This is a genomic window from Paenibacillus sp. FW507-14B1B (genome assembly GCF_058781425.1).
This window is the reverse complement of sequence record NZ_JBYSWS010000001.1, coordinates 1-115,343: the sequence shown is the minus strand read 5'-3', so window position 1 is coordinate 115,343 and position 115,343 is coordinate 1. Positions and strand designations below refer to the sequence as shown.

At 41.9% G+C, this 115,343-nt stretch carries 96 protein-coding genes, 3 tRNA genes and 1 riboswitch (1 of these 100 running past the window's edge); of the genes, 19 read left to right on the top strand and 80 right to left on the bottom strand.

The features are described 5' to 3' along the window. The 8 genes from AC3WJJ_RS00495 to AC3WJJ_RS00460 form a co-directional block, all read right to left on the bottom strand. Nucleotides 1–1,989, bottom strand: partial view of a DUF5696 domain-containing protein gene (locus AC3WJJ_RS00495; protein WP_492537020.1) — the 5' portion only. 567 nt of this gene lie to the left of the window's left edge; only the first 1,989 of its 2,556 coding nucleotides appear in the window; it begins with the start codon at nt 1,987–1,989; its stop codon lies beyond the left edge, outside the window. Between the two features lie 12 nt (nt 1,990–2,001). After that, nucleotides 2,002–4,089, bottom strand: a complete 2,088-nt coding sequence (locus AC3WJJ_RS00490) for a YIP1 family protein (RefSeq protein WP_492537018.1) — start codon at nt 4,087–4,089, stop codon at nt 2,002–2,004. Between the two features lie 21 nt (nt 4,090–4,110). Next, nucleotides 4,111–4,992: a carbohydrate ABC transporter permease gene (locus tag AC3WJJ_RS00485; protein ID WP_492537016.1), complete on the bottom strand. Its 882-nt coding sequence runs from the start codon at nt 4,990–4,992 to the stop codon at nt 4,111–4,113. A gap of 5 nt (nt 4,993–4,997) precedes the next feature. Beyond that, nucleotides 4,998–5,978 (bottom strand): carbohydrate ABC transporter permease, encoded by a 981-nt coding sequence (locus AC3WJJ_RS00480; protein ID WP_492537015.1) that lies wholly within the window; start codon nt 5,976–5,978, stop codon nt 4,998–5,000. Between the two features lie 5 nt (nt 5,979–5,983). Then, nucleotides 5,984–8,917 carry an extracellular solute-binding protein gene (locus AC3WJJ_RS00475; RefSeq protein ID WP_492537013.1) on the bottom strand — a complete coding sequence of 978 codons (2,934 nt, stop codon included), beginning with the start codon at nt 8,915–8,917 and terminating at the stop codon, nt 5,984–5,986. 86 nt (nt 8,918–9,003) lie between these two features. Further along, on the bottom strand, nt 9,004–10,341 hold the full coding sequence (locus tag AC3WJJ_RS00470) for an ABC transporter substrate-binding protein (RefSeq protein WP_492537011.1): 1,338 nt from the start codon (nt 10,339–10,341) through the stop codon (nt 9,004–9,006). 248 nt (nt 10,342–10,589) lie between these two features. Next, nucleotides 10,590–12,020 carry a response regulator transcription factor gene (locus AC3WJJ_RS00465; protein WP_492537009.1) on the bottom strand — a complete coding sequence of 477 codons (1,431 nt, stop codon included), beginning with the start codon at nt 12,018–12,020 and terminating at the stop codon, nt 10,590–10,592. After that, the gene (locus AC3WJJ_RS00460) at nt 12,007–13,809 is read right to left on the bottom strand and encodes a sensor histidine kinase (protein WP_492537007.1); all 1,803 of its coding nucleotides are present in this window, start codon (nt 13,807–13,809) and stop codon (nt 12,007–12,009) included. The genes AC3WJJ_RS00465 and AC3WJJ_RS00460 overlap by 14 nt, the downstream gene beginning before the upstream one ends. Nucleotides 13,810–13,983: 174 nt before the next feature. Between AC3WJJ_RS00460 and AC3WJJ_RS00455 the strand changes: the two genes are divergently transcribed. After that, nucleotides 13,984–15,594, top strand: a complete 1,611-nt coding sequence (locus AC3WJJ_RS00455; protein ID WP_492537005.1) for an extracellular solute-binding protein — start codon at nt 13,984–13,986, stop codon at nt 15,592–15,594. 241 nt (nt 15,595–15,835) lie between these two features. Here AC3WJJ_RS00455 and AC3WJJ_RS00450 read toward each other — a convergent pair whose 3' ends face one another. From AC3WJJ_RS00450 to AC3WJJ_RS00410, 9 genes are all read right to left on the bottom strand, one after another. Beyond that, the gene (locus tag AC3WJJ_RS00450; RefSeq protein WP_492537003.1) at nt 15,836–16,981 is read right to left on the bottom strand and encodes a DUF2264 domain-containing protein; all 1,146 of its coding nucleotides are present in this window, start codon (nt 16,979–16,981) and stop codon (nt 15,836–15,838) included. Nucleotides 16,982–17,160: 179 nt separating this feature from the next. After that, nucleotides 17,161–18,741: a hydantoinase/oxoprolinase N-terminal domain-containing protein gene (locus tag AC3WJJ_RS00445; RefSeq protein ID WP_492537001.1), complete on the bottom strand. Its 1,581-nt coding sequence runs from the start codon at nt 18,739–18,741 to the stop codon at nt 17,161–17,163. Next, nucleotides 18,734–19,855 carry an S-methyl thiohydantoin desulfurase family protein gene (locus AC3WJJ_RS00440; RefSeq protein WP_492536999.1) on the bottom strand — a complete coding sequence of 374 codons (1,122 nt, stop codon included), beginning with the start codon at nt 19,853–19,855 and terminating at the stop codon, nt 18,734–18,736. The genes AC3WJJ_RS00445 and AC3WJJ_RS00440 overlap by 8 nt, the downstream gene beginning before the upstream one ends. 7 nt (nt 19,856–19,862) lie before the next feature. Next, nucleotides 19,863–21,182 (bottom strand): cytosine permease, encoded by a 1,320-nt coding sequence (locus AC3WJJ_RS00435; RefSeq protein ID WP_492536997.1) that lies wholly within the window; start codon nt 21,180–21,182, stop codon nt 19,863–19,865. Nucleotides 21,183–21,210: 28 nt separating this feature from the next. Beyond that, a complete protein-coding gene (locus tag AC3WJJ_RS00430; RefSeq protein WP_492536995.1) occupies nt 21,211–21,804 on the bottom strand; it encodes a TetR/AcrR family transcriptional regulator in 594 nt (197 codons plus the stop codon). 190 nt (nt 21,805–21,994) lie between these two features. Further along, nucleotides 21,995–24,331: a hypothetical protein gene (locus AC3WJJ_RS00425; protein ID WP_492536993.1), complete on the bottom strand. Its 2,337-nt coding sequence runs from the start codon at nt 24,329–24,331 to the stop codon at nt 21,995–21,997. 168 nt (nt 24,332–24,499) lie between these two features. Then, nucleotides 24,500–26,329, bottom strand: coding sequence for a fibronectin type III domain-containing protein (locus AC3WJJ_RS00420; protein WP_492536991.1), 1,830 nt, complete (start codon nt 26,327–26,329; stop codon nt 24,500–24,502). Between the two features lie 271 nt (nt 26,330–26,600). Continuing rightward, entirely contained in the window at nt 26,601–27,257 is a 657-nt protein-coding gene (locus AC3WJJ_RS00415; protein ID WP_492536989.1) for a GAP family protein, read from the bottom strand. A gap of 31 nt (nt 27,258–27,288) precedes the next feature. Next, nucleotides 27,289–27,432: a hypothetical protein gene (locus AC3WJJ_RS00410; RefSeq protein WP_422656918.1), complete on the bottom strand. Its 144-nt coding sequence runs from the start codon at nt 27,430–27,432 to the stop codon at nt 27,289–27,291. A 186-nt stretch (nt 27,433–27,618) separates the two neighbouring features. Between AC3WJJ_RS00410 and AC3WJJ_RS00405 the strand changes: the two genes are divergently transcribed. Continuing rightward, a complete protein-coding gene (locus AC3WJJ_RS00405; RefSeq protein WP_492536987.1) occupies nt 27,619–28,290 on the top strand; it encodes a DUF4097 family beta strand repeat-containing protein in 672 nt (223 codons plus the stop codon). Nucleotides 28,291–28,377: 87 nt separating this feature from the next. Here the strand turns inward: AC3WJJ_RS00405 and AC3WJJ_RS00400 are convergent, their stop codons facing one another. The 4 genes from AC3WJJ_RS00400 to AC3WJJ_RS00385 form a co-directional block, all read right to left on the bottom strand. Further along, nucleotides 28,378–29,130, bottom strand: a complete 753-nt coding sequence (locus AC3WJJ_RS00400; RefSeq protein WP_492536985.1) for an N-acetylmuramoyl-L-alanine amidase family protein — start codon at nt 29,128–29,130, stop codon at nt 28,378–28,380. A 145-nt stretch (nt 29,131–29,275) separates the two neighbouring features. Further along, nucleotides 29,276–30,244 carry a phosphotransferase family protein gene (locus AC3WJJ_RS00395; RefSeq protein ID WP_492536983.1) on the bottom strand — a complete coding sequence of 323 codons (969 nt, stop codon included), beginning with the start codon at nt 30,242–30,244 and terminating at the stop codon, nt 29,276–29,278. 65 nt (nt 30,245–30,309) lie between these two features. Beyond that, the gene (locus AC3WJJ_RS00390; protein ID WP_492536981.1) at nt 30,310–32,094 is read right to left on the bottom strand and encodes an ABC transporter ATP-binding protein; all 1,785 of its coding nucleotides are present in this window, start codon (nt 32,092–32,094) and stop codon (nt 30,310–30,312) included. Beyond that, nucleotides 32,091–33,845 (bottom strand): ABC transporter ATP-binding protein, encoded by a 1,755-nt coding sequence (locus tag AC3WJJ_RS00385; protein ID WP_492539521.1) that lies wholly within the window; start codon nt 33,843–33,845, stop codon nt 32,091–32,093. Before AC3WJJ_RS00385 ends, AC3WJJ_RS00390 begins: the two co-directional genes overlap by 4 nt. 749 nt (nt 33,846–34,594) lie before the next feature. Between AC3WJJ_RS00385 and AC3WJJ_RS00380 the strand changes: the two genes are divergently transcribed. Further along, nucleotides 34,595–35,659, top strand: coding sequence for an endonuclease/exonuclease/phosphatase family protein (locus tag AC3WJJ_RS00380; RefSeq protein ID WP_492536979.1), 1,065 nt, complete (start codon nt 34,595–34,597; stop codon nt 35,657–35,659). A gap of 98 nt (nt 35,660–35,757) precedes the next feature. Here AC3WJJ_RS00380 and AC3WJJ_RS00375 read toward each other — a convergent pair whose 3' ends face one another. Further along, nucleotides 35,758–37,410, bottom strand: coding sequence for a stalk domain-containing protein (locus AC3WJJ_RS00375; protein ID WP_492536977.1), 1,653 nt, complete (start codon nt 37,408–37,410; stop codon nt 35,758–35,760). A 71-nt stretch (nt 37,411–37,481) separates the two neighbouring features. Beyond that, nucleotides 37,482–38,375, bottom strand: a complete 894-nt coding sequence (locus tag AC3WJJ_RS00370; protein ID WP_492536975.1) for a LysR family transcriptional regulator — start codon at nt 38,373–38,375, stop codon at nt 37,482–37,484. A 126-nt stretch (nt 38,376–38,501) separates the two neighbouring features. On the opposite strand from AC3WJJ_RS00370, the gene AC3WJJ_RS00365 reads away from it, so the two are divergent. Then, complete coding sequence (locus tag AC3WJJ_RS00365) at nt 38,502–39,692, top strand: coenzyme F420-0:L-glutamate ligase (protein ID WP_492536973.1); 1,191 nt, start codon at nt 38,502–38,504, stop codon at nt 39,690–39,692. Between the two features lie 86 nt (nt 39,693–39,778). Here AC3WJJ_RS00365 and AC3WJJ_RS00360 read toward each other — a convergent pair whose 3' ends face one another. Beyond that, nucleotides 39,779–40,423, bottom strand: coding sequence for a Type 1 glutamine amidotransferase-like domain-containing protein (locus AC3WJJ_RS00360; protein ID WP_492536971.1), 645 nt, complete (start codon nt 40,421–40,423; stop codon nt 39,779–39,781). A 207-nt stretch (nt 40,424–40,630) separates the two neighbouring features. Between AC3WJJ_RS00360 and AC3WJJ_RS00355 the strand changes: the two genes are divergently transcribed. Further along, complete coding sequence (locus AC3WJJ_RS00355) at nt 40,631–40,981, top strand: hypothetical protein (RefSeq protein ID WP_422656931.1); 351 nt, start codon at nt 40,631–40,633, stop codon at nt 40,979–40,981. 94 nt (nt 40,982–41,075) lie between these two features. Here AC3WJJ_RS00355 and AC3WJJ_RS00350 read toward each other — a convergent pair whose 3' ends face one another. The 3 genes from AC3WJJ_RS00350 to AC3WJJ_RS00340 all read right to left on the bottom strand — a co-directional run bounded on the left by AC3WJJ_RS00350 (nt 41,076) and on the right by AC3WJJ_RS00340 (nt 44,373). Then, the gene (locus AC3WJJ_RS00350; protein ID WP_492536968.1) at nt 41,076–41,864 is read right to left on the bottom strand and encodes a hypothetical protein; all 789 of its coding nucleotides are present in this window, start codon (nt 41,862–41,864) and stop codon (nt 41,076–41,078) included. Nucleotides 41,865–42,017: 153 nt separating this feature from the next. Then, on the bottom strand, nt 42,018–43,382 hold the full coding sequence (locus AC3WJJ_RS00345) for an amino acid permease (RefSeq protein WP_492536966.1): 1,365 nt from the start codon (nt 43,380–43,382) through the stop codon (nt 42,018–42,020). A 133-nt stretch (nt 43,383–43,515) separates the two neighbouring features. Next, the gene (locus AC3WJJ_RS00340; protein ID WP_492536965.1) at nt 43,516–44,373 is read right to left on the bottom strand and encodes a M15 family metallopeptidase; all 858 of its coding nucleotides are present in this window, start codon (nt 44,371–44,373) and stop codon (nt 43,516–43,518) included. A 214-nt stretch (nt 44,374–44,587) separates the two neighbouring features. Here AC3WJJ_RS00340 and AC3WJJ_RS00335 point away from each other — a divergent pair, with 214 nt between their 5' ends. Further along, on the top strand, nt 44,588–45,505 hold the full coding sequence (locus AC3WJJ_RS00335) for an aldo/keto reductase (RefSeq protein ID WP_492536963.1): 918 nt from the start codon (nt 44,588–44,590) through the stop codon (nt 45,503–45,505). Between the two features lie 95 nt (nt 45,506–45,600). Here the strand turns inward: AC3WJJ_RS00335 and AC3WJJ_RS00330 are convergent, their stop codons facing one another. From AC3WJJ_RS00330 to AC3WJJ_RS00320, 3 genes are read right to left on the bottom strand one after another with little or no spacing between them, the layout of a single operon-like run. Beyond that, nucleotides 45,601–46,734 carry a Ger(x)C family spore germination protein gene (locus tag AC3WJJ_RS00330; protein ID WP_492536961.1) on the bottom strand — a complete coding sequence of 378 codons (1,134 nt, stop codon included), beginning with the start codon at nt 46,732–46,734 and terminating at the stop codon, nt 45,601–45,603. After that, nucleotides 46,731–47,858 (bottom strand): GerAB/ArcD/ProY family transporter, encoded by a 1,128-nt coding sequence (locus AC3WJJ_RS00325; protein WP_492536959.1) that lies wholly within the window; start codon nt 47,856–47,858, stop codon nt 46,731–46,733. Before AC3WJJ_RS00325 ends, AC3WJJ_RS00330 begins: the two co-directional genes overlap by 4 nt. A 15-nt stretch (nt 47,859–47,873) precedes the next feature. Continuing rightward, nucleotides 47,874–49,334 carry a spore germination protein gene (locus AC3WJJ_RS00320; protein WP_492536957.1) on the bottom strand — a complete coding sequence of 487 codons (1,461 nt, stop codon included), beginning with the start codon at nt 49,332–49,334 and terminating at the stop codon, nt 47,874–47,876. Nucleotides 49,335–49,545: 211 nt separating this feature from the next. On the opposite strand from AC3WJJ_RS00320, the gene AC3WJJ_RS00315 reads away from it, so the two are divergent. After that, nucleotides 49,546–50,433 carry a pentapeptide repeat-containing protein gene (locus AC3WJJ_RS00315; RefSeq protein ID WP_492536955.1) on the top strand — a complete coding sequence of 296 codons (888 nt, stop codon included), beginning with the start codon at nt 49,546–49,548 and terminating at the stop codon, nt 50,431–50,433. Between the two features lie 81 nt (nt 50,434–50,514). On the opposite strand, the gene AC3WJJ_RS00310 is transcribed toward AC3WJJ_RS00315, so the two are convergent. From AC3WJJ_RS00310 to AC3WJJ_RS00275, 8 genes are all read right to left on the bottom strand, one after another. Beyond that, the gene (locus AC3WJJ_RS00310; RefSeq protein ID WP_492536953.1) at nt 50,515–50,883 is read right to left on the bottom strand and encodes a glyoxalase superfamily protein; all 369 of its coding nucleotides are present in this window, start codon (nt 50,881–50,883) and stop codon (nt 50,515–50,517) included. A gap of 93 nt (nt 50,884–50,976) precedes the next feature. Further along, on the bottom strand, nt 50,977–52,092 hold the full coding sequence (locus tag AC3WJJ_RS00305; RefSeq protein ID WP_492536951.1) for a glycoside hydrolase family 88 protein: 1,116 nt from the start codon (nt 52,090–52,092) through the stop codon (nt 50,977–50,979). A 190-nt stretch (nt 52,093–52,282) separates the two neighbouring features. Beyond that, nucleotides 52,283–52,786, bottom strand: coding sequence for a hypothetical protein (locus AC3WJJ_RS00300; RefSeq protein ID WP_492536949.1), 504 nt, complete (start codon nt 52,784–52,786; stop codon nt 52,283–52,285). Between the two features lie 13 nt (nt 52,787–52,799). Next, on the bottom strand, nt 52,800–54,110 hold the full coding sequence (locus AC3WJJ_RS00295) for a response regulator (protein ID WP_492536947.1): 1,311 nt from the start codon (nt 54,108–54,110) through the stop codon (nt 52,800–52,802). Between the two features lie 17 nt (nt 54,111–54,127). Further along, the gene (locus AC3WJJ_RS00290; protein WP_492536945.1) at nt 54,128–55,864 is read right to left on the bottom strand and encodes a sensor histidine kinase; all 1,737 of its coding nucleotides are present in this window, start codon (nt 55,862–55,864) and stop codon (nt 54,128–54,130) included. Between the two features lie 177 nt (nt 55,865–56,041). Continuing rightward, nucleotides 56,042–57,556: an ABC transporter substrate-binding protein gene (locus AC3WJJ_RS00285; RefSeq protein WP_492536944.1), complete on the bottom strand. Its 1,515-nt coding sequence runs from the start codon at nt 57,554–57,556 to the stop codon at nt 56,042–56,044. 117 nt (nt 57,557–57,673) lie between these two features. After that, a complete protein-coding gene (locus tag AC3WJJ_RS00280; RefSeq protein WP_492536942.1) occupies nt 57,674–58,576 on the bottom strand; it encodes a carbohydrate ABC transporter permease in 903 nt (300 codons plus the stop codon). Nucleotides 58,577–58,592: 16 nt separating this feature from the next. Next, nucleotides 58,593–59,519, bottom strand: a complete 927-nt coding sequence (locus AC3WJJ_RS00275; protein ID WP_492536940.1) for an ABC transporter permease — start codon at nt 59,517–59,519, stop codon at nt 58,593–58,595. 230 nt (nt 59,520–59,749) lie between these two features. Here AC3WJJ_RS00275 and AC3WJJ_RS00270 point away from each other — a divergent pair, with 230 nt between their 5' ends. Continuing rightward, nucleotides 59,750–60,592: an alkaline phosphatase family protein gene (locus tag AC3WJJ_RS00270; RefSeq protein WP_492536938.1), complete on the top strand. Its 843-nt coding sequence runs from the start codon at nt 59,750–59,752 to the stop codon at nt 60,590–60,592. A gap of 60 nt (nt 60,593–60,652) precedes the next feature. Here AC3WJJ_RS00270 and AC3WJJ_RS00265 read toward each other — a convergent pair whose 3' ends face one another. The 8 genes from AC3WJJ_RS00265 to AC3WJJ_RS00230 form a co-directional block, all read right to left on the bottom strand. Beyond that, nucleotides 60,653–61,285: an FMN-dependent NADH-azoreductase gene (locus AC3WJJ_RS00265; protein ID WP_492536936.1), complete on the bottom strand. Its 633-nt coding sequence runs from the start codon at nt 61,283–61,285 to the stop codon at nt 60,653–60,655. 102 nt (nt 61,286–61,387) lie between these two features. After that, nucleotides 61,388–62,026, bottom strand: a complete 639-nt coding sequence (locus tag AC3WJJ_RS00260; protein WP_492536934.1) for a nitroreductase family protein — start codon at nt 62,024–62,026, stop codon at nt 61,388–61,390. Nucleotides 62,027–62,140: 114 nt separating this feature from the next. Continuing rightward, entirely contained in the window at nt 62,141–62,590 is a 450-nt protein-coding gene (locus AC3WJJ_RS00255) for an RrF2 family transcriptional regulator (protein WP_492536932.1), read from the bottom strand. A gap of 75 nt (nt 62,591–62,665) precedes the next feature. Beyond that, complete coding sequence (locus AC3WJJ_RS00250) at nt 62,666–63,070, bottom strand: NUDIX hydrolase (protein ID WP_492536931.1); 405 nt, start codon at nt 63,068–63,070, stop codon at nt 62,666–62,668. Then, on the bottom strand, nt 63,067–63,510 hold the full coding sequence (locus AC3WJJ_RS00245) for a DMT family transporter (protein ID WP_492536929.1): 444 nt from the start codon (nt 63,508–63,510) through the stop codon (nt 63,067–63,069). The genes AC3WJJ_RS00250 and AC3WJJ_RS00245 overlap by 4 nt, the downstream gene beginning before the upstream one ends. Nucleotides 63,511–63,556: 46 nt before the next feature. Beyond that, nucleotides 63,557–64,255: a Crp/Fnr family transcriptional regulator gene (locus tag AC3WJJ_RS00240; protein ID WP_492536927.1), complete on the bottom strand. Its 699-nt coding sequence runs from the start codon at nt 64,253–64,255 to the stop codon at nt 63,557–63,559. Nucleotides 64,256–64,337: 82 nt separating this feature from the next. After that, entirely contained in the window at nt 64,338–64,763 is a 426-nt protein-coding gene (locus AC3WJJ_RS00235) for a DMT family transporter (RefSeq protein WP_492536925.1), read from the bottom strand. Nucleotides 64,764–65,035: 272 nt separating this feature from the next. Next, nucleotides 65,036–67,624 (bottom strand): glycoside hydrolase family 84 protein, encoded by a 2,589-nt coding sequence (locus AC3WJJ_RS00230; RefSeq protein ID WP_492536924.1) that lies wholly within the window; start codon nt 67,622–67,624, stop codon nt 65,036–65,038. Nucleotides 67,625–67,838: 214 nt separating this feature from the next. Here AC3WJJ_RS00230 and AC3WJJ_RS00225 point away from each other — a divergent pair, with 214 nt between their 5' ends. After that, entirely contained in the window at nt 67,839–68,573 is a 735-nt protein-coding gene (locus AC3WJJ_RS00225; RefSeq protein WP_492536922.1) for a class I SAM-dependent methyltransferase, read from the top strand. An 81-nt stretch (nt 68,574–68,654) separates the two neighbouring features. On the opposite strand, the gene AC3WJJ_RS00220 is transcribed toward AC3WJJ_RS00225, so the two are convergent. The 3 genes from AC3WJJ_RS00220 to AC3WJJ_RS00210 all read right to left on the bottom strand — a co-directional run bounded on the left by AC3WJJ_RS00220 (nt 68,655) and on the right by AC3WJJ_RS00210 (nt 72,631). Then, nucleotides 68,655–69,293 (bottom strand): hypothetical protein, encoded by a 639-nt coding sequence (locus AC3WJJ_RS00220; protein ID WP_492536920.1) that lies wholly within the window; start codon nt 69,291–69,293, stop codon nt 68,655–68,657. 211 nt (nt 69,294–69,504) lie between these two features. After that, nucleotides 69,505–70,182: a VOC family protein gene (locus AC3WJJ_RS00215; RefSeq protein WP_492536918.1), complete on the bottom strand. Its 678-nt coding sequence runs from the start codon at nt 70,180–70,182 to the stop codon at nt 69,505–69,507. 229 nt (nt 70,183–70,411) lie between these two features. Further along, nucleotides 70,412–72,631, bottom strand: a complete 2,220-nt coding sequence (locus AC3WJJ_RS00210; RefSeq protein WP_492536916.1) for a stalk domain-containing protein — start codon at nt 72,629–72,631, stop codon at nt 70,412–70,414. A gap of 214 nt (nt 72,632–72,845) precedes the next feature. Here AC3WJJ_RS00210 and AC3WJJ_RS00205 point away from each other — a divergent pair, with 214 nt between their 5' ends. From AC3WJJ_RS00205 to AC3WJJ_RS00195, 3 genes are all read left to right on the top strand, one after another. After that, nucleotides 72,846–73,535 carry a cupin domain-containing protein gene (locus AC3WJJ_RS00205; protein WP_492536914.1) on the top strand — a complete coding sequence of 230 codons (690 nt, stop codon included), beginning with the start codon at nt 72,846–72,848 and terminating at the stop codon, nt 73,533–73,535. A 256-nt stretch (nt 73,536–73,791) separates the two neighbouring features. Next, complete coding sequence (locus tag AC3WJJ_RS00200) at nt 73,792–74,514, top strand: arylamine N-acetyltransferase family protein (RefSeq protein WP_492536912.1); 723 nt, start codon at nt 73,792–73,794, stop codon at nt 74,512–74,514. An 86-nt stretch (nt 74,515–74,600) separates the two neighbouring features. Beyond that, nucleotides 74,601–75,794 (top strand): cytochrome P450 family protein, encoded by a 1,194-nt coding sequence (locus tag AC3WJJ_RS00195; protein WP_492536910.1) that lies wholly within the window; start codon nt 74,601–74,603, stop codon nt 75,792–75,794. Nucleotides 75,795–75,848: 54 nt separating this feature from the next. On the opposite strand, the gene AC3WJJ_RS00190 is transcribed toward AC3WJJ_RS00195, so the two are convergent. From AC3WJJ_RS00190 to AC3WJJ_RS00165, 6 genes are all read right to left on the bottom strand, one after another. Then, nucleotides 75,849–76,319, bottom strand: a complete 471-nt coding sequence (locus AC3WJJ_RS00190; protein WP_492536909.1) for a hypothetical protein — start codon at nt 76,317–76,319, stop codon at nt 75,849–75,851. Between the two features lie 36 nt (nt 76,320–76,355). Continuing rightward, complete coding sequence (locus AC3WJJ_RS00185) at nt 76,356–76,976, bottom strand: DUF5701 family protein (RefSeq protein WP_492536907.1); 621 nt, start codon at nt 76,974–76,976, stop codon at nt 76,356–76,358. Nucleotides 76,977–77,229: 253 nt separating this feature from the next. Then, entirely contained in the window at nt 77,230–77,811 is a 582-nt protein-coding gene (locus AC3WJJ_RS00180; RefSeq protein WP_492536905.1) for a histidine phosphatase family protein, read from the bottom strand. Between the two features lie 155 nt (nt 77,812–77,966). After that, nucleotides 77,967–79,127, bottom strand: coding sequence for a phosphoribosylglycinamide formyltransferase 2 (gene purT, locus AC3WJJ_RS00175; protein WP_492536903.1), 1,161 nt, complete (start codon nt 79,125–79,127; stop codon nt 77,967–77,969). A gap of 79 nt (nt 79,128–79,206) precedes the next feature. Beyond that, a riboswitch (ZMP/ZTP riboswitch) is annotated at nt 79,207–79,287 on the bottom strand. A gap of 106 nt (nt 79,288–79,393) precedes the next feature. Then, nucleotides 79,394–80,113 carry a YebC/PmpR family DNA-binding transcriptional regulator gene (locus tag AC3WJJ_RS00170; protein ID WP_492536901.1) on the bottom strand — a complete coding sequence of 240 codons (720 nt, stop codon included), beginning with the start codon at nt 80,111–80,113 and terminating at the stop codon, nt 79,394–79,396. Between the two features lie 150 nt (nt 80,114–80,263). Continuing rightward, nucleotides 80,264–81,475 carry an MFS transporter gene (locus tag AC3WJJ_RS00165; protein WP_492536899.1) on the bottom strand — a complete coding sequence of 404 codons (1,212 nt, stop codon included), beginning with the start codon at nt 81,473–81,475 and terminating at the stop codon, nt 80,264–80,266. Nucleotides 81,476–81,798: 323 nt separating this feature from the next. Between AC3WJJ_RS00165 and infC the strand changes: the two genes are divergently transcribed. Together infC and AC3WJJ_RS00155 are read left to right on the top strand one after the other, a co-directional pair. Then, nucleotides 81,799–82,272, top strand: coding sequence for a translation initiation factor IF-3 (infC, locus tag AC3WJJ_RS00160; RefSeq protein WP_492536897.1), 474 nt, complete (start codon nt 81,799–81,801; stop codon nt 82,270–82,272). A 163-nt stretch (nt 82,273–82,435) separates the two neighbouring features. Continuing rightward, entirely contained in the window at nt 82,436–83,173 is a 738-nt protein-coding gene (locus AC3WJJ_RS00155) for a spermidine synthase (RefSeq protein ID WP_492536895.1), read from the top strand. A 69-nt stretch (nt 83,174–83,242) separates the two neighbouring features. On the opposite strand, the gene AC3WJJ_RS00150 is transcribed toward AC3WJJ_RS00155, so the two are convergent. From AC3WJJ_RS00150 to AC3WJJ_RS00105, 10 genes are all read right to left on the bottom strand, one after another. After that, complete coding sequence (locus AC3WJJ_RS00150) at nt 83,243–83,659, bottom strand: VOC family protein (RefSeq protein WP_422656973.1); 417 nt, start codon at nt 83,657–83,659, stop codon at nt 83,243–83,245. 84 nt (nt 83,660–83,743) lie between these two features. Then, complete coding sequence (locus tag AC3WJJ_RS00145) at nt 83,744–84,556, bottom strand: helix-turn-helix transcriptional regulator (RefSeq protein ID WP_492536892.1); 813 nt, start codon at nt 84,554–84,556, stop codon at nt 83,744–83,746. A gap of 171 nt (nt 84,557–84,727) precedes the next feature. After that, nucleotides 84,728–85,384, bottom strand: a complete 657-nt coding sequence (gene bshB2 / locus AC3WJJ_RS00140; protein WP_422656975.1) for a bacillithiol biosynthesis deacetylase BshB2 — start codon at nt 85,382–85,384, stop codon at nt 84,728–84,730. Nucleotides 85,385–85,404: 20 nt separating this feature from the next. Further along, nucleotides 85,405–85,749 carry a YojF family protein gene (locus tag AC3WJJ_RS00135; protein WP_422656976.1) on the bottom strand — a complete coding sequence of 115 codons (345 nt, stop codon included), beginning with the start codon at nt 85,747–85,749 and terminating at the stop codon, nt 85,405–85,407. Between the two features lie 240 nt (nt 85,750–85,989). Next, nucleotides 85,990–88,050, bottom strand: coding sequence for a catalase (locus AC3WJJ_RS00130; RefSeq protein ID WP_492536889.1), 2,061 nt, complete (start codon nt 88,048–88,050; stop codon nt 85,990–85,992). 197 nt (nt 88,051–88,247) lie between these two features. Continuing rightward, a complete protein-coding gene (locus AC3WJJ_RS00125) occupies nt 88,248–89,321 on the bottom strand; it encodes an AI-2E family transporter (protein ID WP_492536887.1) in 1,074 nt (357 codons plus the stop codon). 206 nt (nt 89,322–89,527) lie between these two features. Beyond that, nucleotides 89,528–90,292: an SDR family NAD(P)-dependent oxidoreductase gene (locus AC3WJJ_RS00120; protein WP_492536885.1), complete on the bottom strand. Its 765-nt coding sequence runs from the start codon at nt 90,290–90,292 to the stop codon at nt 89,528–89,530. 80 nt (nt 90,293–90,372) lie between these two features. Next, the gene (locus AC3WJJ_RS00115; RefSeq protein ID WP_492536883.1) at nt 90,373–90,933 is read right to left on the bottom strand and encodes a hypothetical protein; all 561 of its coding nucleotides are present in this window, start codon (nt 90,931–90,933) and stop codon (nt 90,373–90,375) included. Between the two features lie 86 nt (nt 90,934–91,019). Further along, entirely contained in the window at nt 91,020–92,558 is a 1,539-nt protein-coding gene (locus tag AC3WJJ_RS00110) for an ABC-F family ATP-binding cassette domain-containing protein (RefSeq protein WP_492536881.1), read from the bottom strand. A 460-nt stretch (nt 92,559–93,018) separates the two neighbouring features. Further along, nucleotides 93,019–96,216: a bifunctional cytochrome P450/NADPH--P450 reductase gene (locus tag AC3WJJ_RS00105; RefSeq protein WP_492536879.1), complete on the bottom strand. Its 3,198-nt coding sequence runs from the start codon at nt 96,214–96,216 to the stop codon at nt 93,019–93,021. 342 nt (nt 96,217–96,558) lie between these two features. On the opposite strand from AC3WJJ_RS00105, the gene AC3WJJ_RS00100 reads away from it, so the two are divergent. After that, nucleotides 96,559–97,455, top strand: a complete 897-nt coding sequence (locus tag AC3WJJ_RS00100) for a LysR family transcriptional regulator (RefSeq protein WP_492536878.1) — start codon at nt 96,559–96,561, stop codon at nt 97,453–97,455. Nucleotides 97,456–97,674: 219 nt separating this feature from the next. Here the strand turns inward: AC3WJJ_RS00100 and AC3WJJ_RS00095 are convergent, their stop codons facing one another. The 3 genes from AC3WJJ_RS00095 to AC3WJJ_RS00085 all read right to left on the bottom strand — a co-directional run bounded on the left by AC3WJJ_RS00095 (nt 97,675) and on the right by AC3WJJ_RS00085 (nt 101,806). Then, nucleotides 97,675–98,229: a hypothetical protein gene (locus AC3WJJ_RS00095; RefSeq protein WP_492536876.1), complete on the bottom strand. Its 555-nt coding sequence runs from the start codon at nt 98,227–98,229 to the stop codon at nt 97,675–97,677. Continuing rightward, a complete protein-coding gene (locus AC3WJJ_RS00090; RefSeq protein WP_492536874.1) occupies nt 98,211–99,506 on the bottom strand; it encodes an arsenic transporter in 1,296 nt (431 codons plus the stop codon). The genes AC3WJJ_RS00095 and AC3WJJ_RS00090 overlap by 19 nt, the downstream gene beginning before the upstream one ends. Before the next feature lie 158 nt (nt 99,507–99,664). Further along, nucleotides 99,665–101,806, bottom strand: a complete 2,142-nt coding sequence (locus AC3WJJ_RS00085; RefSeq protein WP_492536872.1) for a hypothetical protein — start codon at nt 101,804–101,806, stop codon at nt 99,665–99,667. Between the two features lie 228 nt (nt 101,807–102,034). Here AC3WJJ_RS00085 and AC3WJJ_RS00080 point away from each other — a divergent pair, with 228 nt between their 5' ends. After that, entirely contained in the window at nt 102,035–103,177 is a 1,143-nt protein-coding gene (locus tag AC3WJJ_RS00080; RefSeq protein ID WP_492536870.1) for a phosphodiester glycosidase family protein, read from the top strand. 59 nt (nt 103,178–103,236) lie between these two features. On the opposite strand, the gene AC3WJJ_RS00075 is transcribed toward AC3WJJ_RS00080, so the two are convergent. From AC3WJJ_RS00075 to AC3WJJ_RS00045, 7 genes are all read right to left on the bottom strand, one after another. Then, a complete protein-coding gene (locus tag AC3WJJ_RS00075) occupies nt 103,237–104,763 on the bottom strand; it encodes a UbiA family prenyltransferase (protein WP_492536868.1) in 1,527 nt (508 codons plus the stop codon). A 91-nt stretch (nt 104,764–104,854) separates the two neighbouring features. Continuing rightward, nucleotides 104,855–105,496, bottom strand: a complete 642-nt coding sequence (locus AC3WJJ_RS00070) for a pyroglutamyl-peptidase I (RefSeq protein ID WP_492536866.1) — start codon at nt 105,494–105,496, stop codon at nt 104,855–104,857. A gap of 33 nt (nt 105,497–105,529) precedes the next feature. Continuing rightward, nucleotides 105,530–106,297: a LamB/YcsF family protein gene (locus tag AC3WJJ_RS00065; protein ID WP_492536864.1), complete on the bottom strand. Its 768-nt coding sequence runs from the start codon at nt 106,295–106,297 to the stop codon at nt 105,530–105,532. After that, nucleotides 106,284–107,294: a 5-oxoprolinase subunit C family protein gene (locus AC3WJJ_RS00060; RefSeq protein WP_492536862.1), complete on the bottom strand. Its 1,011-nt coding sequence runs from the start codon at nt 107,292–107,294 to the stop codon at nt 106,284–106,286. The genes AC3WJJ_RS00065 and AC3WJJ_RS00060 overlap by 14 nt, the downstream gene beginning before the upstream one ends. Beyond that, the gene (gene pxpB, locus AC3WJJ_RS00055; protein ID WP_492536860.1) at nt 107,291–108,007 is read right to left on the bottom strand and encodes a 5-oxoprolinase subunit PxpB; all 717 of its coding nucleotides are present in this window, start codon (nt 108,005–108,007) and stop codon (nt 107,291–107,293) included. Before pxpB ends, AC3WJJ_RS00060 begins: the two co-directional genes overlap by 4 nt. Before the next feature lie 167 nt (nt 108,008–108,174). Further along, nucleotides 108,175–108,741, bottom strand: coding sequence for a methylated-DNA--[protein]-cysteine S-methyltransferase (locus AC3WJJ_RS00050; RefSeq protein WP_492536858.1), 567 nt, complete (start codon nt 108,739–108,741; stop codon nt 108,175–108,177). Nucleotides 108,742–108,743: 2 nt separating this feature from the next. Then, the gene (locus AC3WJJ_RS00045; protein ID WP_492536856.1) at nt 108,744–109,364 is read right to left on the bottom strand and encodes a bifunctional transcriptional activator/DNA repair enzyme AdaA; all 621 of its coding nucleotides are present in this window, start codon (nt 109,362–109,364) and stop codon (nt 108,744–108,746) included. Between the two features lie 150 nt (nt 109,365–109,514). Between AC3WJJ_RS00045 and AC3WJJ_RS00040 the strand changes: the two genes are divergently transcribed. Together AC3WJJ_RS00040 and AC3WJJ_RS00035 are read left to right on the top strand one after the other, a co-directional pair. Then, nucleotides 109,515–110,444: a DNA-3-methyladenine glycosylase 2 gene (locus AC3WJJ_RS00040; RefSeq protein WP_492536854.1), complete on the top strand. Its 930-nt coding sequence runs from the start codon at nt 109,515–109,517 to the stop codon at nt 110,442–110,444. Nucleotides 110,445–110,533: 89 nt separating this feature from the next. Next, complete coding sequence (locus AC3WJJ_RS00035; protein ID WP_422656997.1) at nt 110,534–110,707, top strand: hypothetical protein; 174 nt, start codon at nt 110,534–110,536, stop codon at nt 110,705–110,707. 97 nt (nt 110,708–110,804) lie between these two features. On the opposite strand, the gene AC3WJJ_RS00030 is transcribed toward AC3WJJ_RS00035, so the two are convergent. Then, complete coding sequence (locus AC3WJJ_RS00030) at nt 110,805–112,025, bottom strand: anaerobic sulfatase maturase (protein WP_492536852.1); 1,221 nt, start codon at nt 112,023–112,025, stop codon at nt 110,805–110,807. A 251-nt stretch (nt 112,026–112,276) separates the two neighbouring features. On the opposite strand from AC3WJJ_RS00030, the gene AC3WJJ_RS00025 reads away from it, so the two are divergent. Beyond that, the gene (locus AC3WJJ_RS00025) at nt 112,277–113,509 is read left to right on the top strand and encodes an aminopeptidase (RefSeq protein WP_492536850.1); all 1,233 of its coding nucleotides are present in this window, start codon (nt 112,277–112,279) and stop codon (nt 113,507–113,509) included. A 56-nt stretch (nt 113,510–113,565) separates the two neighbouring features. On the opposite strand, the gene AC3WJJ_RS00020 is transcribed toward AC3WJJ_RS00025, so the two are convergent. The 4 genes from AC3WJJ_RS00020 to AC3WJJ_RS00005 all read right to left on the bottom strand — a co-directional run bounded on the left by AC3WJJ_RS00020 (nt 113,566) and on the right by AC3WJJ_RS00005 (nt 115,254). After that, nucleotides 113,566–114,825: a GNAT family N-acetyltransferase gene (locus AC3WJJ_RS00020; RefSeq protein WP_492536848.1), complete on the bottom strand. Its 1,260-nt coding sequence runs from the start codon at nt 114,823–114,825 to the stop codon at nt 113,566–113,568. Between the two features lie 177 nt (nt 114,826–115,002). After that, a tRNA-Pro gene (locus AC3WJJ_RS00015) sits at nt 115,003–115,076 on the bottom strand. Nucleotides 115,077–115,090: 14 nt separating this feature from the next. Further along, a tRNA-Gly gene (locus AC3WJJ_RS00010) sits at nt 115,091–115,162 on the bottom strand. A 7-nt stretch (nt 115,163–115,169) separates the two neighbouring features. Next, a tRNA-Leu gene (locus AC3WJJ_RS00005) sits at nt 115,170–115,254 on the bottom strand. Nucleotides 115,255–115,343 lie beyond the last annotated feature (89 nt).

Genomic DNA, 115,343 nt, shown 5'->3' with positions numbered 1-115,343 from the left:
GATCGCCGCACTCTGCTCTCGATCAGTCGTTCTCCCTGAAGTGACATCGGAAACCATCATATCACCCAGATCACGCAGCGACAGACCGCCAACTTGCAGAGGTTCGTAATCCTTCAAGAAACTCGTTACGAGATCCGGCAGCTTTTTCGGCGAGAGAAGATAATAATCTAGTTCCCCACGGCTTCCCATTACGAGATCTGTCTTGTGCTGCGCAATGCCTTCCCGTAACAAGAAGCTCGCGCCGTCCCGCTTGGGCTTGAACCCATGTCCAGTCGTATACACCCGTAAGAAGGACACATCCGGATAGAGTTCGATTTCCTCTTCTTTGGCATAACGAATTAATTCTTGAAGACCCGATTTTCCTCCCAATGCGGAATCAATATCGACATCATCGGGGAAATCATGATTCACTCCCCGATTGAACCAACCAGAATAACGAAGCTTGATCTGCTTCACACCGCGCTGTTTGAGCATCGCCAGTACGGATTTCGCTTGTTCAAAGCTGGTTAGTGATTTCACGGATTGATATGGAATGCCGAGAAACGTATCTCGAACCGCGATGGAACCGACCAGATCCAAAACAAACGGTGTCTCTGCTTCTTCCTCCAGTTTGGTGAGTTTCTTGCTCTTCACCAGATAGTCTTGATAGTACTTCGCCATGCCGACATAGCTTGCGGATTCCTTCGGCAGGAAGGCGTAGCGCAGCTTAATCCCCCCTTGGTAGAGCTCCGGAAACATTGGACTGTCTTTCTTTACGCTCCCCGCACGATACGTGAACGACTCCATCGGTTTGAGCAGGAACTTAGCACTGACGCGGTTATACGTATTGACCCGCCCGCTGACATCCGCATTCACCGAGGCGATTGCATCCCCCTCTTCAATGATGCAGAAGAAGGCCTGATCACTTTGCTTCATCCCGAAGACAGGCAGTCTCGCCGCTTGCTTGAATTCCTTCACGACATCTTTCTCTTTTAGCGACTGATCCTTGCCATAAATCGGCATGTCGTATTGCGGAACTGAGACCTTCCCATTATTCAAGTGAATCAAAGCACCCGATCCATCAGGAACGAACATATATCCTTGATGATTCACACCCGCTGCGCCGAACATTTCAAGCACCTGAATCGAATCAATCGGGAATTCCTTCGTATCCTGAATTTCTCGTACAGGAACCTCTACCATGAAGTTCTCATCGTCCAAATAATATTCGATTGGAACGGTGAATCTTACCGCAGCCGTGGGCTTCTGCCCTCCAGCTTGATTATGCATGTTATCCTTCGCCGCTTCTTCCGCTGTGTACCCTACGGAATCTAGAATAGCGACGACGTCTTTGACTACATATTCCGGCATCTCTTTGCGCGTATAGATTTGCTTCACTTCATCAAATTTGAAACGTTTCTCGATTTCGAACTTTTCCCCTTCATCCGAAATTTTAGACAAGATCATTTCGTCCATACGCTGCTTGCTAATGATCTGCGGGATGGCTTCCATCCCTTTCTGGAAGTTGCCGAGCTGGTAGACAATTTTAATCCCTTTCGATGTCTTGAGAATTTCGAATTGATTGCGCTTGATGGCCTCAGCGAAATTGTTCACATAGAAGTTCTGACCTTTATCATTGTTATAAGCGATCGAAAATTGCGAAGATAGATTATCGCGATTAATGCCTTCCGCTTTCTTATCCGACTCACGATCGAGCGGGTTCGAATACCACGTATGACCATTCCGCTTATCCTTCACCGAGATTTCCGTTGTCGCCGGATCTATATACAGCGCAAGCGCCTGCGTCTCTGCTACCAACTGAGGTCCGCTCGTACCACTGGCGCCAAATGGGGTAGGTTCCGCAGACTTCTCAATGTTCGCCTCGTTGTTCGTCTTGGCAGCGGTACGCTCCGAGCTATCCGTCTGGCTTATCATCCGCATCCCCGTATACCCGATGATCAGGACCAGAGCCGCACCCGTCAGCAGCCAGCCTACTGTTTTCCATCTCACACCGATCCCCCCTTACAACCGCACGATGATCTCGCGATATAACGCCTCAATGAAGGTAATCATCTGTTGCACTAAACTGAAACAGAGAAGACCTAAGAAGACGATAAACGCCATCACCAGTACGGTTAGAATTAACGTCAGTATTGTTTTGCCGATCGTATATTGATGTACGGTCATCGTACCGATGAACAACAGCCACCCGAACCACAGGTAGGCGATCGAGTCGAGCAGGTAATAGAACGGTGTCTCATCGATCGTAATGATATTACTAAATAGGACTTGCGGTAGGAAAATGACAACCAGCGGAAGTGTTGCATATCCGACGGCGATCACGATATCTTTGAATTTGCCTTCGCCATCCATCAAGGTCGTGAGCGACCAATTCGAAATACAGAATAAGAGGAATGGCAGCACAATGAATTTCAACTCATCCACGCTGTTCAGCTCGTCTAATTTGTTGAAGTTGACGATGAACCCCGCATACTGTCGCTTCAGAATCATCGTCAAGACGACCAAGATCAGAATGCCGAGTGCGATCCAGATCCTCCCTTTATGCTCGTATTTCAATTCCCAGAAGCTGCTGAATGGACGCACCATCGTGCGGAATGGCATTTTAATGACAGCCGTGTCGATATAATGCACAGTCGTCGCGAGCTTCCGGCGCATATACAGCCTTCCTGCAACCACAGCAGCCACAACCAGGAATAGAATGGTCATCACTGTTCCGAAATTGTTCCACATATATTCCGTACGGTAACGCTTCAAGGCTTGGGAGTAATACTTACGGTTGTTGCCGTTCTTGAAATATTCCATCGCCTGTTTGTTATCGTCTTTCTTGAGCAACGCCTTCCCGATGCCGATATAGGCAATATCGAAGTTCGCATTGAGCTTGAGCACTTCTTCCCAGCTCTTCGCTGCTTGATCTTCCTTGCCGTTGTAGTGTTGCTTCACGCCTTCTCGAATTAATGATCCATAGCGGGTAGGACGGAAGATGACCAATCGGTTCGTCCCGCCGTCAAGCACGACCATCCGATCGCCTAACATATCTATCGCAGTCGGCTTCTGGAAATGATCTGAGGTCGTTCCCGTACCACCAAATTGATACAGCATATTGCCGTCATTGTTATACGTAAATATCCGGTTACGCTTCGAATCGAGCGCGCTGTACATCCCGCTCTCATCATAGATGACATCGACGAAAACTGAACTCCCAGCATTTTGAATCGCCGTCTGCTTCGCTGCATCGACATGAATCGCAGATACGTCCCCTGCCGGATCGAAGTACCCTTCACGCCGCAGAATATCCTCGCCGCCCGGATTGATCCGTTTGATCGGCTCCGGCGAATTAGCCTCCGATGAGACAGTATAGATAAATCTGCGGTCATCCATATCCAAATTGGAGAATTCCACTGGAAGAAATAATTGCATCTGACTGCTCTGTTCCTTCGTGGAGAACCGTTTCCAGAAAAGATCGACAGGGCTAAATCTAACCTTGTTCGTCCCGATATAGCCGCGGAAATTTCCCTCGATATCGAATTCCATGATCCCTTCAAATGCACCTTGGGCCACCACATAGAGACGGTTCGTCTTATCTACCGACACTTTCAGCGGGAAGTATTGGAACTCTTTCGGAATGATGCTCGATACCGGTGGACCGAAGACTTTAAGCAATTTCCCTTCATCCGTGAGCTGAACCACTCGATTGTTCTGTGTATCAGCGATGTACACATTGTCACCTGGATCAACAAACACACCATTCGGCTTATTGAATGTATCCTGCTTTCCTGTATTATCGAATGAATCAATGACGCGTACCAGCTTCCCGGTCTCATCCAGGTGCACGATCCGATTGTTGCCCGTATCGGCAATATAGATATGATTGCGGCTGCTCACGTACACATCTTGGGGATCATTGAAATCCCCGATTCCAAGTCCCGACCCGTAAATTTCAACCTCATTAATATATGGATAAGGCGCTGGCTCTGCTTCTCTCCAGTACGAATAGTTATAACCGTGATCTGGTACGTCCGCATCTGCGGTCGTATTCCCCGCAAGAAGCATGATAATGAACAGCCAGACCGTTACCTTCCTGATCGCCACGCGCGCTCCTCCCTTCCATCCTTAATCTTTCATCCCCGATGTCGACATCGTCTGAATAACATTGCTTTGCGTAAAAATGAATATCGCCACGGGCACGATCATCATAATTAGGGCAGCGGCTGCCATCGGACCAGACCGGACGAAGCCGCCGGATAAGATCTGGCTGAATGCATAGTCCATCGTCTTCAGCTGCTCGCTGTAAATGTATGAAGAGCCTTGACTCCCCGACCCCGTTCCCCATAACCCCTTGAACGAGAAAATAATGAGCGTGAGCCACGCAGGCTTCACGATCGGCATGACGATTTTCCAAAAAATACGATATTCGCTCGCTCCATCGATCTTCGCTGCTTCAAGCAGTGAATCCGGGATCTGCTCCATGAACTGTTTCATGAGAAAGAGTCCAAGTGATGTTGCAAAAGCCGGAAAAATCAGCGACCAATACGTGTTCAGCAGACCGACCCATGTCATGGTCAGATACGTAGGAATTGATGTTACCTGCGATGCAAACATCAGCGACAATACGACAAGTCCGAACAAGAAATTCTTGCCTGGTATATTCATCTTGGCGAGCGGATACGCTGCCATTGAGGCAAGAATGACATGGCCTGCCGTCCCTAAGAAAGCAACAAAAAAAGTATTGAAGATATATCTGGATAGAGGTACCCACGAGTTCGCGAAAATCAGGAACAAATCGTAGAAGTTATCCAGCGTCGGCGTGCGCACGATAAAGGTCGGCGGGAATAGAAACATCTCATCGAGTGGCTTCAGTGCCGTACTAATCATGAAGACAAAAGGAACCGCCATAAAGGCGCCAGCTGCAGCCAGTAGAACAAAAATCGCGATATCGACCGGCATCGAACGGTTTACTTTCTTCTCTCTCCGTAACCGAAATTGGAGTTGCATCGCTTCTATTCCCCCACCTTCCTGAGCAGCCTCTGAATAATCATGTTCGAGCCTAACATAATCACGAACAAAATCGTTGCAATCGCACAAGCATAGCCCATCTCGAATCGAATCGTACCGTAGTCGTTCAGATGTGTAACAATCGTATGCGCAGCATACTGCGGACTTGGGAACCCGACCATGCTCGTTGCCACCTCAGCAACGGCGAAGGAGCTGGAGATTTGCATGACAGCGCCGAACAACAATTGCGGGCGCATCGAAGGCAGAGTAATATACCATAGCTCCTGCCAACGATTCTTAACCCCATCGATGGATCCGGCTTCGATCAATGTGCGGTCCATACTCTGTAGACCAGCGATGAACGCAAGGAATGCGGTACCCAGACTCAGCCATAGCTGCACGATCATGATGATGACGAGCATATATTTCGGATCCTGCAGCCATTGAATCGGTTCAAAAATGAATCCCCACTTCATAAGGAAGGCGTTCACATACCCGAAGGAATCACCAGAGAACGCCACCTGCCAGATCAAATACACATTCCCCGAAATGGAAGGGGCATAGAAGAGAAGCGTAACAATAGCTCGAATTTTGGGTGATAATTCATTGATCAACCAGGCCAGCATGAAGCAAGCGATATAGCTGAGCGGACCGGTAATGAGCGCAAATAACAATGTATTTTTCAGTGCGACGAGGAAAATCTCGTCTTTCAGGAACAGCGTTGCATAATTCTCCCAACCCACCCATTTCGGCGATTCGAGCACGTTGTAGTAGGTGAAGCTCAGGGCAAAGGCCATCACGACGGGAAATGCCGTAAAGATGAAGAATAAGAAAAAATAAGGCGCGAGCAGCACATATCCTTGTTTATGCTGTTTCATCGTGTTCCACAGCTCTGCGTATTTGCCAGGCTCTCTCTCCGGAACAGGCGAAGGAACTACGCGGCCGGGCTCTGGTATGCTTGCGTTCAGTTCAACCGGTTTAGGCACCTCAATCACCTCTCTTTATAGTCGTTCGACAACCCAAACTCTCGTTGTTTTTTCTTCATTTCGTCATTAATAAAGCGTGTATAATTGTCGAGCGACTCACGCGGATCATCATTGGAGATAACGACACTACGGAAGGCATTGTCCAGATGTCTACCTGTGAAATAACCGCCTGGGACTTCAGGAACGCCTCTCGTCCATTTCCATTGTTCTATGAGCGTCTTGTAGTCCTTCACTTGCCAAGGGAGCTGCGCCACTGCGACTTTGTTCGCCGTCTGCAGACGTCCCGCGATGCCGAACATCGCTTCCATCTGTTTGCCGTACATGGCCTGTGTATCGGAACTCGCCCACCACTTCATGAATTGCCATGCTTCTTGCTTGTGTTCACTACTTTTCAGCATCACCGTACCGTTCCCTGCTGAAGGAACATCCCTTCGAATCGTCCCATCTGGCATCGCTGTGCCCGGCGTCATTGTGAAATCCCATAGTCCTTTCAATTCCGGTGCAATGACATTCACGAGATTGACCTTCGGATAATCAGCAATACCAATCGGCATTTCTCCACTACGGAATCGATTCGTAAAATCCGTTGTTAGCGGCAATTTATACGTCGTATAGAGCTCTGTCCACTTCATGAATGATTTCATCGCGATTTCGGAATCGAGTGCACTTGACTTGTGATCATCAGAGTAGAGACTTCCACCTTCTTGATACAACATCATCCCGAACGTCGGATTTATTGGCAAGCTTCCGCTATCCTGTACATTGGACCCCGTCTTCACGAGGACTTGAATCGGGAAGCCAAAGATCAGATTGTGCTTCTGCAGCTCTGGCACCATCGCATATACATCATCCCACGTCTGCGGCACCTTCATATTCAGCTCATCCAATATATCCTTGCGATAGAACATGACCGGGAAATATTCATCCATCGGGAGTGCATAAACGCCGCCATTGAATTCGAATGGCACGAAGGAACTTTCACTGTATTCCTTCTTCACCTCATCAAAGCCTGGGTACTTCGACAAATCTTCAACACCGCCCCGGAGCGCATAGTTCAGCGGCTTCTCATTGGATACCTGGAAGGCCACATCCGGCCCACGTCCTGCGAGCATCGCTTGCAGCAATACGCCTTCTGTAACAACTTGAAGATCTACACCAACGCCAGTATCCGGGGTGAAGGTCTCTTCGATCATTCGCTTGAGAACCTTGGCCTGATCCAGACCTAACGTGATCCATACTTTGATCTTCTTGCCTTCCTTCCCTTGCGTTGATCCGAGTTCATTGTAATCCGTGAAAAACGAGAGCGAGAAGGTCCCGACTTGATGTCTGAACTTCTGCCAGAAGCTGGCGTCCGAACTCGGCATTTCTTGGTTCGGCGAGGCTACCACGAGATAGTCAATTGATAGCGGCATGAAATTAATGGAATAAATCCATGATCCGAGTGAACTAATATTCGATTTGAATGTCTCCAGTCGTTGAGCTATTGTATTAGGATTTTCCGCCAAATCTCGCAGCTGTATCACGATTCGATTGAGCGTTGCCGTTCGGTCGCTGCCTCCGCCTGTTGATTTCTCAATCTGGCTTGAAATCGTGCTAATGATATTCGCTTGGTTGCGGAAGGAATCGATCATTTCCGGCAGCTTCTTATCCAGCTGATAGTCGCGATATTCGTCCGGAACCGTGCCCGTAATCATAACGATCCGGCGATATAAGGTATTTAGCTCCAGAACGCTGGATTCTATCGTTCGCAGGTAGATCGCCATCTCTCCAAGTGTTACATCCATCCGGATTTGATGCTTGCCTTTTGTCAGGTAGAACAAGTAAGGTGTTTTGCCATCCCCAATCTCTTGCATCTCCCAATTCGTCGAGAAATTAAAAGCCATATTATCTACTTCCGCAAAAGGTACTTTGCCGTCAATACGCAGCTTCCGATAGGACGTAACGCCGCGTTGCATGCTCTGGTTGTACTTCACACCAATCTTATATAGTCCATCTTCGGGCGCTTCCACATCCCAGGATATCCATTGCCCCGCTTCCGACCAGTTGAAGGAACCAATCGTATTTAATCGAATCTTGGACATGCTATACGGCTCATTCGATGGACTGCGATCCATCATCGGAACGAGCATCGAGCTGGATTTGAGCCCTGCTTTCTCGCCTTGGATCTTGATCAGCACGTCTTTCGCTTCCAGATAACCATTCTGTTTATAGTTCGCTGCGACTTCTTGATAGGATGGTGATGGATCCGGTTGACGTAACTTTATATAATCAATCATCATCGGCTCCTTCGCAGAGACGAGTGATATGACGTGTTTTCCTTTGGAAAAATAAAATGAATACGGTTCTCCATAGCGCCCATCCGAGCTGTCAATGAGCACTTCTTGCCAAGCAGGCACTTCCACCTGTGTCGTATACAAGTCGTTATCGTCCTCGTCCCGAACGGTCTCGCCTGCATCCTTCCATAGTCTACGGAATACTAGATTCTTGCTCTCTGCAAACGGATGCTTGCCATCAATCATGAACTCCCGATCCATATCCGAACCTTTGCCTTCCATGGCTTGATAACGAACCGCAACTTGATAGAGCCCTTCCTCTGACACTTCAATATCCCATGAGACGGTTCCGGATTCACCCGTCTGAATCACTTTCCCAGTAGCACCCTCTATGCCATCCACGACTGATACGTCCATGCCCTCCGCCCTCGCGTACGTCTCACCTCGGATGATGAGCTCGCGTTCTGGACTTGGCGCCTTCGCATACTTCGCAATATATTGGTCATAGCCATCCTTATTCGTAGATCCCAAGCGGATCTCTGACTCCACATCAGCTAATTCCCCTTCTGCATAATTCACCGGCGCAAGCTGTAACGTCTGCGGAGAAGCGATGCATATCGCAGTGAGCAGGGCAATGATCGTGATTCGATATTTATTCTTCCGCATCAATAGGATTCCCCTCCTATGTAATGGAAGTACCCCTAGCAGTGAGATGCTTCGGGGTACTCGATTACATCATTTGCAAAAATGGTTTACTTCTTCGTCGTAACATCCATCGCCGCTTGCGCCATCGGTTTCACACGCTGTATCGCTTGTGCAGGTGATTCCTTGCCGCTAGCAATATTCTTGAATGCTTCTTCTACGACATCCGAGAGACCAACGTACGCTTTATAGTTGATGACCTTATACGTGCTGTCGAACATTTTCTTCATCGTATCGAGCGATTCTTTGTTCTTCATGTTTGGCTCTTCTTTTTGCAGCTGAATTTGTTTGCCCTTCTCGACATCGAACTCATACAGCTCACTCCATGCCGCTAGAACGGCCTTCGCATTCTTCACACCGGACGGAATATACCACATATTCATCTTGTCATATGGTGTTACATAATCAGTAGCCTTCGGACCTTTCGGGAAGAATACATAGCCGATATCGTTCGGTTTGTCTTTAACATAGCCGAGGTTATCCCACCGATAACCGTTAACGAATGCTTCTTCACCGCTGCCGAAATTCTGTTCGGAGTCTACAACTTTATGGACATTGTATAAATCGCTGAAGAATTGAATCGCTTCCATCGCATTTGGCTCATCCATCGTAATTTTGTTCGTCGTATCATCTTCGATCTGACCTTCGTTCGTCGCGATCAAGGAGAAGGCTAAGAGCTGCGGGCTATCCACGTAGAGCGGCTTCTTGCCGTTCGCTTTGACTTTCTTCAGAATGTCGAGGAAATTATCCCATGTCCATTCGCCTTTTTCTTGCAATTCGTACGGATCTGGCAGACCCATCTTCGTCAACATCGTCTTGTCGTAATACAAGCCGTGGCTTTCCGTGTACGGCAGTGTTACGCCATATTGCTTGCCTTGGTATTTACCATTTGATAACGTAACAGGGTTCTTGCCGAATGCTGGGTTATTCAAGTCAAGCTTGTCGTCGATCGCTTGCACATATCCTTCGATAACCAGTTTCGGGAACGCTTCACGAAGCGGAATCATAACGATATCTGCGAATGGTTCGCCAGCTACCGAAGAGGTGATCAGACGCGAATTTGTATCCTCAACCGTCACATATTCAATTTTCGTATTGTATTTCTCTTCCACTTTCTTCTGTCTTTCCTTTTCTTCATCATTCAAATAGGCATCCATACCCCACCACTGGCCAATACGAAGCGGCTTCCCGCCGAAATCCATGCTCTCTTCTTCCTTCGGCTCTGTTTCCGAAGGTTCGGTTGTCGTTGTTGTCGTATCCGTCGTATCCGTCTGCTTGGTGGTGTCCGCGGGCTTCTCGGCGGTATTGCTGCCGCCGCTTGAACACCCGATAATCGAGATTACCATCGTCAAAATGAGTATCATGGTCCATGCTCTAAATTTTTTCAATTCATTTCCCCCTCGTTTTGAAGTTGAATTTACTAAATCTCAACAATCTGTAATCGCTTACAATTTGTCTGTATTTACTGTAGAACAATTTGTGTCAATGTTGTATTCACATATTTTAGTTGTTTTTTTACATAAGAAGCCACAAAAAAACAGGGAAAACAACTCCCCTGTCATAACATCCAACAATCATCCATAGTAAAACTAAGATTTGTGCATAGTGAAGTAATCGTTAAGCTTAATTTGATTGTTTACTTTGCTCTTTGTTCCCTAAATTGCGTTGGGGTATGTCCCGTAATCTTCTTGAACATTCTTGTGAAATAAAAATAGTCCTGATACCCTACTTTCTCCGCAATTTCTGTCACCCGCAATCTCGTCTGCTCCAATAAACTGCACGCATTGGTTATTCGCAATCTCGTCATATAGGAGGTAAACGTCTCGCCGACTTCTTTTTTGAACAATTGGCTCAAGTAGTTCGGATTAATGTAATATTTCTGCGTGAGACTCTGAATCGTGATCGTACTTCGGTAATTCTCATGAACATATTGCAAGATCGACACGAAGGTCTCATTCGTCGTCTCTCTCGTCTCATATTCAGGCAGCCTACGGATTAACTTCATTGATAAGCTTCTTAAGTACGCATTCATATCTGTGACATTCTCGAAATGATCCATCAGCTGCTCGTAGCTCATCACCATCTGCTCTTGCTGATCCTCATCTAGGAGGTAGAGAAAGGACAATGTGACATTATAAAACCGAAGCGCATCTTTGACTGTGTACCCTTCTTGTTGAAATAACATGCTGACTTCATCGGAGAGCTGTCCTAGCGCTGTGTGATCTTGATTCGTGATCGCCGTACCAATTTTCTTGAACGTCTCCTTCAGTACACCGCGTGATGTGGGAATCCACCGATATACCCCCGCATGCCCTGTCATAAAATACTGATTTGAGAGCAATGTCGCATGCTCCAGCTCCTTACTGATGATTCGGTAGTCGTAAATCTTACCGCTAACCCCAATCCCTCGAACGCCATCCGGCAGATGCGTCTCCAGCTCAGACATCACAACCTCCAGCTGGTCATAAGCCATCATGTACAACATTTTGGATTTACCGATACGAATCCGAATTGCATCCAAATGGACGAAGGGATCTCCCTCACTCGTACAAACCATGAGCCCCGCCGCTTGTCCACTATCCATGTGCAGCCCTCGGATCTCCAGCGCTTCCTTAATTTTCTCGATGCTGTCCTCATTATTGTCGGCTAGTAGCTGAATCAACTGGGTCTCGGAACGATCGCGCTCCATATTTAAAGTCTTTTTTAGTTTCTTGAGTAAATGTGCAATCTCTTCATCATCGTATGGCTTGAGGCAGTAAGCAGTCGCGCCATAATTCAATGCCCGCTGCGCATAAGCGAATTCCGCATAACCGCTAACAACGACGAATTTTGGAAGGTAGGGCAGCTCAGACCCCTTCTTTATCAGTTCAAGACCGCTCATCCCCGGCATCCGAATATCGGTGAAGACAACGTCCGGCTTCATGTCCCGAATGGACTGAAGCGCTTCTAGCCCGTTATAGGCCTCGCCGACAACCTCGAATCCGTACTGCTTCCAATCCACACTTACCTTCAGACTCTCTACGACCCAGCTCTCGTCATCGACAATGAATACGCTATATCGATCCATGTTCCTTCCCCCTCGTTGGCATCAGTAATTGAATCTGCGTACCTTCCCCATAGATGCTATCGATCGACAATCCATAGGGATGGCCATATGTCAGCTTAATTCGATTATTCACATTTGCAAGACCGATACTCGAAATTTGTGGTTCCTCTGGATCACGCTCCGTGTTCTCGTATTGATTCAGCGCATGCTGGATCTGGCGCAGCCGGCCGGGATCGATCCCTAGTCCATTATCTTTAACTGTAATGATGAGTTCCTGCCGCTCGTTTAGTACACTTCTAACCGTCAACGTCCCTTGATCTTCTTTCAGCTCCAGTCCGTGAAATACGGCATTCTCGACGAGTGGCTGAAAAATCATCTTCGGAATCTGGCACATCCATGTATCCTCTGCGATCTCATAATGCACCTGGAACCGATCCCCGAATCGAATTTGTTGGATTTGAATGTACGACTCGACGACTCCCATCTCCGTCTTAAGCGATACGGTGTCTCCCCCTTTTATGCTGTATCTGAAGATCTGCCCTAACGCTTTGGCAATTTCTCGAATTTCATGTGCACCCTTGACGGCAGCCATGCCTTTGACCATTTCGAGCGTATTATATAGAAAATGCGGATTGATCTGACTGCGTAAGAATGATAGCTCCGATTTCTTCTTCTCCAGCTCTGCTTCAAAGAGCATCGCATTCGACTCTAAGAGCTGCCGCGTCAGAGTATCTACTTCGTCCAGCATATTGTTCAGCCCGTTCGACATCACTGTGATCTCCGCGTAACCTTGCAGATGGATCCGATTTTTGAGTGTATCGAGATCCCCTCGTTTGATGTTATTAATGAAGGCCATCAGTTTCTTGAGCGGGTACAGGATGTTGCTAATAACAAGTTTGAACAAGATGAACATCATCACGGCCCCAATAATGAGAATAATCAGCTCCAGCTTTCGTATTTTCGATATATCCCGCAGCAGCTCATCCTCGGGTATGATACTGATAATCGCGCTGTTGATTTCCGGTAAGTCTTCCGTCTGCACGATATATTGGGTCCCATTCAGTTCAACATTCCTCGATTTTCCGGGCGGGGCATCGCTTGTAATCATCGCGTTCAGTACACTGCCGACTTCATTCGGGTCATTACTCGAGAAAATTTTATTATCTCGATCCACCAAATACGATTGCATCGCATATTGCTTCGAGATCGAACCGGATGAACCGATTAACGCTTTGGGATCAATGACGAAGAATAACGTTCCAATGACCGAGGTGAACCGATCTCCTGATTGAAAAGACTTGATCTTCATCCCGACGAGCAGACTGTTCTCAACCTGATAGGCACCTTCAAAATGCTGTAAGCCGAAATAATGTATTCCGTCCTTCGGAGCGAGTCTATCTGTGAACGGTGCCGTCCACCGCTTGCCTCCGAATAGATCATACCAACGTCCATTCTCACCTTGAATCACAATATCCAGAATGCCTTCCTTAAGCGTCGTCATATTGATGAGCAGACTATTGATTCGCTTGGAATATCCGTAGACTTGCAAGTTATTCTGTTCAGTGAGGAAATTTTGCACATCTTGATTATAGGCGATATTCGCCATGAGCCGATCGATAACATCCCGGTTCGCATGCACCGTCTCCTTGATCTGTGCACTCATCGCTGTTGTGTGCTGTTCGTTATTATTACTAATAATGCTAGACATTTGAACATACGTCGTCATAATGATGAACAACAGCACCGCTGTAATAAGCAGTGCGATGAACAGCAGCTGCGAACGAATCGATAGTTTACGATAAAAGACCACTGCTTGTCCCCCTAGCACATACGGCTACTAAACGTATCATACACCGCTACTAAAAGTAGCATCTACAATTGATATCTTATCATAAATTTTCCCATACGTTGGGGCAAAACTATTTACTCGATGAAACTTTTCCATTACTATTCTTTTAATAGCATAAATACAAGGAGTGGTGGAATGGTTCGTATCAAAAATTACGTCATACTGCTATTCACCGCCATATTCATCACGATAGTTACGGGATGCAAGCAGACGGATGAGAACGAAGCAAAGTCGCCTGCTCCCACGTCTGAGATCGGCAACCCTCTCACCATCTCAATCTCCTTTTGGGACATCGGCAGAGACTTCGAGAAGAAGGATGCTGTGCTTCAGAAGCTCGAACATGACTTCAATATTACCTTCAAGCCAATTCAAGTGAGCCAGACAGACCACGAGGAGAAATTCAAAGTATGGGCCGCTTCAGGTAATTTCCCCGATTTATTCGCCCATTCCCTCGTCATCAATTCACCTGGCATCTATGCCGATTGGATCAAACAAAACCTCATTCGACCACTGCCAAGCGATCTATCGAAATATCCCAACGTCTACAAAATTGCACAAATTCCCGATACGCTCGCACTGCGCCGAGAAAAAAAATTGTATATGCTGCCGCGCATCGCTTACCCAACTAACGATCTATGGATGATGGAACGCATCGTATTCGTCCGTCAAGACTGGATGGATCACCTGAACCGCGCCGACCCGCGCAATTTCGAAGAGTTCGCAGCGTTGCTCGAGTCGTTCACCAAAGATGATCCGGATGGCAATGGTCTGCAGGATACCGTGGGTTTAACTGCCGCAAGCATGAACTATCTTTCTTGGGTATTCAGTCCGACCTTCCCGCAATTCGCTGCGAATCAGTGGGTCCAGGAGAACAATGAATGGATTCCTTATTACGCCTCGCAAAAGATGGAGCAGGTTGCCTTACAATTCCGCCAATTGTATCAGAGTGAAGGGCTTGATCCGAACTTCTTCCTCATGAAGGAAGATGATGCGATCGCCAAATTCACGCAGGGAAAAGCTGGCGCCTTGGTCTATAAAGGGACGCCGGAGAGCATGAGCAAGCTCGTTGAACTGTGGAACAAATCTAATCCAAAACAAGATTTCTACGATGCGGTCAAAATCTTGCATTTATGGCCTGCGGAAGATGGAAATCGCTACTTCTATGTCGCTCCAACCTATTCAACGGAGAGTTATTTCAGTGCGAATGTAAATGAAGAGAAAATGGATCGTATCTTACAGCTTTATGATTATCTCCTCTCACCCGAAGGGAAAAAATTAATGCAGTACGGGATTGAGGGTAAAGACTATGTGGAGATCGACGATCAGATCGTGATTACACGACCTCGCGAAGCGTCAGGACAACCTGTCAGCATTCAGAAGCTGTATCCTTCGACGAACACCTTGCATTCGCTTGCTTCTTGGGGGCTGGAACGAACCTATCCTCTCGACGAAATGAACAAAATCAAATATGGGGAACGAAATATTCTCGCTTGTCTCGAGGAAATGCGCTGGCTATTGAGAAATGCAAGGGCCACCCCGTTTAAATATTCAATCATCTCGCTCTCGACGCCGCATAAAGACAACATAAGTGCTTCCATTAATCCGATAGAAGATCTGACGGAAGTCGCACTAAGCACGGAAGATCCTATCAAGTTATGGCGTGAGAATATCAAAACCTATAATCAGATGGGGCTGCAGCAAGCCATCCGAGAAGTGAACGAAAAGCTGCTGCACCCAGATTATTAATAATCTCCTAACAAAATGGAGACCTCGCTTCCAAGTTGATTCAAGTGCACTGCGAGGGCAACGGAAAGTAAATACACAAACAACCACCCTGTACATCTCTCTTCATGAGAGATCCGGGGTGGTTGTTGTTCTACTTCGAGTTGAACAGAGAGATTGATAAGGACCTCCCCCTTCAACAGTTCAAGACGGAAAGAACATCCTGAATGAGTTTATGGAAGGCTGAGGTAGTGAATCACCACAATCAGGCTTCAATCGAATGATCAGCCAGTAAGTCTTCACCAGACAATAATAACTGGGAGGTCCACTTCGCATTTGGCGCAGACCAAAATTCATCAGAGGGCGATAAGCCCAGCGGTAGGAATACTGCAGAACATAAATATAAGCTGCCGGTATTAATATATGCTTCTGCAAGATTTGGCTGATAACCATATACGCCCGGGCGCAGCCAACCGTTGTCATCAAAATTTCCGGGTACTTCCATGGTACGCCTAATAACGGCAGTAAGCGCACAACGTACCTGAGCTGGATTAATTTTTTCGTCTAAGAAATGCTGCAATGCCGCTTGTCCCAAATGCTGAAACGCACCGAAACGATATGTAAGTGATCGTCCGATCAAGGGATACGTCCCATCAGGTGAGATCATCCGTTCCAGAATCGATGCATATCTCTTAGCTCGTTCAAGAATGATCGGCTTGAAACCTGTATATGCATATGAATCCTGTTCAAAAAGATGGATGAGATCAACCAGCATCGGTTGAATCACAAAGCTATTGTAATAATCCCAATGATAATCCTTTCCGTCTCCATATATGCCGTCTCCTTTGTACCAATCCATAAACATACGAATAGCATAATTGACGCGCACTTTGTCATACTCTGGGTCACCCAGAATATATATGCCTGCTTCCACCATTGCACTGAATAACAGCCAGTTGTTGGGCCCGGGTATCATATGGCGTGTTTTTTTGAAGGCCGAAATCAGATTCTTCTTAACCCGATCATCCAGTTTACTTGTAATATTACGGGGAGAACGTACAAGAGCATGGGCTAGGAACGCAGCATCCACCAACGGTTGACCGATGGAATCAAAGTCCATATAATCAGGCGAATCCTGATCTGTAGCCGCGTCCAGTGATTGTAGCATTAACTCGGTATATTTAAGTCTACGTTGTTCCTCTTCTCCATCCAGATCCTGCAATTCGAGCCAAGGAGCTATGCCGCAGGCCAGACGAGCAAAGGCTTCAAGATGAGCAAAGTGACTGCGCTCTCTATGAAATTCTATGGGCAGCTGTTCCCGTAACTTTCTTTGAGCCAAGGAAGATAACACGGGGTCACCAATTCTAATCATCGTATCTACCCAGTATTTACGCTGTTCTGTACCATTCATTGTAAGCATCCCTACTTTCCACTGTCTGATTAGTTAACTTACCTTTTCGATAGAATACATTATATTCCTTCTAACATGAACCCTTTCTTCTATACGTTCTATATATAGCAAAAAAACAAGCGTCTTCCTCGAAGGGTCACTCCCTTCTCAAAAGACGCCTGTTTTGAATTACTATTAAATTAAAGTCTACCCGCCGCCTTCACCTTCACGAGCAAAGCATTGCCTGGTAAGTATGCAATCGGAATATCTTCAGTGAATACAATTTGAACCGTGTCTGGATCGGCACCAGCAAGTACTGCCTGTTCTATTGCATGACGGCGAGCTTCCTTCATAACCTCATCATACGTCATATCATCGAGAGAATAGATTCGCTCTGTTTCCCCACTGACTTCACCCAGAGCAGCACCGATCGCATTCGCTGCATCATAATGATCTGGTCGAACAATACGAGATACGCCGGACAGTTCATCAGCTACGAGGATACTTCCGCCCCCTACCAGAATAACATCTACCGGATCAGCGCTCGTCTTCATTCGATCAATAGCATCTTCAATATCTTGAGTCATAATCTCATCTGCGCGGCGGCAGATCTGTTCATCAATATCATCCGTAAGAGCATCTGCCCATTCAGCTCGGCCCAGCTTAACCACAACGTCCGTTGCCGTTAGTGTATCTCCTCCAAAAATAAGACCTCGCTTCAGTAGCTCGTACCCTACGCTGTCTGGACCAACTGTAACACCATCTTCACCAGATCGAACGATTGTACCTCCACCGATACCAATGGAGAGAATATCTGGCATACGGAAATTCGTGCGTACCCCGCCGAGTTCAACAGCCGTTGAAGATTGGCGTGGGAACCCTTGGGTAAGAACGCCAACGTCCGTCGTTGTTCCGCCGATATCGAGCACAAGTGCATCTTGAAGACCAGATAGATGTGCAGCGCCGCGAATCGAGTTCGTTGGTCCGCAAGCAATCGTCAGAATAGGATACCGAAGTGCATAGTCGCTTCGCATCAACGTTCCGTCATTTTGACAGATATACACACTCGCTTTGATACCAAACTGGCCAAGTGCCGTTTCAAATCCTTTGACAACACCTGAGATTACACCTAGAAGAGCACCGTTTAACAGAGAAGCATTCTCTCGTTCCAAGAGCCCAATACTACCAATCTCGTGCGAGAGTGTGACTGACATATCAGCACCTAATACAGACTGCACAATTTCCGCAGCACGCTTTTCTTGTGAAGTATTCACTGGAGAGAACACGCCGCAGATTGCAACAGCGTCCACCTCTCCTCTCATTCGTTCGGCAAGTTCCTTAATCTCAGATTCGTCCATGTCTACTATGGTACGACCGTCATACTCATAGCCACCTTTAGCCATATACGCATGGGTTCCTACCGCTGCTTTGAGCGTATGATCCCAGCCAGCAAGAGGAGGAACGGCTGTTGTTGCCGGTGCGCCCAGTCGAATAAGTCCAACTTTACCCAGGTGCTTCCGCTCGACAATGGCATTGGTACAGTGTGTTGTACCGAGCATTGCGTACTTCACCTGCGCTGGGTTCACACCACTCTCAGATAGCAATCTACGCACAGCTTCCACGATACCATCGTTCACATCTCGGGTTGTATGCACTTTTACCGTGTGAATCGTGTTCAATCTTGAATCCAGAAGCGCAGCATCCGTATTCGTACCACCTACGTCGATACCTATACGGTACACTTCATTTTCATCGATCTGCACATGCAAGTTGTTAGTCATGTTGTTTGGCTCCCTTCTGTACAGACGTTAATTCTTCAATGGGCACATATGGAACATCGTAACCAAAGTACTGTGGACCTACCGTATTCAGACCCTGCGGCGTGCGCCATTTGGGATCACATGGGAAGCCAACAGCTGTCACGCGAGCACCATACTTTAGATTTTCAGTTGTAATTGGCATTCCTGTATCCTGATCCAAGAGAGAGATGAGGTCAGGTGTTACCGCTAAAGATTGTCCATCTTCTGACGCCAATAAGAATTCATTCTGGAAAAATAGCTTCATCGAACGCCCCTTATGATCGCCCGTTCCCTCGAATGTAGCTTCTCCTCTTGTAAATCCACCTTCCATCCGGCGACGGATATCTGCGGCTTTGCCATGGAATAGAGCATAACCATTCAATTGCTTAAGCAATGCTTCAATAGGGTTTTGCTTCAGGTCTTTTGATTCAAACAACGTTTTTCCAATTTCATAAGCCAAGGATAGGGTATACGGAATTGCACTTTTTTTGATCTGAGCGCCTGTTGCTGGGTAATCACAAATCGACGCAGAGCCCCCCATTTGTATCGTAATAGCTCGAGCAATACGCTCTTCCCATACTCCATCAATCGCATGGAGAAGAATACCATTCCCTCGTTCATCTGCCATCGTAATTGGAGATGGATCCATACCATCTAAATAGAATGTCACCATCTGAGATTCTGGAAAAGCTCGCCCCATCGCATCCGCATCCAGCACAGGGATTCCACGTTCCGCTGCCGTAATAACCGGAATAAGAGAGTTACCACCTCCAACCTCAATAGGCATGAGTGCTGTGACTTTTCTTCCTAATTCCTTTTCGATAAGTTCCAGGGGTTTGGTCATTTGTGATAACGCTGGAATTTTCTCATTCATCACGGTTGGAGCCCCAATCATGGACAGCGGTACAATCAAATCATCATCGTTTAAATCTTCCGGACGTACAACCTTAACTGGCCCATGCTTTTGGATTGCCTCGATTGCCATCAGTTTCCCGATATGTGGATCTCCTCCACCGCCCGTTCCCAGAACGGCAGCACCTACCGCTATATATTCAATTGCTTTTTCATCCAATTCCGTTAATACGAATGTACTCATCTTGTTGTCATCCTTTCTGACTTGCCACTTTTCCTACGATCCATTGCACAATAAATGCGAATATGAAACCATCCAAAGCTGGAACTTGTGTTAATTGAAATAATCCTAAACCATCTGGAGCTGATGTTGTCATATACGCAAAGAAACTTGATACTGCCCACACACAAAGTGAACGCACAACCCAGTTTTGGTTCTTATCCAATCCATCGAATGTGAATTTCGCCTTATTGATAAGCAAATATTCTGCCGTATAAATACCACCAATCGGTGAGATCAGCATCGTTACAAACGTTAAAAACGTGAGGAAATTATCATAAATACCGAATACAGCCAGTAGAGTTGCGAACAATCCAGCCACGATGGTAATGATATATTTAGGAACACGTGAGAATACAACCGAGAATCCTAGTGAAGCGGAATACAGATTATTGGTATTGGTTGTCCATTGTGCCAGAGTAAGAACGATAATAGCAGGGAACCCAAGTCCGATCGTTAAGAATATGCCAGTTAGATCACTTGAATCCATCACTCTAGATAAGAAGATCGCGATTATCGTCATAAAGCTATTCCCTACAAAAAATCCTACAAATGCAGCAATAATGGCATGCTTAGGTGTCCGTGCCCAGCGTGCGATATCGGGTGAAAGTACTGTACCTAACATGAAAATGCCGATTACAAGAGATATAGCTGTCCCCATCGGAAGTGGACTCCCACTAATCGGTTCCCAGATCGCAGTAGTACCATTAATATGAAAAGCAACAAACAAAGAAATAAAAATAAATATAACAAGAAGGGGAACAGACATCACACTCAGTCTTTCAATAGAACGATATCCCCATATTGCAGTTGACATCATCAGTACGCCACCTATGAATGACAGTAATCCTAAAGAAGCTTTTATGCCCCATAGATCTAACAAAGCGGTCTGCATGTTAGAGGCAAAGAATCCGGTTTGAACGCCAAACCATCCAAGGGATGAAATTCCCAATATCACCGAAACCATACGTGCCCCGCTATTTCCAAACAAGAAGCGGCTGATCATCGCTGTGGATAAACCAGTTTTCGCCCCTACATAAGCACATAGTGCACCGATAAGACCCAAAATCAGAGATCCAATAAAGGTTGCTGTCAGTGAGCTTGATAGATTCATTCCCGCCCCTAGCTCCGCACCCAAAAACATGGCAGAAAGATCAATCCCGATAGCAATCCATACGAATGCCATAGATAACCAATGCTTACGTAAATGCTGCGGGACAGGCTCCCGCTCGAAATCTTGAATTTTACCACTGTTGCTTGTGCTTTGAACTACACTTTTTGCTTCACCCATGGCTAGACTCCCCCTGTTGATTCAACTCCTAAGTGAAAGCTACAGACTGAGTACCTCTCCAGAACAAATCAAAGGTACTTTCCAGTTTCCGTTCAAACACTTCATTGGAGTTGTAATAAAAGAACTGCATACTCAGACCGTCCATTAAGTTCAAGAAAGCATCCACAAGCGGCTTTATTGGTTGATCCGGTATGGAACCTTCCTCCATCCCTTGCAGCATGAAGTCCTCAATAGTCTTGGACAACAGTTGATCAGATTCAAAGAAAGCCTCTTCTATCCCTTGTTTTAGGAATGTCGGTGGAAACAGAAGCGTACGCAACACGAAAATATTAGATTCTCTACTACTTATGTAATATTTATATTGTCTACGTAACACCCCATGAAGCTTCTCTCTCGCCCCCGAGGTCTCTCCTTCTTCAGATAATTGCTGTATGAAAGAGTTGTAGTCATGCATGGCTTCCTTAAATGCTGTGAGGAACAAGTCTTCTTTGTTCTTATAAAAAGCATAGATGGCAGGCGTCTTTACCCCAACTGCTTTAGCGATTTCAGACAATGCCGTACCGTCATACCCCTTCTCACCAAAGAGCACCATGGCTGCTTCCCTCAACTTATTTCTGGTCATGAATTGGTCACATCCTAAATTTAATTAACGTTAATTAAGTGAATTATACGTCTGGTTGTATAAAAATTCAATAGTTTTGTTAGATATCATTTTTTCCGGGGTTACAGGAGCTAAGATTAAAAAACGACCTTCCATTCATCATTTGAATGAAAAGTCGTCATTTATAGCCTTACTTAGACGTAAACTAACTTTACAGCTTTCCTTGAACGATCACTTTTTTCTGTCCCCTAAAAACCGTGACACATAAATCATGTTCAACCGCCTCGTACAATAACTGTAAATCATCAACGGTATCAACGATCCCACCGTTTATCTCCAATATGACATCGGCAATCTGAAACCCAAATTCATTCTGCCAGCTTCCCCATGGTATCGTCTCGATGAGGACCCCTGTTTCCGATGGTAAACCAGCGGCAGACACTTCGCCCATCCCAACGATATTTTTCACTTTGCATTGATCCCATGACATATACTGATGCTCACGACCCGATTCACTGACCGTATCACCAATCTGTGGTAGTTTTGGTGTTCTAGCAATCTTCTGTAGATTAAGGGTCCTGACGCCGAATTGATCCATCGTAAAATTACGAAAGCCGAGGGTAAGTGCGGGTGAATTCTCCCTGACCCGATAATCGCCTACGGCTGGATCGACGAACAACGCATCTGCTTTAATCGAATGTGTATCCGCCCCGCTCTGTTGTTGAAGCTCCTCTGCTACCCTCACACCTTCAAGACCCTTCTCATGAAGCAGGTTCCAGTCGCACTCCCGTCCCCACGGTTGCTCTACACGAATTGGTGCATATGCTGTAAAAACAATATTGGCCCGCACGATATCCTCACTACCCTTGAACCAGATATGGGGATGCAATGAGTTATTCACCATCACATTGTTCTCACACAGCCTATCAAAACCCTCTCGAAGCTTAATTCCTCCAGCAAGACAAAGATTGTTATAGATTTCATACTGGCTCGATCCATCGTCTAGATCTATGTCCCATCCATAGTCACAACGCCAGCGGTTATTGCGGATGATCACTGGCCTCATCATATCTAGCCTAGGCAGATTAGATAACTCACTATGCTCCTCCATACGTATGGTATCCATGTCCACATCTTCAAGCAACCAATACCGGTCTCGCCCCCATGAGTTAAATGATCCGTGATCCCCCGTTTCGAGTACCGTGTCGAACACATCGCAATACTCAATCAGATGTCCTCCAAACGTTCCCTCTGATACATTTATTCCAGCTCTTGGCACATCGTATATACTGCAGTGACGAATGGTAATGTCCAGCGCCATCGAAACTTGTACTCCGGCAGACTGCTTCTCGACACGTCCGATTTTTGTGATCAAGCAATCTTCAACCATACATTCTGCTGGGTAATTATTCGATTTTGGTCCCGGGGTAGTGTCTATATCCCCAAGCTTCTGTCTTTCTTCATAATTAAATAGTGGGCTTCGAACACTGTCAGACCGCCCAACAAATGCAATCCCGTTTGATCCAACATTCTCGATAAGACATTGTTTGACGAAGACGTGCCGATTATAGCCATCCACGAACACTGCATTTCCGCCAAGTTGACGGAATGTACATTGTTGAATGGTACAGTTCTCCGTCCCATGCATCTTAATCGCACCGCCCCGATAGATTGTCCAATCACTTCGTAAAAGCGGCTCTTTATTTTCCATAAATGTTCTGGTTGTATGTGTAAACGTAATTCCTTGGATATGGATATGACTAACAGGTGAATCTTCACTTCCTATAAATTCAATAAGATGAGGCAGATGACTAGCTTCAACGATACTCTCCTTCAAATCCGTTTCCGGATAAGGATACACATACAACATGCCTGTCGATTCATCATGATACCATTCACCGGGTGCATCCAATTCTTCAAAAATATTCTCAACATAACGAAACTCGTCATGCATGCCCATCTGTCGATTGTTCTGCCACCCGCCATCAAGGATGAGTTGATTCGCTCCATCTTTACCCTTAATCAGGTAGCGGTAATCCCCCCAAAGATGACTATGCATGGCGTGAACATATCCGCCCTCGGGACTAGCCCACCGGCTCACCCTCTCCGAATGAATACTATCGGCCGCATAACCGTTCATGATGCGCGTTTCTTTACTGAAATTTGGATATCGAGCCATATGATATTGGCACCCATCTATATACAACTGATCCAACTTCAAATGTGAAGGAGCATTTGCTTGCATGATACCGTCCTTAAATTCCTCCCAAGACAAGTTTAACTGTACACTCCCGCTAACGATAACGTCTTCTCCTTCTACAGCTACATAACTTACAGCATCTAATTCAGTTCTCGAATCCTCCGCCCTGAAATGAAGCGCTCTCATTAAGTGATACACTCCACCATGAATATGTACAGTTGTCTTTACTCCCTGGAATTTGCGTGCCTCCTCTTGGGCACGAGCAATCGTTGCATACGGACGTATCTTCGTTCCGAGATCTTCATCGTTTCCATGAGGCGATACATGGATATGTCTCTGATCTAACATCTTCGTTATTCATACCTCCTTATATATCACTATTGGACACCGTATTTATATCACGTCCTCTAGTTCATTACAAATCAATCTTTCTTTATAACAAAGCTCCATTCCACCTCGCTTATTCGTGGGAATGGAGCTATCAATTCGTTTATTAGAAAATGAAAAACAGTATTATCATTTCAATAACCAGAGTGCAGGGACATTAGGTGGCTCCCACCCTGAAAGAGATGTATGAGGTTGACGGCAGATGTACGTTTTCCCACCATACGTAACTTCATCATTAACTTTGTAACTTACATTCGCACTCCATCCTACAGGCCCCGCGGGGCCCGTTGTTACACTAATTGAAGACCCTGCAGAAATATTACCTGCTGCATCTTGTGCTGTCACGATAAACTGATAGCTGGTATTCGCGGTTAGTCCGCTAATTGTCACGGTAGTCCCCTGAGTTTGAGCAATATTGGTCCCATATGTTATCGTGTATCCGCTCACACCAACATTATCCGTTGAAGGTGTCCAGCTTAGTGTTACACTCGTTGAAGTTGTTGAGAGGATTTGTACATTCCCTGGTGCTGAAGGTGCCGTCTGATCTGTACTAACTACATCTGTTTTTACCGTAAGCTGTGAGCTTGCTGCAGACTGATTACCTGCCGCATCCTTAGCTTTTACAGTAAATACATAATTGGTATCTGGGATGAGACCGGTAATCGTTGCACTCGTTCCAGTCACATTTAACGTTTGAGAACCGTACGAAATAATATACCCGGTCACAGCTACATTATCTGTCGAGGCCGTCCAGCTCAAGTTAACCGTTGTTGAGGTTTTGGATAGTACAGCTAGATTTGTAGGAACGGTTGGAGGCTGTGTATCAGGTACGGGAGGAGTTAGTGCATCCAGATAAGCCCTGTGATTGTTCGAAAATTCAAAGTTGTTAAACTTATCCCAGTTAATCGACCAAGTCATCACTCCACGGAAGTCAGGATATCCAGTTGTACTGCCCCTTGTGGTGTAACTGGATAATTGTTTACCTTTAATCAGAGCATCAAGTGCTTTCTGTACTTCTGCAACCGATGTGAAACCACCACCTGCATTGGTGTTAGCTGGTAAACCGAGAAGCACTTGGTCCGGACGTAATGCTGGAAACATATGATTGTTATTTTTGGCGACAGGGAAGCCTGTAAGAAGCATATCAGCCATCGCTACATGGAAATCCGCATTTCCCATGGTGTGGTACTGATTATCTAGTCCTGTAATCGGGCCCGAATTATAGTTCTGTACTTGTAGCCAATCCAGAATATCACGCGTTGCATAAATGACAGGTAGATATGATCCGGCTCGGCTGTCACAACTTATGCAGCTCCCTCCATAAAAGCTGTAACCAAGCTGCACGAAGAATGTTTCAGGAGCCATCGTGAGGTAAAACGTATCGGTTCCAAAATAATTGTTAAGCGTCCGAAGTGCAGATATTAAATTCACAATGACAGGTGTCGTTGGATTTTTGAAATCGCTATCACCCGAATTTAAATAAAGGGAATGACCTTCAAAATCCACATCCAATCCATCAAATCCATACTTCTCAATAATCGCTCGCACAGAATTTACGAAGTTATCACGAGCTGTCGTTGTTGGAAGCTGTACTTGACCATTCGCGCCTCCGATCGAGATGATCACTTTTTTGCCTTGAGATTGTAAGTATGCAACATCTGATTTGAATTCAGATTCTGTATAATTGTAAGGAGTAAACCCGATCGTTCCATTACTAACCCCTGAGGTAGGCTCGGCGAAAGAGACATTGATTACATCAAACTTGGAAGAGACATCACGCAGCTTAATAAAGCCTGAACCATTGTCGAAATTATGCCAATAGCCCACAATCGTCTTGGTTGCTACTGCGGCATGAACTTTGGGAGTATTCACAGCTAGAACCTGAAACAGTGTAAGAACCATGATGAAACTAAGTGCGAACATCCATATTTTGCGAACAGAAAAACGGTCTTGAACCATTCGTTATTAGCCTCCTTGTTAACGAGAGTAAATTGATAACGCTTGCACAAAACGATGAAATTCCCGGGTGAAATGCCGGAAGCCCCCTCTCCTTTCTCGACAGTGTACGGATACCGATGACTCACTAGCGTCTAATTCCTTCATTTTTGTTGTGTTCTTCCTGCTTTATTATCAAGAAGGGACAATCTGAAGAGAAAGGATAATTTATGACATAGGGGGATAAATTCTTCTATCCCAAACACAAGTTAACTGAACTCCACTTATGGGTGAACTATAAATGATCAATACTGTTAAGCAGTAAAATAAGCCCAGCAATACACATCATCCAAGAGAGCACCGATCCAGTACTATTGGCGATTTTCACGCTTAATTTTTCAAGAGGTTTCTGCAGTAATCGGCCAAACATAGCATGTAATCCGATCAATAGTAATGGCGGAAGAATCATAATGAAATTATAAGCAGCTAATATGGGTACCCACTGAAAGATTGTTAGCTGAGCTGTTGTCATAAGTCCAATAGCTGCAAAATATGGGAGTGCTGTAGCTACCTCTAATAAAGAAGTCGTTACTCCAAGACTAATCATCGCACTCATTTTTAAAGATTTAGGCTTGACCGGTTTAGCCGCCTTCTTCGTAGGAACATAAAAACTTGCGATAAATAAGACTCCCCCAACAACCGCTGTAATCCAGCTTATCACTCGGTTTTGAAGCATATTGGATGCTGCATCAAATATAAAATCCAAACCTAGCATAAGCGAAATGCCTACAATGAAGTAGAATCCCGCTACCGTCATCAAATACACCATTAATCGGGAGAAGATCCGATTTCTATCCCTCAATAATAAATACAAAGTCACCCCAATGGTGGCTGGACTCACCATATCTAACAAAGCTAATGCCCCGACAGAGAGCAGTAATTCTATACTCAAGATATTCTCCTCCACTCCAGATCTGTTTCAATTACTTCTCTTTCTTCATCGATAGCTTAATGAAATATCCAATCCCCAATCCAATAAGGACGCCTGGTAGAGCTTGATCCATTATCAATCCTAATCCAGCACCTATAATTACAAATACATAAATAATCATATCTCCTCGATTCATGCTGTCTCTCCTTTCGAAATCTAGTCGTTTATTTCGTCGATGATCATCCTATAAGATGACGTAACGTCAGGTTCAAGTCTTTTTATGAAATATATTAAATCCGATAAAATCTTAAATTATTACTTGCTTGTGACGTTACGTCACCTATTACAATCAGATCTAGCAAACCTAAGGAGTGTTCATTATATGAAATTCAGAAATCTTATTATTTACGTATTGATCATGCTATTGGTAAGTGGCTGCGGCGCCATAAACTCTGATGGAAACGAAGAAATTCAGCAGTTCTCTCTAAAGGATATAGAAGCGATACACATTGATCATGGAAGCACCAAATTATTCATAGAATCGGCCGATATCGAATCACTCGAAGCTACCTTACGCTTGTATGACGATGGACCGGGAATGGTGATGGACCGTAATGAACAGCAACTTGATATTAAGCTAAAAAGTGACGTCATTCGTATCTTAAATCTTGGGCATCAGCCGGAACTCCATGTACGTGTTCCAATCGACTTCACAGGGCAGGTGATTACGCAAGGTTCATCGGGTTCAATGACGGGTGTTAATCTTCAATCTCATAGTCTGAAGGTCATCGGGAAGAGCGGTAATATCAAACTTGATTTTGCTAAGCTTCATAACGATGTTCAAGTTGAGGCATCAAGTGGCAACGTAGAATTAAATGTTCTTGATGAACATCCGGATGTTCGCTGGCTTTTGCATACAGGAAGTGGCAGACGCTCTATATCGATTCCTCTTGAAAGTTCGAAGCAGAGTAATCGAAAGACCGAAGGTTTCACAGGAGATGGAACATATGAGGTAAACATAAAGACTGGTTCCGGGAATATATCTGTTCAATGACAGACAGACTGTACTGAGCGCAAAAAAAGACAGCCTCTACTCGAAGTGAACAAGAGGCTGTCTTTATCAGTCATAATCTATAACAATCTACTTCTCAGCTAGTTCAGGGCTACTCTGCATTAAGAATTCCTTCAATCCATTAACAATGGCATGTGCTGCAAGTTCCTGACCTTCTTTGCTTCGTAATCGGGTCTCTTCTTGAGCATTCGTGAGATATCCAACCTCGATCAGCACAGCAGGCATTTTGGCAGTTGATAGCACATGCATGCGTTCTTGTTTAATTCCTCGATCTCGCAGTCCAAACTCTTGTGTTAGATGTCGTTGAATGATTTCGGCCAACGCTTTACTTCCTTCATGCCGGTAAATGGTCTCTGTACCCGTTACTGTTGAATCTTCATACGTATTGGCATGAATGGATATCAAAGCATCAGCATTCCATGCATTTGCCATAGCAGCTCGTTCGCTTAATCCTATATATTCATCATTCTCTCTAGTCATATAAGGTTCAAACATAGGATCCGCTTCAAGCGCCTCATATATGACTTGTGCAAGAGATAGATTAAACTCTTTCTCATATGCTCCACTAACGCCTATGGCACCTGGATCTGAACCACCATGTCCTGGATCAATGGCAATCCGGTATGTCTGCGATGGAGAAGATACTTTCGTAACCTTCTTCAATGCTTCATCTGATTGTGAAGATACTTCAGAAGATGTATCGTCAGCCGCTAGAGTTCTTGAATCGCTGTGCTCAATGATGTTGAATCCGATCATTACAACAAATACCACAAGCATTAACAAGATCACTTTTATTGGTTTTCTTCTTCTGTAATGAATCATGGTTCCTTCCTCTCTATGATGTCGGTATGATAAGTAATAAAAGAAGCCATACATTGTATGACTTCTATTGTAAACAGTTATTTATTTAAAAGGGGTAAAATACTTCACTTTTAATGATATTTTAATTTAGTTCATATAATACAGTTTATACGATACGATTCACCAAACGCTGAAGATCATGGATCCTCCTTGGTGTATCCAGGGTAGAATGATTTAGCATTTCACATAATGCAACGAGTTCCTCCAGCTTAGATAGGATTCTCCAATCCTTATGAAGAATACCTCCTTGCTCTCTGTAAGCTCTAATAAAATACTCTTCATATAAGGAACCATCTTCTTCGTATCTGAGCATATTGCCAATGTCCACATATCGATTCCATGCGAAGGCAAATTCCCAATCCAGAATAGCGGATACAGCACAATCTACTACGTCATCTCGGACGAGTATGTTTAAACCATTAAAGTCGGAATGTACAAGAACTGGCTTCTCATCACTCTCTGACAACAGCGGACTATAACTTTGGCAATAAGACCAGACCTGTTGGATAAGTTCCTCTCCTAGCCATATACCACAAGGCTGATGAAATAGACTCTGCTCAATGAATGAAAGAAATCGATCGGCATCCATTGTCATAGGCGCCTTGATATTTAAATCTTTATCGAAAAAACCGGATTCAGAAAAAGTATACTGATGCACATCTGCAAGACTTCTACCAACAGAAATTGCCGCCGATATTATATCAGATTTAGTTCCGTTTCTAATCAAGTCGCGAAGAAGAATTCCTTCCTTCCATTCCATAACAGCCCATGGATGCCGAGTGTGAGTACAGGTTGTATCTGCATAAACAAAGTTCGCAACAGGAACGGATTGAGAGACATGCTTCGAGATAGCGAGTTCTTTATCTGCTACATCCTTATCTCCGCGATATAGGCGAAACACATAGGGCGCGTCGCTTCCTTCCATAAGAATCTTATAATTCGAATTACTCAGCCCCGTTCCGATTCGTTCTGCTGAGATCAGTTTTTTATTCGGAAAGGCGGGCTTAATTATGTCCTCAATCTCGGTGAAATCAAGTGAGATAGATTCCTCCGTTCGCTCCCAATCATCTTTCATCATCAACTCTCCTTCTACGCTTTTTATTCTATTGAAACAGTCTTAAGAATCAATAGAACCAAACCCTACTCAGCAACTTTCGCATATTCTTTATCCAAAGATTGCTCTCCTTGCCATAATAACTGCATCTCTTCATTCGTTGCGAGTAACTCTGACAAACTTCCTTCCGCCTCGATTCGGCCATCTTTCATAACAATGATATGATCCGCCTTCGCAAGAGCAGCCCTGCGATGAGACACTGCAATGCAGGTGACGTCCTTCTCTTGGAACAGTCCTTCCCACACCTGCTGCTCTGTTTCGACATCCAGTGCACTCGATAGATCATCAAAGATGAATAAATCTGCACCTGTCATCAGCATACGAGCCGTTGCTGCTCGCTGAATTTGTCCTCCAGATAACATGACTCCTCTTGGACCGACGTATGTTTCCAATCCTTTATCAAGGTTCTCCAAATCCCTATCCATCACAGCTATGCGTATGGATCGCTCCAAACTTTCTTCAACATTCTCTTTCTTTCCCTGCACGATATTCTCTCGTAACGGATCACTGAACAAACGAGGTACCTGTGGTGTATAAGCGGCCCTAGGTGGCATAAGAAAGGTTGCCGGATCGACATCTTGACCGTTCCACCGAATGGTTCCACTCTGTTTAGGAAGAAGACCAAGCAATGTACGTACAAGCGTGGATTTACCTGAGCCTATACGACCGGTGATCACAAGAAACTTCCCTCGCTCAAGACAGAACTGGATATCTGCTATCCCGTTGTCAGACTGAGGGTAGTGATACGATAAGTCCTTTACTTCAAGCACTTCGAGTTTTTCGCTTGGATCTCTTTTGATATTCGAAAGCTCTGGCGGATCTTCATTAAGGTACGTTTCTCTAGCTTCAATAAGTCGATCTTCTTCACCGGGACGAAACAATGTACGCATCCGGTCAAAAGATACTTTAAGCCGCTTATGCTGAAATACCATATAACCGAATAGAGAAATACTAAATCCGATATTTCCCAAATAGGCTGTGAATAAAGCAAAATCCCCAACACTGAAACGCCCCGCCTGCATCTCCGCAGCACAAAGGAGGAGAATCAAGCCCGTACAAATACTTAGCACATGCTGATTAAGAGAACGCATCCACTGCTTGAACAGATTATCCTTGAGTGCAGCTTGACGGCGCTCTTCATTCAGCTTCATAAATCGTTCATGAACATGGTTCTCTGCCTGCCCCAGCTTCAAGGCTTGCACGGAACCAAATGTTTCTGCAATAAAACTAGTAATTCGCCCCGTCGCTTCACGATTTTTCTGTCCATATTGTCGTGCACGATTACCTGACAGATTATTAAGCAGTGTAACTACCACTAAGGGAAGAACAGCTACCAGCATGATCACCCAGTTAATGCTCGCCATAATAATAACGGAAACGATTGCAAACACGAGACGTCCCCAAAAATCAACCCATGATTCTATATATTCGACAACCTCATCCACATCATCACGGAAACGACTCATCGCTTCTCCAGGAGATGCTGGTAAGTTCCGTCCAGGCCAGCGCATAATACCTGCCAACATATTCGTTCTTAGAATAGCTTGGATGTGATAAATATACGTCACCCATTGATAAAAGGCTGTAAAGAAAGCCCCCACTCTTACAACTCTAACTAAGGCAATGAATATAAGAGGCACAGCGAGCCACAAGAAATCCGGTGAATTCGAAGTTGTTCGATCAAAGAACCACTGCATTCCAAGTCCGATAGCTAACGGCAAGGAATGAAATATACACCATAACAATCCATTGATGATAAACAAGAAGGGTTGAAAGCGAAACAACCGCCCGATAAAACCACTGATTGTCATGCTAATTCCTCCTCTCTACCGGTTACTAGCAATCTTGCATAATGTGAGGTTGGATCTTGCGCAAGTGCTTCTCTTTCACCAAACTCCAGAATCCGGCCATCACCGAGAACCATGATTTTGTCCACGGACTCTAGTGTTGCAAGTCGGTGTGCAATAATGACCCCTGTACACTGACGCATGAGCTGGTCCACAGCGACCTGAAGCATATGTTCTGTTGCAGCATCGAGTCTAGAAGATGGCTCATCTAGAATGACCAAGCTTGGTTGGGTTAGAAATACACGAGTTAGTGCAAATAGCTGCGCCTCACCTGCAGAGAGGGATGCACCACCTGCAGTGAGATATGCATCTAATCCTTCTGGCTGAGCATCAATCCATTGACGAAGTCCTAATCGCTCTGTTGTTTCCAGAATAAATTCATCCGTCACTCGGTTATCAAACAGCGTTAAATTATCTCGTAGCGTACCATCAAATAACTGTACATCTTGCGTTACCATTCCAACTCTTCGATATAAAGATGTAAGTTTAAGCTTCGTAATATCCGTTCCCCCAACCCGAATGATGCCACTATCAATGTTATACAGACGAAGAAGTGTTCGACTAAGGCTCGACTTCCCGCTCCCAGTCCGACCGATAATGCCGAGACGCTCTCCAGGATTCACTTTAAAATGAATGTCATGTAAGACAGGCTTATCCTGGTTATAGCTAAAGTTAACTCCTTCAAATTCAAGTCCAAGCGCTCCATCCGGGAGTTCTTCCTCGTTCCCTTCGACAATCTCACTGCGATTCGATAGTAACTCTCTAGAACGAATCATACCTGACTTCGCTTTCTGGAACTCTTGCACTTGATCCCCTAGCATCTCAATCGGGTCATTCAGCATTTGGGTATACTGATAAATTAGGAATAAGGTTCCCAAACTAATCTCGCCAACTAAATAATAACGAACACCGATTAATAGAACAGCAGTTACAGCAAGTGCGAATAGGATGACCGTGGTGTTCCACGGGACGACTCGAAGCATCCAAGCTTTTCTTCCTTTTAAGAAAACGACTCGCATCATACGATGGAATCGATTCATAATATAAGGTACATTCCCATTGGCTTGAACATCTTCGATCCCGGCAATCCGCTCTTCTATAAGGCCAAACAAGGATGCACTCGCTTCTCGCTCCGATTTGGACGAGTTCACACCTAAGTTACGAATGAATACCATAAACATAATGGATAAGAGTGTGAAAATTGTCATGACAATAGCAATGGGTAGATTCACCGTATACATGAATCCTAAAATCCCAGCTAATAACACAAAACTTCCAATGACCTGCACTATAAACATCGAGAAGAAATTCGAAATGCTTGTTACGTCCCCATCTATGCGTTCAATCATCTCTCCTGGTGTCTTTTTGTTATGAAAACGCATATCAAGCCGCAAACAATGCTTTAGCAGATCTCCACGTAATCGATTCGTAGCTCGCCATGAGACATCGTTCCCGAGATAGCTAACAGCCACCGTAATCAGTTGGTTGACTACAGCTACGATCAAGAACAGCCCCGCAAGCTGAATCAGACTAGCAAGTATCCCGCCTCCAGCAGCGGTATCAATAAATCGCTTAACAATCTGTGGTTGTAAGAGCTGCAGCCCTGTAGAACCTAAGAGCATAACGAGCAGTATCATCAGCCGTCCTTTTACCGGGATTAAATATCTCAGCAGCCACGACATCGAAACCTTTTCTTGCTTGGGCAATGTGCCCACCCCCATAATATTCAGTTATCTTCTTGTCATTTAAAGATCCGTCTGTATCATTTTTCATGCGCAACCTCGCTAAGAAGAATTCTGAAACACAACTTTTACGACTCGGAACACACCATGATTAGAAATACTGAATAACAAGATAACTCACCCATTTCTTCAAATTATTTTATTAAAATCTTAAACTCCGAACCGTAGTAGCATCTGCTTATCAAGAATTCCGCAATTATCTGCACACTACTAAAGCATCTCCTTTCCATGTGAAGGGATATTTTGGACGCAAAAAAGCCGCTCGATGAACAAATGTCCACCAACGGCTTATTAACATTAAAGAAACGGCAAAAATGAAAGTGAATTTCACTTCTGCAAGTTGCTTGAATGCAATGCAATAATAGATGAGATGTTCAAGACAGGGTGTGCACAAACGTTCATCATGAGATCAACCTTAATAAGCATTGATTATAATCATCTGACCGTTCGTCACCTATTCAGTTATCGATTACTCGATAGGTCCTGTCATAAACATTTTCATTATTATCCACCCACTCACATATTTGTTCTTATTGTATTCGCTCAATCCACAATTGTAAAGAAAATATTACCAATCAACCTCATATTCAAAATCAGGAAAGCGATTATTCACCCGCATTACATTACACTAGCGCCTTCTTCATATTTATGGTAATTTCACTGTAGCGCGAATGTTCCACTCGCATAGGAAGACTTTTTAACTGGGAGGTAAGAACAACCTAATGCTAATGAAATCTTTAAAATGGCTACTGTGGATCGTGCTTGGCTTGATTACTCTGGTTGTCATCTTTCTAATCTATATTACAGCAGTGGATTATAAGCCACCGGCTCAAGTAGAACTACAAACCAATAGTAACAACACCCCTGTTACACTTAAGCAAGGAGAACCGTTCACGGTTACGACTTTTAATATCGGATACGCAGGACTCGATCGTGGTCAGGATTTTTTCATGGACGGTGGTACGAAGTCTCGATCTAGAAACACAGAACAAACAGAGATCAACCTAAATGCCATTATCGATTTCCTAAGGAGTAATGAGTCCAATCTGTACATGCTGCAAGAAGTGGATACAAACTCCTCACGAAGTAATCGGATCAATGAATATGCGCGAATTAGCCGTACATTGAAGCAATATAGTGACACATTCGCTTATAACTACAAAGTGCCTTGGGTACCGGTCCCGATTACACGTCCTATGGGTGAAGTGAACAGCGGCTTACTAAGCCTGTCTCAGTTCACCAGTACTTCACATAAACGGTACGATCTACCCGGTAAAGAAAGCTGGCCAGTGCAGTTGTTTGAGCTCGATCGTGGATTTATAGAGAGTAGATTTCCAGTCAGTAATGGTAAAGAACTTGTCACGATCAACCTCCATCTATCTGCATTTGACAAAGGTGGGAGAATCCGCAAACAGCAGCTCGATTTCCTAGAAGGCTATATTAATCAAGAGGCTCAAAAAGATAACTATCTTGTCATCGGCGGTGACTGGAATCATGCCCTGCCCGGTACAGATCATAATAAGTTCATAACCAAACAGGAATGGCCACAGTGGCTCCAATCCATCCCTGAATCCTTCTCTCCAAAAGGCTTTCAGTGGGCGGTAGATCCGAACGCACCTACGGTCCGAACACTCGATATCGCTTATCAAGAAGGTGTTAATTTCCTCTCCGTAATCGACGGCTTCCTAGTTTCTCCGAATGTTGAGATCGTTAATGTTACTGGACATGATCTTAAATTCGAACATAGTGATCATAATCCAGTTACTGCAACTTTCATTCTTAAATAGGCCGATGATTTCATAAAAAAAGGTGCTTCTCCCATTAGATCTAAGAAAGATCTTGCGAGAAGCACCTTTTTTACACATTTCAAATTATGAAACCGTCACTACCAACTGTCTGAAGCGGTGAATTTCATGTCCACTAGTGGGGTTTGTTTTGTTATGTTACTGCTATAAAAATTGCTGTCATTTCTTTCTTTCACTCTCATGTCAAAAGTGATTTCTTCAATCCCACTGTTCCCTTTCACCGTAAGATAGGAATCAACGTTATAAGTATTTTTCGACGAGTCTACATAGCTGAAAATACGATATTGACCGGGTTCAATGAATATCCTGGATTGATTACCTTGGACATCGATAGCGATATAATCTGACGTACGTTTGTTATACAAAGTTAGAAAACCGTCAGCAATCAAGATCGAATCACTTATCAATGTAACATTCACATTCAACTTCGGTAACGTTAGAATACTTGGAGCAACCTTTCCGTCCTTAATTGTTATTTCATACCCCTGCTGCAAGATATATGTGCTGGTTGCTACATTGACATGAAGAATTTGATATCTGCCATCAGGAACATCAACATAAACCTGCCCCGAATTAAATTGAATAAATTGAATTGGAGTTTGAGAATCGTCTAAGGAACGAATACTAATTCCTCCGGAAGAAACCTCAGCCCCATTTGCATCTAAGATTTTAAACGAAGGAACAATAACTCGTTCTGCTTGAAGCGTCAACCAACGATTAATGTTTTTTCGGACACTATACTCATAAGGGGTTTCCCCATGTTCATTCGCTTTATAAGGATCTGCACCAGCACGGATCAATGATTGGATAATGCTGTAATTTTGAGCATCTACTGCTCGGTATAAGGGGTTATCAATACCAGGGTCCGCTCCGTGTTTCAATAACATGTTAACTATTTCTAAAGATGGTCTAAGATCCTTTATGAAAGTCCCATTCTCAGACATTCCTATAATGCCCGAAGCTGATTGAAGCAGCGTTCCCGTGTGATTCTTGTAATTCGGATCTAATCCATTCTCAATCAGAATTTCTAGTAGTTCAGCATTCTGACTAACAATTACACTGAAACCAAGGTGTTGACTGTCTGAGTCTACTTTGGCCCCAGCTTTCACTAATGCTCGAGCAGCCTCTGTTCTGTTGTTGATCACGGCATAAACGAGGGGGATATTATTTCCATATTCAAAATTGAGCTTACCGTTTGGATCAGCCCCACGCTTAATTAAGTTTGTTACGGCCGTAGCATCTCCCCTTCTTGCTGCTTCAAACAAGCTTCTTTGCAGTGCTTTCTTAGACTCGGGACTCAAACCAATACTGATCTGGCTGTTACTCGCATCATACTTAACGTCTTTACCTGACACGATCTCAACAAACCTTAGCGGTACATAGATCCGTCCTTCACGAAGTAGAGGAGAAGTACTCAAATTAAGTTTCTGTTCGCCGATAAACATACGCTTTTGATCTACCTCTCCGCTGTATGTATTATCATTATGAACGATTTTGATTGTTTTCTTTCCGAGTGTTGACTGTATCTCGAGTGCATTAAATATACTTTTTGCATGTAAATAGACATTTCCTTTTACTTTAATCGGTTTTACAGATAGTTTCATCTCGTTGCCGTCTACGATGACGGTGATGCCTGAGTTCCCAGCAGCACTAACAGGGTGCTCTTCTGCAAATAGCGAGATGGGACCAAATAATAGTACGAGTAAACAGACAACCTTCAACAACCTCGACATGAACAGCCACCTCTCCAAAATAACAAATGGATTTCTCGGCACATTATAGCATTTTAATCATATATTTCCATTTATTTATCGGATAATTTAGTATCTATTATTTCAACAAACTTAGTAGATGCTGGTGATAAAGATACACTGTTCAAGAAACATACCCCTATACTTCGCATTGGTATTTCCTTCTGAAGTTTAACTTCATATAATAACCCTTGATCTAAATACTCTTGAGAGAACTGTTTCGTTACACATGCTACTCCTAAATTAATTCTGGCGAACTCTAATAACAGATCATGTGAACCAAGTTCAAAATCCGGTGACATTTTGATACCCTGAGCTAACATGTAGTCCTCAACGTATTTTCTGGAATTGGACTTTGATTCAAGAAAGATTAATGGCAGGCTCACAACCTGTTCTAGACTAACTTGACCAGTTAATGTACTTTTGAACTTCTCACCACAAACAAAAATATCCTGTATTTCAATACATGGTCTGGTTTCTAGAGCGGGATCATATAATGGAAGATTACATATCCCAATATCAACTTCTCCGGATTTAATAATCGAGCAAATCTCAAGTGTGGTCCCATTCACAATTTTAAATTTAATGTTAGGGTATTGATTATGAAATGCTTCGAGATAGGGAAGTAAAAAGTAACGGGAAATCGTATCACCAACACCTATTTTTAACTCACCGGTTGTTAGATTCTTAAACTCCAGGATCTTCTCTTCTCCAACATTTATTAAGTTAATAGCTGAATTAGCATATTCAAATAAAAGACTGCCTTGATTCGTTAAAGTAACTCCTTTGGGTGTTCTTGTGAACAAGCGTGTATCTAGTTCATTTTCCAATTGCATGATCGATTGACTTACAGCCGGCTGGGTCATGTAAAGATCCTGAGCCGCTTTAGAGAAGCTTTTTCTTTTGGCAACCATACAAAACACTCTATATAAATCTAATTTACTCACGGTATAAGCACCTCTTATATCTGTTATTTGATATATTAATTTCACTTATATCACATGAATGTTGTATATTACAAATATAAACGTCAATTATTACATTAGATGTACATATATTAAGGAGCGATTATTTTGGAAAGATTAGTTGGAACTGTAGTAAGAGGTCTTCGTGGCCCGATCATCAATCGTGGAGACAGTATCGAAGAAATCGTTGTAGATAGTGTACTAAAAGCATCCGAAGCAGAAGGTTTTACCATCCAAGATAAAGATATCGTTACAGTAACAGAATCGATCGTTGCTCGTGCCCAAGGAAACTATGCTACGATTGATCATATTGCGAAAGATGTAAACTCCAAATTTGGAGACGAAACCGTCGGAGTTATCTTCCCGATTCTAAGTCGTAACCGCTTTGCAATCTGTCTTCGTGGTATCGCAAAAGGCACTAAAAAAGTTGTCTTGATGCTTAGCTACCCATCAGATGAAGTTGGAAACCACTTGGTCGATCTAGATATGCTTGATGAAAAAGGCATCAACCCATGGACTGATGTTCTGACTGAGCAACAATTCCGCGAGCATTTTGGATATGAGAAGCATACCTTCACAGGTGTGGATTACATCGATTACTACAAATCGATTGTTGAAGAATATGGTACAGAATGCGAAGTTATTTTCTCCAACAATCCAAAGACCATTCTTGAGTACACGAAAAATGTTCTTACTTGTGATATCCATACTCGATTCAGAACAAAGAGAATTCTTAAAGCAAACGGTGGAGAGAAAATCTACAGCTTGGATAACATTCTATCCGAATCCATTGATGGCAGCGGATGTAATGAAGCATACGGTCTGCTTGGATCTAATAAATCTACAGAAGATAGTGTGAAGTTGTTCCCTCGTAACTGCCAACCTGTCGTTGATAAGATTCAACAAATGCTTAAAGAAAAAACAGGTAAACTGGTTGAAGTTATGATCTATGGCGATGGAGCATTTAAAGACCCTGTAGGTAAGATCTGGGAGCTTGCTGATCCTGTTGTATCACCAGCTTACACTGCAGGCCTTGATGGTACACCGAATGAAGTCAAGCTGAAGTATCTTGCAGATAATAACTTCGCTCACTTAAGAGGAGATGAACTGAAACAAGCCATCTCTCAATATATCAACAATAAAGAATCAGATCTCGTAGGTGCCATGGAAGCTCAAGGTACTACGCCTAGAAGATTGACCGATCTTATTGGCTCTCTATCCGACTTAACTTCGGGTAGTGGAGATAAAGGAACGCCAATGATCTATATCCAAGGATATTTCGATAACTATACAAACTAATGTTCACGCATTAGCTAAAAGCCTCTTCCCTTAACGGCGAAGAGGTTTTTTCTCTTTCGATGGGATTTAGATCAAAGTATAAAGTATTAGAGCGTCTCAACCAATTTCTGAATCTTTGAGTTGGAAATGATGTATACATTGCCTATAATGTCGATTTTGTTGTCCTTCACACGAACTGCACCATCTTGGTCTGCTGCCACATAAATATCCATTTTATCAGATAAAGGAAACCGTTCCTCAATTATTGCTTTGTTATCATGATCAAAATGAGCTTCAAAAGAAAAGTCATGAAGAGCCATACCTTCGTAAACAGTGCATTCATCCAAATATTTATTAGACATATTCATCCCACCAGCACTCGTTCCCATTACAACAGCATTACTTTTTTTAATCAAATCCGATAATTCATTTTTCGTCAAAAGATGCTTTTGATGCTGTGGATTCCCACCACACAAAAAAATGACGGAGGCGTTCTGAATGAATCGCTGGGCATCTTCTTTCTGTGTACGGTGATCAATCAAATGATATTCTTCAAAAAAAATGTTAGCTTGATTAAACCAATTTCTTTCAAATACACTATCAATATTAATTAGCTCATCTTTATGATCAGGTGTTTTGGCGCTAATCATAACAATTGATTTTCTGACGGTTATATCCTCATTCAGCACATTGACTAGCTTCTCAGAAAAGCCCTTATCATAAAACCAATCTAAGTAATAGTGGGTTTTCATACATAATTACCTCCATATAAAATATGTTAATTTATCCATTATGTATATCATAATCCATAGGTCCAGACGAGATAAAATATTTGATATAAAAGATTAACATATGTAAAAATATCCATTAATTTGATATAATAGTTGCAATATTGCTACATATTAACATTTTTCCTTTTTCTCTACTGTTACCCTTTGTCATGAAAGGAGGTGAAATCAATGAAAAAATCACTCATCATTTTGTTGTTAGCGTTCTTCTCTTTCTCTACTAGCGCTTTTGCTTCCTTTACAGCAACATCACACGATCTGTCTGTATTCCAAACAGCTCAACATAAATTAAGTGTTGGACTATGGAGCCCTACCAATGATACCGTTGAACTCTCACTCTATTCTAAAGGGCCTTCTGGTCAACTTAATAAGGTATTCTCCACTTCCGTGAATGTAGGCCCCACCTCGAATCCTGCAGAGTTTTCCGTAGGCTATCTTAGCGCAGGAACTTATGTTGTCAAAGGACAATTCCAAGGTTCTAGCGGTAGTCTGGGACCTGTCAGTTTAAATCAAGTCTACTAATGTGAACGTGCCACTCGGATAACTCCAACAATTTTTAATTAATTAAACATTTAAATTTTAAACAAGGGAGCCTATCGACTAGGCTCCTTTATCCCTATCTCGGTAACTTGCCTTCCGCTGTATGAAGGGTATTCCGAATGTTCCCCTCCCAATCATATACCTTCTTAAGAGATGTTTGAATTCGGTTTAGCTCTCCAGTAATCACTCTTAATTCAATAGCAGCACTTACTGCATCCCCCATCTTAATAGCTGCCTTATAGCGTTTATCCGCTGTAATCCTACGCTGATTAGCCTCTGCGATCCTCTTATTCTCCTCTGTTACTTGTTTCTTAACTGTTCCCACGGGTGCTAGAGCATCTTTAACGACTTTAGCTTTCGCTGTTGCTTGCTTCTTCGCAGCTGTCAGAGCATCCCGCTTCACCTTAATCTCTTGTCTTGCAGCAGTTACAGATGCCTTAATACGGTTCCGTTTGAGATCATACATGAGAGCAGACTTTTTATTCTTACTCTTCCTTGCTTCCGTAGCTTTCTTTCCAAGCGCCGTATACTCAGCAAGCAGAGGTGCATACTTCTTCTGTGCTTGTTCGGCATCAGATTTCAACTTATCAAGCTTAACTTTGTCAATGAGCTGCACTTGTTTATTTATTTCTTTCAGTTTATCGTTATTTCGTTTACGTAAATCTGATGTTTGCTGCTTAACTTGTTTATTCGAAGTTTCTAAAATGATTAAGCTATCATAAAGTTGATCTATACTAGTTAACGCATCATCCCACCCACTTCCGGCAGCTTCTGCATACGGTGGTTTTCCTACAAACAATAGGAAGCACATCAGAACTAGTCCAGACCAGATCATGTAACTGTGGTGCTTGCTTCTTCGTTTCATCAATGAAATCATCTCCTGTATAAATAATATTTTCAAACAAACAGCAAAAAAAGCACCCCACAAGAAAGGCATATTAGCCTATCCTGCGAGGTGCTTCTCCCGCTACTTCATTCAATTGATAATAATATAATATTTGATTAGCATATATGTCAACTACTTTTTTAGAACACCCGTTCCTGTTCTGTTAGGGCGAAATTTAATGAACGACCAGATGCTGAGCATCACCAGAACAGCCATGCAGATCCCGATACTTAAACGGCTCTGCTTATCAAATATAAACATAACGGCTATGACTGAAAGAGCGACCACGACAAATCCAGTTACATAAGGATAACCCCACACTTTAAACGAAGGTTTAATAGGATACTGATTTCGGAGCTTCAACTGAGAAGAGGCGATACATATCCATACCAATATCACAACGAATCCAGGAACAGCCATCAATATACGAAACAGCTGATCTTGTGCGAATAATCCAAGCATCGAGCCAGCAAGTAGAATAACAGCACACAGATAGAGTGTGTGTACCGGGCTTCCCTTTCGGTTCGTTTTAGCTAATGATTTAGGTGCCTCACCTGCAGCTGCCATAGAGAACAGCATTCGCGAAGCACCATATATTCCCGAGTTGGCCGCAGACAATACCGCAGTGATTAGGATGAAATTCATAATATGTGCAGCACTGGACAGGCCCGTTGATGTAAGAACCTGTACGAACGGACTGCTATCTGGCCCGAGCTGATTCCAAGGAATTAAACCACAGATGATAAGGATCGGTAGGGTGAAGAACAGAATAATTCTCAGAATAAAGGTACCGACCACTTTCGGTAGAATTTTCTCGGCATTCTCTGTCTCTGTCAACGTCAGACCGATAAGCTCAGAGCCTCCATAAGAGAACATCACGACCAGCAGAGCCGAGAATATCGACGTCCAGCCACCTGGGAAAAAACCTCCAAAAGCCGTGAAATTGTGAAGATAAGGTGTATGATCACTTGGAATAATTCCGAATATTAATCCTCCACCCAGTACGATAAAGATGAGAATCATAGCTATCTTAATACCTGCAAGCCAGAATTCAAATTCACCAAATGTACCTACACTTAGTAAATTGATGAGAATTATAAACACTGCACAGGCCAGACTTAACCCCCATAATGGCACATCTGGAAACCAATATTGCAGAAAGCTGCCTGCCGCAATCACTTCGATTACACATACAGATAACCACATAAAACAGTACATCCATCCCATAACAAATGAGACTTTCTCTCCAAAAGCTTCACGTATAAAATCCTTCATATTCCGATTGGGATATACGGTTGCCATCTCAGCCATTGCAGCCATTACAACAAGAAGCAATAATCCTGCAAAAATATAAGATACAATAACCCCTGGACCTGCAAGTCCAATCGTTTCAGCGCTGCCTTTAAATATTCCAGTACCAATGACACCGCCCATAGCCATAAAACTGATATGTCTAGGCTTTAATTTTTTCTGTAATGATCCATTTGCTTGTCCCATCCATATCCTCCTGGTGTAAACATTCATAACAGATTATGAATTTTTCAATGTACATTCCAGTATAACCTATTATGCATGTTTGTGAATATATAATATGTCTGGGAGAAGTTACATCGGACACCACGGACCTATATTAATTTTTTTCGATTGTAACAATAACACCATCCGTATTATTTCCTGACAACTCATACATGCTATTCACAGGGATTTCGAAAGTCATTTGCTCGGAAAGAGGAACGAAAGAAATTTCATACTGCTTACCATTAATCGTTGTGGTGTATGTTTTCTGTTCCTTGAGAAACTTCAGATATTCTTCTAGTGTCAGATGTTGCTCCTTCATAATGATACTGTGAGGTAATCCTACATAACGGAAATGCCAAGGCTCATATTGAATACCTGTAATCTCTGATTTATCTAAAGGATACCGAAGAATAAACCCGTAATCCCATGCGTACTTCTTGAGCCATGATCCTTCAGGAGCGACATCAATCGATTTAAGCGTAGATCCGATATCTAAAGAGAGTCCAACATTATGTTCACTGTATCCCGGAGGAAGAGCATAATCGGAACCCATCTCCTGATACAACTTCTTTTGCTCTGTATTGTCTCGGTACCCGCTGCTGATCATAAAATGGTTCACTTCACTACGAGCTGCCGCTGCCACCATCTTGTTAAATTGTTCTGCCACTAGCGTCGATATTTGTATCGTATTATCCAGCAAGCTATATCCCTGAATTAATTCATTGTTTTGGTATAGGTTTACAATATCGGTAGGTAACCCTTCTTTATGAATCGGATACTTCTTATTGACCAATACGAGGTTCCCTTTATGCACCTGATCTTTCGAAATTTGGATTGTATCATGTGTTTTCTCAGGTTGAGCTACCGGTACTTTATTCTCTTGCTCACTATTGCCCATACCTTGCTGTGATTGAACTGATTCACACCCCACCAACATGACTAATAGAAGCAAGCATAACCACTTCTTCAACTTCAACATCTCCCTTATGTAATATCTATGTAGTCTAGAATATATAGTTTAATAAAAAATGTGGAAAAGCTAAAGAAAATCTTAAGAAATGTATCAATTCTTAATCAAAAATAAAAGTTGAATCATACCCCACCTGCGTGTCACAATAAACAAGAGACAAGCTGGTGCATCAATGGTCCACGATTCACCGAATATGATATGGAGGTCCAAATTCATGAAAACGATTAAACTTGGAAACAGTTCACTCGAGGTACCCGTTGTGGCCGTTGGCTGCATGCGTATAAATTCGCTGGAGAAGTCTGAGGCGGAGCGTTTTGTTCAAACTGCACTGGAAGAAGGTGCAAACTTCTTTGATCATGCTGATATTTATGGCGGTGGAACCTGTGAGGAATTATTCGCAGATGCTATACATATGAACGCAGAAGTACGCGAACAGATTATTCTCCAATCGAAGTGTGGGATTAGACAAGGGATGTTCGACTTCTCTAAAGAACACATTCTAAATTCTGTAGATGGCATTTTGAAAAGACTCAACACAGAGTATCTGGATGTCCTTCTTCTACATCGCCCGGACACACTTGTAGAACCGGAAGAAGTGGCTGAAGCATTTGATCAACTAGAAAGCTCCGGTAAGGTTCGTCATTTTGGCGTATCCAACCAGAATCCAATGCAAATTCAGCTTCTGAAAAAAGCTGTAAAACAGCCGTTAGTAGCTAACCAGCTTCAACTAAGTATTACGAACACAACCATGATCCAAAGCGGTATCAACGTTAATATGGAGAACGATGCTGCAGTAAATCGTGATGGTAGCATTCTGGATTTCTGCAGACTTCATGACATTACAATCCAGCCTTGGTCACCGTTCCAGTATGGATTTTTCGAAGGGGTATTCCTAGGCAATGATAAGTTCCCAGAACTGAACCTGAAAATTGATGAGATTGCAGAAAAATATAATGTAAGTAACACAACAATTGCAATTGCATGGATTTTGCGTCATCCTGCGAACATGCAGCCTATTATCGGCACGATGAATATTAATCGTCTGAAAGATTGCATCAAAACGGGTGATATTAGACTGACTCGTGAGGAATGGTACGAGATTTACCGTGCGGCAGGTAATATTCTTCCTTAGTCCAACCTATGTGTCTTAGAACACAGCACCATACTACAAGCAGCCACTCAAATAAACTCTTGGTGGCTGCTTGTTACATTTTTAATAATCCTGTCCTATTCAATAATGCCGGTACGAATAACTCCGATATTAACTTGACCATGAAGTGTGGTTTCAGGGAACATTTTACTCCAGTTTTCCTCAACCATATCCGAATTTCCGACCCGACTGCGATAAATCTCACCAAAACCCACACAATCCGAATTCAACCTGCGCAGCTTGTTCAAGAACTCTTGGAATTCTTTATTTACTTCGTACTGAATCTGCTTCTTTAAAGCATCAATCGCACCTGGCTCGATAAACTTGTATCTTTTTGATACCTCTTGTATATCAATATCCATATCGATCGAAGCATCAAATTTGAGGTTCTTCTTATCCACGAGCTTGATCTTCCCCTTAGCTTTTGTAACACTAAATACAACTCGTACATGATCGGAATCTTGTATTAAAAATCGATCCATATCACTGTGCTGCATATCCTCTTTCTTGATGTTGACTTCGTATAAATATGGTATATCTGCCCCATGCAACGTCTTAATGAAAAATCCTTCTTTAGGCGAAGCTTCTCCTACGATTTCATCTTTATTAAGAAGTGTGAGACCTTTCAATACAACCTCATCATCTTCTCTTTTTAGCAAGGGTATCGCTAAATCGGTTCGATTAAGACCCCTTGACCGCGTAAAGTCATGAAGTGTCATCGACGGAGTCCAATCGGTCTTCACATTGTGTTCCAATAAATCATTTAGAGCTATCGCAATATTAGAATGATTCTCATATTTGTAATTTAAGAGCTCTTCAGGAGAGCCATCCACAATTGCGATCTTAATAATATCACTGAAGAACGGATCCCGGCTGAGAACTTCAATTTCTTGAATCATCTTTAAGCGAAAAATATCATGATCTAACAAAATGAGACGTATTTGCCCCGTAGCTAGCTTGTTCGGGAGCATTTGATTCATTTTTTGACGAGCCCCTTTACTCGTTTCTGCTTCTACCGATACCGTACGACTTGTATTTTTAGTATCAGGCTGTGCATTGATAAATGTACCCGACACTTGGAATTTATTATTCTCTTTCACTTCATAGGCTAGCGCGATCAAGATCGACTGATCTTCTAGAACCGTTGAGCGTTGACAGGCACATAGCCCGATCAGAAGAATCAGAGCTGCGCTTAATCTTAATGTTTTCAAGATGCACCGCCTCCTCTGTCTCCAGCTTTGCGTGCACGAACTTTGAGCACTATCAATGCGATTAAGCTTAATAAAAAAGGATATAAGAATGACAGCACCGAACTACCTAGCCCTACCCACTCCCCTAGTTTATCTATGTTTTTACGCCCCTCCATCATAACCGTAACCGTCGACGCTATTAGAATGACTGTAAGAAGCACTAACTTCTGATTCCAATTCCACATGCGTTTAAACCCTCTCGTAATTGCCCAAGCATTGATTAGTATCCCAGTTAATACCATTAGCATCCACATCGAAATGACTATAAACTCCAAACGTTCTGAAAATGGAAATTTCAATATTTTCAACATATTAAATGTTGGCCAAATAGAGCGCTCTAACTGTGACGAGGAGAAATACGCTACGGAAAGAATCATGATTATAAGATAAATAAAGTTCCCAAATAATAGGGAAAACTGAGAGTGATACATCGCTCTTTCCTTATTTCTAACATAAGGATAGATGAGCATAATAAATTCAAACCCAGCCAACGTAAAACTCATTCTAAAGGCACCTCTGAGAATATCTTTCATATTACTTTCCATGATCGGTAACAATTGGGTCCATATGGAATATCTTAAAGTCACCAGACAAAAAATAACGGTGATTAGGATAACAACAAACCCCAATAAACACATTCCTATAATAACCCGAACACCACCAAATCCCGCATAGATGATAAGAATAGCCAGAAGAGAAACAATCAACCAACTGCTCATATCCGGAAACATCCACACCTGAATAACCAGTACATAGGATCTCATTATTAATATTGAGACTAGTAGATAAAATATTATGTAAATACAGTTGAATATTGTCCCTATATACTTGCCAAACAAATCATACTGAATTCCAAATATATCGGCAGATTCGTATTTATTAAGCATACGAATGACTAACCAAAGCACCACATGGGCACATAGGCAGGCAATCAATACTGAGATCCATGCATCATGCTTCGAAACATGAAATATATAGCGTTGAAAACTGAAAATTCCTACGCCGATCTGCACATTACAAATAAAGAAGAACAGGAGATAAGCATGAATTTGACTATTCTTTGGTGGATATGTTTGAACCTTCATTAGCTTGACCTCCTGTTATTCTTCATCGCTGGATTGGAACCATTTCGACAAACGAGATTTAAAATTATCGGCATTCACTTTCGTTAGATCCGTTCTATATTCTGTCTCTGATTGCTCTGTCACAAGCATGGTATTAAGAAGCCCTTTACGATCTGGTGGATATAACGGGTACAGATAAGGTTTGCCATAACTTGTCATACGTAACAAGTGTATAAGTATAAACCCTGTGAAGAAAGCAATTCCCGGAAATCCCAAAAGTCCTGCTGCAAGAAGCATTGGGAAACGGACAAAGCGTATGGTCGAACTCATCATATAGTTAGGTGTAGTAAACGAACCGAGTGCCGCAAGTGCCACAAGCATGATTAATATGTTACTGGTAAATCCAGCTTGTACAGCAGCTTGTCCGATTACAATACCTCCTACAATACCCATCGTTTGTCCAACTTTCGTTGGAAGCCTCGCTCCAGCTTCTCTTAGCAATTCAATCGAGACCTCCATGATCAAGGCCTCCATCAATGGTGGGAATGGAACACGGAACCTTGATGTAATGAGTGGCTCAAGTAAGGTCATTGGAATCATTTCATAATGATACGTCAAAGCTGCCACGTAAATCGGCGTCAAAAATATCGAAATAACAAGCGATAATGCTCTTAAGAATCGATTAAACATCCCTATTCCCCAAGTGGAATAACGATCTTCTACCGATTGAAAAAAGTCTACAAAGGAATTCGGTCCTATAATAACCTGAGAATTCCCTTCAACCATGACGACAACTTTTCCTTCTAATATAGCTTGTGCCGTCCGGTCTGGACGTTCAGATAAACTCATCTCGGGAAACAAAGAATATTTGTTATCTGCGAGCAGCTTCAGAAATATAGGACTTCCGATAAGCCCTTTTATTTTTCGACTTTCCACTCGTTTACGAATCAGTTCAACAAATGGATTTTTCTCATGCTCATCCTCTAGATACAATAAACTAGCGGTCGTATGCGTTTCAGAAGTGAGCTGTACTTCTTCCTGAATAAATTTATCACTCGTAATGTACGCACGAAGTAAAGCGATATTACTCTCCATAGATTCTGTAAAAGCAATCTCCGGACCATAAATGGTGGATTCAATATCTGCATTCGAAGGAGAACGAGAAGGAATATTGGCGATATTAACTAACAAGCCACCATCTACTCCATCCAATAGCACAAGAGCAAATCCACTGATCAATTGCTGAATGGCATCTGGTAGTTTATCAAATGGTTTACAGTCACCAATGGCTATCATTTTAGATATTTGATCTAATGACTCATATTGATCATTCCCTGCCAACCGAGCTAACACATTCAAATTCAACTGAGCTTGATCAATCATTCCTGTCATGTAGGCGACAACCAAACGCTCACTTAGTGCTTTTATGACAATGCCATCGCTACCATGTAAAAGCGATTTGAGTTCACTCTCAATACGATGACTAAAATCAGACATGATGAACCCACTTTCATCTTTTATAGGATATTACTTAACTAATGACCTAATCTTCTCCAATTAAGTTGTAAAATTAATATGTCCTTTAGCTATGAATTCAATGCATAAAATCACCACTTTAAATAGGTTTTTCGGATTGCAGCGATGAAAAAACACTTGTACTTCGTAGACCTTTTCGATTTAATTAGATCATAGAAAGGAGCATGTTCAAGTGTTAAACGAGAAACAAGATTCTTTGTCCACCCTATTGGAGAACACCCGAAAAAATCTAACGGCTGACTGTACAAGCTGTTTTGGTCTTTGCTGTGTCGCACTCCCCTTCTCAGCCTCTATAGATTTCAGGATAGATAAACCTGCGGGAGAGCCTTGTACAAATCTACGCTCAGACTTTCGGTGCGGTGTTCATAAAGATCTTAGAGAGATCGGATTTCGAGGATGTACCGTATATGATTGCTTAGGTGCTGGGCAGAAGATTTCCCAAGTTACCTATGCAGGACAAGACTGGCGTCATCATCCTTCTTCTTCGAAACAAATGTATGAAGTGTTTCCAATCATGTGGCATCTCCATGAATTATTGTGGTATCTTTCAGATGCGATTACGCAAAGCTCAGCTTTCCCCATCTTTGAAGATCTTAAATTATCTCTCCAAGAAACACTTTATCTTACCGATCTAAGTCCACTGGAACTCTTGGAACTTGATGTATCCTCTCACCGAGCAAACGTTAATATACTTCTTCTAAGAACGAGCGAACTCGTTCGCAATGAAGCTAAACGTAAGTATAAAGGTATTGGTAAGCAGCCTAAAGTTGAAGGTCGAGGGTTAGATCTGATAGGAGTAAACTTGAAAGGTGCTGATCTCCGTTGTGCCAATCTTAGAGGAGCTTATCTGATTGCAGCAAATTTAAGAGGAGCAAATCTTCAAGTCGCTGACTTGATTGGAGCTGATCTTCGAGATGCAGATATAAGAGGAGCAGACCTCTCAGGCAGCCTTTTCCTCACCCAAGCTCAACTAAATTCGGCTAAAGGGGACCATACTACCCGAATACCAGACTCGTTAGTTCGACCCGAACATTGGAATGACCATGGCAAACACAAGTGATCATTCAACAACATGAAGTACATGAAAAACAGCCAACACTCAAGTCGTGTCGGCTGTTTATGGTCAATCTATTAGGTCTTCTTATTCACTGCTCATCCTATCTTGATAGAAATGAATGCGGTTACCAAAAGGGTCAACCACAGAGAGCTCCATTGTTCCCCATGGCATCATCTCCAGACCGGGTCGCATATACTTGTACGCTTTGGAATTTAATTGCTTATGTAATGCCTCAATATTCTGAGTCTGAACTCGAATAGCTGAACCTGGGCAGCAATCACCATGATGTTCGGAAAGGTGTATGACACATCCACCTAAAGATATTTGCATGTATAACGGCATATTGTCTTCATATCGATGTTCCCAATCCATAGTAAAGTCGAGGAACTCTAAGTAAAACTCCTTCGCCTTATTCTCGTCAAAGATCCGAAGAATAGGTGTAATTGCATTCATGGATATATCAGATGAACCCACTTGCTTCATCTCCTTTTCATCAAATGTGCTGCAAATTTCTACTCACTTGTTGCTAAGGCAGCTTCAGATTCATTACCAGTAGCCTTTGATTCCTTTATCCATACGTACAAGTGCTTCCAAATAATAATAATCGCCCCAGATCATATAATTGTCGGGAGCCTGTCCCCCTCGAACATGATAGGACCCGTGCTGAATTAAGCCTTCAGCTTCTTTCAAATGACGAGTTGAGTACTTCTCCACTAACGATCTCATCATTCGATGCAGCGCATCATTCAAGTATTCACGTTCTGGATCATCAGGAGTCATCAGATCTAGAATCTCTAATATTCCACAGGCTGTAATTGCCGTAGCAGAACTGTCACGCGGTGTATCAGGTTCAATATCAACATCAAAATCCCAATACGATACATTATCTTCAGGTAAATGCTCAATGAAATATCGTGCCATTCGCTTAGCTGTATCTAGATATATCTCCTTCCTCGTATAACGATAACTGAGTGCAAAGCCGAAAACTCCCCATGACTGTCCCCGACTCCAGGTAGAGCCGTCCTCATAACCCTGATGTGTGCCACCTCGCAGAGCATTTCCTTGTATTTGATCAAAGTAAAATGTGTGATAGCTCGATCCATCTCCGCGGACTAGAAAACGTAAACTTTTCTGAGCATGTTTCTCTGCAATTTCATAGTATCTGCTATCGCCAGTCTCTTGATAAGCCCAGTGTAGAAGTGGCAAATTCATTAGACAATCGATAATAATTCTTCCACCGTTCTCTGGATCATTTTCCATCCCCCAAGCTTGAATTGCCCCAAAGCCGTCACGATATCTGTGCATAAGCTTGTCTGCTGCTAAGAGTGCTAATTCTCTAGCCTCTACATTTCCTGTAACTCTCCACTCAGCAACAGCAGATAAAGAATACAGGAACCCGATATCATGGTGATCCATTACGATATGATTGTCTAGTCGATGCTTAAATGATTTTAGCTGCTCAGTGGCTAGTTGTTTATAAGATTCATCTCCACTGTACTCGTATGACAACCATAAGAGCCCTGTGAAGAATCCGTCGATCCAGTCATTGTTTTGGCCCCAGTCGTATCTCAGTTCATTAGAAATATGCGGGAATAACCCAGGATGATTGGTCGCGTTACGCTTTACTATCTCCATTGCAGATTCAATCGCTTCTTTCCACATGAATAACACCTCATATTCAGATTTAGATGATTTTAGCCTACAACTACTACTCACATCATTACGGAGTCACCCTCTATATATAACAGATTGTGGAACTACTTGCGTGTGCTTTTTTATTTTTTGTGACCTTTTATGCAAAAAAAAGCGCCTGGCTCGTTCTCAGGCACTTTTTGATACATTGTACTCGTTGTTATATCTTAAACATTCCAATCAGTGGCATGATTGTCTTGATCATATTCATTCCTACTTGAATATGAGGGATCATTTTCCCGAACATTTCAAAAAGGCCCGGGCCTCCTCCGCCCTCTCCTCCAGCTGCTCCAGACAAACCACCCAGTCCACCAAAAAGGGAACTTAAAAACCCTGATATTTGAGCTCGATCCTGACTGTCGGCAATGGATTCAGGAAGTCTCATTTCAGGTCGTATACCCGAAAGGGTTACGGCATCCTTCTCCATTCTATCCATGATTCCAATATAATAACTTCCATCCTTTAAGACAACCATGACGGGTTGGCCGACAAGGTGAGCATTTTTATTAGTCTTTTTTCTTTTTTTGGTAGGCATGTTAATCACCTCACTTTTCATGTTCTCATATATCAATTTATTCAGCTCTTGTTCGATCTCCTGTGCCTTTTGTACATGACTTATAAATAGGGCACAAAAAATGGTGACTTCATCGACACTCGAAGCCACCAGAAGTCACCTTTTATAAACTCTCCCGTCTCTCTATGGATTGCTGTCTAAATTGTTGGGGAGATGCATGATATACTCGCCTGAACATTTTTGAAAAGTGTGAAAAATTAAAATATCCTAACTTTTGAGCAATATCCGATATTGGCATACCTGATCCCGTGATGAGCTCCTCAGCCATAGACATTCGAACATGCAGAATATAATCTGTGATCGATTCTCCCACTTCGCGTTTAAATAATCGAGACAGATAAGCAGGGTTAAGATGTACATAACTTGCGAGCTGTTCTCTCGTAATCGGTTCATTTAGATGATCTTGTATATATTCTTGAACTCGTTGAATCACCGAATGATGGGGCTGAATAGCCAGGTTATCATTCAGTGTCGTTACCCTTGCATTTTCTTCTTTTTCCGTTGTATTTCTTAGACTATGATACTCATGCTGTAATAGTTTGTGGTACGTGTCTGCTATTTCGTATAGGGAGGAACGTTCACCTATATAACATGAAACATTACAACTGAAATAGCTTTTGCATGATTGAATATATTCCACACACCATCTCTGCAGGTCATCAATCTCGACTAGATCATCCCCATACTCATAAAGCACAACGACGTTTACACCTTGTTTCGTTTGAATGACATTACCATTCCGATTACGTAACAGCAGCTCTGAAGCACCTTTACGGATGGCATACTCGATCATCTCTTCATCTTTCGTACTAAACTCACGTAGCCATGATTCCACACTGACCAAGATTGGAAGGCATATCACACCTTGAAGTGCAGTCAATTCATGCTCTTCAAGTATTCTTTCAATGTTGTCTGACGTACACACAATTCTTCGAGATAAGATATCATTCCAGAATTTATCAGTTATTAACGTTTTCTTTCTGAGCCAGATTTCATAATAAGGCTCATACTGTTCACGCAGTCTATTCACTTCACGCTCTTGCTGAATGGATTGAAGAGCTTTCGCTATAGTATCTTGTAAAACATCGAATTCAACTGGCTTTAGTAAATAATCAAATCCATCCAACTGGATCGCCCGCTTCATGAAACTAAAAACAGAGTGAGCTGTTAAGAATATCGTCTCTGTATCGGGTGAAATTTCATTGACATGTTCGAGTAGCTGAATACCCGTTCCTTTCGGCATTTCAATATCACAGATCATAATATCAATCGACGTTCGTTCAAACACCTGTAACGCATCTCGCATGTTGTAAGCCTCATATACTTCGGATATCTGCAGAGCTTCCCAATTCACTCCACTCTTTATCCCCATCACAGCGTATATTTCATCATCAACAATTAATACTTTAAACATGCGATTACCTCCATGAGTTATGAATATGAAGTCATTTCTCCAACGGTTCGGAGTGGCATTACGATCTTTATCCTAGCTCCTGAATTCGGTAGATTATCAAATTCTAGCCGTGCACGTTCTCCAAAAATATGTTTGAGCCGATACTTCACATTGGATATGCCTAAATGCTCTCCATTGTGGTTCTCCACAAAAGTTCCTTCTTGCAGTTGAGGTAAGATATCATCTGCGAATCCATTCCCATTATCAAAGATTTCTATCTCTAGCAGATCCTCTTCAGATAGTCGGACATCTATAGTAATGTGAAAAGGGTGGTCCATGAAGTCGAATCCATACTTAATGGCGTTCTCTATAAACGGCTGTATGAGTAGTGGCGGTATAGCCGCCTTTTCGGCACCTTCCGAAATCCGAATCTCGTATGTAACGTGTTCTGGAAATCTCACTTGTTGGATTTTGATATAACTCTCCATATGCTCTATTTCTTCTGCAATCGTAACTGCGATCTGATTTGTTTTCGTCATAAAACGGAAATAATGAACCAGATTCATACACATCAGTTGAATGACTGAGAAATTCTTAATCTCCGCAAGATTATATATAATATTAATTGAATTTAGTAAGAAATGCGGGTTGATCTGCAGTTGTAAATGTTTGAGTTCTGCCTTATGTGCTTTGATCTGTTCTTCATACACACTAATCTTCAACTCATGAATTTGTGCAGCCATGCTATTAAAGGTTTCATTAATCATTGTAAATTCCTTAGATTTCGATTCATGAAGACGAATATTCCAATCCCCATACTTAATCCTACGCATACCTCGAACTAGATTGTTCATTGGCCTCAGAATGATATCATTCAGATAGAACAAATATAAGAAGAGTACAAATAAAATTACAATCGATATCAAGATAATGCTTCTCCGAAAGTGATTCAGATTTTTCAGCATTTGAGATTCGGGTACAAACGCACTGAGAATCACATTTGTATCTTGAACGGGACTCATAACGACGATATAATTCTTGTCCCACTTCTTTACAACCTGATAAGATTCTGAAGACCGTGAAGGATCCAAGTGATCTGAATCGATGGATGCTGAACTTGTTATTAATTTACCTTCTTGACTAACAAAGCTAGCAAATCCTTGTTCTAATTGAATTAAATCTAAAGGGATCATCAAATTTTCAAGCTGGACGAAAGCACCCAGATAAAAGTCGTCCCCTGTATCCACTAAACGAATTAATGCATATTTATTAGCACTGTATTCGACTGCTTTCCATTCTAGGAAAATATCGCTGTCAGGCTTTACGTTCTTCACTAACTTCTCGATGCATGTCTTGATCGATAGCAACTCTTCATAGGACTTCGTCTTGATTGGGGTATTGAATAAATCTTGATTCTTCAAAGAATAGATAAATTGAAAATCTACACTATTATCAAACCGATGGTACCGCGTCAATGTATTCACGATTCTAGCTTTAGCTAAATAGTATTCATCCGGATCTTTTAACAACTGCGAAAGGGCAGCAATATCCGGATCTTCCACGGTGAAGTTATATAAGAAATTCGTCTCCTTATTAAGTGCAGCTTCGATCTGATGTGAATAGAGTATCATTGAGTTTTTATTGGATTCTGCCACCTGCTCCCTTATCGTATTTGAAGCATAGTAATTATTGTAGATCAACAATAAGACTAGAGGTACAGCGACCGTAACGAAACCAATAATCAGCTTGAAACGAAGTGTACGTTTGATATTCATTGCATGCATCATCTACCCCAGCTCTATGAGAAGGTTCTGTTTTTTGTTTTCACTGCTCTCTTGAGTATATTACATAAGAGATAAAAGGGAATCCCTTACATAGGACCTGTAAATAGAGTCCTAGCTCAGAATTCCCTTTTGTTACTTTCTTTGTTTGTGTCCTAATTCATTATTATGTTATTGCTGCATTTGTGCCCACTCAGCTAATTGTTTCTCTACTTCAGCTTTAATCTTATCAAAACCAGCTGCCTTGCGTTTTTCTCTCCACTTGGCTAACACTTTCTCTGGGTCTACCGCACCCGATCTTAACGTAGCTCCGAATTCCTTCTCAACATTCGCTATAGATGCCATTTCTGATTTCACAGGCTCTTGATTAAACGCGAATCCAAGTGCAATCGAGCGCTCTGCTCTCTCATTAAACTTCTTAAACTCTTCCCATTTATTCGGATCTTCATTGGCCCATAGATAGGAGTTGAATTGATTACCGAACATCCATCCGCCCGGATTTGGATAAGTTTGCGTATCTGCATTCATTCCCTCAGGGAAATCAATGATCGTATCCGATTTTTTCACATAATGAATGCCTTCAATTCCCCAATCTAGCATATTTAATAGTTTAGGGTCACTATACAGTAGATTCAGAAGCATCATAGCTCGAGCAGGATCCTTTGAGGTCCGAGAAATACCTAGCATCGCACCTTGAGCATCTCCTGTTGTTGTAAAAGGCTCTGCTGTTTCCACTTGGATGACTTCAACACCCGAGCTGAGGCTCATTTCTTTGTCTTTACCAGGCTTCAAAGATTGAGCTACGGCAAAAGCTTTCCCTGCCTTAATCATATTCATCCCTTGGTCTGCATCTGATGTGAGGATATCTTTATCGAACCAGCCATTTTGGTTCCATTGATACATGCGTTTGTAGAAATCGATAAACTTAGGGTCTTCTAACGTATCCACTGCTTTTACTTCTGTGCTATCCCTTGGAATAGATAAGTTGGCAACAATTCCATCGTAATTGGAAGCTTCCCAGATGTTCGTGAATTTACTTGACACCACAGGAATAACATCAGGCTCATTCTCTTTTATCGTCTTAAACATGACTTCCATATCTTCTAGAGATTTCACACCATTCGTATCAAACTTATACTTATCTACTAATTTCTTATCCAAGAGGAATCCAAAGCCCTGTCCGAATTCCTTCTTCGTCGGCAGTGCATATAACTTACCGCCAATTCTTGAACCCTTGATAAAATCGTCACCAAGTATTCCTGGGATGTCTTTACCGTATGTAGCCATTAAATCATCCAGCTCTAAATATTGTCCCTTTGCCACATCCTTCGGATAGGAGAACCAGCTAGCTGTAAACATTAAATCAAACGGCTCATTCGATATTTTCATCAGGTTTGTCTTATCATCCCAGGAAGCCCATTCAATGGGTTTTAGTTCAATGGTTGCGTTAATTTTCTCGGTTAAATATTTACTCATCTCATCTTGAACAAGCTGTAAATCTTTTGGAGCTGTAGCAGGATAAACAATAGTGATTTTATAAGGACTTAGCTCACTTGAATTCCCTCCTGCTGAACTTGGAGGAGTCTGTGGCGTTGCCGATTTACCCGACTCACCTTTTGCACAACCTGCTAACGCGAGCATTCCACACAGCATAATCATAAGTACTACATGATGTGGTTTTTTCATATGTCGCTATTCCCCTCTCTATTTCTCAAGTTTCATTAATGATTCACCAAGTTTATAGCTGTATACATATCTGTTGAATGGCCCACCTCCTCTTACGTCCTCAACTTGAAGGTTATATCAACCCTTCACTGCTCCGCTTGATATTCCGCTGATGTAATACTTCTGAAAAAATGGGTAAGCGAACAATAAAGGTGCAATCCCAACGATCGCTAGAGCCATTCGAACCGTCTCCCTTGGCATTTTGGCTAGCAGATCACCCACTTGTGCTGAACTGTTCGACTTCATGAGGAGGTATTGAATATTTGTCAGTGTCTTAGTCATCAAATACTGAATGTTATACAGTTCAGGTATGTCAATGAATAGCATACAGTTATACCAATCATTCCAATAAGCTAGTGTGTTAAATAATCCGATCGTAGCCATGATTGGCAGTGAAAGTGGAATGACAATTTTGAAGAAAATTTTGAGTTCACTTGCACCATCGATCGTTGCTGATTCAATAACGGCTTCCGGAATGGTAGAGGAGAAGAAACTTCTCATTAGAAGCACGTTAAAGGCACTTAAGAGGAGATTGGGAATAATCATCGCAAAGATCGTGTTTTTCAGATCAAACATATTAACATAAGTGATATACCATGGGACCATACCTCCACCAAACAACATCGTGAAGAAAATATAGAATGAAAGTGTGCGTCGGAACGGAAGCTCTGCTCGAGATAACGGGTATGCGAACAATGCTGTTATCATGAGACTTACAATGGTGCCTATGAGTGTCGTCAATATGGTTACACCGTAAGCTTTGGCAATCTCTGAGAAATCATTAAGCAAGAATTGATAGGCTGCAAAACTGATATCACTTGGAAATAAAGAATATCCATTTTGGAGAATTGAATCTTCACTCGATATCGAAACCATAAACACGAGAACGAAAGGTAGTAAGGATACAATGGTAAAGCCCCAGAAAAATAGATGGATTAAGGACGGGCCAATATGCTGCGTCAGATTCGTTTTCTTCACCATTCTTTGCCCCCTCGATTCAAAATAAAGCATCCCGTTTATTAATCCGTCTAACTGCTGCATTCGCTACAAGAATAAGCACGAAGCAAACGACCGATTGATAAAAGCCTGCTGCTGTTGACATGCCGATATCACCAGATTGGATCATCGCGCGGTAAACAAACGTATCAATCGTATTTGTAGTAGGAATGAGTGCTCCTGTATTCATCGGAACTTGATAGAATAATCCAAAGTCAGACCGAAGTATTCCACTTACAGCCAGAAGTGTCATGGTAGTAATGATCGGAGCAATTAATGGAATCGTTATTCGAGTCATCTGTTTCCACTTCGAAGCTCCATCGATCGTTGCAGCTTCATAATACTCCTTATCAATTCCAATAATAGATGCAAAATAGATGATCGATAGATAACCGACATTTTTCCATGCGTTAACGATGACTAGAATATAGGGCCAATATTTTGGTTCTCCATACCAGGAAATAGCCTCACTACTGAACCATTTAATTAAGAGACTGTTGATTAACCCGCTATCCACATTGAGGAAACTATATACCAGATAAGCCACAACGACCATGGAGATGACATGCGGTAACAGAAATGTACTTTGATAGAATCGACTGATTACCTTATCCCTGATTTCATTAATCAGTAGAGCAACCAGAACGGCCAATATGAGATTCAAAATAATAAAAACAAAGTTGTATAAAAAGGTATTGCGAGTAATGACGTACGCATCTTGTGAGTTAAACAGAAATTTAAAGTTATCTAAACCAGCCCAGGCACTCCCCCATATTCCATCAACATAATTATAATTTTTGAATGCAAGAATCACACCGTACATCGGGATATAGTTGTTAATAAATAGATAGACAATGCCTGGCAAAGTCATAAGTAACAACCATTTATACTTGTTCAGACTTCTCTTTAATCTCATCATTTTCTTCATAATCCAGCCCCTTTCTTTCAAGTCTTGTAAGCCTTCACAACCTAATTCTATAATGTAGGCTTTAGACGCAACCACTATCCTAATGACTTTCTGATACCATTATGGTGACTTCTTATAACAATCGAATATTTGTATTGACAGCAACAATTGATCTTATTATGCTAGGGACTTAATCATCAGAAATATCACTAGAATGAGGCTAATCATATTATTAAAGGAGGTTTTCAATCGTGAACAATGTAAGCGAGATTCAACGCGTTTTTATTCTGGGGATGGATGGCGCCGGTAATTTCATTCAGAATACCCCAACACCTTTCATAGACGCATTCTTGGCCAAAGGAGCAGTAACTTACAACGCACAAGCACAATCACCGACGATCAGTGCAGAATGCTGGGGGTCTGTACTTCATGGAGTTGTCCCGGAAAAACATGCGTTAAATAATGAAATCGCTGCCAAAACAGCGTATCCTTCAGATTCCCCTTATCCATCGATATTCCGACTCGTCAGGGAGGCTTCACCTGAAGCGAAACTTGCTGCATTCTCATCCTGGACTCCGATAAATTCTGGGATTATAGAGGATAATCTCGGAATACATAAAGAGTCGAAGCCCGATGCAGAACTTGTTGCTGCGATTGAAGCTTATTTAGAACACAATGCTGATGTGAAGTTACTGTTTATGCAATTGGATGAACCCGATGGCGCTGGTCATACCTACGGCTATGGACCTGACTCACCTGAATACTTGAATGCGATTACAACAAATGATGAATTATTCGGTCGTGTAATTACATCCATAGAGAATCAAGGGCTCCTAGACCATAGCCTTGTAATCTTGCTCACGGATCATGGTGGCGGTGGGAGCCACGCATACAGTCATGGAAGTGATCATCCGATGGATAAGAATGTATTCTGGGGATGTGTAGGACCGGGAGTAGCTGCTGGGACTTCTCTTCCCGAGCTATTCATTGTGGACACTGCCGCTGTTGTGCTTCATGCCCTGGGGCTCCAACAGCCGGCTTCGTGGGATGCTAAGGTTCCGGAAGGGTTATTCAGCAAAGAGAATGTCATTTAGGAACAAAAAAAAGACGACCTCGGAATCGAAATCTTCCGATGGTCGTCTTTTGAATTTGAATTAAACCAGTTCCTTAGCAAGTGCTGCTGCGGCTTCTTTAACTTTTTCCATGCCCTCATTAATGATTGCATCTTTACGCTCTGGGAAAGCATTGTGACCTTCGATCACTACTTCATTGATGATTTCCATACCGAATACGCCACCTACAACATTGCGCATGTAGTTTACACCCATTTCTAGTGGAGCTGCTTCAGGAGTGGAGTAAATTCCACCACGTGCAGATAGGAAGATGGCTTTCTTATCATTCATCATGCTAACCAGTTGGCCTTGCTCATTATATTTGAATGTGAATCCAGCTTGATATACATAGTCGATGAATGTTTGAAGTTTCGCAGGAATGGTCAGGTTCCATAGTGGGAACGCGAATACAACAACATCAGCTGCTGTAAGAGCATCCATGGCTTTCTGTTTAGCTGCCAAAATACGTCCTTCTACATCTGTCAATTCTGCACCACTTTGAACTTTACCGAATGCGTTGAACAGATCTTGGCCGAAGTAAGGCATATCTTCTTCATATACATCGTAAGTAGTTACGTTAAGACCTTTCAATTCTTCCATGAAAGTTTCGTACATTTTGCTCGTTACAGCTTCGGAAGCTGGACGGTTATTCGCTTTGACTACTAGAATATTCATTTAATTAAAATCCCCTATCATTATGTTATATATCGATAATATAAACAGCTAATAAACATCATGTGTTTACTATAGCACCTTTTCTTTTGTTAGTCACTATTTTTATTCAATCTCATTCCAAAATGCAACATCAGAAAGAGGCATTCTCACAGATGGGAAGGCAGGTTTAGCCGCTTTACCTATCGCGATAAGCATAATGCTCTCATAATGCTCAGGAATGTTGAACTCCTGCTTGAACATCTCCCGATTAAATCCACCCATAGGAACAGTATCATAACCTCTCGACTTCGCAACCAACATTAGCTGCATCGATACTAAACCACCGTCGATATCCACAATACTCTTCTTTCTCGCATCATCTAAATTGCGATACATCGTATTCGCAGTCTGAATGAACTGCTGTTTGACTTCCTCTGGCATGATCCCAGCTTCTTGAGCTTGAGTGTAGATCTGTTCGCCTTTTTCATACCATTTCATATCCCCTAATACAGCAATGACTGCAGAGGCTTGCAATACCTGCGCTTGATTATTCGCGATTGGATGAAGCTTCTCTTTCAGTTCTTGCTTATCAATCACAAGAAATCTCCACGGTTGCAGGTTACTTGAAGAAGGTGCATACGTAGCCTCTGTTAACATCTCCTCCATCTCTTCTCTGGAGATAATTACGGATGGTTCATAATATCTTACGGAACGACGTTCTTTCACAACCGTTTGAAAATCTTTCTCGATTACTGTGGTCATTAAAATCACAACTCCTAATCATTTAATGTGTTGAATTCCGCACAGTTAAAAGCTGAAAAATACTGTGTTTATATTCGCACAGTATAGATCATCTGAAATTCCGTTGTCAATACACTAATCCATCTTCTTTACAATATCCGCAATGGTATAGGATTTGAGTACTTGAAGCGTGCTCTCTTCAACTTCGGACAAGACATCTGAAAATGCATTTTTCATCTGGCCGCCAACACAGTTCTCTCTAGCAGCATCCAGCATACTTTCAGCGATCGTTGTATGGATTTGGAGTGCACTATATACATCAGCAAGTGAGATCATATCTGCACTTTTGAATAAGCGGTAGCCTCCATCTCTTCCCTCACGAGCTTCGATGATATGTTCATGGGCCAAAGCCTTTAGAATTCTTCTCAACAAAGTAGCATCCGTGTGTAAATGGGATGCCATATCGCCACTTGAACACTTTCCTGCATGTTTCTCTAAGACAACAAGTGCTTGCAATGCTAAACTAAAAGTTTTATAGGTGGATGGGCAGGCCATTGCCGGTCTCTTAGACGATGAATTAGTCACTTTTGTAATACCTCCCCTTTTTTGACAGTGATCATGAGATCATTCTAACCCACATTATAACACAGAAGCACCACATCACTTCATAAGCTTACCCAACTCAAACAGTCTATCAAATATAATCTGTGAAGCTTTGGATACTTGATCTCTTTTCTCATAATTTAACCATGCCAACTCTTCGATCTCTGAAGCTGGACTTAACTCACCTTCAAAATCCGCAATGTAGCATGACATATTTACTATTGTCCCTGTCTCTTTACCATGTGCCTCTGCTTGGAAGTTACCGAAGTGTGAGATCGTATCCTCCTTTATATGTACAGACAATTCTTCTTCGATCTCCCGCTTTAGCGTGTCGATATCAGATTCGCCTGCTTCCCTCTTCCCCCCGGGGAAATAGTAGGTGTCCTTTCCTTTGGAACGAGCGCATAAGACTCGTCCATCCTCGATGTGTATCCATGCTATTTTATCGATCGCTTTTGTCATACTGATTCTCCTTTTTTAAATACGATAATGCCTCCAATGATGATCAGCACACCTAACAATTGATTCATAGTAAACGGGACTTTTTCAAGGCCAAGCCACCCAAGCGAGTCCCACAAAAGCGCGAACCCAAGTTGTGATGTCATGACAATCGATATTGCAAATGTGGGGCCGAGTATTTTGGTTCCTTGAACTAAACATATAACAACGCCAACACCAATGAGACCACTGAGCCAGTACCAAGGCTGCATCTGATGAAGAATGCTGAACGTGTCCTTCCCCTCAACCAGTAAACTCATCATCAATGAAGCTACAAATCCCAGACCCAAAACTAGCGCCGTTGTCGCCCAAGAACCGGAATGTTCATTCACCCTATTGTTAAAAATATTCTGTATACTTACTAGCGATCCTGCCACAAGTGCTAACAAAAGTCCTAAAATCATGATGTTTACTCCCCTAGCTGTTCTTATTCATTCTACACAAAACTAACTATTCGTAAATATTGTTCTCTGCCCTTTCGCTTAAGCCATCTCGATTTAGGATCTGAATGAACCCTTTCCTGCGCTCAATCAGCCCCTCCTCACAGAACTTCTGAATGACTCGGTTTAAATGTCTGTAGCTTGTTCCAATTAGATTAGCTGCATCCACAAGACTTGGAGTACTTACTTCTCCTTTTATTAACGCATCAGAATCATCATATGAGATAGACATCAAATAACTAGCCAGCCGAACTTCTACGGGATGCATGAGATTAAAACTTAAGAAATTGGATTTAATATAAAATTTCTTGGTAACGATCTCTAATAGAAATTGTAAAAAAGGTGCATGTTCTTTACCAAATTTGTTCAACCAGTGGTGATGTATACCGATTGTTTCGACAGATGACACAGCCTCTACGGTATTAATCATGTCATAACCTTGGACATATTCTATATCTCCGATAACTTCAAGTGGTTTCTTAAAAGATAAGATAAGTGCTTTCCCTTGCGCTGATGTAGTATAGATCTTCACCTTACCCTTCACGAGAATATACAACATGCTTGCTGGCTGTCCTTGAGAACATATTAGCTCCCCTTGGTCGAAACAGGACAGAGACACATGCGGTAACCATTCCTCTGTAAAAATATGTTCTAATTGATACGCTCGAAGATATGACTGTAATCGATCTCGATCTCTATCTTCTTTCATGTAAGAAGATCCCCTCCAAGTTTGAATTCCACCTGCAAAGTTTCTAGATGTATACTTTCTCGCTTCAATTTGACCGAGCGGTTCATAATTTGAGTATGATGACACCCACAATCATCATCCCAATGCCAATAAACTGCGGAATCCTCATCTTCTTCTTCACAACTCCGAACCAACCATTAATATCGATTAAGAACGTAAGAAATAGCTGTGCGATCAGCAAGGTGGCGATCGTGAATGTAACTCCTATCTTCTGAATAGCGGTAACCTCACCAAAAATAATAAGAGCAGCTAAGGCTCCGCCTGTCAAATAGAGTGGTTTAACTTTCTTAAAACCTTTCCAGCTTCCATCTCGGACAAACATGAGGATTACCAGTGCCATAATAAACCCTGTTAACTGTGTAATTGTTGCAGCCTGCCATGTTCCAATATCCCTACTGATTCGGGCATTGGATACACCTTGTAATGTAATACAGGCCCCTCCTAATAATGCAAAAATAATTCCTCTCATTGCCTTAACTCCTCATTTACTTGTTATGACTATTATTAAAAAGCATTTACAACAGCTTAAGGTAGGACATATGTCCTCAATCTAATTAAAGAAAGAGCTCATCAAAGTTATCGTAACCTCTCTCTATAATAATCTCCATGAATCAAAGCCATTAATCGGGAATATGACGCATTGCATTTATTCTACAGCCAGAGTACTTAGAAATTAAAACAAGCTGATTCCTGCGAAATACAGGTATCAGCTTGTATGAAGAATAAATGAATATTCTAATATTAAAGAATAATTCCTTTTGAAGTTCTAACACTCGGTAAGGAATGCCCCGATGTTCTAGCTACGAATATCCGATCTACATCTGGACCAAAAGTAATTCCTTCAAACACGACATCCATGTCATCTGCAGCTTTTTCGGATACAGCCATTGGAGTCATTTCATCCAAAGTGCGATATAAAGAAATTACGTCGTCTTTATTCACATGTTTAATCGTGATTTGACCGGATTTATCGATCTGAATATCTGATGTTACTACCTTTGGAGATTGTTCAGGATAACGTTCATCGAACAGTTCAAATGCATAGATCCGTGTATGACCACTTCCGTCAATGCTCGTCTGTGCAGGCTCGATGATCTGTAGTCGAACAAATCTTGCTGTTACTTCATCGAGAGGAATGCGATTAATAACATCTTCCCGATTATCGATGACTTCATCCACCAAGGTGAAATGTTCGCCATCATTACTTGCAAGAATCTGCGCATGGCGGGTATTCCAAACCTTTGTCTCTCGAGCTTCCGGATGCCCACAGTTCACTATTCGATATTGTCTAACGGTCTTAGGTTCCTTAAGATCAATTGTAAGATGTGGACGATGTTCTTTCGAGCACCACTTCCCACTATTAATAACTCCATCAATCGCTTTATCACCATTCTCATTGTCATTCACACTGCTAGATGCTGTTGCTGTTACACCATCAGACTTCAGAGCAATATTCTTCATCTCATAATGAAGTTTAAGTGCCGGTTGTTCCGTTCCTGCTTTAACTGCAATGAGTACGATCATCTCTGAAATAAACGGCTTGATCACATGTATACCTACGTCCACGGTGAAGTCCTGCGGAACGCCGTCTTTCAGACGATGTACCTTACATTGTTCCATCGCGTTTAAGCACTCAAGCGCAGCTTCATTATGACGCTCCATAGCTATGAGGTCATCTTGTTGTAATGCAGTCACCGCTTGGATCACATGCTGTGAAGATTGTGCCATCAACTTGAAGGCATCAAGAAATGGACGTAATTCTTCAACTAAATGCGCATTCTTACATTCATTAAAAATACGATCAGCCGCGATTTCCATGCGCTTGAACTGAGCCAATAGTTTATTAGCCGTCTCGGTGACATCAAGTCCTTGTTCCAGACCTGTTCTTAGTTCCTGAACATCCTCTTTCAGGTACCAGGACTCATCAAACAAGAAATCACCACTAACACCACCATCATCTAGAAGATAACAACTATTTGATGCAAAAATCTCTAAATCTTCAGCTACTTCAGGAGCGAGCACTTTAAAGGATGCTGAGAAGCTGCGCTCACTATCATACGCTGCTGTATTCCAGTTATGATCTGCAATGCAGACCAAAGCCTGCTTCGATGCTTGAGGCTGGTTCATCGGATTCGAGAAGAAACCGTTAACGTTATCCAAATCCGAACTCAAATTCTCGATTTTGCCCATTAATATTTTAGCGTCGCAATAATCGTTAACCGGATAGTTCCACCATACAGACAAATTACGATCGGATTCAATAGCACGCTTCGGAGAATCATACTGTTCTTTAGATATGTTAGACATCGTAGCTGCGCCAGTCCACATGATCTCGACATCTGAATGAAGTGTTTCGACAAAAGGCTTGAAGTATTCGGTCATGGATGGACCCCACGCTTCGCAGTATCTCGTACCTACGGTGATCAGAGGTCTAATATCATGATGTGCTTTAATAAATTCAGTATCAATTCTATTGATAAACGCTGCTTGCTGTAATCCATTCGGTATACCTACAAGATCATCGAACAAGACTCCAAATTGGCGTACACCCAGTGTGTAAAGCTGTTCTAACTTCTTAATAGCAGATTGAAAATCTTCTTCTAATGAAAGATCAATAGAATCGCCAGGGTGAATAGTCCATACAAAATTGAGATTATTAGCATGGCCAGCTGCCGCTAGTTCAGCTATTTCTTGTGCTTTTTCAGCGGGGTAAAAGTCTCTCCAATGACTTCTATGGTAAGGATCATCCTTAGGCGCATAAATATATGTATTTAATTTCTGCTGCCCACCGAATTTCATCAGATCCATTCGATCGTCATGACTCCATGGATAACCATAAAATCCTTCAATATATCCACGATAGAGGATATCTGGATAGTCTGTAATCTTACACTTTTTAGCTGTTCGATCTGTTAACTGACTCAGAATAGAATCTAACGTCACGACACCATAATGGATTCCATCGGCATCGTAACCAATAATGGTGATTTGGCCGTTTACATCCCCATTAATAATGAGCTGATACCCTTCTTTATGGTTGATGTCAGAAAGGGATTCGGTATGAATACTACGTAACCAAGCTGAATTCTTCTGCTCTTGAGTGGAAAGATAGATATTCGTTTTGTCTTCAGCATATTCATCTGAAACTGTAAATGTATAACCGTTTACAGTAAGTGTTTCCTGCAGTTTAGGTAAAGTAGCTTCTTTCAGATTGCCATGAATAACGATATGAACATGACTTGTTAAGCTAATCTCTTCCCCGTAACCTATTATTTCTTGTGGAACAGGGGTAATGTCATACATGGTGTTCGTCGTTACATTCGTTTGCATTATAATCTGTCCTCTTCTCTCCTAGTGAAAGCCAAGACTTCTATCCAACACTTCTGCCTTTCACGATGTGGTAAAATAATAATATTGCACTTATTCTGACATCACGTTATAACACTCTTACCAAGGTGTCAATTCATTAGGTTCGTAATGATCATTGTTGTATAATAAAAAATAAATAATCCATAAAACACATATGTCCGGAGGATTAATGAATATGAAGCAAAATATTTACGACGACCCTAACTTTTTCAACAATTATAGTCAAATGCCCCGCTCTGTTGATGGACTGAAAGCCGCTGGTGAGTGGGATGAGCTTCGCTCCATACTTCCTAATCTGCAAGATAAAAGAGTGCTGGATTTAGGATGTGGATTCGGCTGGCACTGCCGCTATGCTCGCGAACAGCATGCTCGCAGCGTTGTTGGCATAGACCTCTCAGAAAATATGCTGGCACGTGCTAAACAAATAACAGAAGATCCTGATATTGAGTATCGTCAGTTAGCCATCGAAGATATTGACTTCCCCGAAGGACAATTTGATGTTGTATTAAGCTCTCTCGCCCTCCACTATGTGGAGCAATTCGATAACGTAGTTCAAAAAATTCATCATTGTCTTGTTCCTGGAGGAAGTTTTGTACTCTCTGTAGAGCATCCGGTGTTCACAGCTCTTGCTGCACAAGATTGGCACTATGATTCACAAGGTCAGCGTATGCATTGGCCAGTCGATAACTATCAGGATGAAGGATTAAGACAAGCTAATTTTCTTAAAAATGATGTCCTAAAATACCATAGGACGGTTGCGACGTATATGAATACATTAATTGAGACAGGTTTTACGATCACGAGAATTTCCGAACCTAAGCCTTCGGCTAAGATGTTAGACGAAATTCCCGAAATGCGGGATGAGACCCGCCGTCCAATTTTCCTCATTATCGCGGCAGTTAAGAACTAAAATTAATAACAACATGTAAAAGGGTTTGTCCTGAAAGGTCCAATGACCTACGGACAAACCCTTTTGTATATTCATGAGGTATTATTCTAAGATCACATCTTTATCCTTAATCTGCACTGTACCATTCGTCATAGACGATTGATATAACTGTTCTTTAAACTCGTTCAGGGATGGAGGAACATCAGATTTATCTTTTTGAGCAGATTGTATGTCCTGTTGAATTTTAGCAGCTACATTTTGCTTACTTAACAATTTCTGATATTCAGGTGGCGCGATTTTCTCCCAATAATCCTCTTCAGTGACCCCCATGGTATCAATCAATTTCTTGTGTGTATCCTGGACTTCTTGAGGCTGCTCACTTAATAGCTGTCTCATTCTAACTGCCTCTTGTCTTCCTTCTTCTAAAGAAGCAGAGACCCCTTCTTTATCCGCAAGTTGCAGGAACAACTCTTCTTTAATCAAATGTTTCAAAATTTCAGAGTCCGTCAATGTCTCAGGAGAAGTGCTGTTATATTCCTTATAGTTTAATAATTGAATATTAGTAATTGTATTTGAACCTACCTGTACCAGTACCTTTTCCTCGGACAGTTTATTAACTTCAATATTTTGGGTAGGCTGTGAAGTTAGAGTATTCTTAGGAGAAGATGATAATAACCCTAAAGTAACAGCACCTGTCAGCAACAAGCCTAAAGCAACGAGCACTTTCATGTTTGTTCTCAAGTCTAATATATCCTCCTTTCAAGAACGGTCGATTTGTTACCCCATCTATATAAACGCACCCCATCCAGAAAAAGTTACGGAAAATACGCTAGAAAGCACAACAGCGATGGGAGGAATGATTCGTACGCATAGCGTCTAACAATAGGAAAAAGAAGCTATACCGCAAGATCTTGGATCTTTTGGGATAGCTCCTATCCTGTTTAATACATTATTATTTCAAGTTCGATATTTCATAAAGACCGCTTTGAAGAACGATTCTACCGAGATTCGTCCCTTCCATAGTAACTTTGGTTTCGAATATCCCAGGTGTGCTTCCATCAGGAAACCATAGCCGCTGCTTATCCACCACTATCAATAACCCCTCTGCGTCGCCAAGTGCTGCGAATTGCACTCCGTCCCCACTCCAAAGTTCAAGTCCAAAGTTATCTTTCAGATCTTGTGCGGCCTGTGAAACGTTATCGGAAGGAAGACCAATCTCACTGATCCGAAGCAAATGCTGTGGTCCGAAAACTTCATTCGTCGAATTGTTTAGTGTATGATGAGCTATGAATTCGACCAGATTACCATCTGGATCGTAGAAATACATCGCTGTTGCATTCCAATTCTCGAATATGAACTCATTCTGTCCATCCTTGGAGAATAGTGAAATCCCCCGTCCATTTAACCACTGCTTCGCTTCTGAATATTTATTGGTAGGAATCGTAAATGCAATATGATAATGCGTTTGTTCATTCATTGAAGCTTTGCAAAAAGTGAACCTCGTACTGCCCACCTGAAAAGATATTTTTAGAGGTTGATCTTCTAACACATCCAGCCCAAGAAGCGTACCGTAAAAACCTTTGATCTCTTCCAATTGATGTGATCTTAATATGACTTCAGATAATTTCATACGGTTTCCTCCTGTTGTAATATTTCTCTTTATTTTCTCATTATAGATGAAGATCAGAGACTTGTCCGATCGATTGTGGGAATTCTGCTACAACCCATCTCTCATCAGAATCGGATATGAAAATAAAATAAAAAGCTGTCCCAGAGTAGAATAGATCTACTATTGGGACAGCTTCCATAATTAGCTTACTATCTGTTAATTCATTTCAAGGCGAGTATTTATTTCTTTTCTATTTCTTAGGCAATGGAGTAAACAACAGGTTAACAGGCAAATTACTTCCTGGTGCAGCTGTCAGTAAAATCTCAACCTTTTGCTCGTAGTCGCCAGTGCGATACAAGACCGCCATTTCATCTGGCTTAACTTGACCAGCAGAGTAAATCGGCGTAATTGCACCGTTCACCATGGCATAACCGGAATACTTACCACCACGCGGATTAAACGAAACAAGTGTGTTCGGTGCAACACGATCTAAAGTGATTTTGTACAGCACTCCGAAGTTTCCTGTGTTCGAAGCTACTTCTCCGTACATTGGGTCCATACCTGCCAAATTCGGATCATCAATATTATCTCCCAGAGCGAGACGTTGTGCTACATTCCCTACCTGCTCCATATAACGGATCACACGCGTTGAATTTGGGTATGTTCCACGGTTGTGGACCCCGTCTCGATCCAGTAAAGGCAGCTGATCTAGCACAGCTAACGGATCTGATTTCTCATCAATCATAATCACGTCAAACTTCAGTGGAGAATCACTATATAAGTCAGAGAATAGAGAGATAACATCCCCTTTCTTCATTCTCGTCTTGCTCAGCTCCAGCATCACCAGTTTACGTTCACCCGGCTTCAGTGTTATCGTTGATTGCTTGGAACCATCCTGCATGGATTGGAAATAGTTAAGAACTGATTTTTTACCTGCTGCAGTAGCTATGTATGAAGGCCCTGCAAAACCTAAATAATCCGTTCGCAGCGTTGCATCAGTTTCATTAATATTTGTTGCTACAACATACATCTTCACATTCTTCTCAAGATTGTTAACGTGGTGAATCATAAAACGCATATCACCGGCAACCGTTTCCCGATAAACGACACCTTCTGCATTCACGGTTTCCGGGCTATTACTACGTACCAATGTGCTTGTTTCATCTTCAAATGCATAACTGATCTTGGGTCTGGAAGGAACAGATCCGCTATCAAATGTGAACTTCTCCCCTTCGGGAATAAAGAGCATATTAAAGTCATTTTCACTATAAAGTGTTTCATTCGTAATGTTGATCATGGTTTCATAGGAAGCCGTTAACCCTTTGTTATCTGTTACGGTTAATTTGATCGTTTTAGGTCCTGGTGTGAAAAAAGCATACGCTCTGTTCTCCCATTGATGGTTCGTAATCGTGCCATCATCATAACTTTCATCGATGATCTCAATTAACTCACCCATCTTGTACTCAACCTTATCCGTTGTAAATGAAGCGACTGGAGGTTGATTCGGCTGAACGACCGTTATTGTCTGAGAATAAGGATCACTCCAAGTACCGCTTGCATCTTGAACGGAATAAGTAACTATGTATTCTCCTGCCGTATCATAAATATCTTGCTTACCTTCCCACCGTTCATCCACAATCTCTAGTCCAATCGGCGATTCTGTTTCTGTTTTAAAGGTAACCAAAGTTTCGCCCGCCAAAATCTCTTTTTGCTGTACCGTAAATTTAGCTACCGGTTTGGTTTCCAGTGTCATAATCACTCGCTTTCCAACGTTATCTGCTTTGTATGGAATATTAAGAGCTTGTGTGATGGCTGTTAATGGAACCATAAAGGTGCTTTTTGTCTGAAAAGAAGTTCCTTTCATGGTCTTCGTAACACCATTTACCGTATAATTGCTGCTGTCCGTTTTGAAACGAAGTTCGTTACTTCCTTTAATAATAACTGTTTCTTTTGTTTTCTTATCATAAGTCACTTTGAACCCAACACGGTCTACAAGTGCACGAATTGGAACATAAGATACGCCTTTTTTCACTTGCATAGGCTGAGGTGAGTTATAGACTTTTCCACCGTGTTCCATCTTAGTGCTGTTGAAGTAAAGAATAAGTTCATTCATGTTAACTGGTTTCACTGGCGTTACTGGATCTGGTTTCGAAGGATTCCCTTCCTCTTCTGTCGCTCCCTCACTCGTTGTTGGAGGCGTCGTATCTGAACCTTCTTCTTTAGTACCTTCCGTTGCTGTGGAAGATGTTTCTGCTGTTCCTGGTGTCTCCTCAGTAACTTCTGTTGGTTGAGATTTCGTATCTACAGTTTTTTTAGTTTCTTCTGTTGTTTGAGGAGTAGCTTTGGGTACTTCTTGAACAACCTTCTCTTGTGGTACTTCTGTGTTAACTGCTTCCGCTCCGACAGGTATAGCTATAGCAACTTGCGATAATGCTAGAACCGTTACAATCGATAATTTCTTTAGTTTCATTCTCTGACTCCTTCTATCTCTAGTTTTGTTTACCATTTCGTCATATTATTAAACGTCAAAGATAGGAAATAGTTTCTATATTCAGTTAATAAATCTCCAATCGTGTCAATTTATCGAACTTTTTAAAATGAGTGACGTTTGATAAGGATCAACATAAAATACTTTATCCAGGGTCAAACACCTATTTCTCTTCAAAGGAAGGCGGACATAAAGAATGAACTCCTATATGGATTTTACTTCACCAAATGTACAGTACTCCTACGATTTAAGTCAGAATCAATTTTTTAAGAAGGATGATCAGAACTACATCAATGCTCTTTCCATTAAACAATTAAATACATTAGGCAATGTATCATTATTAGATATTTTTCTTAGTAAATCTAATGTTGTTGAACCTCATACGCACCAAAATGCATCAGAACTTGTGTATTGTATATCAGGGGCAGCTATCGTATCCTTAATTAATCCATTTACGAAGACATTAATTAATATCCCAATTCAACCCGGCCAAGTGGCGAATGTCCCTCAGGGTTGGTGGCACTATGAGATTGCGACCGTAGATCATACACACCTCTTGGCCATCTTTGATGCTCCTGTGCCCGAATTTATACCAGGCTCGGATGTCTTGCGTTTAACCCCTGCAAGTATTCTTGCACATACGTACTGTTTAAATGAACAAAGTGTACAAGAAGCCTTCGCTCCTATTCAGGAAACTGTCGTTATTGGACCACCCAATACATGCAATCCTTCACATCGGCAACCATCAAATCCAGATCATTATCAAGGGCAACAGAACATATATCAGCAAAATAACAATTACCACGCACCAACCTGTCCTTACCATTCCGCAAATACAGAGCAGCGGTTTCAACAATATATCGGAAACGGATGGCAGCATAGATAAATAGATAAATAAGAAGGGCGTCTATCAGTTAGCCGATGGATGCCCTATTCTTTTGAACTGACCACAACAATACATTAATTGAATGGCTTCGTCTTTACTGATCCGTTATACATTTAGCTATTCAATAAATCTTCCTTAACGTAATTTTTATGATATAACCATAGATATACTAAACAGAAAAGTGGTGCTCATTGAATATATGGATATCCAACCGAATATACAACAATACTTGAAGCGAATCGGTTACAGCGGCCCTTTGAACCCAAACTTAGAAGTACTCTCGCAATTACAGGAACATCATGTCCATACCGTTCCCTATGAGAACCTTGATATACTAGGCGACGTTCCTATTTCTCTCGACATACCACAACTATTTAATAAAATCGTGACTAAACAGCGCGGAGGTTTCTGTTTTGAACTGAATGCGTTGTTTGGATGGCTATTGCAAGAGCTTGGCTTTAATGTTACGCATTATTTTGGACGTTTCTGGCGGGGAGAAACGAATACGCCTTCTAAACGTAGACATCACATTTTACATATTGAAATCGATAACCGACGTTTCATCGCCGACGTAGGCGCCGGAGCATCCCCTCGGCAACCGTTTGAATTAATTGAAAATATAGAGCATATACAAGGAGATGAGATCTATTTAGTTAAAAAATCAGCTCCATACGGCTGGATGTTATACGAACGAAAACATGGAGAACTAGACCCCATTTATTCCTTTACGGAGGAGCCCAATTTGCCACAAGATTATGACACGACTTCTTATTGGTGTCAGTATTCTCCTGAATCCGTATTTAATAAAGGAGCCAAGGTTTATATACGTACCAAAGACGGCCGTAATACGGTAGATGACCAAGAATTTCGGATTTTTACATCTGGACAAGTCCACATCTTCTCACCATCAACACCTGAAGAGTACGCGCAGGCTCTTATAGAACATTTCGGCATCAAGCTTCCTTTCGAGTTGAAATAATCTGAATATTCTACTGATCATCCTATTTATGGAGAAGCTTTTATCTTATAATGGAAATGGTTGTAATGTGAGAGGAGATCATGTCTATGAATACTAACGATGTCATGAGTAATTTGTTTTCGAAGGAGTTCACAGATAATCCTTATCCGATTTACGACAACTTAAGAAAGAACGACCCATTACTCAAAATGAGGTTTCCCGATGGTAACGTTGGTTGGCTGGTCAGTAGTTATGAAGATGCTGAAACGGTTTTAAAGGACCCACGCTTCATTAAGGATATTACAAAAATTTATGGCGAAGAAGCAGCAAGTGTATTTTCAAGTAACATGTTATTCTCCGATCCACCTGATCACAAGCGGCTGCGTTTACTGATGCAGAAAAGCTTTACTCCTCAGTTAATCGCAGGCATGAGAGATCATATTCAGGATATTGCTGATGATCTGCTCGATGCAGTATCCTCACAAAATCATATGAATCTCATTGATGATTACGCCTTCTTATTGCCAATCATCGTCATTAGTGAATTGCTAGGCGTCCCGCTTGAAGATCGAGATAAATTCAGAGTCTGGTCGAATTCTATCATTGATACTTCCAATCAGGATACGAGCGAAGATATTGTCATCCAGCATATGGACGAATTCGTTAAGTATCTTGGAGAATGGTTCTCAAAAGTACGTGAAAATCCAGGGAATGACTTGATCAGTCAGTTGCTTCTTGCTGAAGAACAAGATGATCGTCTAAGTGAGCAGGAGTTGTACGGAGTCGTTATTCTGATGATCATTGCAGGCCATGAGACGACCGTAAATTTAATTGGCAATGGCGTATTAGCCCTACTTGAACATCCAGAACAACGTAAGTTACTTCAAGATCAGCCTGAACTGATTCATGGCGCGATTGAAGAGATGCTAAGATTTAACGGCCCGGTTGAATTTAGTACTTCTCGCTGGGCAAGTGAAGATTTCGAGTTTAGAGGGGTGCAGATGACTCGGGGGGATTTGGTCATTGTTTCGCTTAATTCCGCTAATCGAGATCCTCGGCAGTTTAATGATCCTGACATTTTCAATATTACTCGAGAGAAAAGCCAGCATCTCGCGTTCGGAAAGGGGATTCACTTATGTCTAGGTGCACCACTTGCTCGTCTAGAAGCAGAAATTGCTATCAACACCTTGTTACAGCGTTTTCCGAACATCCAGCTTCGAGACAACATACAAGATCTTGAGTGGAGACCTGGCATGCTAGTTCGAGGTGTGAAGGAACTTCCGTTATCTCTCAACAATTAAGAATGCATGTGTAACCTGACTCTTCTAGCTCATAAAAAGAACGCCGCACTCCAACTACAGCGTGCGGCGTTTCATGATTTCAGCGCAATGATCGAGTAAGTAACAGAACGATCGGTTATGACCAATGAAGAATGATGATACATCATATCGATTTCGATCAGACTCATAAGTGAGTAGAGCACGATGTTTCATCACATCCCGTATGATCCAGGTAAACTGTTCAGCAGCTTCTCCATCCAAGAAAGTGACATATGCATATAACGAATGCTCTATAGGTTCATCTAATGGACTCACACCGGCACACGAAAATTCAGTCTGAACTCCGATCTGGTTGAGCTTATATAGGGCCGAATAGATCTCAAGATCCACCTCGACCCCATTAAACATTGTAGTTCTTTTCGGATGTCTACGTATTTTAGGGGCACGATCCCATTCTTTCAGTTCTCTCTTCCGGCGTCTCCAATACTCTTCGGTGTGTGAGCTAAGAAGCACTTCACCCGTTGTATCTACCTGATCATTAATCATGTGAAATCTTCCCTCTCGTTATTAACCGTTATATTATTATATTCCTGCTCTCGATGCACAGGATGCGGAGCCCAACCATGTATGTGGATTACCTGCCCAACACCAGCCAAGCTTAGGTTTCCCTCCGCTAATCCACAAAGCTGTTACCCTCTTATCTCCACACCGTGATCCAAGCAGAGAGAATCCTTTATTTTTCATTAACATATCCGGATAATGCGTTATAACCGCAACTCCCTCTTCCAGTGTCAATGGCGAGCGATTCTCGTTAATGATTATTTTAATAGCCTCGTTGGGCGTAATATTACGAGTGGACTCCCCAGTATCGATATCCAAGACCAGATAAGCCATTCCATTCGGTAATTGAATGCCCTCAATCGGCTTGAATCTTTCAACCTCTTCTGCTTCCATCACGCTAAAGCCCTTTTTATTATTTCGCTCTACGAGTCCCATCGCTAATTCCCCATTCACCCAATCCCCCTTGATGACAATCACAAAGGGAATACGTTCTTCTAATTCTTTCAGAGTAATAGAGGCATCGATGACAGCTCGAAGTGGTTCTAATCTCTTCTTGAACCCTTCTGGTTCAAGGTCAATTAAAGCAGGATATCCTTTATTAATTAAATTCTCAACTTGACGGTCAAATTCTTTATTCAACATATATTGCGTATCCCTTCTTTCCATAGAACAACTCTAGGTAGCATAGATCATCATGTCGAAGGACTACCATTCGAGCTCAATTGATTGTACTATTTCATCTTACAACATTCATGCTAATTGTAAACTTGACGAAGTAAATCATTGATGTTATCCATGTAATGTCGTAATAGTTTAGAAGGGACTTTAATGTTTATTAAAAGTGGATTGATCGTTGTTGCACCCGATTGTTGAAAATACTAGGCTGGTCTTTCGATCAACAATCCCATAACCTCTGAACTGATATTAACTGTTTATCTTCGAATTCAACCTCATAAATATCTGGTTTTGAAGTCTGTTGCCAGAATTGAAATCCGTAATTCGAGTCGAAGTAATTCATAATAATCGTCATGATATTACCATGTGTTCCAATGACAATTCTCTTCCCTTGGTAATCCGATAGTAATTTAAAGATGACAGGCATAGCCCTCTCTTGAGCTTGTCTAGTTGTCTCTCCTTCAGGCATACAATAATCTTTATCCGTAAATGATCGTTCGATCGCGTTAATTAGCTCCTCTTCAGATATTGCTTCATTTAGGGTAGCGATAGGCCTTTCAATGAGCTCGTTGTACAAAATGATGTCTTTATATAGCAGCTCGGCAAGTGGTAATACCGTTTCTCTAGCCCGATGGTGGGAACTGGAGACAATAACATCAATCCGCTTATCTTCTAACAAGGTTGCCACTCTTTGCGCATCTGATTGCCCTTGCTCATTAAGTCTTGCTCCGCCTGATGTTTTCTCTTGTTCTAATGAAAATGGAGCGATGCCGTGCCTGACAAAATAAATCGTCGTTTTCATTTGCCCACCCTCTCCTAAATCCCCAATATTAAAATCATTTTCCTTCAATATATGATCAATGTAAAGATCGAAAAAAGCCGTGGATTAGCTATTATATTCAGCTAACACACGGCGCTTATACTTTTCAATTCTAATATCATTATATGAAATATGAATTATGCCTCTTCTACAGCAAGCCCATCAAGTGCTTGCTTGGCAAGAATACGTGCTTCTTCAACCGTATCAGCCGTGGATAAAGCAACGGCCATTCTCCGACCCAATTTACTCACAGGCTTACCAAATATACGAACCTGGGTGTTTGAAACAGATAGTGCTTTCTCCACACCGGTAATTTGATAATTCTCCAATTCCTTATCTGCTTTCAAGGGGCGACTGGCACCCGGTAATAATTGAATAATTTCCGGAATAGGATAGCCTAGAATTGCGCGAACGTGAAGAGCAAACTCGGATAGATTTTGAGTGACTAGGGTTACTAATCCTGTATCATGCGGGCGAGGGGAAACTTCGCTAAAATACACTTTATCTTCTGTTAAGAATAATTCAACACCAAACAGACCATATCCGCCCAATTCATCCGTAATCGTTCTAGCAATATGCTTAGCTTCTTCAAGTTGTTCATCAGTCATATGATGTGGTTGCCAGGATTCAATGTAATCCCCGCTCTCTTGAATATGCCCAATAGGTGCACAGTAGCTCGTTCCATTCACGCTGCGGACCGTTAGAAGTGTAATTTCAGATTCAAAACGGATGAACTCTTCAATGATGACCCGACCATTCTGAACCCGTCCTCCCTCCATGGCAATGCTCCAACATTTCTCAATGTCCTTCTCCTCACGGCAAACGCTTTGTCCCTTACCTGACGAGCTCATTAGTGGCTTAATGACACAGGGATAGCCCATCTCATGGACCGCTTGAACAAATTCTTCATATGTATCCGCAAATTTATAACCTGCTGTTGGCAGACCAAGCTTCTCTGAAGCTAGTCGTCTAATCCCCTCACGATCCATCGTCAGTTTAGCTGCCCTTGCGGTAGGGATTACCCGATGGCCTTCCTCCTCAAGTTTTAACAATTCAGAAGTCGCTAAAGCCTCAATTTCTGGAACGATAAGATCCGGCTTTTCCAGTTCAATAATTTCACGTAATTTCTGTTCATCTAGCATATCAATCACATAGCTTCGGTTCGCTACCTGCATAGCAGGTGCATGTTCATAACGGTCAACGGCAACCGTCTCAACCCCTAATCGCTGCGCTTCAATAATGACTTCCTTCCCCAGTTCACCAGAGCCGAGTAATAACATTTTTTTAGTCTGTAACATTGGCTATCCCTCACTTTATTTGGATTGATCTACAATGAAATGTAGATAAATAAAAAGAGGCAAGGAGAAAGAAACTCCTTACCTCTGCCCAGGCGTACGGCCACTGCCAACAATGTGCTCCCTCATGGTTCCCCATGTTCCGCCAGTTACACATTAGCATTTCAATTGTCATGTAAATCATACTGAAATAATCGTCTATTTGCAAATAGATTCAACAAAAAAAGCCGCTATATAGCGGTTTTTTTTGTATGTATGACCCGAAAAGTTTAATCTTCAGAGTCAACATTATGGAACACTTGCTGAACATCCTCTAAATCCTCAAGTGCGTCAATCAGTTTCTCAAACTGTGGCATTGCGTCTTCCGGAAGCTCGACATAATTTTGTGGCAGCATCGTTAATTCAGCAACCGTAAATTCTGTAATACCAACATTTCTGAACGCTTCTTGAACCTCGTGAAATTGATCTGGTTCCGCATATACAATAACAGAATCTTCTTCTTCCATGATATCACGAACCTCAACATCAGCTTCCATCAACAATTCGAATACCTCGTCCAATGTTTTGCCTTTTACACCTATTACAGCAGTCGCATCAAACATATATGCTACTGATCCGCTCACGCCCATGTTTCCGCCGTTCTTGTTAAAGGCAGAACGCACATCAGAAGCTGTACGGTTTACGTTATTCGTCAATGTATCAACAATAACCATTGCCCCGTTAGGTCCAAAACCTTCATAACGAAGCTCCGTATACGTTTCTTCTGAACTTCCTTTTGCTTTATCCATAGCACGATCGATAATTGCTTTTGGTACGTTATACGTTTTGGCCCGTTCAAGAACGACTTTCAAAGCACGGTTTGATTCGGGATCCGGCTCGCCTTTTTTGGCTGCTACATAGATTTCAACTCCAAATTTCGCATAAATACGACTTGTATTTGCATCCTTTGAAGCTTTCTTTTCTTTGATATTATTCCATTTACGACCCATGATGTTCCCGCTTTCTTTATAAATTTTACTTTCCTATTATAGCATCATACTCGGTTATGAAAAAACCACTGATCTGAAACATTTTGTTTACCATCACCACACATATATTATAGTTGTTCAGTTTCTACATATACAAATATGTTAATCTCGTTACCTTCGACTAATCGCTGCCTGCTCATGTACCCGTTCGGTATTTTTAAATAATGGAGCCAGCACAATGGAACCTATAATAAACAATATTCCACTAGCGCTAAACACGATGAATAAGGAAGATTGCTCCTTCAAGAAACCAGAGAATGACATTCCAAGAACCATCATCCCCATAAAAATAGGTGTTATCGCTCCTCCAACTCTTCCGATATAAGCGGTCTCCGTGTTCTTCATAATAAGTGTTTGAATCCCCACTTGAATGCATGGGTAGAAGAATCCACTGATCATCTGAAGCAATATCGTCACCCACACGACGCTCGATGCCCCAATACCTACTGTGACAATTGCACTTACAACAAGACCGAGTGCAAGCATAAGTTGAGGTTTCATTTTGGCAACTAAACTCATAATGACTGCTCCACCTACCAGCATAGCGCCACCATTTGCCATAAGAAGCCACTGTAAGAACTCTTTATCCCTTCCTAACTTCTCGATCGTAATAAATAGCATCAAAGGCTGAATCATTCCCACCGCGAGCCCGCTTGCTGCAAATGAAACACTTAATGTTCTCAAAGATACATTATTCCAAAGATATTGAAGCCCCTCTTTCATCTCGCCCATAAAGCTGCTCTTCTCTCTAGTTACTCCCTGCTGATCACGTGGAAGTCTGGTCAGAATAAGTGCGGACACAAAAAACATAAGAGCTGTCAAACCAAGAGAAACCTCTATTCCATAATTCAGGAATATAAATGTACCGATTACAGGACCAAGTACCATGAAAATTGCCATTAATGATTGAGATAGTGCCATAACACCTTGAACCTGGTCACTGGGTACATGCTCTTTATAGAACCTCATGGCCGACGGCTGCCAAAATTGAGACAAGCTAGATGAAATCAAAGTCCCCAAGAGCAGCGTGTACCATCCACCAAAATTCAATGCGAGCATCACGGCAACGACAGATAGTCCCGAAAGTACATCACACCATACCATCGTCCTTTTTGGCTTCCAACGATCTGCAAATGTCCCTCCTATAATGGCAAAGATAAAGATGGGGGCATATTCTACCACAGAAATAAGAGATACATATAAGGGGTCGTTATTCGTGAGGTTTGTAACATATAACAAAATCGCAAAATTTCTTATCCATATGCCAAGCTGGAGAAACACACTCGAGAGCATGATGGTTTGCACATAACGATTCTTCAACATACTAGATCAATCCTTTTCTTTAAATTGGACTTGCTTCAACATCCTGGCCTTCCTGATGTCCACATATTACTCGTGTCATCTTTCGTAACCTCCTCGTTCAAGTCTGTAGTCATTATATGGTGCTAATTAATGAAAAGCAACGTTTTTTTGGTTATTTTTATAAACATTTACTGTTTATATCTATTATAAAATAAACAAATACTTATTATGTTTATTGATTGAACATTCTCAAAGTGTGAAGGTATATGCTCAATGAATTTGATCTAATCTCAGTCGGAGGGTAAGATATATACACAATAAAGAACGAGAGGCATGATGAAAATATGATAAAAAATGAGAAGATTAAAGCACTTGAAGTTGAGCTGACGGGTGTCAACGGAGAAGCTCTGGGGATCGTCCCTACGGCGCAAGCGCTTGAAATGGCTCGTAAAATGAAAGTGGATCTAGTCTGCACATCTTTATTTAGCAGTCCTCCACCTTGTCGCCTAGTGGCTTCCGGAGCAATTAAAGAAGAGCGTCAACAAGCACGCAAGAAAGAACAACCCGCAAAAACAAAAGAGATCCGGCTTACACCAAATATCGAGGAACATGATTATGAAACGAAGAAAAATCAAGCTGAGAAGCTGCTTCGTGCAGGCAATTCCGTATCACTCGTTGTCCGAATTCAGGGAAAAGAAGGAGCAAAGGCTAAAAGTCTCCTTGAAGAACTCATACAAGACTTGAAAGACGTCGGGCAGAAGAAGACAGGTATTCAAGTAAGTGGTAAACAAGCAATGGTTGAGCTTGAAGCGAAGTAATTTTTCTTATTTCTTAAGTTTCTTCACTTGGTGAAAGATCGTCATGATCGCAGACAACAAAGGGGCAGTCTACTAGTCTTTCGACCTTTAAGACCGCCCCTCTATCGGAATAGGGATACACTACGTAAACATTTTCTAGAGATACTTCTTGGAGGCCAAACTATTGCACGTACAACTGAAAGAACAGAACAACCATCAAGAAATCACTGTCATGGATACTCAAGAATTATATGGAGAGAAGGGGAATTTTCGAGTATTACAGTTCTCTGGTAACGCCATTCAAGGCGCACTGGATTTGGATCAACCTAAGCGTATACTATTCGAATACCCTAGGGCGATTATCCATCTTGTCGAATGGAATGATCCGACTCTTGAAGATATTTTCATTATCGGTCATGGCATTGGGACCTTATCAGGTTATTTCTCGAATAAGCGCTGTAAAGTAGCAGAACTCAGTGCTCCGATCGTTCATCTTAGTCGCCAGTATTTTGGCTATAATCAGGATAATATTATCATTGGTGATGGACGTGCCATACTCGAAAACGAACAAAATGAGGGTCTAGATTATATCGTCGTTGACGCTTTTACGGATAAAGGGACACCTCATCATCTTGTGTCATGGGAATTCTTCCGAACTGCATCAGAAAAGCTTGATGAACAAGGTTCAATTATCCTAAATCTTATAGGAAGAAGTGAAAACGACTCTTTCATTCATGCCATCCATACCACAGCTTCCGATATTTTCCCTTATGTAAAATCCTTTTCCCTTCCTGTTCAGGATTCTACTGATACCCAAAATATACTGATCATGGCTAGCAAAATCCCAATTACGTTCCAATCTAAACACCTAGCGGGATTCTCAGAGGTACAATTCAGTGAAGGATATATCATTTGGGACTAAGACCAAACAAAAACATCGCCTTTTCGGCGATGTTTTATGGTTAAGATTGATTGATGCTGTACCTAAAGATTACGCTTGTTCAACTGTACTTGGGTCCATATAGACTACTTCCCATAAATGACCGTTAATATCTTCGAAACTCCTACTGTACATAAAGCCGTGATCCACTGGATCATTAGTTGGTTGTCCACCCGCTGCCAGAGCTTTATTTACAATCTCATCCACCTGTTCTCTGTTCTCCGCAGAAATTGCTATGATCACTTCAGTAGAATTCGATGAATCAGAAATCTCTTTTTTCGTGAAGGTTTTGAAATAATCTTCAACTAATAACATTACATAAATATGTTCACTGATTACCATACAAGTTGCGTTCTCATTTGTGAACTGAGGATTAAACTCAAACCCGATCTCCGTGAAAAATTCAACCGTCTTGTTAAGATCTTTTACTGGTAAGTTTACAAATATTTTATCCGCTTTTAAAGCCATAATACGTTCACCTCTTCATTAGTATGTGTTACTCATCCCTTGTTTTCTCGTTGTTATTCGCATCATAACATAGGATTCATCATATTATTTCTTCTCGATTGCTATTTCCGAATACTGCGGTGAAATTCGATTCAGAAAACTGCTCATAAGTAAAGGAAGTGAAATCAAAATGGGTGGATCATCTAAACGAGGTGGATACAGCATAATCTGCTGAAATGGCACACGATTTTCATTATTCACAACAATTGGCACTCTAGACCTTGTTCGAAGTGTAAATTTAGGAAGTAATATATCCGTTAAGTTTGTGCTCCAAGCTAGAGTCGTTGCCATTAAATAGTATGTACCTGGTTTAACATTTGCAAATGAGAAATAACCTAAAGATGATAGTAACGTTCCGTGGATCGGTATTCCTTCAGGTATCGGTTTAGGGAATAATCCAATCAATATAACACCTTCAAAGTGTTCCGTTGCATGTACCATACCTTCAACTTGACCACAAGGATCGGCGTTCATATTTTCAGGTACCCAAGATTGAATCTGCTGGAGTGAGGAGAAAAAGCTTGAAGCATGTTCGGCTGAATTTCGAAACTGAGAAGGAGACATACCCACTCGTTCCGTAAATCTTGTGGTAAACGTTCCGAGGCTCTGTTGACCTATTTCGAGTGCAATATCACGCACTGTCAAATTACTCTGCAAGAGCAAGTCCTTCGCCTTTTGTAACCGAATAGAAGAGACATAATATAATGGGGATAGCCCTACTCTCTCCTTAAAGATTCGAGAGAAATGATAAGGACTATATGAGATATGCTGAGCGAGACGAGACAATGGAAGCGGATCATAGATGTGCTTATGAATATAAGCAATCACTTCATCGATTTCTGAATATAAATCTGACATCGATTCCTCCTACTTGGACTTAGATTCCAATAACCAAGAACAATCGTTCCCTAAAGATACTAGCATAAACTCGAAACACCGAAAATACTTATAATTGAATTTCAAATAAAAAAAGCCCTGATCGCTATTCAAGCGACAGAGCTGTAGCCTGTATTGTACTAGATCCCGAAGTTATTCAAATCGATAAGTCCAAAATGTTTCTCTAGCAAATCGTTTGTTAATTTCTTCTGGGCTCATTTGTTTGCTACCTAATAACTCAGCAGCTTGGAACTGTGACCGATGAGATTTAATAGAATTCATCTTCGCTTCAATATAAGCAGTCACATCAATAGACACATCTGCTTTGCCTAATGCTTCCTCACAATTTCGAGCGAAGGCAATACACAGAACCGTTGGTTGCTCTTGCTTCGGTAACTTCTGTATTGTCCGAACAACAGCCGCGCCAGTGGCATCATGGTCTGGGTGCACGCTGTATCCAGGATAAAAAGTATATACAAGTGTCGGTTGAATTTCTTTTAATAATTGATCAATAACGCCATCCAGAAATTCAGGATCTTCAAATTCAATCGTTTTATCATGAAATCCTAGCATTCTCAAGTCTTGGATGCCAATAGCACGGCAAGACTCTTCCAACTCGACTTTACGAATTGAAGGAAGTGTAATACGATTCGCAATCAGAGGGGTTCCCATATTGCGTCCCATCTCACCCAATGTTAGACATGCATAAGTGACATGGTCTCCTTGATCTATATGCTTGGCCAGCGTGCCTGAGAGGCCGAAAGCCTCATCATCTGGATGGGGTAATACAACCAGTATGCGTTGATTCATTCTTTCTCATCTCCTGTTCTTTAGAAGGGTTCCCGGCTTAATTGCAATGCAACAACGAGCTTACCTTGACTATCATGACCTGCCATGACCAGTCGTTCAGACTCATTCTTGTCATAATGGGTCAAACCTTCTGCGTAAATCCAGCCATGCTCCATCTTTAATCCAACCCGAAATGTTCCATTTCCTGAAATAGATCCATGAGTGTAACGGATTTGGGCATTTGTAATAAAATTGGCAGCAGGATGTTTGGAAATATCGTGATGGGAAGCATAAGCCCCCGTAGTAAGCTCAAGATGTATATAAAGATCTTGATCTGTCAGCTTATCGATCATGTTTTGAACTTCTGTTTGATGAATGAGCTCCATAATTCCCTCCGTATTTAAATCGTAGAATACATACATATTAGTTATCACTAATATGATTATTTTAGCATACTTATTTATAAAGAAAAAACGAAACTTCATATTTGTATGAACGTTACTTTAAAAAAGAAAGAGAGAAAACGATTACATTTTTGTGTGTTTATTCAAAAAATAAGGGCACGGAAAATGAAGAGAACTTCATTTTTCATGCCCTTATTCGAAAGCTTATCTATTAGATTGATCCTAAACCGTTCTTGACCAATGTCTATGCGCTGTGATGGCTTCTAGCAAGCTTTTCCCGAAATTTTGAATGTCGCCGTCCATTTCAGAAATTACAATTCCCGGCCCCTCCGTTTTCGGTAACAACTCAGCCCCTTCACCAATAGCTCCAATGGGTTTGAAATGTTGATAGGCTTCTTTTACAAAATCAATGACCTTAGGTTCAGTAAGCAGGTTATCCACGCTCTGTCTGCCCCCTGCTACAAGTACTGCATCAAATAAAACAGAATCTGCGCCGAGAAGTGAGTGCTTCACTTCAAGTCTGTTTACACCGTCACTTGTAACATAACCCAGTTTTGGACTCACGATTTCAGCTTGTACTCCCGCTTCCATCAACGTTTGAAGCACACTTGTTAACGCCTCATCCTGATAACCATCTCCAACAAGAACAGAAACTTTACGTGTGACCGGTGTATGGATTGCGTTCATGATACTTAACGCAGGAGATGACTGCGTAGAAGCAGATCCCTTCGCCTCGGGAGGAATCGTTCCAAGACCATCTGAAATACGAATAGCCAAATCTCCATCCACATTTGCGAACATATCTACTACATTCTGACGAATCTCTTTGCTCTGTACCTTCCCAAGTTCGAACTGGAATGCGGATACAATATGTTGTTTCTCTACATCGGACATGCTATTCCAGAACAGCGCCGCCTGACTATAGTGGTCTTTGAAGCTTTCACTCCGCTGACGAACCTTGCGTCCCTCTACTTTTTCCGTATAATGCTCATATCCCCCTTGATCCGCAGGAACCGGACGTGGAGAATTATTGGCAATACCATTCTTATGATAGCTTACTTGACCTGGATTAATCGTCATACGGTGCATACCGTCCCGCTGATTGTTATGAACAGGCACGATCGGTCGGTTGATCGGAATCTCGTGGAAGTTCGGACCCCCCAGCCTTGACAATTGCGTATCCGTATATGAGAATAGTCGTCCTTGAAGTAGTGGATCATTGGTAAAATCAATACCAGGAACCACATGACCTGGATGGAAGGCAATTTGCTCCGTTTCTGCAAAGAAATTATCTGTATTTCGATTTAATGTCATTTTACCGATGATGCGTACTGGAATCAATTCCTCCGGCCACAGCTTCGTTGGATCAAGAATATCAAAGTCGAAGTTAAACTCTTCATCTTCTTTGATCATTTGAATCCCTAGTTCGAACTCAGGATAATTCCCCGTATCAATGGCATCCCACAAATCGCGGCGATTAAAGTCCGGATCTTTACCTGCCAGCTTTTGTGTCTCATCCCATACCAAAGAATGCGTACCAAGTGTCGGCTTCCAGTGGAACTTCACGAAATGTGCTTCGCCCGCTTCATTAATAAAGCGGAATGTATGTACGCCGAAGCCCTCCATCATTCGTAAGCTGCGAGGAAGAGAGCGGTCAGACATAGCCCACATCACCATATGAGCACTCTCTGTATTGTTAGCAACGAAATCCCAGAATGTATCGTGTGCCGATTGGGCTTGAGGTATCTCATTATGCGGTTCAGGCTTTACGGCATGAATGAAATCAGGGAATTTCATCGCATCTTGAATGAAAAATACAGGCATATTATTTCCGACTAGGTCGTAGTTACCTTCTTCTGTATAGAACTTCGTAGCAAAGCCTCTTACGTCCCTAACCGTATCCGCTGAACCTCTGGAACCTGCTACGGTTGAGAACCGAACAAATACAGGTGTTTGAACAGAAGGATCTTGAAGGAACTTAGCTTTTGTATATTCTTTCATCGATTCATAAACTTGAAAATATCCATGCGCCCCGAAGCCTCTAGCGTGAACAATTCGCTCAGGTATACGTTCATGGTCGAAGTGAGTCATCTTCTCTCTGAAATGGAAATCTTCCATTAATGTAGGTCCACGGTCTCCTACCTTCAGAGAATGTTCATCCTCAGACACCGTTAACCCTTGATTCGTCGTCATCTTCTTCCCGTCATTATGAACCCGAAATTCTTCCAGTTGTTCATCTTTGCTAGTTCTGTTCTCGTTGTTTGAATTTTCGCGATTGTTCATTTGTGTTCAACCTCCAGTTCAAAAATAGGTGAGCATCCGACGATGTGAGTTTTAATAATTGCAAAGGTACATCAGCTCGCTGAGTTATTACCCGACTAAGGAAGTTACGAATCCATCTTCACGAATTCTTCATGAGATAACGCAAAAACACGTGCAGACAAGCTGCACGTGTTAAATAATCAACATCTCGTATTCGATTAAGCTTTCTCCCATCGCTCTTTGAAAAATCTGGCATACACGCGTGTTACTACAATTTTGATCACCATATATACAGGAATAACGACGATAATCCCGACAATACCGAACAAATCACCACCTGCAAATACTAATACAATAGTCGTTAATGGATGAATATCCAGCTGTTTTCCGAAAATGTATGGCGCAATGAGATTATCTTGAATTTGCTGAGCCACAAGTATAATTACAAGTGACCAAATAGCTACTGAAGGTGATTCCACCAACCCTATAATCACAATAGGTACTGACGAAAGGATCGCACCTACAAACGGAATGAAGTTCATAATTACCGCGATGACGGTGAGCAGAAGAGCATAAGGCAGGCCGATGATGATAAAACCAATATACATGAGAACACCAAGTGCCAAGTTCACTAGCACTCTACCTACAATAAAGTTACTAAGTGCCTTGTCGATATCATTCATCGTTTCAGTTCCCTCTTCACGAAACCGCTTTGGCATAAAACTAACAATTTTCTGACCAAACTTTCCGCCTTCTTTTAACATATAGTAAAGGAAGATTGGGAAGGTGAAGAGAATAATTGCAAAGTTCGATAATACCGAGAATAAACTCGTTATATAGTTGGAAAGTAAGACAAACCCTTTGTTAAGATACTCTGTAATTTGCGTGAGCATATTCTTATCTTCAGGGAAAATACTTGAGAGGAATGGGTAATCTTCCAGCTTCTCTAATTGCTTCGCAAGGGCATTAAACAGATAAGGTGCGTTCCGTTCCAGAGCATCAATCTGTTTGCTTAGAGATGGCCATACACCGAGTATAAACCCTGTCAAAATAACAGCAATCACGACATACAGTAGTATAATCGCTAAAGATCTATTCAGTTTCTTCCTCTCCAGAAAGTTAACCAGCGGCCTCAATAAATAATAGAAGAAGCCTGACAGCAATACGGGAACAATGATGAGTAAACTGAATAAGGCGAGTACTGGTTTGAATATGAAATCAACCAAGGAACCCAAGTAAATAATAATCAAGACTAAGATGACACCAATACAAACTTTATAGAACTTATTCATGCTAATCTGCGCGGCCCCCAACTTCAATTTATGTACATTTATTATGTCTGCATCTTGTATAACGCAGTATTCAAATATTATAGCAGAACATTGCTTTCATCCAAAATCAAGACCCATACGTCATGAACTTTCATTCTATAACATATCTTTATTCTTTCTTTAAAATAACAAAAGATACGAAATTAATCGTATCTCTTGTTCTATCACTATATAGACGGCATTACATTGCCACCACATACCGGAATATACGCCCCTGTTGTAAAAGATGCCAGATCAGACGCTAGGAATGCAACCATATTCGCTATTTCCTGATCCGTCCCTCTCCTCTTTAGGGGGACAGATGACTCATAAGATTCACTATGCTCCGTCCCATTCTCACGATCTCGATCACTTACAGTCCACCCAGGTGCCACTTGGTTGACCGTTATCCCATGTTCCCCAATCTCTTTTGCGAGCACCCGGTACACACCATCCATGCCGCGCTTACCAGCTACATAGGCAGACTGTGATGGGAAGTTTTGCATGGAACATTCCGTATTAATGCCAATCATTCGGCCGCCCTTTCGTTCAATCATTGCTGGTACAAAAGCCTTTGCAAGATAGACACTCTGCATCACACACGAATTAAACTGGCTCTCGTAATCTGATGGAGGTTGCGCTAATACCGATGTCCAAGCGTATTGCTCCACCGCGTTAGCAACAACAATATGAGGAAGATATCCATAATGTGCGAATACTTCATCCTTCATCTGAATAACGGATGATTGATCCGTGATGTCAGCTTGAACGATTAAAGCTTCTCTACCCAGTTCTTGAACTTCTTTCTGAAGTTCTTCCGCTTTTTCACGGCTACTTCGGTAATGAATGACCACATCTGCGCCACACTCAGCAAGCGTCCGCACCATGACCCGACCAAGTTGTCCCCCTGCTCCCGTTATTAAAGCAAGTTTACCTGTTAAATCGATGTTCATTATGATGGACTCCTCTCAAATATCTCTTTCATGTTGTATTCGATGGAAAGGATGGTGTTTCGGATCTCATTTATTCAGATTCATGATTTCGATGAATCGATATATTGTTTCAATTCTTTATTCAACTCAAGCAGCTTACGATAGTCATCATTCTTATTAATCTCTAGCGTAACTTCTGCGCCTTCCAAGGAATCGGGAACGTAGTAAACCTTAGAGAGTGATGATATTAACATTTCTGATTGCTTCATCATCTTGGAATAACTCGCCTGATCGTCTTCTGTTAATTTCCCATTCTTCGCATAACTTCTCTTGATTCCATTGGCTATCTGCTTCATATTCTTCGCAATCGGTGTCAACACTTGTGCATGAACCGCTTGATCTACAGTTTGAGAATGAGCCTCTATCACAGATAACGAGGTATAAAGATCTTCGATATGTTCTCTGTCTAGGGAGTTTTCTTTATTTTGCAGTATTGTACTATAACCGAACCATACTTGATATAACGATGAGCCTGTCACGCTCTCCAACGTGCCTTTAGCGCTGTACGCTGTGTTCTGTTCCTTCTTAAGGATCGTTGAACACACTAGGATAACAACAACCAACCCGGCTAAAATCAAATAAATACTGCGGCTTTTAATCAAAATGCTTCACTCCGAATATTGAACCTGATCATTACATCTCTCCTGTTCATTTCATGGAATTTTACACCATATCATTATAGATTGAATTAGCTTCTATGCCAATCCTGTACATTCCACACATCGGTTACCCAATCTTTATAAAATTCAGGCTCGTGGGAGACTAATATTATCGTCCCTTCATATTTCTCAAGAGCACCTTGTAATGATTTCTTCGCTTGAACGTCGAGATGATTCGTAGGTTCATCCAGAATAAGCACATTGCTAGGTGTAATCATTAATTTACTCAACCGGACCTTCGCTTGTTCACCACCACTCAATAGAGACATGGATCGACGAATATGCTTATCGGTCAACCCTGCGCTTGCGAGCGTCTGTCTAATTTCTTTTTGCGTCAGATCTGGACGAAAGCTCCATAAATGCTCTAATGGAGTCTCTTGAGGACTCTCAGATTCCTGTGCAAAATATCCTGCCTTAACTCCGTCACCGATCTGTATCGAGCCACTAAGCGGTGAAATGTCGCCAAGTAATGTTTTTAACATTGTGGATTTTCCGATTCCATTATGACCAGTAACTGCAATCTTTTCTCCTCGTTTTACTAGTAGATCCTTAGGTCCAAATAAAGATTTGCTGTAACCGATATGAATCTGCTGTGCCTCTATAGCCTTGTTTACTGGCTCTTGATGTACCGAAAACTTAAAACGAGGTATTGGGGCAGTCTTTTGAAGTTCAATGCGCTGCATTTTTGACAATACTTTTTCCCGGCTTTTCGCTTGTTTTGCATTACGATTTCGGTTTTTCTGAACAAAGGTTTCAAGCCTATCAATTTCTTTTTGCTGCCGGACATAGGCTTGTTGAAGCTGCTGTCGATTAAGTTCATAACGAGTTTTAAAAGCATCATAATTACCTGTGTAACGTTTGATAACCTGTTGCTCTAAGTGAAATATCGTACTCGTCACTTCATTCATGAACGATTCGTCATGGGATACAACGAGGTAAGCTGACTCATAACGCTTAAGATAAGAAATAAGCCACTCGATATGAACATCATCGAGATAATTTGTCGGTTCATCTAGCAGAAGGACTTCGGGCTGAGCGAGTAAAAGCTTTCCTAGCAACAGCTTTGTACGCTGACCACCACTCAGTTCACTTACATCCCGCTCCACACCCAGATCTAGTATGCCTAGTCCAGCTGCTACCTCTTGAATTTGTATATCCAATTGATAAAAACCGCTAATCTCTAAATTATTTTGAAGTTGACCGTACTGGGTTAAAAGAGTCTCCAAATCTTCTGAGCTAGAAGCCATCCGTTCAGCTATAGCTAGCATTTGACGTTCCTGATCATATAGATGACGGAATACGTCTTGCAGGGCTTTTATCACAGTCGTTCCAGCCTTCAAATCTTGGTGCTGCTGTAGGAATCCGACTTTAATACCGGAGTGCCACGTGACAGATCCAGAGTCCGGCATAATCTCTTCTGTCAAAATCCGAAGCAATGTAGATTTCCCAGCCCCATTACTTCCCACCAACCCTGCATGTTCTCCCGGCAATAGTCGGAAATCCAATCCATGAAATAGCTGTTTGTCTCCAAATGTATGGGTAAGTTGCTTTACATTAACAATACTCATCTCTATTCTCTCCTTTAGGTTTCAATTCAGAACCCAACCGAATAGAGCAATAGAAAGAACGATATTCATTTTTCACAAGCAGAAATAACTTCGCCGTCCTCCTATGATAAGGCAAGAAGTCTATCCACTATTATTTTTAGTATACAAAAAATGGGCAAGGTGAACTTACACCCTGCCCATTACAATATAACACTGTAAAGTCATGGAAGAATGACGTTCTCTTAGTCTACTGTTCTTCGGTTGGAATAGCATAAATGGGCAGACTTCTCCCGTCTATCCCAAATTCCGAACTAAAACAGTAGATAAAAAGAACATTTATCCTTCCTCCTCGCCCTCTTCGTGTTGATGAAATCATTATCTAGCATTTTGAATAATGCTTAGTAAAAAATACAAATAGAAGTATAACTTCTCTTTTCAAATTTTGTCAACATGTAAATACTACGGTAACTATCCTAATTCATTAATCTCCGGACCAGACGTCCTTAGCAAAGCGACCTTCGTCCTGGAGCTGTTGCATCCAATTAACCGCCTCTTTATCTTCCGCACCATGTATTGTCTTATATGCTTCTTGAAGCGTGGCTTCAACCTCTGGATCCATCTTTCTACCATCTCCGCATATATAGAGATGGCCACCCTGACGGTCCAACATATCAATGATGTGCGCGGATTGTTCTTTTAGCAAGTGCTGTACATATGTTTTTGGTGTCCCGTCACGTCTAGAGCATGCAACATGAAGCTTGACAAGTCCATTCTTCTCAAATTGCTCCATCTCAGATCTATAGATGTAGTCCATATCATTTCGGCACCCATAAAACAGATGTGCTTTACCTAACGCTATACCCTTCTGCTTCATCCTACTACGTGACTGTAAAAATCCACGGAATGGAGCAACTCCGGTTCCCGGTCCAACCATAATAATCGGAATTTCTGGATTGTCCGGCAGTCTAAAGCTTGATTCTGGTGTTCGAATGAACATCATAATCTCTTCTCCAGGTTGGAGATCCGTCAGATAGTTTGAAGCGACTCCGTAATACTCCCCTCTACCATTCCATGCAGAACCATGCACCACTCCTACCGTAATTGAAGCTGTATTCGGACTAACAAGAGGAGAGCTTGAGATGGAATAATATCTCGGTTTTAATGGCGGAAGCAACGCTAAGAACCGCTCAAATGGCATTTCACAAGCCTCGTATTGCTCAAGTAGGTCTAGCATACTCAAGCGTTTATTCAGAACCTGACTTGTATAGACCGTTTCCTCAAGAAGTGCTTCCAATTCTCGCTTATGCGGAGGACACGTTGTATAAGCTGCAAGCTCTCGTATTTGGGAACGGCTAGCTGATTCTTGTACCTCAACACTATGACTAAGCAAATCATATAAGCTTACTGGGCGTTCCAGAGGAAGGTGAGCTTCACTCCGACCACTGGACGAAAGAACTAGCAATTCATTTCCGTTTAAATTAAAACGCCGCAATATCCGTTCCACATTCAAACGACTGTTCGCAGGCAAAACGCCAAGATGATCGCCTTCTGCATAGGTTACTCCTTCGGGAAGTGCAATCTCAATATGAGTGGTACGGCGGCCGCTTTCAGGTGCTTGAAGCCCACGATTCTCTTTGATTGCAGCTTGGAAAGCATCATAGGCTTGCGCAAGCGGAGCTCCGGCTACACCATGAACAAACTTTACATTGAGCGAGTTTCTTTCTATTTCCGCTGCTCGATTTAGGGATAGATCAAACACTTTTATCAGGTCTGTCCATAATTGGCTTTTCCAAGCATCTAGATGCGATTCGAAATCCCCACTGGCATCACCCTCGCCCCGTACCGAGATTCGGTCAGCTCCCTTCTTCTCCAGTAACTCGTCTATCATTCTAGGCACTGCCTGATACGTAGTTGACCAAGTCCGATCCCCGCATCCAAATACCGCAAATTTCACCCCTTTTAGTTCATCCTTCTCTAGTTGCTCCATCCATTGTACAAATTCTCTGGCGTTACTAGCAGGCTTACCATTGTAGGATGCGGCAACAATAACGACAGCACCTTCCCTTGGAAGATTGTTGATTCGACTGTTTAATGCAGCAGCTTCTGCTTTAATTCCTTGAAGCTTCGCAATATCTGCAATTTCTCTAGCAATACTCTCAGCTGTTCCAAGATTAGAACCGTATAGCACAAGTAGAGGAATTGAATTTTCTTCTGTCACCGATACACCTTGAATAACATCGCTTTTCAGTAAGCTATGATTTTCAATGGGATCACTTGACTGTAGTGGATTTTGAATCACTTTTTGCTCACGAGCATGAACTTTTATTTCAAAATCATCAGGCTTTAACGTTAATGATTCCTTCACCTTTAGCTGATAATGATGATGATCAATAAATTCGAAATGCTTCAAAATCATCCCTAATACCAGGGTAGCTTCATGTAAAGCGAACTGTTGTCCGATGCAAGCTCTTTGACCATTTCCAAATGGTTTATAGGCATGAACATGCACCTTGCTTTGATCCTGGAAGCGTTCTGGGCGGAAATCATCTACATCATCACCCCATGCTAGCGGATCTCGATGAAGCTTAGGAATCAAGACATTGACACTCTCACCTTTATGCAGCTGGAACTTACCTGCTAGCATTGTATCTTCTTTGGCATATACCGAAAATGCCGGTGCTGTCGGCCACAGACGCAACGATTCATTCAGAATCATTCGAATGTATTTCAAGTCCAGAACTTGTTTATACGTTGGGATGGGTCCGGTCAGAATCCGATCGACCTCTTCATAGGCTTTTTGCAGTACTTCAGGATTATTCATAAGATAATAAACCGCAAAGGATAAAAGTCCGCTCGTAGTTTCATGACCCGCAATTAGAAAAGTGATAATCTGATACCGTATATTTTCATCATCCAAGCCTTCCCCGGACTCAGGATCTTTACTTAATAGCATTTGAGAGAGTAAATCCCCTGTCTCCTTATCTTCACCTGATTTACGTTCAGAAATGATTTGATCCACTAAGGAGAACATCGTTTCAACATCTTGAGTAAACTGCCGTTTGGTCATTACCATCAGCTTATCTTGAATTCCAAGCCGACTTAATTGGCTCATCGCTTCATCAAGCGCCCTAACCATGCTCGTTATGAACGGATGGGGCTGTTCACGGTAAAAACTATTAAAACGGTAATTAAATCCGCATAGCCCGATCGTATCCAGCGTAAGCCTGGTCATGTCTTCTGGTACATTGACACTTTCATCCGGATTCAAACGGGTCCACTTTTGAACTAGCTGAACGGCTATGTCTACCATCATTGAATGATAGCCCTGCATCGCTCTTTGACTAAAGCTGGGGATGAGGATGTTATGTGCTTTTTGCCAGTTTGGCTCTTCCGTCCAGCTGGTAAATAGACCATCTCCACCAAATGAACGTACTTTTTGAAGTGGTGCCCATACTCTTTTGTCAAAACGGTCTTCATCACAAGCATCTGCCACAAGTTCCTCGCTTGAAATATATATATCGTTCCGCCCTTTTGGATATTGCATCCGAAATATGGGACCAAGATCATAGGCAAGTTTCGTCAAGGATTGAATAGGCTTTTCTGTATCTAATAACGGTAAATTTCCTAAAGGACCATACGTCTTGGGTTGCGGAATTTGAAATCTCTGATTGATTGACATAATTAATCTCCTCCTTTATTTCTCACATGAATGACTATCGTTTTTAGGATCTAATGGCTTGCTTAGCCACTGAATGAAATGCAGCACCTCTCTCTAATATCAAGCGTATATTATTATTTTGAGTTTTATATAATCTCTTAAAATAACAGTAACATATGTTAATTGCGCCATAAAATGTACTAAAAGTACACATGACTCAACTGTGAGTACAGTAGCCGAATAGTTACATCTTGGAAGCTACTAAATTTGACCATGCACATGAAGGAAACTATACTAAATATTCAGGAAATAAATAGAATGAAGGATTAACTTAACTACAAGTATAGTGAAAGAGGAATCTTCATGAATATTGAACAACTGAAATATGTTAGGCGAGTCGCGAGTAGTGGCTCTTTTACCCAAGCAGCTCAGTCATGTCATGTTACGGTTACTGGCATCAGTCGTGCAGTTTCACAACTGGAAGCTGAATTAGGAATCAAAATATTTACCCGCTCACGCAGCGGTGCCGTTCCAACACATGAAGGAAAAATGATCATAAGTAAAGCGAATCTCATATTAAATCAATTGGATGAGTTAATTTCTGAAGCGAATAGCTATAAAGAAATGAATGAAGCGAAGCTGCGTATCTCTACAATTCCTGGTCCAACATCCATTCTTATCGATGTGTTAACGGGCTTACGCAAAGAGTTTCCAAATATTCGTCTCCATATTTCTGAACAAGGTACGACTACAGTATTAGATGATGTTAGGTCAGGTCGGAGTGATGTAGGGTTCGTTCTGTTTAGCGAGGAGATGATGCTTAAGCATCGAGGTTTGCACTTCGAACAACTTGTGAACGGTCAATTAGCACTTGGAGTAAGTAAACACTCCCCGCTTGCATCCTTGAAAAGTGTCACGGTCAAAGACCTGCACTTAAGCCAGTTCGTATTGTATAACGATCCTTATATCATCGATTACGTGGAACATCTAGGTAATTCGGTTGATGTCCTATTCACTAGCAATAATATCGAATCTATTATGAAAGCAGTTAACGAAAATATAGCAGTCACTTTAGGAACAGATTATTCGTTTCGCGCGAACCCGCTCGTTGATCAAGGAGATGTCCTCCCTATACCACTAGAGATGTCTCATCACGAGATACCCTACCTGTGGTCAGTCTCATCCTTAGATAACCAATCGTCTAAAGCCGCTCAGATATTTGTCAAACGAATGATTAACTTACTGCAAAGATATCAGTGAACAAACATGATTATTTCAAAAAGATATATTGAAAAAAACACCTAGGCTGTAAAATGGCGTTGGTCTAAGGCATGCACCATTTTTGGCATCAAAAAAAGAAACCGTACCTCAATTATTACCGAGGAACGGTTTCTTTTTCCATTCAGATAGCTACTTTAGAAAAAAAATACTAGACAACATTAACACTAAACGTTTTCTATTTGTCGAACAAAGTTATAATTAAATCGAGATGTCTAATAAGGGTTTAATATGCTGATCAGCTGCATTTAGTTGATTAGAAAACCTCTTAGAATTCTCGTATTCTTTAGGTAAAACACTTAGAAATAGTTTAATCTGATCGACTACTTTTAACAGCACTTCGGGATCAACATCATCACTAATAATTTGTTGTCTAACGAGAGATTCATAACGATGCCTAAATATCATAAAATCATTTGCTAGTTCTTCCATATCACTAAAATTTTCAGTATTTTCTTTAAGTTGAATTAATCGGTCATTCACAAAAATAATGATTGTGTACACATCAAACATTTGAGAAGCATCATCAAGTTTTGCCCCATTTGTTTGAGAAAGCGTCCTATCTAACGTCTGTACACTTGAAACGAAGCTAGCATAATAATCCGATCTAGCCTTAACTTCCTTCTTACTACTTAAGCTGTTAATTGATATCATGATTGAAGTGATGGTCAAGAAAACGACAACAACTATGATAACTTTAGAATGTTTTTTTGCATTAAGTATAATCCACCTCATTGTTACCAAATATTTAGCCATAAATATAATCCCAGGAGCGTGATAAACAGGGTTGGGACAGTCAGTATCACACCTATTTTAAAATAAGCGCCCCATCCAATCTTCAAACCTTTATTGGAAAGAACATGGAGCCACAATAAGGTGGCAAGAGATCCAATTGGCGTAATCTTCGGACCCAGATCTGATCCGATTACATTGGCATAGATTAAAGCTTCGCGTATTGACGCTGAGGTATGTGTCGCATCAATAGCAAGCGCATCAATCATCACCGTTGGTAGATTGTTCATTACCGAAGACAGAATAGCCGCTATAAAGCCCATACTCATTGTTGCTATAAACATACCTTGATTAGCTGCAGCCTGTAGTAAATCAGTAAGGGAATCCGTTAATCCTGCGTTCCGCAGGCCATATACGACAACATACATTCCTATAGAGAAAAATACAATTGTCCATGGTGCCCCCTTGATCACTTCATTCGTTTGAACAGCAGGGCTTTTTCGTGCCATTAGAAGGAAGAACATCGTAACTATGATCGCTACAACGGAGACAGGGATATCAAAATACTCACTGATAAAATAACCGATGAGAAGCAGTATGAGGACAATCCAGGACATTTGAAACATCTTTTTATCCAGAATAACACTGGATGGTTCTTTTAGCTGACTCCCATCATACCGACTCGGAAAACTCTTTCGAAAGAATACATATAGAACTAATATACTTGCGCCTAATGAAAACAAGTTAGGAACAATCATATGGCCTGCGTATTCCATGAAACTGATGCCAAAGAAATCTGCAGACACAATGTTCACCAGATTGCTTACAACAAGCGGTAGTGAAGTCGTATCGGCAATAAAGCCGCTTGCAATAATGAACGGAAATAGTTTTTTCTCATCGAATTGAAGAGCACGCACCATAGCAAGCACGATCGGGGTCAGAATCAAAGCTGCTCCATCATTCGCAAAAAATGCTGAGACTACCGCACCCAGAAGTGATATGTAAATAAACATTCGTACACCATTGCCTTTGGCTGCATGGGCCATATGTAAAGCTGCCCATTCGAAAAAGCCAATCTTGTCAAGAATTAATGAAATCAAAATAATAGCAACAAAAGTTAAGGTGGCGTTCCATACTATTTGTGTTACATCCCATACATCTTGAAAATCAACCACGCCAGCAATTAGTGCAACCGCAGCTCCGCCACAAGCAGACCAACCAATAGATAGGTTTCTAGGCTGCCAAATAACGAGCACCAGTGTCACTATAAAAATTAACCCAGCAAGAAAAAATGAGTTCAATGCAGTAACCTCCGCGTAAAATTAAGCTATCTGTCATGATAGTCCGTTCGTAATTATATAATCACTTACTTATATAGGCAACATAAATTTTATAAAGTTAACATTCATTTCAAGCAAAAAGCCGCTTCCTATGAAAGGAAGCGGCTTTTTATTTTGTTTTATTTTACAGACACCGTCACAGTAACTGTCTTCGTACCTACCTTTGCTTTGATGCGGGAAGTTCCTTTAGCGAGTACCTCAATTCTGCCTTCGGAAACTTTAGCTACGGAAGGATTACTGCTTGTCCATTCAGCATTACTAGTAACATTGCTTGTCTTTCCAGTGTCGTAAGTTGCTGTCAATACTAAAGTCTTGATATCACCAGGCGATAAATTCAACTTTTTCTCGTTAGCAGCCACCTTCATCAATTTCGGAACCACATTCACTTTCAGACTTACTTGAATCTCTTGATAAGAACCACTGATCGTTGCTGTCCCTTCACCAACGGACTTGATGGAGGATCTAGTTACAGTGGCTACAGATGTATCTGAGGAGACCCAGTCAATCTTCGTAGAAAGGGATACGGTCTTTCCATTCGCGTAATAACCTGTTGCCTTAATAGACTTCGTTCTCTTAAGGTTCAGTTCAATCGTCTCAGGGTCAACAACAATTTTCACGACTTCTTGCTCAACGGAAACTGGAATTTTGATACTTTGATTCAGATAAGTACCTTTCAGTACCGTAGAACCCCTTACCAGTCCCTTGATTTCAGTATCCTTAATGACAGCTGCTGTACCGGTTAATGACCATTCTACTTTGCTCGTTACATCCTCTTCTTCACCATTCTCGAGCACTGCTGTAACTTTAGGCAATTCAGCCGCTTTACCAGTTACAATTACATAATTCTCTATTGAAGGTAAGAGAACAAGTACTTTCTCATCTACGATAACCGTTACCTCAGCAACTTGCTTATTGCCGATTTTACCTGTCAGAATGGCTTCCCCTTCGGCCTTAGCTTTCATCTTACCTTCATCCACTGTAACGACGGTATCGTCACTAGTTGTCCACTCCACTGATTTTGTGAAATCCTGTTTCTCATCATCCAGAAGTGTCCCTGTTACCTTAGGTACGGATTGAGAATCGTCTTTAAGTAGTTTGACTTCCTTCTCTTCAACGGTAAATTCCTTAACGGTTGGGAAGACCGTCACCCGGAATTCTTTCGAAATGCCGAGATAGGATACTTTAATTGTTGAACTTCCCGTCGCTCTTGCTGTGATCTTACCTCCATCCACAGTTACTGCTAGCGGATTGGATGAAGTCCAGGTTGCTTCTACGGGCTCAGACTTTGTCGCTGCATTACGAACAGAAGTCTTAATTGTTGTTGTGTCATTTAAAAACATAAGCGCATTCTTAACGAAATCTGTCTGATCCAAGATCAACGCTTCGTAAGGATTTCTAACGTAAACATCGATTGTTGCCGTGGTTCCCAAGTAGGTAGCAGTAATCGTTGCCTTACCCAATGCAACAGGCTCCAGCTTACCATCTACAATCTTTGCAACAGCGTTATCGGAAGACTTAAGTTCCGCTTTATCTGTTACTAGAGTACCTAAACCCGTTTCTGAATCCGAAGTTTTAGCGTATACCTTAAGCTCTACAGCATTATCGCCTACAAGAAGCTCTTGATCCGCACTTGGAGAGATGACTAATTTCTCATACGGTGAGATGACTTTCACTTTAAATGAAGCACTAAGGCCCTTATAAGTAGCTGTTATTGTTGCACTACCTCTACCGATCAGCTTCAACTGTCCTTTATCAACAGTGACGACAGCTTCATCAGATGAAGTCCATTTGGCTTCTGTACTCACATCATTCGTACCATCAGCCAGCGCTTTTACAGAAAGGCCTTCGGTACCAAGCTTGTACTCCACCTCAGCTGCTTGATCGATCTTGAACTCTTCAGCCGCATATTTAGATACAACTTTAATAGTCGCAATGGAGCCTTTGTACTTCGCAGTAATCGTTGCCGTACCTTTGTCAAGCGGAGTTAGAAGACCTCCATCAACTTTAACGATTTTAGTGCTAGATGACGTCCACGTTGCCTCATTTGTCACATCTTTCTTGGTGGTAGAACCTTCGATATTTGCCAGAACTCGAAGCTGTCTGGTCGTTTCCGTAACTGTAAGATGAATCTCACTCTCTTCCGTGTCAAACGTGATCGATGTTAAATCCCCATTCGCAGCGAATACACTGGTTGGAAACACCATAGCCAACATCATCACAATAACTAGAGATAACTTGGTTGTTCTCCTGTTAGCAATCATTCATTTCTCTCCTTTGTTCCTCTGTTACACAGGTATTTTCCAGTACTATACCAGTTTATCGACATTAATCTCATCGATTGTTACCTTTATGATAAAAAATAGGTAGAAAGTCGTTATAGGAAATAGAACTTTATACCGAGTCAATCTACATTTTTTCAAAATATTACCGATAAAACTTATACACACGTTGTTACGTGATACATATACATAAAGGAGATTATTTCACACATGAAAAGAATTACCGCTTTAGTCCTATTAGCCATGCTCACCTTTGTTACACCACTCTATGCTGCCGCAAGTGCACCTAAAATGTTAGCTTTTACGAATCAGAGCAGCCAATCTTTCATTCCAGTCGGAGTCCTGAAGGGCTATGATGGAATCAAGGTTCAATATACTTCTGCTCAGAAAAAAATTGATATTACGAAGAAAGACACCAAACTTTCCCTTTATCTCGGTTCAAAAACAGCTTATGTCAATGGCAAGAAAGTTGCTATTAAAGGAGCCCCCTTCAAAGAGGCAGGTAATACATATGTTCCACTTCAATTTGTCAGCCAGTATCTAAATCTTAAAATCACATGGAATAAGGATACTTCTTCTGTTGTCATTACCGAGGGAGATATCGCTGCTTCTCTCCCTGTTCTTTCCGGGAAATCGATTGCAGCAGCGAACGGTAAACCGATCGTCACAGCTCGAAAATCCTTTAAAGTAGGATCTCGCACCTTCAGTGCACAGACGGTCACAATCTCCCTACTTCATCCTGATGTCGAACTGGATGTCGCTCTAGCAGGTAATCAAGTCGGTAAAGTTGAAGATTTACGTAGTATAGCTAAACGTAATAATGCTGTGGTCGCCATGAATGGTACATTCTTTGATGCTTATACATCTGGCTCCTACAAAGCTCCATATGGCTATATTGTAGGTAAAGGAAAGCTTCTAAAAGATAGCCCTGCGGACAAGCGCACCGTATTCACCTTTGATTCTAACAACCTAACTCAATTAGTCCCTGGGCTTGATTTCAAAGATCATTTCTTACAAGGTAAGTCTACAGGCGCAATACAAGCCGGACCACGGTTGGTTGTGAATGGCAAAGTGTCACTGGATGTGAAGAAGGAAGGCTTTAAAGACCCTAAGATCCTAACCGGTGGTGGAGCAAGAAGCGCTCTTGGTATAACAAAAGATCATAAACTCATTCTATTAACAACCGGTGGCGCAACGATTCCTCAACTGGCTGAGATCATGAAACAGGCCGGCGCCTACCAAGCGATGAATCTTGACGGTGGTGCATCGAGCGGGCTTTATTACAATGGTTCATACATAACGGCTCCTGGTCGCCAGATCAGTAATGCGATTATTGTGAAACTAAACAAATAAACTGATCATACATAAAGAAGCCGCTCTATAAAGAGCGACTTCTTTTTTTACACGCAACTTTAGTTTTTAAAAGCGTTCCGGAAATCATTCATTACTCTCCGTTGTCTTTCAATGTAATTCCATACCCAGAAGATAAGCAGCAGAGATGCTGCAAGATATACAATTGGAATCACTAAGTCCAATTCGGTTAATAGAAATGCAAAAACTAATAGTAATCCGTTAAAAAGATGATTTATTGCCGTATGTGCATTACTCGGAATGATATCTGCGGCATTTTTATCATAATTACTCCATGCATAACGAATCGCTTGAAACGCGAATGGTACGGACAAGAAAGCAAAGTATAGTGTAAATGGCGCATAGTCAAGAACTGGCAAGATTCCGATAATGATATATCCAGCGACGAAGCAGGATATCAGGATGTTTCTAGCTTTTTTCTTACCAACACGTACAACAAGTGTATTTTTCCCCGTCTTCGCATCTGATTCAGCATCTGGAAACTGGTTGATCAAAAGTACGTTAGATATAAACAATGCAACCGGTAATGATATTAAGAATGCTTGAAGGGAATAAGCCCCGGTCTGTACATAGAAAGCACCCATTGTCATAAACACACCATACGTTGTTGCAATTAATACTTCAGCAATGCCTGGCGCCATATTAATGAAGGAGAACTTACCCTTCTCGCTAGTATAGAACACCCCGGCAATGATCCCATAGAGAATGAGTGGAATCAGTCCCCATCCGCTAACGAATACTAAGTAAATGCCGATAAGAGTAGCAATGACGGTTAATAACAAACCGAAGAACCCCATATCCGATCTGGATATCAGCCCAAGCTGAATCATTCGTGACCCACCTGTGAATGGCCGCATTCCAGCACTGTTTTCACTGTCCCGCTCCGCATCCTTCCAGTCGTTTATCATATTCGTTCCAGCTTGAATCATAATTGCCCCGATCAATGTAAGTAGAAAAATGCCAACATTCAAATGATGAACACTCGACAATGCAAGGGCTCCGCCAAGAAGAATCGGAACTAACGTAGCTGTAAGTGATAGCGGCCTTACCGCCTCTTTCCATGCACGTGCTTTAGCACGAACATCATCCCATACGCTGAATGATTCACGATTCTCGCTAAAGTCAAATACCGTAGGTGGTTCACCCTGCAAGATTTCAGGAACAAAGCGATATTTTACTATGAAAGGACAGATTCGAATGAATTCAAGCTTATCCAGTGCTCCGATTTCTGTAAACTGAGCAACGATTGGCGATCTCGTCTTCAGCAGCTGAGCCGCAATATCACGTTCTCCTTCGTCTTTCAGCACTTCCGCCCGGCCAATAATTTCGCATTCTTCCATCTGTAAGAACTCTTCGCCTTGATGAATAAGCAGTGCCGTCTCAGGGATGTTGCTCCACTGGATAACCTTCGGGTCGCCCTTCATACTTGTCACATAAATATTAAAATGCGCGTCCACCGCAAAATGCATCATTCGCTGCCGCGGAGATCCCATATTCGAGGTACCGATAGCAGCTACTTCAGCACGCGACAAAAACTCGATGACCTCTTCTTTACTGCGTATAGCCATGATTGTATTCCCCATTTCCAATATTACATTAATCAAACTATATAATTGTAGTAGGAATGGGCGAAAAAATCCATGGAATTTTTATAATAGTTTAGTAGATCTTATCCTTCATTAATTCATCTATCGTGGTTTGAATGATAATTTGAAGCCCTTTTAACATCGTATCTTGATGCATTGTGGGCATTGAAGGCTTGTCTGCAGCCATCTCAATGGAAGCTGGAAAATGAATAAATCCGCCTAGTTTCGGTACCTGATTTATACGCATGTGATCGAGCAACGCATACATCGTGTTATTACAAATATAAGTCCCCGCCGAATTAGATATCGAGGCAGGTATCCCCTGATCCCGGAGTTGTTCAACCATCTTACGAATCGGCAGATTTGTAAATAGACCATCCGGATGATCTGGATGAATGGGCTCATCCTGTGGTCTTAAACCTCTGTTATCTGGATATGGTGAATCCGGTGCTATATCTTTGATATTGATAGCAACACGCTCAGGTGTAATAGCCGTTCGACCCGCTGCAACACCGCATGCAATAACTGCATCTGGTTCGAATGACTTAATCTCTTGCAAGATAAGGTTAGCACACTCATCAAAATAAACGGGAAGAAGCAATGTTCTTATCTCCACATCTTTGAATGATACAAGAGCTATATCCTGAATTAATTGTTCTGTTGGATTCATCGTACTACCACCAAAAGGCTCAAAACCTGATATCAATATTTTCATGAGTAGGTCCCCCTAGAAAGCTAATCGATGTTTTTATTTCACCTTACCAACCGCTTGTATAATGATTCCTTCGTCCAAAAGACGAGCTCGGAGCTGTTGTGCAAACATGACTGCATGAGCACCATCTCCATGAATACATACCGTGTCCGCTTGAATAGGGACTGATTTTCCTGAAATAGATTTAACGTAACCGTCCTTCACCATTCCCAGAACTTGTTGCACCGCATGATCTGTATCTGTGATTAATGAACCTGACATTCGTCTCGGTGTTAACGTTCCATCATCTTGATACGTACGATCGGCGAACACTTCACTTGCCGTGCGTAGCCCAATCTGTTGTCCCGCTTCTATCATTGCACTACCTGACAAGCCATAGAGAATAAGATTTGAATCAATAGCGTAGATAGCTGCTGCTATAGCATCCGCTAGAGCTTTTGAGGTAGCTGCCATATTGTACAGAGCACCATGAGGTTTCACGTGGTGAAGCACACCCCCTTCTTGCTTAACGAACACCTGTAGTGCACCAATCTGGTAAGTTACCATATCAAAAGCTTCATCGGGCGAAATATCCATATTTCTTCTCCCAAACCCAGCCAAATCGGGCAATCCAGGATGTGCACCGATCGCAGCCCCTTGTTGCAAAGCTAGCTTCACGGTTGAACGCATGACGGATGGATCTCCTGCATGAAATCCACATGCAATATTAGCAGAGGTAACATGTTCAAGTAGAACTGCATCTGCTCCCAAGCAATACACACCAAAACTCTCGCCCATATCACAATTTAGATCAATTTTCAGCATGATGCTCCTCCTTTAACTTTTGTTGAATGATCATTGCAAGTAGACGAATTTCACGCCCCCAATTGATAAAAGCCTGTTCTGCTTCACGTTGTGATATCTCACAGAATCGGATTGAACCGCCCGGGGGAATTTGTGCAACAACAGGAATATCAATACTTGCCGTTTGTGCAATTTTCGGATATCCACCATGAGTCTGTCGATCTGCCATCAATATAATGGGCTGTCCATCTGCAGGGACTTGAATCGTTCCCATCGTTACAGCTTCAGATATGTATTCCTTTGGAGATTTCAAAGTAAGAGGCGTTCCCGAAATCCGATAACCCATTCGGTCTGATTGCGGCGTTACTATAAATCTTTCTTTAAATAGAGCTTCCCGGCTTATATCATTAAAATCATCAAATTGATTCCCACGTATCACTCGGACAACTGGATGATTATGATATGATGGAATTTGTGCTTGAGGGATAGACCATTTTAACGAAAAAAATGACGCTTGTTCATCCATACGATATGGTCGTTTCGTGAACCAACCCTGCTTCACCTGTATCTCATCACCAGCCCTTAGAGCTCTCCCTTGATAGCCACCTATTCCCGCTCGAATATATGTACTATAGCTCCCCATCATTTCTCTAACAGCTATACCGCCTGATATCGCTAAGTATGATCGACAACCGATAACTGGTTTATTAAAGGTAAGCGTACTGCCACTACGCACGAATACAGAACGCCACATCGGGACATCAAAACCATCCAATTGAGGTGTAAGGTTTCCCCCTGTAATAGCAATCCAATGATCTGCTTCAAAATAGGCCGCAAACCCATTCCATGTTATTTCAAGCGTAGCTTCCTGATCCGTATTCCCAACTAGCCAGTTCGCAGCTCGGTGAGAAAAGTTATCCATCGCGCCTGACACTATAACCCCGTATTTGCCATAATGTGTTCTCCCTAAATCCTGAACTGTGGCCAGCAATCCAGGTTTCGTAATAACGATACTCATCTTTCATCACCCTTCAGAAGTTCGAACTCCCTCTCCTCAATCGGCCGAAACCGTATATGTTGACCACCTTCTAACAGTATAGGCGGATAACGCTCAGGCTGGAACAACGAGAGTGGTGTACGTCCTATGATCTGCCAGCCACCTGGCGTTTCTATCGGATAAATTCCCGTCTGATTACCTGCAATTCCAACAGAGCCTGCGGGGACTTTAAATCGGGGTGTTGTTTTTCTTGGGGTAGCAATCGCCTCCGGTACTCCACCTACATAGGGGAATCCAGGAGCAAATCCTATGGCATAAATCAGATAATCCTGCCCACTATGTATCTCTATCACCTGTTTCGGTGTTAATCCGTTAATAGCCGCTACAGATTCCAAATCAGGACCATAATCTCCACCGTAACAAACAGGGATTTCAACGATTACGGGGTCTTTCTCCGCTTGAATGTCGATCTTGTCTAATCTTTCACGCAGCAACTTACAGACATATTCAAATACGGATATAGATTCATCATTTTTTTGAATTTCCAAGAGATCATAAAGAACAGTAACTGTCGTAAAAGATGGAACGCATTCAATAAACCCAGGAAACGGGTGGTCTTCGATATTCTGAGTGGTAGCCTGAACCTTCAAGTGCACTGAACGATTTATGGCATCACCGAACTGAATAAGTACCGCAGAATCACCCAAAGGAAGCATCGCTGTAGGTGTAATCATCTTGTTAACCTCCTTAATTAAACCTTTAGTTCCACTGTCTATATGATATCAGAGAAGAGGTTATGTAGAACAATGGAATATGAACTAGATAAAATGACAAAAGAAACAGCCCTCCAGCACGATATAGTGCATTAAAGGCTGTTGTTGTCTCATGAATATTATATCTTTTACAGCGAATTAATCTCTTTAGATTCACCTTTAGCTGTTACAGAATTAAGCTGTTCGAGGTTCAGTAGTCTTGTTTTCATATCCAGCCCGCCTCGATAACCGGTAAGCGAACCATTTTTCCCAATAACTCGATGACAAGGTACCGTGATTAATAGCGGATTTGCTCCAATAGCTGTTCCTACCGCTCTTACCGATGCAGGTTTCTGTATGTGACTCGCAATATCCGAGTAGGATTGTGTTATTCCATATGGGATTTCGGTTAGTGCTTTCCAGACTAACATTTGAAAGGGTGTTCCTATAACATCGATCGGCAGACTAAAAGTCAGACGTTCTCCCATTAAATATTCATGAAGCTCTTGAACATAGGGCTCAAGTCGTTTGTTGTCTTGAATAAGAGGGGCACCCATTCTGCGCACCTGTACCCACTGCTTCAGTTCATCGATCGATGAATGGTTGGAACCTACGAAGCAAAGTCCTTGCCACGTCGATGCCATGTGCAGACTCCAGTTATTACTTGTATACAAAGTCCAGTAAACAGGTGAAGTCTTAGTATTATTCGTTCCCATAGTTAACGCTTTCCCTCCCTTTTAGATGAAAGAAGTTGCTGGCGATACGCTTTAGGGGTATGCCCAGTCTTCTTTTTAAACATTGTAATAAAATAGGGTACATTAGCCATGCCCACATGCTGAGCGATCTTGGAAACTGACATTTCGGTATGTTCCAAATACGCTTTTGCGTGTTCGATCCGCTTCTGTTGCACATATTCCACAGGGGTCATTCCTGTCACTCTTTTGAACGTTCGCTGTAAATGATATGGACTCCCATGACAATAACCGGCGAGATGTTCAAGTGTAATCACCTCTGCAAAGTTGCTATCTATATAAGACTTAATTTGTTCTACCCATTCCCGGTCTGGCAATCGTTCACCTGTAGGTTTACATCGTTTGCAAGGTCGGAAATGTGCAGAAATAGCCTGTTCTGCATTTAGAAAAATGCGCACATTGGACTTCACGGGCTCTTTTGACTTACATGAAGGTTTGCAGAAGATCCCCGTGGTTTGAACCGCATAAATGAACCGATCATCATACCTGGAATCATTCTGAATAATTGCTGTCCACTGTTCTTCTGATGGTTCCTTACCAATGGGTTGATCTAACTTGGCTTGAAACTTTCTGTCATTTCGATCCATTACATATTTCACCTCCCAACACAGTATAACCTTCGCTAAGGGCGTATGTACGCTTTTCAGAATGTAAGAGCAAGATAATGAAATTTCATAGAGCTATAATAGGTTACAACTAATATACTAGAAAACATCTGATACACTGGAGGCTGAAGAATGATTCAAGAATTAAAATGGATAGATCTAGAGAACCAAATCAAACTGCCGGTACCATCTGAATTCAGCTTTAAAGAGAATTTAAAATATGTATCCAGATCAACTAATGAATGCTTACTGAGAATACATGAAGATACCATATATAAAGCAATCTCGCTAGGAACGAACATATATGTCCTTCAGATCTCTGACGATGTTGAATTATCACAGACGCTGAATGTCGCCTTTCTAGGCCCGAATATCCCTACCTCTGTCGAACGACAAGAGATCGCTTTATATGTAAGAGAATGGTTTGATCTGGATACCGACTTAGCCCCTTTCTATCAAATGGCTAAACAAGATCGTCTTCTAGCGCAGGCTGTCGATGAATTTTACGGTTTACGCAATATGGGTATTCCTGATTTATTTGAGGCCATTTGCTGGGGGATTATCGGTCAACAGATCAACCTGACCTTTGCATATACACTAAAGCGAAGACTCGTTGAGAAGTATGGCCGTAGTATACAACATGAAGGTGTACTGTACTGGCTGTTTCCTACACCAGAAGCTATTGCTTGCTTAACCGTTGAAGAGATGGAAGAGCTTAGGATGACCGTCAAAAAACGTGAATATCTCATCAATATTGCACGTCTTTGTGTAAGTGGAGCACTCACAAAAGAATCATTAATTCTTGCCGGTGACTGTAAAACAGCAGAAAAAATGCTGGTTCGCATACGCGGGATTGGGCCATGGACGGCTAATTATGTATTGATGCGTTGTCTAAGATATGCATCTGCTTTTCCAATCGATGATGTAGGATTACATAATGCAATTAAGCATGTCCTTCAGATCGATTCTAAACCAACGAAAGAACAGCTCTATGAATTTTCGAACGGTTGGAAGAACTGGGAAGCGTATGCTACATTTTATCTATGGAGATTCCTGTACTAATCTTTTCTTGATGATCTAGAGGTTTTGCATAAATTTAGCCTTAGATGGGACACTAATACATGTTACAAATTACACGAGGAGGTGTCTACATGAGTAAATCCAATCCGAATGAACTATCCAAGTCCGAGGTGTATAACACGAAGTTGAACAAAATGCCTGTACCAGGTGAAGGATTAGACGATACAGAATTTTCTGCTGAAGAAGCGGCAGAGGTATTTATGAACAATCCGTCCTCTGAGAAAACTTCGAAGAATCAGCAATAACATAAGTAAAGACCTCACGAGCATCCATCAAGGACGCCATGAGGTCTTTCTTCAATTGTTTACTCTCCCCTTCTATCCAACCTCTTTAATCTAAACCCTACACTTGACCACAACACTTCTTAAACTTCAGACCGCTGCCACAGATACATTCATCATTTCTCCCAGGTATTGCACGACCCGTCATCTTATATCTCTGTAAACGTTCAGCACGCAAACTTTTTGCAAGAGTATTCATTCTAGCGTAGGCATACTCATAGAACATCTTATAGCTTTCACAGAAATAATCTTTTTGTGTCCGATCATTTACATCTAACCAGTTCCGATTACGTGGACATCCTCCATGGCATAACTTAACAAAATGACAAGTATGACATGCCTCGTTCATATCTGGTTTCAATGTCAAAAAATCCTCATAAAGGGGACTGGATAGTAACTCTTCCAGCTTCAATTCGCCAATATTGCCAAGCTTATGTTCTTCATCAATAAAAAAATCACAAGGGAAGGCATCACCATTAGACTCTAGTACGAGCATTTTCGGACAACGCTCACGATGGACACAGAGCTCCGCTTGGTGATTCAAAAGTACTGCCAGCATGTTATCAAAAATCCGGATAGATAAATCTGGATTTCCATCGTTATACCACAGATCAAAAGCACGACATAAAAACGTACCGTAAGCCTCAGGGGTAATCCGAAAACGTCCAGGTTGACCTGACTCCTGAGACCTGAAATCCATACACGGAATAAACTGAATAAAATCAAATTTCTGTTCACGATAAAACGAAATCAATTCTTCCGGCTTTGTCACATTATCCTCATGGATTACGGATAGGATATTAAATTCCACACCTGCTTGCCGTAAATGATCAATGCCTCGCATCACTAGCTCATAACTTCCTTTACCAGATCCCGTGACACGATGACCATCGTGGATTAACTTAGGCCCATCTAGACTAACGCCGATCAGAAAATGATATGTACGAAAGAAATTAGCCCATTGTTCATTGATCAACGTAGCATTGGTCTGTAAGGCATTACTGATCGAAGTATGTGGTGGCGCATACTGAGCCTGGAGAGAGACCGCATTTTCAAAAAAAGAAAGACCAGCTAACAACGGTTCCCCTCCCTGCCATGCAAAAGAGGCAAACCCTTTCGATTGTCGCATGTATTGTTTTATAAAACGCTTTAACAGCGCTGGTTCCATCGTACGAACAGGCTGATGAACCTTGCCACCACAAGAGCTGTAATAGCAATAATCACATGCCAGATTACAATCCTCAGAAACGGTTTTTAGCATAACACCAATATTCTGTCCCACTAATCAATCTCTCCTTCCTAAAAAAAGATTCATGAATAGATCGTACTATGCCCTCAAATACTTCACATTGTGATTAACTACATCTTTTTCGTAGGAATAATAATATTTCATGAACTTTTCGCGATATCATAATTACTTAACGCAATTCTAGTGTGAAGATTCATCTAGTTTAGATCGTTCCTGCACGAACGCTGACCAAACATGTTAAACTATTTAGGTACGAATCACATCATTCATGGAGGAAGATACATATGAGTTCATTTGAAACGATGTTAGAGAAATATGCAGAGCTTGTCATTCGAGTGGGTGTGAATATTCAACCCGGACAAGTCCTTATCGTAAATGCACCTTTGGAAACCGTAGAATTAACCCGATTCATTGTATCCAAGGCTTATGAAGCTGGGGCAAAATACGTTCAAGTAGATTGGGATGATGAACGAATTACTCGTATTCGTTACGAGAAAGCGCCAGATGATTCTTTTGGTTACTATCCAAAATGGCAGGCCGACATGATGGAACAGCTTGCTGAGGGGGGTGGAGCCGTTCTTCATATTAAGGTACCAGACCCTGAATTATTCCGTGGAATTGATTCCGCTAAAGTATCTACAGCAGTTAAAGCAGCTTCTATAGCTAGAGAAAAGTACCAGTCCTACGTTCGTAACAATCAAGTAAGCTGGTCTCTGATAAAAGCACCTACACGCGCTTGGGCGAATAAAGTGTTCGCAGATCTACCTGAAGATAAACGTCTGGATGCGATGTGGGAAGCTGTCTTCCAGATGAACCGAGTGCATACGGAGGACCCGGTAGCAGCTTGGCAGGAGCATATCAGTGAACTCAAAAAGAAACAAGAGTATATGAATGCAAAACGTTATAAGAGTTTTCATTACCGTGCACCCGGTACCGATTTGCATGTCGAAATGCCAGAAGGCTATCTGTGGCTTGGTGGTGGGGATTATAACGAGTCTGGGGTGTATTTTGTTGCTAATATGCCTACAGAGGAGATTTACACCATGCCATTACGAACAGGTGTAAACGGAACCGTCACGAGCACTCTTCCTCTTAACTTGAACGGAAGACTTGTTGAAGGAATCACATTAACTTTTAAAGATGGCAAAGTCGTTGAATATAATGCAACATCCGGTCGTGAGCATCTCACATCTTTGCTTGAGACGGATGAAGGAGCTTCTTATCTCGGAGAGATGGCACTTGTTCCTTACGATTCCCCTATTTCTCGATTGAACCGTGTCTTTTATAATACGGGTGTTGATGAGAATGCTTCTTGCCACTTCGCACTTGGTAGTGCATACCCCGTAAATATTGAGGGTGGAACTAAACTGAGTAAAGACGAACTGGTTGCTAGAGGTGCTAATGTGAGCTTAACACATGTTGATTTTATGATTGGTTCTGCTGAACTTGAAATTGATGGGCAACTTCCTGATGGAACAATCGAGCCGGTATTCCGCAATGGTAACTGGGCAGAATAAGAAGTAAAAAAAGGACCTGCAATGAAAATGCAGGTCCTTCTTTTCTATATCGTCTATTAAAATGCTGTGGAACAGAATGGCTTTACATTATTTTTCAAGCAACTTCTAAGTAAAGATATAGCTTTCAAATCGCTTGCATGTATTTTGCCATATTGATACAGCTTATCTACGTCTACAACCCCCATGAACAATGAAGAAAAATCCGAGATATTCATTTCGATGCTCGCTGCTTCTTCTACTTCCCCCATTGTCACAGACACAGATCCATTATCAATGTGTAGCGAAAACCTCTCATCCGATGAGAAAGAATCTGTAATCTTGAATTGTAAAGTCAGAGGTTCAGCACTATAGATAGCTCCGGTTAATCCAAGTTCGATCATGAACTTAGGAATATCAATAATTTTGTACATCAATCCCACACCGGATATGTGACTTTCGTGAAATACACTTGGAATTAGACGTTCACTTCCGTTCCGTGGATCTTCTATCCAATGTTCAATCATATCATCCTGTGTTGACCACACAATACGATGAATCTGGTCATTTTGCGTATGTAAAAAAGTACCTAACTGCTTCAATGCCTCTGGTGACTCATACACAAACTCTTGTATAACTAGATCATTAAGTAGGAAGTTGTCTGTATTCACATTTTTAAAGTTAAAAATGATATATCCCTTTAGTTCACCATTCTCCATGTATCCGATCCCTTTAGTTCCAGCAGTACTTAATATAGAGTCTAGCTCATACGTGGTCTTGAATATCATACCGTGTGTAGTGCTTGCATGACGATCACTGCACTCTTTTATCTGATTTATATGTGTATGCTCAAGCCATACTAAGCCCTGCTTAACGGATACCTTAGGAATACTATCTGGCTTGATGTAATATTGATTCATTTTGGTGCCATACCCAAACCCCATCTTCTTATAGAAGTCTGGCCTAAACGGGTACAGAAGCACGATAGAAATGCCTTTACTTTTACAATGTGCGATAAAATATTCAATCATCTCTTTCGCAGCTCGCTCTTTCTTGTGAAGTATATCTACCGCCACCTGGCCTACACCGCCCACCTGAATCATACGGCCATAAAGATTCATTGAATATTCATGAACCCGCATCCCTGCAATCAAGCGATCTTCCCGATATAATCCATAATAATTTACATTGTCTATATTGTTCTGGATCTTAGTCATTCTAGATATTTGCCGTTCTCTGAACTCCGTTCCAGAGATAACTCTTGCTGGATATGCATTTAAAGCAATGTCTACAAAAGAAGGAATCTCGCTTGACTCTAACTTACGAATAATCGAATGCATCATAGACTTCCTTTCCGCGGCTAATCCACTCAAGATCTGTACAAGATGAGCTATCTCCCTAACGATAGCAAGCAGTCTTCATTTGCACAAGAACTCTTTCAACAAAATAGTAATCAAATCTTAAAAAAACACAAAAAGATGTTGGATAGGAATCCAACATCTTAGTGCAACATAGTATCGGGATGACACGATTTGAACATGCGACCCCCTGGTCCCAAACCAGGTGCTCTACCAAGCTGAGCTACATCCCGTAATATATATAGAAAGCGGACGACGGGAATCGAACCCGCGACCCTCGCCTTGGCAAGGCGATGCTCTACCGCTGAGCCACGTCCGCGAAAGCATGGTGCGCGTGAAGGGACTCGAACCCCCACGTCGTGAAACGCTAGATCCTAAGTCTAGTGCGTCTGCCAATTCCGCCACACGCGCACAAGTTAAAACAATGGTGAGCCATGAAGGACTCGAACCTTCGACACCCTGATTAAAAGTCAGGTGCTCTACCAACTGAGCTAATGGCT

What these genes read in the sequence shown, in the direction of transcription:
- AC3WJJ_RS00045 (WP_492536856.1), bottom strand. Translation starts at nt 109,364, where the DNA reads ATGGATCGAAATGACAGAAAGTTTCAAGCCAAGTTAGATCAACCCATT.
- AC3WJJ_RS00165 (WP_492536899.1), bottom strand. Translation starts at nt 81,475, where the DNA reads ATGTTGAAGAATCGTTATGTGCAAACCATCATGCTCTCGAGTGTGTTT.
- AC3WJJ_RS00295 (WP_492536947.1), bottom strand. Translation starts at nt 54,110, where the DNA reads ATGTTTAAAGTATTAATTGTTGATGATGAAATATACGCTGTGATGGGG.
- AC3WJJ_RS00120 (WP_492536885.1), bottom strand. Translation starts at nt 90,292, where the DNA reads ATGAACATCGATTTAACAGGTAAACTTGCTTTAATAACGGGAGCAGGG.
- AC3WJJ_RS00320 (WP_492536957.1), bottom strand. Translation starts at nt 49,334, where the DNA reads ATGTCTGATTTTAGTCATCGTATTGAGAGTGAACTCAAATCGCTTTTA.
- AC3WJJ_RS00210 (WP_492536916.1), bottom strand. Translation starts at nt 72,631, where the DNA reads ATGAAACTAAAGAAATTATCGATTGTAACGGTTCTAGCATTATCGCAA.
- AC3WJJ_RS00095 (WP_492536876.1), bottom strand. Translation starts at nt 98,229, where the DNA reads ATGGCTAAATATTTGGTAACAATGAGGTGGATTATACTTAATGCAAAA.
- AC3WJJ_RS00240 (WP_492536927.1), bottom strand. Translation starts at nt 64,255, where the DNA reads ATGAAAGAAGATAGAGATCGAGATCGATTACAGTCATATCTTCGAGCG.
- AC3WJJ_RS00215 (WP_492536918.1), bottom strand. Translation starts at nt 70,182, where the DNA reads ATGAAATTATCTGAAGTCATATTAAGATCACATCAATTGGAAGAGATC.
- AC3WJJ_RS00205 (WP_492536914.1), top strand. Translation starts at nt 72,846, where the DNA reads ATGAACTCCTATATGGATTTTACTTCACCAAATGTACAGTACTCCTAC.
- AC3WJJ_RS00130 (WP_492536889.1), bottom strand. Translation starts at nt 88,050, where the DNA reads ATGAACAATCGCGAAAATTCAAACAACGAGAACAGAACTAGCAAAGAT.
- AC3WJJ_RS00265 (WP_492536936.1), bottom strand. Translation starts at nt 61,285, where the DNA reads ATGAATATTCTAGTAGTCAAAGCGAATAACCGTCCAGCTTCCGAAGCT.
- AC3WJJ_RS00455 (WP_492537005.1), top strand. Translation starts at nt 13,984, where the DNA reads ATGGTTCGTATCAAAAATTACGTCATACTGCTATTCACCGCCATATTC.
- AC3WJJ_RS00190 (WP_492536909.1), bottom strand. Translation starts at nt 76,319, where the DNA reads ATGATTAATGATCAGGTAGATACAACGGGTGAAGTGCTTCTTAGCTCA.
- AC3WJJ_RS00290 (WP_492536945.1), bottom strand. Translation starts at nt 55,864, where the DNA reads ATGAATATCAAACGTACACTTCGTTTCAAGCTGATTATTGGTTTCGTT.
- AC3WJJ_RS00435 (WP_492536997.1), bottom strand. Translation starts at nt 21,182, where the DNA reads ATGGGTGAAGCAAAAAGTGTAGTTCAAAGCACAAGCAACAGTGGTAAA.
- AC3WJJ_RS00040 (WP_492536854.1), top strand. Translation starts at nt 109,515, where the DNA reads ATGATTCAAGAATTAAAATGGATAGATCTAGAGAACCAAATCAAACTG.
- AC3WJJ_RS00430 (WP_492536995.1), bottom strand. Translation starts at nt 21,804, where the DNA reads ATGACCAGAAATAAGTTGAGGGAAGCAGCCATGGTGCTCTTTGGTGAG.
- AC3WJJ_RS00050 (WP_492536858.1), bottom strand. Translation starts at nt 108,741, where the DNA reads ATGGGAACGAATAATACTAAGACTTCACCTGTTTACTGGACTTTGTAT.
- AC3WJJ_RS00395 (WP_492536983.1), bottom strand. Translation starts at nt 30,244, where the DNA reads ATGAAAGATGATTGGGAGCGAACGGAGGAATCTATCTCACTTGATTTC.
- AC3WJJ_RS00100 (WP_492536878.1), top strand. Translation starts at nt 96,559, where the DNA reads ATGAATATTGAACAACTGAAATATGTTAGGCGAGTCGCGAGTAGTGGC.
- AC3WJJ_RS00150 (WP_422656973.1), bottom strand. Translation starts at nt 83,659, where the DNA reads ATGGCTTTAAAAGCGGATAAAATATTTGTAAACTTACCAGTAAAAGAT.
- AC3WJJ_RS00020 (WP_492536848.1), bottom strand. Translation starts at nt 114,825, where the DNA reads ATGCATTCGATTATTCGTAAGTTAGAGTCAAGCGAGATTCCTTCTTTT.
- bshB2 (WP_422656975.1), bottom strand. Translation starts at nt 85,384, where the DNA reads ATGAATCAACGCATACTGGTTGTATTACCCCATCCAGATGATGAGGCT.
- AC3WJJ_RS00170 (WP_492536901.1), bottom strand. Translation starts at nt 80,113, where the DNA reads ATGGGTCGTAAATGGAATAATATCAAAGAAAAGAAAGCTTCAAAGGAT.
- AC3WJJ_RS00345 (WP_492536966.1), bottom strand. Translation starts at nt 43,382, where the DNA reads ATGGGACAAGCAAATGGATCATTACAGAAAAAATTAAAGCCTAGACAT.
- AC3WJJ_RS00335 (WP_492536963.1), top strand. Translation starts at nt 44,588, where the DNA reads ATGAAAACGATTAAACTTGGAAACAGTTCACTCGAGGTACCCGTTGTG.
- AC3WJJ_RS00380 (WP_492536979.1), top strand. Translation starts at nt 34,595, where the DNA reads ATGCTAATGAAATCTTTAAAATGGCTACTGTGGATCGTGCTTGGCTTG.
- AC3WJJ_RS00410 (WP_422656918.1), bottom strand. Translation starts at nt 27,432, where the DNA reads ATGAATCGAGGAGATATGATTATTTATGTATTTGTAATTATAGGTGCT.
- AC3WJJ_RS00325 (WP_492536959.1), bottom strand. Translation starts at nt 47,858, where the DNA reads ATGAAGGTTCAAACATATCCACCAAAGAATAGTCAAATTCATGCTTAT.
- AC3WJJ_RS00400 (WP_492536985.1), bottom strand. Translation starts at nt 29,130, where the DNA reads ATGATTCATTACAGAAGAAGAAAACCAATAAAAGTGATCTTGTTAATG.
- AC3WJJ_RS00080 (WP_492536870.1), top strand. Translation starts at nt 102,035, where the DNA reads ATGAAAAGAATTACCGCTTTAGTCCTATTAGCCATGCTCACCTTTGTT.
- AC3WJJ_RS00445 (WP_492537001.1), bottom strand. Translation starts at nt 18,741, where the DNA reads ATGACTAACAACTTGCATGTGCAGATCGATGAAAATGAAGTGTACCGT.
- AC3WJJ_RS00125 (WP_492536887.1), bottom strand. Translation starts at nt 89,321, where the DNA reads ATGAATAAGTTCTATAAAGTTTGTATTGGTGTCATCTTAGTCTTGATT.
- AC3WJJ_RS00475 (WP_492537013.1), bottom strand. Translation starts at nt 8,917, where the DNA reads ATGCGGAAGAATAAATATCGAATCACGATCATTGCCCTGCTCACTGCG.
- AC3WJJ_RS00355 (WP_422656931.1), top strand. Translation starts at nt 40,631, where the DNA reads ATGAAAAAATCACTCATCATTTTGTTGTTAGCGTTCTTCTCTTTCTCT.
- AC3WJJ_RS00250 (WP_492536931.1), bottom strand. Translation starts at nt 63,070, where the DNA reads ATGACAAAAGCGATCGATAAAATAGCATGGATACACATCGAGGATGGA.
- AC3WJJ_RS00260 (WP_492536934.1), bottom strand. Translation starts at nt 62,026, where the DNA reads ATGACCACAGTAATCGAGAAAGATTTTCAAACGGTTGTGAAAGAACGT.
- AC3WJJ_RS00275 (WP_492536940.1), bottom strand. Translation starts at nt 59,519, where the DNA reads ATGAAGAAAATGATGAGATTAAAGAGAAGTCTGAACAAGTATAAATGG.
- AC3WJJ_RS00105 (WP_492536879.1), bottom strand. Translation starts at nt 96,216, where the DNA reads ATGTCAATCAATCAGAGATTTCAAATTCCGCAACCCAAGACGTATGGT.
- AC3WJJ_RS00390 (WP_492536981.1), bottom strand. Translation starts at nt 32,094, where the DNA reads ATGACAATCAGTGGTTTTATCGGGCGGTTGTTTCGCTTTCAACCCTTC.
- AC3WJJ_RS00310 (WP_492536953.1), bottom strand. Translation starts at nt 50,883, where the DNA reads ATGAATGCAATTACACCTATTCTTCGGATCTTTGACGAGAATAAGGCG.
- AC3WJJ_RS00085 (WP_492536872.1), bottom strand. Translation starts at nt 101,806, where the DNA reads ATGATTGCTAACAGGAGAACAACCAAGTTATCTCTAGTTATTGTGATG.
- AC3WJJ_RS00065 (WP_492536864.1), bottom strand. Translation starts at nt 106,297, where the DNA reads ATGCTGAAAATTGATCTAAATTGTGATATGGGCGAGAGTTTTGGTGTG.
- AC3WJJ_RS00450 (WP_492537003.1), bottom strand. Translation starts at nt 16,981, where the DNA reads ATGAATGGTACAGAACAGCGTAAATACTGGGTAGATACGATGATTAGA.
- AC3WJJ_RS00230 (WP_492536924.1), bottom strand. Translation starts at nt 67,624, where the DNA reads ATGCAAACGAATGTAACGACGAACACCATGTATGACATTACCCCTGTT.
- AC3WJJ_RS00375 (WP_492536977.1), bottom strand. Translation starts at nt 37,410, where the DNA reads ATGTCGAGGTTGTTGAAGGTTGTCTGTTTACTCGTACTATTATTTGGT.
- AC3WJJ_RS00225 (WP_492536922.1), top strand. Translation starts at nt 67,839, where the DNA reads ATGAAGCAAAATATTTACGACGACCCTAACTTTTTCAACAATTATAGT.
- AC3WJJ_RS00180 (WP_492536905.1), bottom strand. Translation starts at nt 77,811, where the DNA reads ATGAAAACGACGATTTATTTTGTCAGGCACGGCATCGCTCCATTTTCA.
- pxpB (WP_492536860.1), bottom strand. Translation starts at nt 108,007, where the DNA reads ATGATTACACCTACAGCGATGCTTCCTTTGGGTGATTCTGCGGTACTT.
- infC (WP_492536897.1), top strand. Translation starts at nt 81,799, where the DNA reads ATGATAAAAAATGAGAAGATTAAAGCACTTGAAGTTGAGCTGACGGGT.
- AC3WJJ_RS00440 (WP_492536999.1), bottom strand. Translation starts at nt 19,855, where the DNA reads ATGAGTACATTCGTATTAACGGAATTGGATGAAAAAGCAATTGAATAT.
- AC3WJJ_RS00025 (WP_492536850.1), top strand. Translation starts at nt 112,277, where the DNA reads ATGAGTTCATTTGAAACGATGTTAGAGAAATATGCAGAGCTTGTCATT.
- AC3WJJ_RS00420 (WP_492536991.1), bottom strand. Translation starts at nt 26,329, where the DNA reads ATGGTTCAAGACCGTTTTTCTGTTCGCAAAATATGGATGTTCGCACTT.
- AC3WJJ_RS00405 (WP_492536987.1), top strand. Translation starts at nt 27,619, where the DNA reads ATGAAATTCAGAAATCTTATTATTTACGTATTGATCATGCTATTGGTA.
- AC3WJJ_RS00135 (WP_422656976.1), bottom strand. Translation starts at nt 85,749, where the DNA reads ATGGAGCTCATTCATCAAACAGAAGTTCAAAACATGATCGATAAGCTG.
- AC3WJJ_RS00070 (WP_492536866.1), bottom strand. Translation starts at nt 105,496, where the DNA reads ATGAAAATATTGATATCAGGTTTTGAGCCTTTTGGTGGTAGTACGATG.
- AC3WJJ_RS00425 (WP_492536993.1), bottom strand. Translation starts at nt 24,331, where the DNA reads ATGTTAGATCAGAGACATATCCATGTATCGCCTCATGGAAACGATGAA.
- AC3WJJ_RS00280 (WP_492536942.1), bottom strand. Translation starts at nt 58,576, where the DNA reads ATGGTGAAGAAAACGAATCTGACGCAGCATATTGGCCCGTCCTTAATC.
- AC3WJJ_RS00195 (WP_492536910.1), top strand. Translation starts at nt 74,601, where the DNA reads ATGAATACTAACGATGTCATGAGTAATTTGTTTTCGAAGGAGTTCACA.
- AC3WJJ_RS00285 (WP_492536944.1), bottom strand. Translation starts at nt 57,556, where the DNA reads ATGAAAAAACCACATCATGTAGTACTTATGATTATGCTGTGTGGAATG.
- AC3WJJ_RS00145 (WP_492536892.1), bottom strand. Translation starts at nt 84,556, where the DNA reads ATGTCAGATTTATATTCAGAAATCGATGAAGTGATTGCTTATATTCAT.
- AC3WJJ_RS00035 (WP_422656997.1), top strand. Translation starts at nt 110,534, where the DNA reads ATGAGTAAATCCAATCCGAATGAACTATCCAAGTCCGAGGTGTATAAC.
- AC3WJJ_RS00485 (WP_492537016.1), bottom strand. Translation starts at nt 4,992, where the DNA reads ATGCAACTCCAATTTCGGTTACGGAGAGAGAAGAAAGTAAACCGTTCG.
- AC3WJJ_RS00110 (WP_492536881.1), bottom strand. Translation starts at nt 92,558, where the DNA reads ATGAGTATTGTTAATGTAAAGCAACTTACCCATACATTTGGAGACAAA.
- AC3WJJ_RS00060 (WP_492536862.1), bottom strand. Translation starts at nt 107,294, where the DNA reads ATGAGTATCGTTATTACGAAACCTGGATTGCTGGCCACAGTTCAGGAT.
- AC3WJJ_RS00360 (WP_492536971.1), bottom strand. Translation starts at nt 40,423, where the DNA reads ATGAAAACCCACTATTACTTAGATTGGTTTTATGATAAGGGCTTTTCT.
- AC3WJJ_RS00465 (WP_492537009.1), bottom strand. Translation starts at nt 12,020, where the DNA reads ATGGATCGATATAGCGTATTCATTGTCGATGACGAGAGCTGGGTCGTA.
- AC3WJJ_RS00235 (WP_492536925.1), bottom strand. Translation starts at nt 64,763, where the DNA reads ATGAGAGGAATTATTTTTGCATTATTAGGAGGGGCCTGTATTACATTA.
- AC3WJJ_RS00075 (WP_492536868.1), bottom strand. Translation starts at nt 104,763, where the DNA reads ATGGCTATACGCAGTAAAGAAGAGGTCATCGAGTTTTTGTCGCGTGCT.
- AC3WJJ_RS00305 (WP_492536951.1), bottom strand. Translation starts at nt 52,092, where the DNA reads ATGTGGAAAGAAGCGATTGAATCTGCAATGGAGATAGTAAAGCGTAAC.
- purT (WP_492536903.1), bottom strand. Translation starts at nt 79,127, where the DNA reads ATGTTACAGACTAAAAAAATGTTATTACTCGGCTCTGGTGAACTGGGG.
- AC3WJJ_RS00245 (WP_492536929.1), bottom strand. Translation starts at nt 63,510, where the DNA reads ATGATTTTAGGACTTTTGTTAGCACTTGTGGCAGGATCGCTAGTAAGT.
- AC3WJJ_RS00185 (WP_492536907.1), bottom strand. Translation starts at nt 76,976, where the DNA reads ATGTTGAATAAAGAATTTGACCGTCAAGTTGAGAATTTAATTAATAAA.
- AC3WJJ_RS00350 (WP_492536968.1), bottom strand. Translation starts at nt 41,864, where the DNA reads ATGAAACGAAGAAGCAAGCACCACAGTTACATGATCTGGTCTGGACTA.